General features: G+C 66.4%; 110 protein-coding genes and 6 pseudogenes (2 of these 116 cut by a window edge). 37 read left to right on the plus strand and 79 right to left on the minus strand.

The genetic code is table 11. The annotated features are described in order from the left end of the window. Nucleotides 1-346, plus strand: the 3' portion of a protein-coding gene (locus tag H4I97_RS11160; protein ID WP_182304736.1) for an outer membrane protein. 314 nt of this gene lie to the left of the window's left edge; 346 of the gene's 660 nt are visible here — the last part of the coding sequence; its start codon lies beyond the left edge, outside the window; the stop codon is at nucleotides 344-346. Nucleotides 347-421: 75 nt separating this feature from the next. On the opposite strand, the gene H4I97_RS11165 is transcribed toward H4I97_RS11160, so the two are convergent. From H4I97_RS11165 to H4I97_RS11175, 3 genes are all read right to left on the minus strand, one after another. Further along, on the minus strand, nucleotides 422-1333 hold the full coding sequence (locus H4I97_RS11165) for a diacylglycerol/lipid kinase family protein (RefSeq protein WP_182304737.1): 912 nt from the start codon (nucleotides 1331-1333) through the stop codon (nucleotides 422-424). Nucleotides 1334-1367: 34 nt separating this feature from the next. Beyond that, a complete protein-coding gene (locus H4I97_RS11170) occupies nucleotides 1368-1787 on the minus strand; it encodes a hypothetical protein (protein ID WP_182304738.1) in 420 nt (139 codons plus the stop codon). A gap of 85 nt (nucleotides 1788-1872) precedes the next feature. Beyond that, nucleotides 1873-2289, minus strand: coding sequence for a winged helix-turn-helix transcriptional regulator (locus H4I97_RS11175; RefSeq protein WP_182304739.1), 417 nt, complete (start codon nucleotides 2287-2289; stop codon nucleotides 1873-1875). Between the two features lie 125 nt (nucleotides 2290-2414). Here H4I97_RS11175 and H4I97_RS11180 point away from each other — a divergent pair, with 125 nt between their 5' ends. Both H4I97_RS11180 and H4I97_RS11185 read left to right on the plus strand, forming a co-directional pair. Further along, nucleotides 2415-3437 carry a zinc-binding alcohol dehydrogenase family protein gene (locus H4I97_RS11180; protein WP_182304740.1) on the plus strand — a complete coding sequence of 341 codons (1023 nt, stop codon included), beginning with the start codon at nucleotides 2415-2417 and terminating at the stop codon, nucleotides 3435-3437. A gap of 114 nt (nucleotides 3438-3551) precedes the next feature. Beyond that, on the plus strand, nucleotides 3552-3944 hold the full coding sequence (locus H4I97_RS11185; protein WP_182304741.1) for a GFA family protein: 393 nt from the start codon (nucleotides 3552-3554) through the stop codon (nucleotides 3942-3944). Nucleotides 3945-3953: 9 nt separating this feature from the next. Here H4I97_RS11185 and H4I97_RS11190 read toward each other — a convergent pair whose 3' ends face one another. Together H4I97_RS11190 and H4I97_RS11195 are read right to left on the minus strand one after the other, a co-directional pair. Beyond that, nucleotides 3954-4562, minus strand: coding sequence for a L,D-transpeptidase (locus H4I97_RS11190; protein ID WP_182304742.1), 609 nt, complete (start codon nucleotides 4560-4562; stop codon nucleotides 3954-3956). Between the two features lie 94 nt (nucleotides 4563-4656). Further along, nucleotides 4657-5133, minus strand: a complete 477-nt coding sequence (locus H4I97_RS11195) for an Lrp/AsnC family transcriptional regulator (RefSeq protein WP_182304743.1) — start codon at nucleotides 5131-5133, stop codon at nucleotides 4657-4659. Nucleotides 5134-5270: 137 nt separating this feature from the next. Between H4I97_RS11195 and H4I97_RS11200 the strand changes: the two genes are divergently transcribed. Further along, nucleotides 5271-6176 carry a DMT family transporter gene (locus H4I97_RS11200; RefSeq protein ID WP_182304744.1) on the plus strand — a complete coding sequence of 302 codons (906 nt, stop codon included), beginning with the start codon at nucleotides 5271-5273 and terminating at the stop codon, nucleotides 6174-6176. Nucleotides 6177-6349: 173 nt separating this feature from the next. Continuing rightward, the gene (locus H4I97_RS11205) at nucleotides 6350-7162 is read left to right on the plus strand and encodes a class I SAM-dependent methyltransferase (RefSeq protein WP_182304745.1); all 813 of its coding nucleotides are present in this window, start codon (nucleotides 6350-6352) and stop codon (nucleotides 7160-7162) included. 194 nt (nucleotides 7163-7356) lie between these two features. Here the strand turns inward: H4I97_RS11205 and H4I97_RS11210 are convergent, their stop codons facing one another. Next, nucleotides 7357-7845, minus strand: a complete 489-nt coding sequence (locus H4I97_RS11210; protein ID WP_182304746.1) for an EF-hand domain-containing protein — start codon at nucleotides 7843-7845, stop codon at nucleotides 7357-7359. A gap of 226 nt (nucleotides 7846-8071) precedes the next feature. Here H4I97_RS11210 and H4I97_RS11215 point away from each other — a divergent pair, with 226 nt between their 5' ends. Further along, a complete protein-coding gene (locus tag H4I97_RS11215) occupies nucleotides 8072-8422 on the plus strand; it encodes a DUF2200 domain-containing protein (protein ID WP_182304747.1) in 351 nt (116 codons plus the stop codon). A 71-nt stretch (nucleotides 8423-8493) separates the two neighbouring features. Here the strand turns inward: H4I97_RS11215 and H4I97_RS11220 are convergent, their stop codons facing one another. The 4 genes from H4I97_RS11220 to H4I97_RS11235 form a co-directional block, all read right to left on the minus strand. After that, the gene (locus tag H4I97_RS11220) at nucleotides 8494-9594 is read right to left on the minus strand and encodes a branched-chain amino acid aminotransferase (RefSeq protein ID WP_182307614.1); all 1101 of its coding nucleotides are present in this window, start codon (nucleotides 9592-9594) and stop codon (nucleotides 8494-8496) included. Between the two features lie 99 nt (nucleotides 9595-9693). Then, a complete protein-coding gene (locus tag H4I97_RS11225) occupies nucleotides 9694-10722 on the minus strand; it encodes a serine hydrolase domain-containing protein (protein WP_182304748.1) in 1029 nt (342 codons plus the stop codon). 217 nt (nucleotides 10723-10939) lie between these two features. After that, on the minus strand, nucleotides 10940-12598 hold the full coding sequence (locus H4I97_RS11230) for an electron transfer flavoprotein-ubiquinone oxidoreductase (protein WP_182304749.1): 1659 nt from the start codon (nucleotides 12596-12598) through the stop codon (nucleotides 10940-10942). Nucleotides 12599-12830: 232 nt separating this feature from the next. After that, nucleotides 12831-13856 (minus strand): magnesium transporter CorA family protein, encoded by a 1026-nt coding sequence (locus tag H4I97_RS11235; RefSeq protein ID WP_182304750.1) that lies wholly within the window; start codon nucleotides 13854-13856, stop codon nucleotides 12831-12833. Between the two features lie 300 nt (nucleotides 13857-14156). On the opposite strand from H4I97_RS11235, the gene H4I97_RS11240 reads away from it, so the two are divergent. The 5 genes from H4I97_RS11240 (at nucleotide 14157) to H4I97_RS11260 (ending at nucleotide 18516) form a co-directional block, all read left to right on the plus strand. Continuing rightward, a complete protein-coding gene (locus H4I97_RS11240; protein ID WP_182304751.1) occupies nucleotides 14157-15557 on the plus strand; it encodes an FAD-binding oxidoreductase in 1401 nt (466 codons plus the stop codon). 73 nt (nucleotides 15558-15630) lie between these two features. Beyond that, nucleotides 15631-16416 carry an SDR family oxidoreductase gene (locus H4I97_RS11245; protein WP_182304752.1) on the plus strand — a complete coding sequence of 262 codons (786 nt, stop codon included), beginning with the start codon at nucleotides 15631-15633 and terminating at the stop codon, nucleotides 16414-16416. A 131-nt stretch (nucleotides 16417-16547) separates the two neighbouring features. Then, a complete protein-coding gene (locus H4I97_RS11250; RefSeq protein ID WP_182304753.1) occupies nucleotides 16548-16751 on the plus strand; it encodes a hypothetical protein in 204 nt (67 codons plus the stop codon). 124 nt (nucleotides 16752-16875) lie between these two features. After that, complete coding sequence (locus H4I97_RS11255) at nucleotides 16876-17070, plus strand: hypothetical protein (protein ID WP_182307615.1); 195 nt, start codon at nucleotides 16876-16878, stop codon at nucleotides 17068-17070. A 150-nt stretch (nucleotides 17071-17220) separates the two neighbouring features. Beyond that, nucleotides 17221-18516 (plus strand): Hsp70 family protein, encoded by a 1296-nt coding sequence (locus H4I97_RS11260; RefSeq protein ID WP_182304754.1) that lies wholly within the window; start codon nucleotides 17221-17223, stop codon nucleotides 18514-18516. Between the two features lie 290 nt (nucleotides 18517-18806). Here the strand turns inward: H4I97_RS11260 and H4I97_RS11265 are convergent, their stop codons facing one another. Further along, nucleotides 18807-19610, minus strand: a complete 804-nt coding sequence (locus H4I97_RS11265) for an arylamine N-acetyltransferase family protein (RefSeq protein WP_182304755.1) — start codon at nucleotides 19608-19610, stop codon at nucleotides 18807-18809. 91 nt (nucleotides 19611-19701) lie between these two features. On the opposite strand from H4I97_RS11265, the gene H4I97_RS11270 reads away from it, so the two are divergent. The 4 genes from H4I97_RS11270 (at nucleotide 19702) to H4I97_RS11285 (ending at nucleotide 22169) form a co-directional block, all read left to right on the plus strand. Beyond that, nucleotides 19702-20580, plus strand: coding sequence for a LysR family transcriptional regulator (locus tag H4I97_RS11270; protein ID WP_182304756.1), 879 nt, complete (start codon nucleotides 19702-19704; stop codon nucleotides 20578-20580). A gap of 97 nt (nucleotides 20581-20677) precedes the next feature. Then, nucleotides 20678-21538, plus strand: coding sequence for a uracil-DNA glycosylase (locus H4I97_RS11275; RefSeq protein WP_182304757.1), 861 nt, complete (start codon nucleotides 20678-20680; stop codon nucleotides 21536-21538). A 155-nt stretch (nucleotides 21539-21693) separates the two neighbouring features. Then, on the plus strand, nucleotides 21694-21885 hold the full coding sequence (locus tag H4I97_RS11280) for a hypothetical protein (RefSeq protein ID WP_129330349.1): 192 nt from the start codon (nucleotides 21694-21696) through the stop codon (nucleotides 21883-21885). A 119-nt stretch (nucleotides 21886-22004) separates the two neighbouring features. Next, entirely contained in the window at nucleotides 22005-22169 is a 165-nt protein-coding gene (locus H4I97_RS11285; RefSeq protein WP_182304758.1) for a hypothetical protein, read from the plus strand. Between the two features lie 24 nt (nucleotides 22170-22193). On the opposite strand, the gene H4I97_RS11290 is transcribed toward H4I97_RS11285, so the two are convergent. Next, complete coding sequence (locus tag H4I97_RS11290; RefSeq protein WP_182304759.1) at nucleotides 22194-23093, minus strand: hypothetical protein; 900 nt, start codon at nucleotides 23091-23093, stop codon at nucleotides 22194-22196. Nucleotides 23094-23427: 334 nt separating this feature from the next. Between H4I97_RS11290 and H4I97_RS11295 the strand changes: the two genes are divergently transcribed. Beyond that, nucleotides 23428-24693 carry an MFS transporter gene (locus H4I97_RS11295; RefSeq protein ID WP_182304760.1) on the plus strand — a complete coding sequence of 422 codons (1266 nt, stop codon included), beginning with the start codon at nucleotides 23428-23430 and terminating at the stop codon, nucleotides 24691-24693. A 24-nt stretch (nucleotides 24694-24717) separates the two neighbouring features. On the opposite strand, the gene H4I97_RS11300 is transcribed toward H4I97_RS11295, so the two are convergent. Further along, nucleotides 24718-25650 carry a DMT family transporter gene (locus H4I97_RS11300; RefSeq protein WP_182304761.1) on the minus strand — a complete coding sequence of 311 codons (933 nt, stop codon included), beginning with the start codon at nucleotides 25648-25650 and terminating at the stop codon, nucleotides 24718-24720. Nucleotides 25651-26018: 368 nt separating this feature from the next. Between H4I97_RS11300 and pepN the strand changes: the two genes are divergently transcribed. Further along, entirely contained in the window at nucleotides 26019-28664 is a 2646-nt protein-coding gene (gene pepN, locus H4I97_RS11305; RefSeq protein ID WP_182304762.1) for an aminopeptidase N, read from the plus strand. 57 nt (nucleotides 28665-28721) lie between these two features. Here the strand turns inward: pepN and H4I97_RS11310 are convergent, their stop codons facing one another. Then, complete coding sequence (locus H4I97_RS11310) at nucleotides 28722-29585, minus strand: DUF4344 domain-containing metallopeptidase (protein WP_182304763.1); 864 nt, start codon at nucleotides 29583-29585, stop codon at nucleotides 28722-28724. 241 nt (nucleotides 29586-29826) lie between these two features. On the opposite strand from H4I97_RS11310, the gene H4I97_RS11315 reads away from it, so the two are divergent. The 4 genes from H4I97_RS11315 (at nucleotide 29827) to H4I97_RS11330 (ending at nucleotide 35338) form a co-directional block, all read left to right on the plus strand. Further along, nucleotides 29827-32166, plus strand: coding sequence for a PAS domain-containing sensor histidine kinase (locus H4I97_RS11315; RefSeq protein ID WP_182304764.1), 2340 nt, complete (start codon nucleotides 29827-29829; stop codon nucleotides 32164-32166). Nucleotides 32167-32498: 332 nt separating this feature from the next. Next, a complete protein-coding gene (locus tag H4I97_RS11320; RefSeq protein ID WP_182304765.1) occupies nucleotides 32499-32948 on the plus strand; it encodes a thiol-disulfide oxidoreductase DCC family protein in 450 nt (149 codons plus the stop codon). Continuing rightward, entirely contained in the window at nucleotides 32903-34594 is a 1692-nt protein-coding gene (locus H4I97_RS11325) for a saccharopine dehydrogenase family protein (RefSeq protein WP_210297074.1), read from the plus strand. The genes H4I97_RS11320 and H4I97_RS11325 overlap by 46 nt, the downstream gene beginning before the upstream one ends. 201 nt (nucleotides 34595-34795) lie before the next feature. Beyond that, nucleotides 34796-35338, plus strand: a complete 543-nt coding sequence (locus tag H4I97_RS11330; protein ID WP_182307617.1) for a DUF922 domain-containing Zn-dependent protease — start codon at nucleotides 34796-34798, stop codon at nucleotides 35336-35338. 27 nt (nucleotides 35339-35365) lie between these two features. Here H4I97_RS11330 and yddG read toward each other — a convergent pair whose 3' ends face one another. The 20 genes from yddG to H4I97_RS11430 form a co-directional block, all read right to left on the minus strand. After that, entirely contained in the window at nucleotides 35366-36265 is a 900-nt protein-coding gene (gene yddG / locus H4I97_RS11335) for an aromatic amino acid exporter YddG (RefSeq protein WP_182304766.1), read from the minus strand. 115 nt (nucleotides 36266-36380) lie between these two features. Then, entirely contained in the window at nucleotides 36381-36713 is a 333-nt protein-coding gene (locus tag H4I97_RS11340; protein ID WP_182304767.1) for a DUF167 domain-containing protein, read from the minus strand. A 102-nt stretch (nucleotides 36714-36815) separates the two neighbouring features. Then, the gene (locus H4I97_RS11345; protein WP_182304768.1) at nucleotides 36816-39773 is read right to left on the minus strand and encodes a bifunctional [glutamine synthetase] adenylyltransferase/[glutamine synthetase]-adenylyl-L-tyrosine phosphorylase; all 2958 of its coding nucleotides are present in this window, start codon (nucleotides 39771-39773) and stop codon (nucleotides 36816-36818) included. A 99-nt stretch (nucleotides 39774-39872) separates the two neighbouring features. After that, on the minus strand, nucleotides 39873-41279 hold the full coding sequence (locus tag H4I97_RS11350; RefSeq protein WP_182304769.1) for a sensor histidine kinase: 1407 nt from the start codon (nucleotides 41277-41279) through the stop codon (nucleotides 39873-39875). A gap of 8 nt (nucleotides 41280-41287) precedes the next feature. Further along, a complete protein-coding gene (locus H4I97_RS11355) occupies nucleotides 41288-42046 on the minus strand; it encodes a response regulator transcription factor (RefSeq protein ID WP_182304770.1) in 759 nt (252 codons plus the stop codon). An 87-nt stretch (nucleotides 42047-42133) separates the two neighbouring features. Beyond that, nucleotides 42134-43675 (minus strand): Do family serine endopeptidase, encoded by a 1542-nt coding sequence (locus tag H4I97_RS11360; protein WP_244658627.1) that lies wholly within the window; start codon nucleotides 43673-43675, stop codon nucleotides 42134-42136. A 502-nt stretch (nucleotides 43676-44177) separates the two neighbouring features. Beyond that, nucleotides 44178-44639 (minus strand): cytochrome c-type biogenesis protein, encoded by a 462-nt coding sequence (locus H4I97_RS11365; RefSeq protein ID WP_182304771.1) that lies wholly within the window; start codon nucleotides 44637-44639, stop codon nucleotides 44178-44180. A 233-nt stretch (nucleotides 44640-44872) separates the two neighbouring features. Next, nucleotides 44873-46861, minus strand: coding sequence for a heme lyase CcmF/NrfE family subunit (locus tag H4I97_RS11370; protein ID WP_182304772.1), 1989 nt, complete (start codon nucleotides 46859-46861; stop codon nucleotides 44873-44875). Beyond that, nucleotides 46858-47310: a cytochrome c maturation protein CcmE gene (gene ccmE, locus H4I97_RS11375; protein WP_182304773.1), complete on the minus strand. Its 453-nt coding sequence runs from the start codon at nucleotides 47308-47310 to the stop codon at nucleotides 46858-46860. The genes H4I97_RS11370 and ccmE overlap by 4 nt, the downstream gene beginning before the upstream one ends. Beyond that, a complete protein-coding gene (ccmI, locus tag H4I97_RS11380) occupies nucleotides 47307-48434 on the minus strand; it encodes a c-type cytochrome biogenesis protein CcmI (RefSeq protein WP_182304774.1) in 1128 nt (375 codons plus the stop codon). The genes ccmE and ccmI overlap by 4 nt, the downstream gene beginning before the upstream one ends. A 118-nt stretch (nucleotides 48435-48552) precedes the next feature. Next, a complete protein-coding gene (locus H4I97_RS11385; RefSeq protein ID WP_182304775.1) occupies nucleotides 48553-48951 on the minus strand; it encodes a hypothetical protein in 399 nt (132 codons plus the stop codon). Between the two features lie 104 nt (nucleotides 48952-49055). After that, on the minus strand, nucleotides 49056-50453 hold the full coding sequence (locus H4I97_RS11390; RefSeq protein WP_182304776.1) for an ATP-binding protein: 1398 nt from the start codon (nucleotides 50451-50453) through the stop codon (nucleotides 49056-49058). Beyond that, nucleotides 50443-51114, minus strand: coding sequence for a response regulator transcription factor (locus H4I97_RS11395; RefSeq protein ID WP_182304777.1), 672 nt, complete (start codon nucleotides 51112-51114; stop codon nucleotides 50443-50445). The genes H4I97_RS11390 and H4I97_RS11395 overlap by 11 nt, the downstream gene beginning before the upstream one ends. A gap of 78 nt (nucleotides 51115-51192) precedes the next feature. Next, a complete protein-coding gene (locus H4I97_RS11400) occupies nucleotides 51193-51501 on the minus strand; it encodes a hypothetical protein (protein ID WP_182304778.1) in 309 nt (102 codons plus the stop codon). Between the two features lie 92 nt (nucleotides 51502-51593). Next, a complete protein-coding gene (locus H4I97_RS11405) occupies nucleotides 51594-51812 on the minus strand; it encodes a hypothetical protein (protein ID WP_342344119.1) in 219 nt (72 codons plus the stop codon). Between the two features lie 29 nt (nucleotides 51813-51841). Then, the gene (locus H4I97_RS11410; protein WP_182304779.1) at nucleotides 51842-55669 is read right to left on the minus strand and encodes a baseplate multidomain protein megatron; all 3828 of its coding nucleotides are present in this window, start codon (nucleotides 55667-55669) and stop codon (nucleotides 51842-51844) included. A gap of 3 nt (nucleotides 55670-55672) precedes the next feature. Next, nucleotides 55673-56107 (minus strand): NlpC/P60 family protein, encoded by a 435-nt coding sequence (locus tag H4I97_RS11415; RefSeq protein ID WP_182304780.1) that lies wholly within the window; start codon nucleotides 56105-56107, stop codon nucleotides 55673-55675. 21 nt (nucleotides 56108-56128) lie between these two features. After that, on the minus strand, nucleotides 56129-57007 hold the full coding sequence (locus H4I97_RS11420; protein ID WP_182304781.1) for a DUF2163 domain-containing protein: 879 nt from the start codon (nucleotides 57005-57007) through the stop codon (nucleotides 56129-56131). Further along, nucleotides 57004-57636 carry a DUF2460 domain-containing protein gene (locus tag H4I97_RS11425; protein WP_182304782.1) on the minus strand — a complete coding sequence of 211 codons (633 nt, stop codon included), beginning with the start codon at nucleotides 57634-57636 and terminating at the stop codon, nucleotides 57004-57006. The genes H4I97_RS11420 and H4I97_RS11425 overlap by 4 nt, the downstream gene beginning before the upstream one ends. Before the next feature lie 34 nt (nucleotides 57637-57670). Continuing rightward, the gene (locus H4I97_RS11430; RefSeq protein WP_182304783.1) at nucleotides 57671-58243 is read right to left on the minus strand and encodes a phage tail tape measure protein; all 573 of its coding nucleotides are present in this window, start codon (nucleotides 58241-58243) and stop codon (nucleotides 57671-57673) included. 110 nt (nucleotides 58244-58353) lie between these two features. Between H4I97_RS11430 and H4I97_RS11435 the strand changes: the two genes are divergently transcribed. Next, nucleotides 58354-58917, plus strand: a complete 564-nt coding sequence (locus tag H4I97_RS11435) for an alpha/beta fold hydrolase (RefSeq protein ID WP_182304784.1) — start codon at nucleotides 58354-58356, stop codon at nucleotides 58915-58917. A gap of 5 nt (nucleotides 58918-58922) precedes the next feature. Here H4I97_RS11435 and H4I97_RS11440 read toward each other — a convergent pair whose 3' ends face one another. From H4I97_RS11440 to H4I97_RS11450, 3 genes and pseudogenes are all read right to left on the minus strand, one after another. Continuing rightward, nucleotides 58923-59081, minus strand: a complete 159-nt coding sequence (locus H4I97_RS11440; protein WP_182304785.1) for a rcc01693 family protein — start codon at nucleotides 59079-59081, stop codon at nucleotides 58923-58925. Nucleotides 59082-59140: 59 nt separating this feature from the next. Continuing rightward, nucleotides 59141-59508: pseudogene (locus H4I97_RS11445) on the minus strand (gene transfer agent family protein). Further along, nucleotides 59508-59915 (minus strand): phage major tail protein, TP901-1 family, encoded by a 408-nt coding sequence (locus tag H4I97_RS11450; RefSeq protein WP_182304786.1) that lies wholly within the window; start codon nucleotides 59913-59915, stop codon nucleotides 59508-59510. Before H4I97_RS11450 ends, H4I97_RS11445 begins: the two are co-directional and overlap by 1 nt. 593 nt (nucleotides 59916-60508) lie before the next feature. Here H4I97_RS11450 and H4I97_RS11455 point away from each other — a divergent pair. Beyond that, nucleotides 60509-61762, plus strand: a complete 1254-nt coding sequence (locus H4I97_RS11455) for an MFS transporter (protein WP_182304787.1) — start codon at nucleotides 60509-60511, stop codon at nucleotides 61760-61762. Between the two features lie 135 nt (nucleotides 61763-61897). Here H4I97_RS11455 and H4I97_RS11460 read toward each other — a convergent pair whose 3' ends face one another. From H4I97_RS11460 to H4I97_RS11505, 10 genes and pseudogenes are all read right to left on the minus strand, one after another. Further along, nucleotides 61898-62293: a DUF3168 domain-containing protein gene (locus H4I97_RS11460; protein ID WP_182304788.1), complete on the minus strand. Its 396-nt coding sequence runs from the start codon at nucleotides 62291-62293 to the stop codon at nucleotides 61898-61900. Continuing rightward, entirely contained in the window at nucleotides 62277-62426 is a 150-nt protein-coding gene (locus tag H4I97_RS11465; RefSeq protein WP_182304789.1) for a hypothetical protein, read from the minus strand. Before H4I97_RS11465 ends, H4I97_RS11460 begins: the two co-directional genes overlap by 17 nt. Next, a complete protein-coding gene (locus H4I97_RS11470; protein ID WP_182304790.1) occupies nucleotides 62423-62758 on the minus strand; it encodes a phage head closure protein in 336 nt (111 codons plus the stop codon). Before H4I97_RS11470 ends, H4I97_RS11465 begins: the two co-directional genes overlap by 4 nt. Next, the gene (locus H4I97_RS11475) at nucleotides 62758-63327 is read right to left on the minus strand and encodes a head-tail connector protein (RefSeq protein WP_182304791.1); all 570 of its coding nucleotides are present in this window, start codon (nucleotides 63325-63327) and stop codon (nucleotides 62758-62760) included. Before H4I97_RS11475 ends, H4I97_RS11470 begins: the two co-directional genes overlap by 1 nt. 517 nt (nucleotides 63328-63844) lie before the next feature. Next, nucleotides 63845-65134: a phage major capsid protein gene (locus tag H4I97_RS11480; RefSeq protein WP_182304792.1), complete on the minus strand. Its 1290-nt coding sequence runs from the start codon at nucleotides 65132-65134 to the stop codon at nucleotides 63845-63847. A gap of 6 nt (nucleotides 65135-65140) precedes the next feature. Then, nucleotides 65141-65761, minus strand: a complete 621-nt coding sequence (locus tag H4I97_RS11485; protein WP_244658628.1) for an HK97 family phage prohead protease — start codon at nucleotides 65759-65761, stop codon at nucleotides 65141-65143. A 56-nt stretch (nucleotides 65762-65817) separates the two neighbouring features. Beyond that, nucleotides 65818-66135 carry a DUF6107 family protein gene (locus H4I97_RS11490; protein WP_182304794.1) on the minus strand — a complete coding sequence of 106 codons (318 nt, stop codon included), beginning with the start codon at nucleotides 66133-66135 and terminating at the stop codon, nucleotides 65818-65820. 207 nt (nucleotides 66136-66342) lie between these two features. Next, nucleotides 66343-67511, minus strand: a pseudogene (locus H4I97_RS11495) (phage portal protein). A 344-nt stretch (nucleotides 67512-67855) separates the two neighbouring features. Continuing rightward, complete coding sequence (locus tag H4I97_RS11500; protein ID WP_182304795.1) at nucleotides 67856-68167, minus strand: Dabb family protein; 312 nt, start codon at nucleotides 68165-68167, stop codon at nucleotides 67856-67858. 35 nt (nucleotides 68168-68202) lie between these two features. Then, nucleotides 68203-68873 (minus strand): annotated as a pseudogene (locus tag H4I97_RS11505) (hypothetical protein). 240 nt (nucleotides 68874-69113) lie between these two features. Here H4I97_RS11505 and H4I97_RS24790 point away from each other — a divergent pair. Then, the gene (locus tag H4I97_RS24790; RefSeq protein ID WP_280527677.1) at nucleotides 69114-69248 is read left to right on the plus strand and encodes a hypothetical protein; all 135 of its coding nucleotides are present in this window, start codon (nucleotides 69114-69116) and stop codon (nucleotides 69246-69248) included. Nucleotides 69249-69260: 12 nt separating this feature from the next. Here the strand turns inward: H4I97_RS24790 and H4I97_RS11510 are convergent, their stop codons facing one another. Further along, on the minus strand, nucleotides 69261-70574 hold the full coding sequence (locus tag H4I97_RS11510) for a DNA-packaging protein (RefSeq protein ID WP_182304796.1): 1314 nt from the start codon (nucleotides 70572-70574) through the stop codon (nucleotides 69261-69263). Here H4I97_RS11510 and H4I97_RS11515 point away from each other — a divergent pair. Continuing rightward, nucleotides 70573-71136: a hypothetical protein gene (locus tag H4I97_RS11515; RefSeq protein ID WP_182304797.1), complete on the plus strand. Its 564-nt coding sequence runs from the start codon at nucleotides 70573-70575 to the stop codon at nucleotides 71134-71136. The two genes, H4I97_RS11510 and H4I97_RS11515, sit on opposite strands and share 2 nt — an antisense overlap. Nucleotides 71137-71739: 603 nt before the next feature. Then, nucleotides 71740-72060, plus strand: a complete 321-nt coding sequence (locus H4I97_RS11520) for an MmcQ/YjbR family DNA-binding protein (RefSeq protein WP_182304798.1) — start codon at nucleotides 71740-71742, stop codon at nucleotides 72058-72060. A 29-nt stretch (nucleotides 72061-72089) separates the two neighbouring features. On the opposite strand, the gene H4I97_RS11525 is transcribed toward H4I97_RS11520, so the two are convergent. Next, nucleotides 72090-72437 (minus strand): DUF1491 family protein, encoded by a 348-nt coding sequence (locus H4I97_RS11525; RefSeq protein ID WP_182304799.1) that lies wholly within the window; start codon nucleotides 72435-72437, stop codon nucleotides 72090-72092. Nucleotides 72438-72808: 371 nt separating this feature from the next. On the opposite strand from H4I97_RS11525, the gene H4I97_RS11530 reads away from it, so the two are divergent. After that, nucleotides 72809-72985 (plus strand): type II toxin-antitoxin system HicA family toxin, encoded by a 177-nt coding sequence (locus H4I97_RS11530; protein ID WP_182304800.1) that lies wholly within the window; start codon nucleotides 72809-72811, stop codon nucleotides 72983-72985. After that, nucleotides 72982-73368: a type II toxin-antitoxin system HicB family antitoxin gene (locus H4I97_RS11535; protein WP_182304801.1), complete on the plus strand. Its 387-nt coding sequence runs from the start codon at nucleotides 72982-72984 to the stop codon at nucleotides 73366-73368. Before H4I97_RS11530 ends, H4I97_RS11535 begins: the two co-directional genes overlap by 4 nt. Nucleotides 73369-73371: 3 nt before the next feature. On the opposite strand, the gene H4I97_RS11540 is transcribed toward H4I97_RS11535, so the two are convergent. From H4I97_RS11540 to H4I97_RS11550, 3 genes are all read right to left on the minus strand, one after another. Then, on the minus strand, nucleotides 73372-74820 hold the full coding sequence (locus tag H4I97_RS11540) for a methyl-accepting chemotaxis protein (RefSeq protein ID WP_182304802.1): 1449 nt from the start codon (nucleotides 74818-74820) through the stop codon (nucleotides 73372-73374). A gap of 95 nt (nucleotides 74821-74915) precedes the next feature. Further along, nucleotides 74916-75914 carry a peptidoglycan-binding domain-containing protein gene (locus H4I97_RS11545; RefSeq protein WP_182304803.1) on the minus strand — a complete coding sequence of 333 codons (999 nt, stop codon included), beginning with the start codon at nucleotides 75912-75914 and terminating at the stop codon, nucleotides 74916-74918. Beyond that, nucleotides 75886-77409 carry a sensor histidine kinase gene (locus H4I97_RS11550; RefSeq protein WP_244658629.1) on the minus strand — a complete coding sequence of 508 codons (1524 nt, stop codon included), beginning with the start codon at nucleotides 77407-77409 and terminating at the stop codon, nucleotides 75886-75888. Before H4I97_RS11550 ends, H4I97_RS11545 begins: the two co-directional genes overlap by 29 nt. A gap of 482 nt (nucleotides 77410-77891) precedes the next feature. On the opposite strand from H4I97_RS11550, the gene H4I97_RS11555 reads away from it, so the two are divergent. After that, entirely contained in the window at nucleotides 77892-78293 is a 402-nt protein-coding gene (locus tag H4I97_RS11555) for a DUF5330 domain-containing protein (RefSeq protein ID WP_182304804.1), read from the plus strand. Between the two features lie 200 nt (nucleotides 78294-78493). Next, the gene (locus H4I97_RS11560) at nucleotides 78494-78928 is read left to right on the plus strand and encodes a SufE family protein (protein WP_182304805.1); all 435 of its coding nucleotides are present in this window, start codon (nucleotides 78494-78496) and stop codon (nucleotides 78926-78928) included. A 520-nt stretch (nucleotides 78929-79448) separates the two neighbouring features. Here the strand turns inward: H4I97_RS11560 and H4I97_RS11565 are convergent. From H4I97_RS11565 to H4I97_RS11625, 13 genes and pseudogenes are all read right to left on the minus strand, one after another. Further along, nucleotides 79449-80273, minus strand: coding sequence for a DUF6456 domain-containing protein (locus tag H4I97_RS11565; protein WP_182304806.1), 825 nt, complete (start codon nucleotides 80271-80273; stop codon nucleotides 79449-79451). After that, the gene (locus tag H4I97_RS11570) at nucleotides 80266-80679 is read right to left on the minus strand and encodes a helix-turn-helix domain-containing protein (protein ID WP_182304807.1); all 414 of its coding nucleotides are present in this window, start codon (nucleotides 80677-80679) and stop codon (nucleotides 80266-80268) included. The genes H4I97_RS11565 and H4I97_RS11570 overlap by 8 nt, the downstream gene beginning before the upstream one ends. Nucleotides 80680-81012: 333 nt before the next feature. Beyond that, entirely contained in the window at nucleotides 81013-81525 is a 513-nt protein-coding gene (locus H4I97_RS11575) for a DUF4145 domain-containing protein (protein ID WP_210297075.1), read from the minus strand. Continuing rightward, entirely contained in the window at nucleotides 81525-82154 is a 630-nt protein-coding gene (locus tag H4I97_RS11580) for a DUF5343 domain-containing protein (protein WP_182304808.1), read from the minus strand. The genes H4I97_RS11575 and H4I97_RS11580 overlap by 1 nt, the downstream gene beginning before the upstream one ends. A 415-nt stretch (nucleotides 82155-82569) precedes the next feature. After that, complete coding sequence (locus H4I97_RS11585; RefSeq protein WP_182304809.1) at nucleotides 82570-82998, minus strand: Ros/MucR family transcriptional regulator; 429 nt, start codon at nucleotides 82996-82998, stop codon at nucleotides 82570-82572. Nucleotides 82999-83427: 429 nt separating this feature from the next. Beyond that, nucleotides 83428-83763 carry a monovalent cation/H(+) antiporter subunit G gene (mnhG, locus tag H4I97_RS11590; RefSeq protein WP_182304810.1) on the minus strand — a complete coding sequence of 112 codons (336 nt, stop codon included), beginning with the start codon at nucleotides 83761-83763 and terminating at the stop codon, nucleotides 83428-83430. Between the two features lie 16 nt (nucleotides 83764-83779). Then, nucleotides 83780-84130: pseudogene (locus H4I97_RS11595) on the minus strand (cation:proton antiporter); the annotation flags it as partial. Further along, entirely contained in the window at nucleotides 84127-84600 is a 474-nt protein-coding gene (locus H4I97_RS11600; RefSeq protein ID WP_182304811.1) for a Na+/H+ antiporter subunit E, read from the minus strand. The gene H4I97_RS11600 and the pseudogene H4I97_RS11595, both read right to left, overlap by 4 nt. Then, entirely contained in the window at nucleotides 84597-86180 is a 1584-nt protein-coding gene (locus H4I97_RS11605) for a Na+/H+ antiporter subunit D (protein WP_182304812.1), read from the minus strand. Before H4I97_RS11605 ends, H4I97_RS11600 begins: the two co-directional genes overlap by 4 nt. 184 nt (nucleotides 86181-86364) lie before the next feature. Then, nucleotides 86365-86742 (minus strand): Na+/H+ antiporter subunit C, encoded by a 378-nt coding sequence (locus H4I97_RS11610; RefSeq protein WP_182304813.1) that lies wholly within the window; start codon nucleotides 86740-86742, stop codon nucleotides 86365-86367. Next, nucleotides 86742-87161, minus strand: coding sequence for a Na+/H+ antiporter subunit B (locus H4I97_RS11615; RefSeq protein WP_182304814.1), 420 nt, complete (start codon nucleotides 87159-87161; stop codon nucleotides 86742-86744). The genes H4I97_RS11610 and H4I97_RS11615 overlap by 1 nt, the downstream gene beginning before the upstream one ends. A 204-nt stretch (nucleotides 87162-87365) precedes the next feature. Next, on the minus strand, nucleotides 87366-89774 hold the full coding sequence (locus H4I97_RS11620; protein WP_182304815.1) for a putative monovalent cation/H+ antiporter subunit A: 2409 nt from the start codon (nucleotides 89772-89774) through the stop codon (nucleotides 87366-87368). A gap of 273 nt (nucleotides 89775-90047) precedes the next feature. Then, nucleotides 90048-91391: a ferredoxin reductase family protein gene (locus H4I97_RS11625; RefSeq protein WP_182304816.1), complete on the minus strand. Its 1344-nt coding sequence runs from the start codon at nucleotides 91389-91391 to the stop codon at nucleotides 90048-90050. Between the two features lie 209 nt (nucleotides 91392-91600). Here H4I97_RS11625 and msrB point away from each other — a divergent pair. Then, a pseudogene (gene msrB, locus H4I97_RS11630) lies at nucleotides 91601-92013 on the plus strand (peptide-methionine (R)-S-oxide reductase MsrB). Nucleotides 92014-92050: 37 nt separating this feature from the next. Here msrB and H4I97_RS11635 read toward each other — a convergent pair. Then, a complete protein-coding gene (locus H4I97_RS11635) occupies nucleotides 92051-92407 on the minus strand; it encodes a Pepco domain-containing protein (RefSeq protein WP_182304817.1) in 357 nt (118 codons plus the stop codon). Between the two features lie 255 nt (nucleotides 92408-92662). Between H4I97_RS11635 and H4I97_RS11640 the strand changes: the two genes are divergently transcribed. Further along, nucleotides 92663-93628, plus strand: a complete 966-nt coding sequence (locus H4I97_RS11640) for a hypothetical protein (RefSeq protein WP_182304818.1) — start codon at nucleotides 92663-92665, stop codon at nucleotides 93626-93628. A gap of 7 nt (nucleotides 93629-93635) precedes the next feature. On the opposite strand, the gene H4I97_RS11645 is transcribed toward H4I97_RS11640, so the two are convergent. Further along, nucleotides 93636-94499 (minus strand): DMT family transporter, encoded by an 864-nt coding sequence (locus tag H4I97_RS11645; RefSeq protein WP_182304819.1) that lies wholly within the window; start codon nucleotides 94497-94499, stop codon nucleotides 93636-93638. Between the two features lie 114 nt (nucleotides 94500-94613). Between H4I97_RS11645 and H4I97_RS11650 the strand changes: the two genes are divergently transcribed. Then, nucleotides 94614-96041, plus strand: coding sequence for an aminotransferase-like domain-containing protein (locus H4I97_RS11650; protein WP_182304820.1), 1428 nt, complete (start codon nucleotides 94614-94616; stop codon nucleotides 96039-96041). Between the two features lie 71 nt (nucleotides 96042-96112). Beyond that, entirely contained in the window at nucleotides 96113-96502 is a 390-nt protein-coding gene (locus H4I97_RS11655) for a DUF302 domain-containing protein (RefSeq protein WP_182304821.1), read from the plus strand. 46 nt (nucleotides 96503-96548) lie between these two features. On the opposite strand, the gene H4I97_RS11660 is transcribed toward H4I97_RS11655, so the two are convergent. Beyond that, complete coding sequence (locus tag H4I97_RS11660) at nucleotides 96549-97805, minus strand: helix-turn-helix domain-containing protein (RefSeq protein ID WP_182304822.1); 1257 nt, start codon at nucleotides 97803-97805, stop codon at nucleotides 96549-96551. 27 nt (nucleotides 97806-97832) lie between these two features. Between H4I97_RS11660 and H4I97_RS11665 the strand changes: the two genes are divergently transcribed. After that, a complete protein-coding gene (locus H4I97_RS11665) occupies nucleotides 97833-98564 on the plus strand; it encodes a hypothetical protein (protein ID WP_182304823.1) in 732 nt (243 codons plus the stop codon). 613 nt (nucleotides 98565-99177) lie between these two features. On the opposite strand, the gene H4I97_RS11670 is transcribed toward H4I97_RS11665, so the two are convergent. After that, complete coding sequence (locus H4I97_RS11670; protein ID WP_182304824.1) at nucleotides 99178-99591, minus strand: MerR family transcriptional regulator; 414 nt, start codon at nucleotides 99589-99591, stop codon at nucleotides 99178-99180. An 87-nt stretch (nucleotides 99592-99678) separates the two neighbouring features. On the opposite strand from H4I97_RS11670, the gene H4I97_RS11675 reads away from it, so the two are divergent. Continuing rightward, entirely contained in the window at nucleotides 99679-100416 is a 738-nt protein-coding gene (locus H4I97_RS11675; RefSeq protein ID WP_182304825.1) for a cation efflux transmembrane domain-containing protein, read from the plus strand. 24 nt (nucleotides 100417-100440) lie between these two features. Here H4I97_RS11675 and H4I97_RS11680 read toward each other — a convergent pair whose 3' ends face one another. From H4I97_RS11680 to H4I97_RS11705, 6 genes are all read right to left on the minus strand, one after another. Beyond that, nucleotides 100441-100758, minus strand: a complete 318-nt coding sequence (locus H4I97_RS11680) for a hypothetical protein (protein WP_182304826.1) — start codon at nucleotides 100756-100758, stop codon at nucleotides 100441-100443. A gap of 99 nt (nucleotides 100759-100857) precedes the next feature. Continuing rightward, complete coding sequence (locus H4I97_RS11685; RefSeq protein WP_182304827.1) at nucleotides 100858-101388, minus strand: hypothetical protein; 531 nt, start codon at nucleotides 101386-101388, stop codon at nucleotides 100858-100860. A 68-nt stretch (nucleotides 101389-101456) separates the two neighbouring features. Then, complete coding sequence (locus tag H4I97_RS11690) at nucleotides 101457-101978, minus strand: DUF1697 domain-containing protein (RefSeq protein WP_182304828.1); 522 nt, start codon at nucleotides 101976-101978, stop codon at nucleotides 101457-101459. A gap of 10 nt (nucleotides 101979-101988) precedes the next feature. Continuing rightward, the gene (locus H4I97_RS11695) at nucleotides 101989-102288 is read right to left on the minus strand and encodes an addiction module antidote protein (protein WP_148175048.1); all 300 of its coding nucleotides are present in this window, start codon (nucleotides 102286-102288) and stop codon (nucleotides 101989-101991) included. A gap of 1 nt (nucleotide 102289) precedes the next feature. Continuing rightward, nucleotides 102290-102577 (minus strand): type II toxin-antitoxin system RelE/ParE family toxin, encoded by a 288-nt coding sequence (locus H4I97_RS11700; protein WP_182307622.1) that lies wholly within the window; start codon nucleotides 102575-102577, stop codon nucleotides 102290-102292. A gap of 71 nt (nucleotides 102578-102648) precedes the next feature. After that, on the minus strand, nucleotides 102649-104757 hold the full coding sequence (locus H4I97_RS11705) for a S9 family peptidase (RefSeq protein ID WP_182304829.1): 2109 nt from the start codon (nucleotides 104755-104757) through the stop codon (nucleotides 102649-102651). Between the two features lie 353 nt (nucleotides 104758-105110). Here H4I97_RS11705 and H4I97_RS11710 point away from each other — a divergent pair. Next, nucleotides 105111-105868 (plus strand): annotated as a pseudogene (locus H4I97_RS11710) (polysaccharide deacetylase family protein). 818 nt (nucleotides 105869-106686) lie between these two features. Here the strand turns inward: H4I97_RS11710 and H4I97_RS11715 are convergent. The 4 genes from H4I97_RS11715 to trhA form a co-directional block, all read right to left on the minus strand. Continuing rightward, nucleotides 106687-107976 carry an NAD(P)/FAD-dependent oxidoreductase gene (locus H4I97_RS11715; RefSeq protein WP_182304830.1) on the minus strand — a complete coding sequence of 430 codons (1290 nt, stop codon included), beginning with the start codon at nucleotides 107974-107976 and terminating at the stop codon, nucleotides 106687-106689. 108 nt (nucleotides 107977-108084) lie between these two features. Next, nucleotides 108085-109215, minus strand: a complete 1131-nt coding sequence (locus tag H4I97_RS11720) for an AI-2E family transporter (protein WP_244658630.1) — start codon at nucleotides 109213-109215, stop codon at nucleotides 108085-108087. A 120-nt stretch (nucleotides 109216-109335) separates the two neighbouring features. Next, nucleotides 109336-109836: a GNAT family N-acetyltransferase gene (locus H4I97_RS11725; protein WP_182304831.1), complete on the minus strand. Its 501-nt coding sequence runs from the start codon at nucleotides 109834-109836 to the stop codon at nucleotides 109336-109338. 12 nt (nucleotides 109837-109848) lie between these two features. After that, nucleotides 109849-109866: the final stretch of a PAQR family membrane homeostasis protein TrhA gene (gene trhA, locus H4I97_RS11730; RefSeq protein ID WP_182304832.1), read on the minus strand. It continues 636 nt past the right edge of the window; only the last 18 of its 654 coding nucleotides appear in the window; its start codon lies off the right edge, out of view — the gene reads right to left on this strand; the stop codon is at nucleotides 109849-109851.

Below are 109866 nucleotides of genomic sequence, written 5' to 3' on the forward strand. Positions count from 1 at the left end.
GGCCTTCACCTGCTCCAGCGACGCCAAGTGGCTTTCGACGGTTCGCGGCCGCGTCGGCTACAGCTTCGACAACCTGCTCGTCTACGGCACCGGTGGCCTCGGCATCGGTCGTTTCGAAATGAGCACGGACAACGGTGCCGGCACCAGCGGCAGCACCACCAAGACCGATACCGGCTGGGTCGCCGGCGCGGGCGTCGAATACGCAATCTCGCCCCGCTGGTCGGTCAAGGCCGAATACATGTATTACGATTTCGGCAAATCCAGCTACGACGTCGACGGCGGACTCGGCATCGAAGTCGACCAGCGCTACCACACCGGCAAGGTCGGCGTGAACTTCAAGTTCTGATCGCCGGCATCAACGGGCCGTATCCCATGAGCCGCCCTGCCCGGGCGGCTCTTTTCGTATCCGGCGGTGTTCGGATCAGGTGTCCGGAAGGGCCGGCGGCGCCAGCACCTGCAGCTCGCCCGGATGGATCCGCACCTCGAGCCGGTCCGGCATGCGCACCAGTTCGCCGTCCACGACACAGTGTGCGCCGCGCGGATGCCGCGGAAAGTGCAGCCGGATCGTCTCGGCAGTGGCGGCGGTGACGGCGGCGTTCTCCTTCATCCGCCCGCGGGCAATATCGAAGGCAAGCTTCGCCACGCCCCACGGTTCCAGCGCATCGGCGAGATAGACGCCGAGCTTGCCGCCGGTGAGTTCGTCAGCGAAGAAGAGCGGTCGCTCGCCGAACGGATTGTTCGAGATCGAGATCGCCGAAACGATGCGACGCTCGTTGCGGCCGTCATGGTCGAGATCGAACACGACCTCGAAGCGCGGCGGCTTCAGCATCACGCCGAGGGCGGCGCGCACGCTCGCCCTGATCTTGCCGAGACGCGAGGCGTAGCTCTTCGCCTCGCGCATCCGCACCATGCGGGCATGAAGGCCGGCGGAGAACTGGTGGACGAAGGGCCGGCCGTTGACCGACGCAATGTCCACGGCGCGAATCGGGCTTGCCGCGAGCGTCTCCAGCGCCGCGCCGAGGTCGAGCGGAATGCGCAGCGAACGGGCGAAGAGGTTCATGGTGCCGGCCGGCACCACGCCGAGCGGCAATCCGGCCTTCCATGCGACACCCGCCGCCGCCGAGATGGTGCCGTCGCCACCGCCGGCGATCAGGGCGTCCGTGTCCCGCACGGCTGCCGCAAGCGCCGGCAGGATCTCGCTCCCGCTGACGACAAGGCACTCGAATTCATGCCCGCGGGCCGAGAAGACGTCAGTCGCCAGGTCCGCAACCTGCGTCATGTCGGCCGTCTTGAACGTTCCGCCGTCGCGATTGAAGATGGCCCTGATGCGCATGGTCTCCGCTCCGCCCGTATTCCGTTCCCGACGTTCACTCCTCGGGCGCTGCGAGACACGGATCGAGCATGATCCGCCGCGCGCCGTAGCGCGCATAGCCGCCGGCGAAGAGGACGGTGTCACCGACGTTCCGCCCCTCCTTGCTGTAGGTGACGCACATGACCTGCACGTCCTTCTCCTCGCACATCACCAGGTAGGCGAGCGTTCCGTCCCACTGCACCGCCGCCAGCGGTCCCGCGATCGTCAGCGTGATCCGGTCGTCGGTCGCAGGCGCCTGATCGATCCAGCGTTTTATCGTCTCGCAGGTCGCCGGCCGCTCGGCATAACCCTCGCCCATCCTGAACGGTCCTTCGGGATCGATCACCGGCTCCCCGCGGAGAACCGATGTCGTCCCCGTGAGGACGAGGATGGTGGCGACAAGGCCTGCAGGAACACGACGGTAGGATGGAAACACGAAGCCCTGCCTCCTGGTCTGGTTGCGCGGTTCAGACTACCGGCCCCGATTCGCGCCTTTTTGAGGCCGGCCGCGAAATAGGCAGTCAGGCGGCCGAGGCGGCTCTGGCCGGTGCTGCGGCGTCCGCCGTCTCTCCGGGAGCGACCATGACACGCTTGCCGTCGCGGCAGGCGACGTGGGTCTCGCCCCACTGCAGAAGCGCCTGCATCACCGGCTCGAGGCTGCGGCCAAGCGGCGTCAGCGCGTAGTCCACCCTCGGCGGAACGACCGGAAACACCGTCCGCGAGACGATCCCTGCCTCCTCCATTTCGCGAAGCTGCTTGGTCAGCATCCGCTGGGTAACGGAGGAAAGACGGCGCTGCAACTCGCTGAAACGCAAGGTGCCTTCGGTGATCAGGTGATAGAGGATCACGCCCTTCCACTTGCCATCGAGCAGGCTCAGCGTCGATTCGACCGGGCATCCCGGAAACTTGTTGGTGAGCTTGGCGCGGGGTCGCGACATGGACAGTATCCTTTTTGATCCTACGTACAGTTTCGGTCGGTAGAAACACAAAATGTGCATTCTTGTCGCCGCCGTCCATATGTATCAATTAGACGGCGTGCATCAATCCAGACAGGAGAACGCCCATGCGCGCCATCGGTTACAGGACACCCCTTTCCATCGATAACCAGGAATCCCTGGTCGACCTCGAGCTTCCCGTGCCCGAAGCGACGAGCCACGACCTGCTCGTCGAAGTGAAAGCCGTTTCGGTCAATCCCGTGGACACCAAAGTACGCGCCGGAGCCGCACCCGAACCGGGGCATCATCGCATCCTCGGCTTCGATGCGGCCGGCGTGGTCAAGGCCGTCGGCGAAAAGGTCACCCTCTTCAAGCCCGGCGATGCGGTCTATTACGCCGGCGCGATCGACCGTCCCGGCACCAACAGCGAGTTCCACCTGGTCGATGAGCGGATCGTCGGCCGCAAGCCGGAAAGTCTCGGCTTTGCCGAGGCGGCGGCACTGCCGCTCACCGCGATAACCGCCTACGAGATGCTGTTCCATCGCCTGAAAGTTCAGGACAAGCCGGCGCCCGAAAACAACATTCTTCTCGTCACCGGCGGGGCCGGCGGCGTCGGCTCGATGACGATCCAGCTCGCACGCACCCTGACCGATCTTACCGTCGTCACCACCGCCTCGCGGCCGGAGAGCACGGAATGGGCTCGTGCGCTCGGCGCCCACCACGTCCTCGACCATCGCAATCCGCTGGCGCCGCAATATGCCGGCCTCGGGCTCGACGCCCCGTATTTCGTCTTCTCGGTGACCCGCAGCGACCTCCACACACCGGGGCTGATCGCCATCATCGCGCCGCAGGGGCGGTTCGGCATCATCGACGACATCAAGGACGGCTTCGACGCGATGCCGTTCAAGGGCAAGTCGCTGTCGATCCACTGGGAGATGATGTTCGCCCGCTCGCTCTACCACACGCCCGACATGATCGAGCAGCACCGCCTGCTGAACCACGTCGCCGATCTCGTCGACGCCGGCCGCATCCGCACGACGCTCGCAGAAACGCTCGGGACGATCAACGCGACCAATCTCCGCCGGGCTCATGCCCTCGTCGAAAGCGGGCACGTGACCGGCAAGGTGGTGCTGGAAGGCTTCGACGCCTGAGGCGGCAATCCCGTCGCGCCGCTGCGGAACGACTGCCGTCCGCAGCGGCAAATTGCAGCGACGGCACCGAACGGTGTAGATGTTTCGTTCAACCGAAGATGGAGGAGACGCGGCATGGACAAGGTCACCGGTGGTTGCCTCTGCGGCAACATCCGTTTTGCGGCTTCAGGACAGCCCTATAGGGTCGGCATCTGTCATTGTCTCGACTGCCGCAAGCATCACGGGGCGTTGTTCCACGCCTCGGCGATCTTCCCAGAAGATGCGGTAACGATCGAAGGTGAGACCCGCGACTATGCCGGCCGGTTCTTCTGCCCGCGCTGCGGCTCGCCGGTCTTCGGGCGCAGCGGCGACGAGATCGAGGTGAACCTCGGCTCGCTCGATGCGCCCGACCAGTTCAGGCCGACCTACGAGCTCTGGACGATCCGGCGCGAACCCTTTCTGCCGCCGTTTCCGCTCGAAAGACGATACGAGCGCGACCGCGAGGGCCCAGGTCGAACCGAGCCGTAGCGCAAGACCTCAGGCCTGCAGGACGAGAACCCGCGCGCCGACGTTGACGCGGTTGTAGAGGTCGATGACGTCGTGGTTCATCATGCGGATGCAGCCGCTCGACATCGCCTGGCCGATCGACCAGGGTTGCGTGGTGCCGTGGATGCGGAACATGGTGTCGCCGCCGCCACGATAGAGGTAGAGCGCGCGGGCGCCGAGCGGGCTCGACAGGCCGCCCGGAACGCCACCGGCATAACGGCGGTTGCGCGGATCGCGGGCGATCATCTTGCCGGTCGGCGTCCAGCCGGGCCATTCCGCCTTGCGGCCGATATAGGCGTGACCGGCAAGCGCATAGCCGTTGCGGCCGACGCCGACGCCGTAGCGGATCGCCCGGCCCTCCCCGAGCACATAGTAGAGCCGGCGGGCCGGCGTATCGACGACGATCGTGCCGACCGGCTCGTTGGTCGCATAGGCGACCTCCTGGCGGCGCAGTCCCGGCTTGAACTTCTCGAGCGACACCCGCTTGATCGGATAGGGCTCGTCGGTGATCGGGCCGTAATTGGCGTAGTCGGAATTCGTGGTGCAGCCGGCAAGCAGCAGCGGCAGTCCAGCCAGGAATCCACGGCGAGAGATCGGCATGATCGGTTCCCCAGGTTGCGCTCGTATGAGCAACAACTTAAGGAATTTATGGTTAACGGAGACTTAAAGCCGGTCCCGCGTGGCGGAACGGCGTTTACGACTGCGGCGGCGGAAGCTTCAGCGGCCCGCCCGTCTTCACCGTCCGGATGGCGAAGTTCGAGCGGATGTCGGTAACGCCCGGCAGGTCGAGCAGCGTCTCGGTGAGAAGCGTCTCGTAGGCCGCGAGGTCGGCGACCACCACCTCGGCGAGGAAATCCGCCTCGCCCGAGATGAGGTGGCAGGAGGCGACCTCCGGCACGGCGAGCAACGCCTCCTGCAGCCGATCCGAACTCGCACGGTTGTGCTGGCCGACCTTGATCTCCACGAACACCGTCAGGCCGAGCCCGACCTTGTTGCGGTCGATCTCCGCCCGGTAGCCGCGGATCACGCCGTCCTTCTCGAGATTGCGGATGCGCCTGAGACACGGGGTCGGGGAAAGATTGATCCGTTCGGCGATGTCGACATTGCTCGCGCGGGCGTCTTCCTGCAGGACCGACAGGATGCGCATATCAAATGCATCAAGATTTGGCATATCCGATAAGCCTTTGCCGTCTTCGTGGCGGAAAATGCCAAGCCCTATGTCGCAAGTGGCCGCAAATGGCAAGGACATGCCACGCTCTGACCCCTAGTATATCAGCGAACAGCAAAATCGAGGGAGGAGAAGGGCCAATGGTTCACGCGAGCCTGCAGGAGGCAGCCGTGCCGTCGAAAGCATCGGGATATGCGGCGGCACTCGTGACCGTCGTCATCTGGGCGGTGTGGGTGATCGCCACCCGTCACGGGCGGCAGGGGGCAATCGGCGCCACCGAGCTCGGCCTGATCCGCTTCGGCGTTCCCGCGCTCGTGCTCGCCCCCGTCTGGCTCCGGACCGGGCTCATGCCCCGTGGAGTGTCACCACTCGTGCTTTTCCTGATGGTTTGCGGATCGGGGGCGCCGTTCTTCCACCTCGCCGCTTTCGCCCTGCGCTTCGCGCCGGCCTCGGCCGCTGGCGTGCTGCTCGTCGGCGCCATGCCGCTCGCAACCGCGCTGATCGGCATCGTCGTCTTTCGCGAACGGCCGGACCGGCTGAGGCTCGCCGGACTCGGTGCGATCCTGCTCGGCATCGCGCTTCTTCTTACGAGCCTGCTCGAAGCCCAGCATATCGCCTGGCAGGGCTATCTGCTGCTGCCCGTCGCCGCCACCTTCTGGGCGGTCTACACCCATGCCTTCCGGCGTTCCGGCCTCGGGGCGCTCGAAGGCAGCGCGCTGATCGCCATCTGGTCCTTCCTTATACACATCGGCCTCGCCTTCACCGTCGGTGTCGACTTCAGCGGCATCGGGTTTCAGGCTCTCGGCATCCAGGTGGTGGCACAGGGCCTGCTCTCCGGCCTTGCCGCCACCGTCGCCTACGGTGCGGCGGTGCGTATTCTCGGCAGCACGCCGGCCGCGGCCTTCGCCGCCCTCGTCCCGGTCATGGCGGCATTCGGCGGCGCGCTGCTTCTCGGCGAAACGATCGGCCCCGTCGACATCATCGCCGCCCTCGTCACCGGCATCGGCGTGGCACTTTCGACCGGCATCCTCTCGCGCCGCAGATAAGCGCCGTCATTCAGGTGGCAGCGGACCCGATCATGGGCGCCTGATGGATCGGACGTTTCGACCTTCTTTCCCCGCGCGCAAAGATCGGCGCATGGCGTCGCAGCTTGCCGCTGTCAGGTGACGTGAAATGGCGGTATAATCCGGCCCGCGCCTGATTGAAGGGAGGAAGTCCTATGGACACTAGCGATAAGACGTTCAGCGGCGCCATACCGGAACTGTATGACCAGTATATGGTGCCGATGATCTTTGAGGAATTTGCCGAGGATCTGGCGGCGCGCGTGGCCGCCCGCTCTCCCATGTCGGTCATGGAGACGGCGGCGGGCACCGGTGCCCTCACCCGGGCGCTTGCACCTTTGCTTTCGAGCGAGGCACGCTATCTCGTCACCGACCTCAACCCGCCGATGCTGGCGCAGGCGCAAGACCGGCAACCGCCGGACGAACGCCTGAGCTGGCAGCCGGTCGACGCGCTCAGCCTGCCGTTCGACGACGGTATGTTCGATGCGGTCTGCTGCCAGTTCGGCGTGATGTTCTTTCCCGACCGGGTCGCCGGATACAAGGAGGCACGGCGCGTCCTGCGGCCGGGCGGGCTTTACGCCTTCAACACATGGGATCGGATCGAGGACAACGAATTCGCCCATATCGTCGAACAGACGCTGGCCGACGTCTTTCCCGACGACCCGCCGGTGTTCATGTCGCGAACGCCGCATGGCTACTTCGATACCGAGCGCATCCGGCGGGATGTCGAGGCGGCAGGCTTCAGCGACGTTGAAATCGCCACGATAGAGACCGGCAGCCCCGCGCCATCGGCGATGCACGCCGCCATCGCCTACTGCCAGGGCACGCCATTCCGCAACGAGATCACGGCTCGCAACGCCGAACTGCTGCGCGTCGTCACGGAAAAGGTAGCCGCGTCAATCGCCGGACGGTTCGGAGACGGGCCGATCAGCGGTCGCATTCGCGGCCATGTGGTTACCGCAGTCGCCTGATCTCCGGCGTCGGCCACCATGGCTCGAAGCGGATCAGGCGCCTCCGGGCGCTTTCGGCCAGCCGTGCGTCGTTGGCCTGCTCGACCGGCATCCTGTCGCGCAAGGCCTGAGAGCAAACGCAAAAAGCCCGGCCGTCCTGCCGACGACCGGGCTTCATATGATCGTTGCGAACAGTCACCCGCTCGCGGCGAACATCAGTTCCATTGCTGGCTGCGCCATTCCCACGGGGTCACGGAACCATCCTTGTCGGCGTCCGCCGCGGCGAAGTGGGCCTTGGCGCCGGCAATGAACTCGGCCTGGCTGACGGTGCCGTTCTTGTCGGCGTCGAGCGTGCCGAAGCGGTCTGCCTTCTGCTTTTCTCGCGCTTCCTGACGTGCCTTGTTCCAGCCGTCCTGCGGCCCCATGCGAACGGTCATGTATTCTTCCATGGTCAGCTCGCCGTTGTCGTCGGCATCCATGGCGGCGAAGACTTCATCGGCGGCAGAGGCGGCTTCCTCGGCGCTGATGACGCCGTTATCGTCGGTATCGATGATCGGGAAACGCCCCCGTCCGGGATTGTTCATCATCATGCCGCCGCCATTCCAGCCCATGCCGCGACCGTAGAAGGGCTGCGCTTCTACCGCGCTGGCCAAAAGAGTGGACGTCAGTGCAAGCGCGAGTGCCGAAGCCAAAATGCCTTTCATGGTCAACCTCCTGTCGATACCTGTCGACGCTAGAATTATTGCCGGCCGCCGGCATTCGCTTGCCGTCACGGCCACGGCTACAGTAGCTCATGAATAAATATGGAACTTGATATGCATCAATATGACGAAATCGTAATGGAGCGCCGACGGCGGGCGGCCTGAGACTTGCCGCGGCTCCCTCCTCGCCTATCTTGGGGTAGAAGAGGCGGAACGCCGGGGAGGACGAATGACGACGCATCGCATCTATTCGACGGCCTTCGCCAGCGTCTATCCCCTCTACGTCGCGAAAGCGGAAAGGAAGGGAGGGACGAAAGCGGAGGTCGATGAGATCATCGCCTGGCTGACCGGCTACAGCCCCGTGGCGCTCGCCGATCAGCTCGCGAAGCACACCAGTTTCGAGGATTTTCTTGCGCAGGCGCCGCGGATGAATCCCGCCCGGAGCTCGATCACCGGCGTTGTCTGCGGTGTTCGCGTGGAGCATATCGAGGAGCCGACCATGCGGGATATCCGCTATCTCGACAAGCTGATCGACGAACTCGCCAAGGGCAGGCCGATGGCGAAGATCCTGCGCAGCTAAGGCCTATTGAAAAGGGCCTGTCCGCAACGGACAGGCCTTTTCCGATTTCTTCGTGGTCGCGGCGTCGGAGATCAGACGCCTTCGAGCACCTTCAGCCAACCGTGCGCGTCGTTGGTCTGGCCGCGCTGGATGCCGACGAGCGTATCGCGGAGCTTCGCCGTCACCGGGCCGGTTTCGCCCGCATTGATGACGAATTCGCCATCCGGCGACTTGACCTTGCCGATCGCGGCGACGACGGCCGCCGTGCCGCAGGCAAAGGCTTCCTTCGCCTTGCCGCTCGCCACGTCCGCCTTCCAGTCCTCGAAGGCGTAGCGCTCTTCGCGCACAGTGTAGCCGAGGTCACGGGCGAGCGCGATCAGCGACTTGCGGGTGATGCCGGGCAGGATCGTGCCGCCGAGCGGCGGGGTGACGAGCGAGCCGTCGGCCATCACGACGAAGACGTTCATGCCGCCCAGTTCCTCGATCCAGCGATGCTCGGCGGCATCGAGGAAGACGACCTGGTCGCAGCCGTGCTCGTAGGCGGCGGCCTGTGCCACCAGGCTGGCGGCATAGTTGCCGCCGCACTTGGCCGCACCGGTGCCGCCGGCGGCAGCACGGGTATAATGCTCCGACACCCAGATGCTGACCGGCTTGGCGCCACCCTTGAAATAGGGGCCGACCGGCGAGGCGATGACGCAGAAGATATATTCCTTCGACGGGCGCACACCGAGAAAGGCTTCCGAGGCGAACATGAACGGACGCAGATAGAGGCTGCTGCCCTCGGCCGCCGGGATCCACCTGGCGTCGGCGCGGACGAGCTGCTCGACCGCTTCGAGGAACAGCGCCTCGGGCAGTTCGGGCATCGCCATGCGGCGCGCAGATTCGTTGAAGCGGCGGGCGTTCTCCTCCGGGCGGAAGAGCACGGCGCGGCCGTCGGCGGCGCGGTAGGCCTTCATGCCCTCGAAGATTTCCTGGGCGTAATGCAGCACGGCCGCGGCCGGATCGAGCGGGAACGGCGCCCGCGCGGTCACTTCGGCCGAGTGCCAGCCCTTGTCGGCACTCCAGCGGATGACCGCCATGTGGTCGGAAAAGAGCGTGCCGAAGCCGAGGTTCTCGAAGGCCTTGAGGCGGTCCGCCTCCGGCATCGGGTTGGCGTTCGGATTGATGGCGAAGGTAAGAGCGTCTTGTTGCATGATCTCGGCCACTCGGTTCTCGTTGGGTCAGGACTGCTGACCTTTCATCTATCGCTTATCGCTGCAACGTCTCCTCTGCAAGTGCCTCTTGCAACAGGTTCAGGCAACAGCGAGCAGGAATTCTTCAACGATCCGTTCCAGCTCACCGAAATACGCCTTGTCGAGAGTGCAGCCCGCGACGGCAACGCCACTGTCTGGACTGTAGCAGGCCAGAGTTCCCCAGAAGCCGGCATGGGTGAAGACCTCGACCTCGCCGACAAAGCGCGAGAACAGTCCGAGGCGATACTCCTCCGCTCTCTTGTGCGACCCGGCGGACAGCATTTCCGCAAGCGTTTCCGGCCGCTGAAAGATTCGCGCCTCGAAAAGATGTGCCATGAAGCCCGCGAGATCGCGGACGTTCATGACGAGTCCGCCTCCGCCGAAAAGATCGGCCGACGCATCGAGGGCGGTGAACTCCTCTTTCCCGATGAACTGGCACGCACGCGGCACGATACCAGCCGGCGCCGGCTCCTCCTTTTCCCACCATGTCGATGTCATCCCCGATTCGTCGAAGCGCATTTCCTGCCGCACCAGAACGGCAAGAGGTCGGCAGGACACGCGCTCGAGGATGTCGCCGAGCAGTATATATCCGGTGTCGGAGTAGCGGAACTCGACGCCCGGTGACGCCGTCGGGCCGGACGAAACACATGAGAGCCGCACCTGGTCCTCTCGCGTCCAGACATGGTCCTGTGCTTGATGGATCACGTCGCTGAAGCGCTCCGTGCCGGTATGATCGAAGATGCCCGCGCTGTGGTTGAGGAGGTGACGAACAGTGATCTCGCCGGTGCCGTAGCCGGCAGTCTGCAAGAGTTCCGTCAGTGCCGGTGTCAGAAGAGCGGCGACCGGCGCATCCAGATCGAGTTGACCCCGCTCCCACAGCCGCAAGGCAGTCGCGGCGACGAAGGTCTTGGTATTGCTGGCGATACGGAACGGAGTTTCCGTTGTGAAAGGCCTCTGCACCACCGGGTCCGCAAGTCCTGCGGCCACACCGAAAGGCTTCGCGAGCCCCCTGCCCGTTGCGAAGATCGCCGTGGGCGCGGGGATGCGGGAAAGAACCGGTTGCCAGAGATTTGCGCCGTCTGCATCCATGTGCGACCATTGCCCTAATTGACTGGGGACGTTGATGAAGGTCTTGATAGCGACAATCTCCATCCTGGCGATGGGAATGACAAGTGTCGCGTGGGCACACGGCGGCGGCTGCCGCAAGAGTTCGCCACCCGGCCAGTGCTGCCATATGGACAACAAGGCCGGACGGGTTCACTGCCACTAGAGTGCACGGGAAGGAAATTCTTCCTCCCCGCCCCGATCACATGTTCGGATAGACCGGACCTTCGCCCCCCTGCGGGGGCACCCAGTTGATGTTCTGGTTCGGGTCCTTGATGTCGCAGGTCTTGCAGTGGACGCAGTTCTGCGCGTTGATCACGTAGACCTGCTCGCCGTCCTTCTCGACCCATTCATAAACGCCGGCCGGACAGTAGCGGGTCGAGGGACCGGCAAAGACGCCGAGTTCCGACGACTTCTGCAGGGCGATGTCCTTCACCTGCAGGTGTACCGGCTGGTCTTCCTCGTGATTGGTGTTCGACAGGAACACCGAGGAGAGGCGGTCGAAGGTCAGAACGCCGTCCGGCTTCGGATAGGCGATCGGCTTGTGCTTGGCGGCCGGCTCGAGGCTCGCCGCGTCGGTCTTGCCGTGCTTCAGGGTGAAGGGCGACGAGCCGAAGATCTGGTTGATCCACATGTCGAGGCCACCGAGCGCTACGCCGATCGCGGTGCCGAACTTCGACCACAGCGGCTTGACGTTGCGGACCCGCTTCAGGTCCTTGCCGATGTCGGTCGCGCGCCATTCGGTCTCGATCTCTACGACTTCGTCATTGGCGCGACCGCTCGCAATCGCCTCAGCGATCTTCTCCGCCGCCAGCATGCCGGAGAGCACGGCGTTGTGCGACCCCTTGATGCGCGGGACGTTGACGAAGCCGGCGGAACAGCCGATCAGCGCGCCGCCGGGGAAGGAGAGCTTCGGCACCGACTGGTACCCGCCCTCGGTGATCGCGCGGGCGCCGTAGGAGAGCCGCTTGCCGCCCTCGAAGGTCGGAGCAATCGTCGGATGGGTCTTGAAGCGCTGGAACTCCTCGAAGGGGAAGAGATAGGGGTTCTTGTAGTTCAGGTGGACGACGAAGCCGACCGCCACGAGATTGTCTTCGAGATGATAGAGGAACGAGCCGCCGCCGGTCTTCATGTCGAGCGGCCAGCCGAAGGAGTGCTGGACGAGGCCGGGCTTGTGGTTCTCGGGCTTCACCTGCCAGAGTTCCTTGAGGCCAATGCCGAACTTCTGCGGCTCGCGATCCTTCTGGAGGTCGAATTTCGCAATGAGCTGCTTGGCGAGCGAACCGCGCACGCCCTCGCCGATCAGCACGTACTTGCCGAGCAGTTCCATGCCGCGGGTGTAGTTCGGACCCGGCTCACCGTTCTTCTCGATACCCATGTCGCCGGTCGCGACCCCGATCACGGCGCCCGCGTCGTTGTAGAGCACTTCGGTCGCGGCAAAGCCCGGATAGATCTCGACGCCGAGCTCCTCGGCCTTGGCCGCCAGCCAGCGACAGACATTGCCGAGAGAGACGATGTAGTTGCCGTGATTGTTCATCAGCGGCGGCATGAAGGCGTTCGGCAGGCGGATCGAGCCGGCAGGTCCTAAGAACAGGAACTGGTCGTCGGTGACCTCCGTCCTGAACGGGTGCCCTTCGTCTTCCCGCCAGTCGGGCAGCAGGCGGTCGATGCCGATCGGATCGACGACGGCGCCGGACAGGATGTGCGCGCCGACTTCCGCGCCCTTTTCGAGGACGACGACGGTCAGCTCCGGATTGACCTGTTTCAGGCGGATGGCCGCGGAGAGGCCGGCAGGCCCCGCCCCCACGATCACCACGTCGAATTCCATGCTCTCGCGCTCGGGCAGTTCCTGTTCGCTCATCGTCTCTCTCCGCTCGGGCCTGATCCCCATTCAGGCCCCCTTCTCTCAAAAGCCGCGGCCGATGTCGAGCCGGCTTGCGACAGCGACTGGCCCGAAATTTCGGCACGGCATCATTCCGCGGCAGAATATCTGCCGTTTACGTACACGTCAATGTGATGGCGGCGAAAAGGCGGGAGGCGAGCCGGGCCGCGGGCACGCGGCCGCCGCCTGTCCCCGCCTCGGGCAAGCCTGCCTAGAGCCAGCCGCGCCGTTTGAAGTAGAGGAAGGGAAGTGCCGCCGACAGCAGCATCAGCAGGATCGCCCAGGGGTAGCCGAGACGCCATTGCAGCTCGGGCATCAGGTTGAAGTTCATGCCGTAGACGGAGGCGACCAGCGTCGGCGGCAGGAAGACGACCGACGCGACGGTGAAGATCTTGATGATCTGGTTCTGCTCGAGGTTGATGAGGCCGAGCGTCGCATCGAGCAGGAAGTTCACCTTGCCGGAGAGGAAGGTCGCGTGGTCGCCGAGCGAGACAGCGTCGCGCTGCAGCATCTTGACGCGCTGGCGCACTTCCTTGCTCGGCCGGCGCTGCGGGCTTTCGAGCGCCGCGTGATAGGCGACGAGGCGGGAAATGCTGACGAGGCTCTCGCGCACGCCGCCGAGGAAATCACCCTTCTGGCCGAGCTGCTCGATCAGCGACTGCAGGTCCTTGGTCTTCTTGGTCGAGGGCGTCGCCTTGCCGCGGAAGACCTCCCGCGAAATGCCGTCGATATCATTGCCGATCCGCTCCAGCACGTCCGCCATGCGGTCGACGATCGACTCGACGATGCCGAGCATCACCTCCTCGCCGCAGACATAGGCCTGGGCGTTGACGCGCAGCGCCCGGTGCACGAAGGCGAGGAAGGGCTTCGGGTCGGCGTAGCGCACCGTGACCAGCGTTTCGCCCTTGAGTATGAAGGTGACCGGGGTCTTCGCCGGCGTGTCGCCGTCGAGATTGGTGAGCGCCGTCAGCGTCATGAATTCCGCGCCGTCCTCCTGGTAGAGACGGGCGGAAAGCTCGATCTCTTCCATCTCGTCACGGGTCGGGATCTCCAGACCGAGTGCCTGCTCGACATGCCGGCTTTCGGCCGGCGTCGGGCTCACGAGGTCATACCAGAGAACCGGTGCGACGGCCTCAGCGGCGGTGGTGACTTCAGTGGCGGTGTTTTCGGTGACGGTTTCTTCGGATTTGTCACGCAGAACGAGGCGCTCTGCTTCGCGGAAATAGATGCGCAGCATGGATATGCTCCTTCGGGCTTTTTATTGCCGTCCGGAGCGGACACGAAGGTCGGGCCCCTACCGGACGGAACGGCAGAACGTGTTCGATCTTCGACTGTCAGGGTCCATTTGGAGTGTCCTCGGGTGGAGCGACTTTCGTCGCGACGGCCACCAGATGGGCCTGAAACGCCGCCGCGTCAACCCGGTATTTTCCGCAGTGCAACGAAACGGAAGGGACCCGCCGCGGCTTGCCAAGAGACACCGGCCCGTGCATGGCTCGGCGACGCCTTCCGTCCCTTTGAAGAAACCTCCGGATCGCCCATGACCGCCGCCCGCTTTTCGCCCGCCGAGCTCCTCGACCGCCTGCGCGGCCTCCATCCGGAGCTTGCCGTTTTCGGGCCTGCGGAACTTGCAGGCCGCCATCCGGGCGAGCATCCGGATAATTTCGCCGGTGGCGTCCTGGCGCAGCCCGGCTCGACGGCAGCCGCCGCGGCGCTGGTGCACTGGTGCGCGGAAAACGGCGTCGCCGTCGTGCCGCAGGGCGGGCTCACCGGCCTTGTCGGCGGCAATGTGAGCCATCAGGGCGAGGTCATCCTCTCCTCGGCCCGGCTGAACCGCATCCTCTCCATTCACCCGGACGAAATGACCGCGGAGGTGGAGGCGGGCGTGGCGCTCGAAGCGCTGCAGCAGGCGGCGGCCCGCCACGGGCTGACGACCGGCATCGACCTCGGCTCCCGCGGTTCGGCGACCGTCGGCGGCATGGTCTCCACCAATGCCGGCGGCATTCTCGCCTTCCGCAACGGCGTCATGCGCCACCAGGTGCTCGGGCTGGAAGCGATCCTTCCCTCGGGCGAGGTCTTCCACGACATGACCCGGGTGGTGAAGGTCTCCGCCGGCCCGGACCTGAAGCATCTGTTCATCGGCGGCGAAGGCGCCTTCGGCTTCGTGACGAAGGTGGTGCTGAAGCTCGAACCCTTGCGCGCCCACCGGGCGACCGCCTTCCTCGGCGTCGCCGATGCCGCCGCAGCACTCGCCGTCATCCGCTATTTTCGCAGCCTTGCCGGCGTGACGCTGGAGGCCGCCGAAATGATGTGGCCGCGCTACATCCGCGACCATGCCGCCCTGAAAACCTTCGATCTCTCCTGGCTGGAGGACGATGCTGCGGCGCTTCTCATCGAGCTGTCGGCGGAAACCGTGGAGGCTGCGACGGCGGCGCTGGAAGAAGGCCTCGAAGCCCTCTGGGAACCGGTGGCACTCAGGGGCGGCATCGTCGCCCAGTCGCTCGACCAGGCGCGAAAGTTCTGGGACATCCGGGAGGATTCCGGCTTCTATTATACGGCGATCCCGGATGCCGCCTCCTTCGACATCTCCGTGCCGCCGACCTTCCTCGACGCCTATGTCGAGGGGCTTGCCGCGCGGCTCGAAGCGATCGACAGCACCTACGCGGCCTATGTCTACGGCCACGTCGCGGACGGCAACCTGCACATCACCCTCATCAAGCCCGGCCCACTGCCGGAGGCCGAACAGCGCGCCGTCGAGGCTGCCGTCTATACCGGCATCCGCGAGGCCGGCGGCTCGTTTTCCGCCGAGCACGGCGTCGGGCGGGAGAAGCGCCACGCCTACGAGGCCTTCGCCGCGCCGGAGAAACAGGCACTCGCCCGCACGATCAAACGAGCGATCGACCCGAAGGGCCTGTTCAACCGCGGCAAGGTGCCGTTCTGACGGCAGCCCTTCCCCTCACTCTGCCCCCTTGCTAGTTTGCCGAAACGCAAATCAGCATGGAAGGAAGACAAGGATGGATTTCGGCATTTCGGGTAAGCGTGCGCTCGTTCTCGCCTCCTCGCGCGGGCTCGGGCTCGGCATCGCCCGGGCGCTCGCCGCCGAAGGCGCGCATGTGCTGCTCTGCGGGCGCAGTGCCGACAGGCTCGCCGCCAATGTCGCGGCAATCGAGGCCGAAGGCGGCAAGGCCGATTATGTCGCCGCCGACCTGACCGATGCCGGCTTCGTCCCGGCGATGGTGGAGGCGGTCGCGGCAAAGCTCGGCGGCATCGACATCCTGATCAACAACACCGGCGGCCCGACGCCCGGCACGGCGGAAGAGATGACAGCGGAAAAGCTCGACGGCTTCTTCCAGTCCATGGTGCTGCGGGTGATTACGCTCACCAATGCGCTGCTGCCGCAGATGAAGGCGCAGGGTTTCGGCCGCATCCTGACCGTCGCCTCGTCGGGCGTCTTCGAGCCGATCCCCAACCTCGCGCTCTCCAACACGCTGCGCAGCGCGCTGGTCGGCTGGAACAAGACGCTCGCGACGGAAGTCGCAGGCTTCGGCGTCACCGCCAACATGCTGTTGCCCGGCCGTATCCACACCGACCGCATCGACGAACTCGACGGCGCCAATGCGACCCGCTCCGGCCGGACGATCGAGGACGTGCGCGCCGCCTCCGTGAAGACGATCCCCGCCGGCCGACTCGGTCGCGTCGAGGAGTTCGCGGCCGCCGCCGCCTTCCTCTGCTCGGTCCCGGCAAGCTACGTCACCGGCACGATGCTGCGCGTCGACGGCGGTGCGGCCCGCTCGATCTGAGCTTCCCGCGCCCCGCGTTTCCGGCACTTTTCCGCGTGGAGAGGGCTGCGACCGATTGTCGCAAAAAGCGCTGGCGCCACATAGGACTTGCGCTATAGTAGGTGCGACAAATCGTTCCATGGGAGGAAAATTTGGAACAGGTTCGCACAACACTGACGGTCGCAGGATTGCTGATCATCGCCGTCGGCCTTGCGTGGGTGGCGCATGGGATGGGCACGATCCATCTGCCGGCCACCGACTTCATTACCAAACAGAGCGTCTGGACCACGAACGGCTCTCTCGTCGCCGTCTTCGGCCTGATCGTGCTCTGGAGCTCGCGGCGCTTCCTGCGCTGAACGCCCGCCTTTCGCCTCGTCTTCCAGCGGACCGGGAGGCGGGGCACATTTTAGGGCGCCTCAGCGAGCAGTGACGCGCACGATCGCCGGTCGGCGCCTTTGTCGGGAGACGGATGCCATGTCGATGCGACGGACACTTACCCTGGTCGGCGTGATCGCCTTGCTAATGGGACTCGTCTGGATCGGCCAGGGCAGCGGCTATTTCCCCTATCCCGCCTCCAGCTTCATGATCGACCAGAGCCCGTGGATCGCCTATGGCGCTGGCCTCGCCCTCGTCGGTCTCGTGCTGATCGCCATCGCGCGGCGCACTGCGCGCTAATACCAAATCCGTTTTCCACCCTTGCCTTCCCCCTCCCCTTCGTGGCAATAGGCGCCCTCCATTGCGGGGCGCGCGCTGACGACGCCCCGTTTCGCGTTCGGGCGCTTCGCCCGGTTCAAGCATCACACGAACGGTTTGGGAGCGGCGGCCATGGCTGAAGCGCTGGGTCTTGATTTCGGCACGACGAACACGGTTCTGGCGGTTGCCGACGATGCTGCGGCGACCACCCATTCGGTTGCCTTCACCTCGTCCGCCGGCACGGCGGACACGATGCGCACCGCGCTTTCCTTCATGAAGGACAAGGCGCTCGGCGCCAAAGCGCTGAAGGTCGAGGCCGGACAGGCGGCGATTCGCGCCTTCATCGACAATCCGGGCGAATGCCGGTTCCTGCAGTCGATCAAGACGTTTGCCGCCTCGGCGCTCTTCCAGGGCACGCTGATCCACGCCCGCCGCTTCCAGTTCGAGGACCTGATGGAGGTCTTCCTGAAGCGGCTCGAAGCCTATGCCGGCGACGGCTGGCCGCAGGCGGCGAAGCGCCTCGTCGTCGGTCGCCCCGTGCACTTCGCCGGCGCCAGCGCCGACCCGGCGCTTGCCGTCACTCGCTACAACGAAGCGCTGACCCGCCTTGGCTTTCCCGAGATCCACTATGTCTACGAGCCGGTGGCAGCGGCTTTCTATTTCGCCCAGCACCTCACCCATGACGCGACGGTGCTGGTCGCGGACTTCGGCGGCGGCACCACCGACTATTCGCTGATCCGCTTCGAGACATCGGGCGGGCGCGTCACCGCGCGCCCCGTCGGCCATTCCGGCGTTGGCATTGCCGGCGACCAGTTCGACGCCCGCATCATCGACCACCTCGTCGCACCCGAGATCGGCAAGGGCAGCCGGTTTTCGAGCTTCGGCAAGGTGCTCGACGTGCCGAGCAATTATTACACCAGCTTTTCCCGCTGGAACCAGCTCTCGGTCTTCAAGACCTCGCGCGAATATGTCGACCTGAAGGGCCTCGTCCGCCAGGCGCTGGAGCCGGAAAAGCTCGAGCTCTTCATCGACCTCGTCGAGCATGACGAGGGCTACCCGCTCTACCAGGCGGTCTCGGCGACCAAGATGGCGCTCTCTTCCGCCGAGGAGGCCGATTTCCATTTCGCCCCGCTCGGCACCGCCGGCCGAAAGACCGTGCGCCGCGCCGATTTCGAAAGCTGGATCGCCGACGACCTCGCCCGCATCGAGGGCGCACTCGACGACGTTCTCACCTCGACCGGCACGGTCGCCTCCGAAATCGACAAGGTGTTCCTGACCGGCGGCACCTCCTTCGTCCCCGCGGTCCGGCGCATCTTCACCGAACGCTTCGACGCCGCCCGCATCGAAACCGGCGGCGAACTCGTCTCCATCGCCCACGGTCTCGCACTAATCGGCGAGCGCGACGACATCACGCAATGGGTGGCTTGAGGGCACCCTCCCCTTGAGGCGGGGTTCGAAGAACGGGTTGAGACACGCGGCTCAACCCGGAGGACCGCAGGTCCGGGGTGCGGTGAACCTCCGCGGATGCCGGCGTCTCACCCCCACCCGTGCGTTCCGCGCGACCTCCTCCTCAAGGAAGAGGTGGGATGGCCCCGAGTCCTCTCTCCCCCCATCAGGCTTGGCAGCCGCGGTGCCGCTTGTCCCTTCTCCCCGTGCCGACGGGGAGAAGGTGCCGGCAGGCGGATGAGGGGCAATAGCCACCCGCCTGCCCTGCTTCCTCAACCGATCTTCGCCCAGACCCGCGCAACGGTCGATGCATCGACCCGCAGGCCGAAGGAGGCGACCAGCAATTCCGCCAGTTCCGCCTCCGAGGCGAGCGTCCGCTCCTCCATGCCGCCGTCACGCACGTGGCGGACATCGCGGTTGAAGAGGCTCAGGCGTCCGTCGTCGCGGCCGACGGTCATCATCAGATGCTGCGGAAAGGGCGATTCCTTCCAGCGCGCGCAGACGACATTGGCCGCGAGATAGTCGGCCGGCGCCACCGACACCCGGTCGAAGCCGTAGAGCGCGAACCAGGTCTCGCCGTTCAGCCGCTGCAGCACATGTTCGCCGCTCGCCGCATCGCGCACCACGCGGAAGCGCTCGCCGGCGATCGTCTGCGGCGCCTCCGTGGAAAGGTCGACCGGCAGCCGCGGCCCCGGCCCGCCGAAGCCGGTATCGGCCAGCCATTCGCGGCCGTCGATCGTAACGACGAAGGCGTGATGGGCGCGCGGTCCGCCCGAGGGCGCGCCCATCCGCACCCGCCCGAGGACCGGCGCGGCCTCAAAGCCGAAGACCGCGAGCGCGTCGCCGAAAAGCCGGTTGAGCTCCAGGCAATAGCCGCCGCGGCCGCCGGCAACGGTCTTGCGCCAGATGGCGACGGGGTCGAGGTCAGGCACCGTCCCGAGCAGGACCTCGATGTTTTCGAAGGGGATCGTGCCGATCTGGGCGGCCTGCAACCGCGCCAAACCCTCGGCATCGGGGCGGATATCGGCGCCAGCAAGGCCGATGCGGGCGAGATAGGTATCTTTGTCGAATGTCATGGTTGGTCTCCGTTCGCGCCCTTCTCGCGGAATTGACAGCCCCACGGCAATCCGCAATTTTGCATTGGACCATGCATGGGCGGATACCCCGATGATCTCCGACTGGAGCGACCTTCAGACCATTCTCGCGATCGCGACCGAAGGCACGTTGAGTGGTGCCGCGCGCCGGCTCGGCGTCAACCAGTCGACGATGTCTCGGCGGCTGCAGGCAATCGAACAGAGACTCGACGCAGCGCTCTTCCGGCGACTGGAAGACGGGCGGCTGCGGCCGACGGCGGCCGCCGAACGGCTGATCGAGACGGCGCGGCAGGTCGAGGCGCTGGTCGGCAACGCCAACGCCGCGCTTGCGGCGAGACCCGTGCCGATCCGCCTCGCCACCTGCGAGGTGCTGTCGGCCGTCTTTGTCGCGCCGGCGCTCGCCGGCTGGCGGGAGATGACCGGGGAGCCGGCTGAGCTTTCCGTCTACGACAATCTCTTCGTGCTGCCGGCGGACGAGTTCGACGTGATGATCACACCGCTCGAATCCGCGCCGACCGAGATGGTCGGCCGCCGCATCGGCCGGCTCGACTGGGATTTCTATGCCGCGCCGGACTATGCTCGCACACGGCCGCTTGCCGCGGACGTAACCACTCTCGACGGACACGACGTCATCCATGCCGCCGGTTCGCTCGCCGAGGTCGGCGCCTATCGCCGGCTTCCGGATCTCGGCGGACGCCCTGTCTTCCGCTCGTCGAGCGTCGTCGCGCAGCGCGACATGGCCGCGACCGGAGCAGGCATCGCGCTCCTGCCGGCCTGCCTGGTCCTGCCGGAGCACGGCCTCGTGCGTTTCGAAAACCGGATGCAGCCGCCGCCGGCGGAGGTCTGGATGGTGGCGCGGCGGGCGACCGCCGCCCAGCCGAGGGTGCGCCGTTTCCTCGACTGGGCGACCGGGCACTTTCGCAGTGCGCCGCTAGCACTGAAGGCCGGCTGACCGCATCGTCCGTCCTTATGGCGGCATCCCGCGATCATATTGCCGACGGCCACACGAAACTCTTTGCTTCTGCCGGGCGCTCGACTAGAACAGGCCGATGATCACCGCCCGCGACATGACCGCCGCCGAGCTCGCCGCGCTTCTGCATTTCCATGCCGAGGCGGGCGTCGAGTGGTTGGTCGAGGAGACCCCGGTCGACCGGCTGGCGGAATTTTCGGCGGAACAGCAGCTGCGCCAGCGCCCCGCCGCAACGACGACGACGACGGCTGGGTCCGGCAGCGCCACCGCGCCCGAACGGCGACGCCCGGAAGCGCCTCAGCCGGCGCCGAGGCCGGTCGCCACGGTCGCCGTTCCCGACGAACATGCCGTCACCGAAGCCCGTTTCGCCGCCGAGAGCGCCCGCACGCTCGACGAACTCAGGACTGCAGTCGAAGCCTTCGGCGGCTGCAACCTGAAGACCAGCGCCCGCTCGACCGTCTTTGCCGCCGGCGACCCCGCCTCCGGTGTGATGGTGATCGGCCCGATGCCGAGCGGTGACGACGACCGCGAAGGGGCGGCCTTCTCCGGCAAGGCCGGCTTCCTGCTCGACCGCATGCTCGGCGCGATCGGGCTTTCGCGCGAAACGATATTGCTCTCGACCGTCATTCCGTGGCGTCCGCCGGGCGACCGGCCGCCCTCGGCGCCGGAGGCGGCGATCTGCCGCCCCTTCATCGAGCGGCAGATCGAGCTTGCGGAACCGAAAGCGGTGCTGCTCCTCGGCAACTTCACCGCCCGCTTCTTCTTCGGCGGCACCGGCACCATCCACACGCTGCGCGGCGAGTGGCGCGAGATCGCCTGCGGCAGCCACACGGTCCCGGCGCTCGCGACGCTGCATCCGCAGGAGCTCCTGACCGCGCCCGCCAGCAAGGCGCTCGCCTGGGTGGACCTGCAGGCCTTCCGCGCTCGCCTCGGCGGCTGATCGGCGCAAATTTTCGGCATTGGTAAACAGAAGATGACAAAAGTCATGCAAATCGCGCATGGCAGTGCGGCAATCTGCGACATTGTCGAATCGATGTTGCAGTGCAATATTGCGGTCGGTGTCGTGGGAGGAACCGTTTAAGAAAGAGCCTCGTCATGACTATGCCTTGCCGCCCCATCCACAGCAGTTTCGAAACGCTCCGCCTTGCCGGCGAGAAGCTGGGCAGCGGCCACGGATATCACCGTTTCGGCTCCGCTACCCACGAGCAGTTGAGCGCAAGAGGCCTCGGCCGTTTCGGGCAGCTCGCCCGCCCCTCTGCCATCTTCACCGATTTCCGGGAACGCTGAGCCGGCGCGCTGCGCCGGCCGCATGGCTCCCTTCCGATCCTGTGCATTGCACAACGAAGGCTCGTGCCGCACGATCGGGACAAATCCGAAGACACGCGAAAAACGCAAAGGTTCGTACCATGAACGTCAGATTTCATCCGCTTCGCAGCTTCCGCCGGGCCGTCGGCCAGATCGGCACCGCCGTCCAAGCCTCGGAAGAATACAGCCTTGCCGGGGCCGGCGGCGACGCGGAACGCCGGGCGCACCGCAACGTGAGCCCTGCCATCCTCAACATTCCGCTCTAAGACGGCGCTCAGCCGTCTGCCGTTTCAGCGTTCCGTCGCGGCCGGCCGGATCTCTTCCGGGCCGCAGAGGTTGAGCTTGCGGCAGGCGTCCTCGTAGGCGTCGTCGATCGCCGCAAACTTGATCGCCTGCCAGCCGAGATATTCGCGGAGGAAATCACGGCTGAGGCAGAGGCCCTCCTTGCGCCCCTCCCCCTTCCAGACGAGGCAGCCTTCACCGATCGCCCGGTTGAGAAGCCGCTGCAGATGGGTGCGCGACATGCGGAAGGTCTCGGCCAGCGCACGGGCGTCGATCCGGCCGACATCGACCAGCTCGGCCTCCGGAACGGTCGTCCCGACCCTGCGCATCAGCTCGTCCATCACCAGCCCGCCGGACTCCGTCCAGAGGAACATCGCGACCCTCGGCGGCGGTTCACGCCATAGCGGGTTCTCGATCGTCTGCCGGGCGGCCTGCGGCTGGATCAGGGGAAACAGCTCCGGGTGGTCGGACAGGGTTACGGCGCGCGCGCCGCCGTCCATCTGGTCGAGCGCCGCCAGATTGGCGAGCAGCCAACCGAACATCGCCTGAACGGTCACCTCCGTCGGCTCGAAGCGGCGAGGCCGCTTTGCCGCGTCGCCGGCGATCCGCATGAAGCGGTAGGCCTGGAGCTGGTTGAGGAAATTCAGGATCGTGTTGCGGCTCGCCGCATCGACCCCCGTCGCCATGTCGCGCAGCCGGCTGATGGTGAGGCCGGAGCGCGGCACCGCCGGATCGTATTCGTTGTGCAGGGCGAAAGCCGCCTGACTCAGCAGCCAGCGCTGCTGGGATGCTAGGAAGCGTGCGAGGCGCGGATTGCCGTCGTGGACGCCACGCAGCTTCTCCGCAAGAAAGCGGACCGCCAGAAGGAAACGCGGATGCGCCTGCAAATCCGCAGCGGAATACGCCATTGTCAGCCTCGCCTTTCCCGTCGGGGAGCCCCGCCCCGTTGCCGCGACCCGCACGCCCGGAAATCCGGTCGGTGTCGCCGCTTACCCGCCACCACGACGGTCATCTTACGCTCGAAATATGAATTAGTGCTTATGAATAAAGAACCGTCGGGCACGTGGCATGAAGGCTTAAATGGTTGGTCATATTGATAGAATACATCTTTGTTCCCTGAGGCGCAACCATATGAGGAGCATGCGCGGCGGTGCACGCATCGGTGCCGCGGCTTGCTTTCCCGTCGACACAATCCTCGTTTCATCATAAAGGCTTGGCACTGTCCGAACGGAATCGGCCCCGATGCTGACCAGCCTCGCCTCCATTGCCGCCCTCATGCTGTCCACCCTCCTGATGATGACCGGGCTCGGGCTGATGAACTACCTGGTGCCGCTGCGTTCGCTCGCCGAAGGCTGGTCGACCGTCACCGTCTCGGTGATCGCCACCGCCTATACCCTCGGCTTCACGCTTTCCTGCATCGTCACGCCGGTTCTCGTGCGCCGGGTCGGTCATGTCCGGGTCTTCGGCGCGCTCATCACCCTGCTCACCGTCTCGATCCTGTTTTCGGCGCTGCTGGTCGAGGTCTATGCCTGGCTCGCCTTCAGGGCGCTCGCGGGCTTTGCCATCGCCGGCAGCTACCTCATCATCGAAAGCTGGCTCAACGAACGCGTCACCAATGACAATCGCGGCGCGGTTTTCTCCGTCTACATGATCACCTGCCTCCTCGGCTCGATCGGCGGGCAGTATCTCGTGCCGCTCGGCGAGCCAAAGGAGATGGGGCTCTTCGTCGTCTGCGGCATCGTCTTCTCGCTTGCGCTCTTTCCGACCATGCTGTCGACCGCGCCGTCGCCGGCCCCGATCGCGGAGGCGCGCTTCGATCTCGCCCGCCTCTACCGGCGTTCTCCGATCGCCTTCGTCGGCTCGCTGCTCGCCGGCGCGCTGTCGGGCACCTGGGGCAGTCTCGGCGGCGTCTACAGCCAGGCGATCGGCATGGATGCCGCCGGCGGCGCGACACTACTTGCCGCAGTCCTCGCCGGCGGTGCGCTAGCCCAGATGCCGATCGGACGCATTTCCGACCGCATCGACCGCCGCCTGGTGATGATCGCCTGCGGCCTCTTCGGCGTCGCCGCGAGCCTTGCCATGGCTACCTTCGGTGGTCTCGGGGTCGTCGCCGCCTGCATCGCCGGCTTCTTCGTCGGCGCGGTGCTCTATCCGGTCTATGCCCTCAACGCCGCCCATGCGGCGGATATGGCCGAGCCCGGCGAATACGTGACCGTCTCCGGCGGCGTAATGATCCTCTACGGCATGGGAACGGTCACGGGGCCGCTGATCGGCGGCAGCCTCATGCAGGCGCTCGGGCCGGTCGGGCTCGTCTGGTTCCTGGCCGTCCTCTTCGCTTTCTATGCCGGCTATGCCGCCTGGCGCATTGGCCGCCGGCGGGGCAAGGCCCGCGACGAGAAGACCGATTTCCAGGGTGCACCGATCCCCGTACTCGGCGCCGACCTGGTGAATGCAGCCACCTCGCTTACGGAAGACGGCGACCAGGTCGCCGGCAGCGAGCCCGCTTGACACCACACCCGCGAGGACAGGCCGCTACGGGGTCGAGGCCTTGCGCGCCGCCTTCCGTTCGAGTCCCAGCTGGTGTTCGCGGTAGATGATGAAGATGCCGGCGGCCACCACGATCGCCGCGCCGATCAGCGTCGTCAGCGTCGGCACGTCGCCGAAGAGCATGTAGGCGACCACCGAGCCGAGAATGATCGAGGTGTATTCGAAGGGCGCGATCGTCGAGACGTCGGCGTAGCGGTAGCTCTCGGTCAGCAGGATCTGACCCATGCCGCCGAAGATGCCGGCGAGCGCCATCAGGCCGAGCTGGGTCCAGGTGAGCGACTGCCAGCCGAGGAACCAGGTGAAGGCGGCGAGCACCGAGGCAGTCAGCGAGAAATACATGACGATGGTCGGCGTCTTCTCCGTCTGCACCAGCTGGCGCACCTGCAGCATGGCGGCAGCGCCGAGCATGGCGGAGGCGAGCACGGCGATCGCCCCGATCGCCGCCTGAGACTGCGCACCCTCGGCGCCGAAGAGCGTCAGCTTCGGCCAGGAGATGATCGCGACCCCGATCATGCCGATGAAGACCGCCGTCCAGCGATAGACGCGCACCGCCTCGCGCAGGAAGACTGCCGCGAAGACGACGGCGATCAGCGGCATCGCATAGCCGATGGCGATCGCATCCGGCAGCGGCAGAAGGACGAGGCCGTAGAAGCCGACGCTCATTGAGGCGACGCCGATCAGCCCGCGCTTCAAGTGACCGAAGGGATTGTCGGTGCCGAAGGCGGTGCCGATTTCCCGCCGCCAGGCGAGATAGGCGAGGATCGGGAGCATGGCGAAGGCGGAACGGTAGAAGACGATCTGCCCCGGCGGCATTCCTGTACCGGCCAGCTTGATCGACGTCTGCATGCCGACGAAGACCATGACCGAGCAGACCTTCATGAGAATGCCGCGAAGCGGATCGGAAACGGCAGAGGCCATCTGTTGCTTCTCGTAAGCCCGGAGCCGGACCTTTTTTGGTGACGGGAGTGGACGGCTGCTCGGCATCCGCCGCGGGAGGCAAGGGCGTCCATCATCGACCGCGAAGGAGGATCTGGCAAGGCCGGCAGCGGCGGATCGGGTACGCCCTCCGGCAGCCAAAATCATGGAGCCGCGCCAATCCCCACCCGTCCGGTAACGACCCTTCCTTCAGTGAAACCGAATTTATCTGCCGGCAGGCAAGTATTCGTGATAATTTTAACAATCGTTCAGGAATTACTGCAATCATCCCGGCCGAAATCGCGCTGGCTCGTATCTCATTTACGTTCGCGGGTGCCGGATTCATGCAAGACACCGAGCAGGAAGAATTCATGCGAACAGACACGGGCCGGATCATTCATCTGGCAGATTACCGCCCAACCGATTTCGTTCTGGAACGCGTTGATCTGACTTTCGAACTCGATCCGGAGGCGACAAAGGTCGAGGCCCGGCTGATCTTCCACCGCCGCGACGGCGCAGATCCCTCGGCCCCGCTCGTCCTCGACGGCGACGAACTCGACCTTTCCGGCCTGCTGCTCGACCAGATGGAAATGGCGCGCGAGCGCTATACGGCGACACCGGACACCCTCGTCGTCCGCGACCTGCCGGAGTCCTCGCCCTTCGAGCTCACCATCACCACGATCATCAACCCGCAGGCCAATTCGCAACTGATGGGGCTCTACCGCTCGAGCGGCATCTATTGCACCCAGTGCGAGGCGGAGGGCTTCCGCCGCATCACCTATTTCCCCGATCGCCCGGACGTGCTTGCGCCCTACACGGTCACCATCATCGCCGACAAGGCCGCCAATCCGCTGCTGCTCTCCAACGGCAACTATCTCGGCGGCGGCAATTTCGACGAGGGCCGGCATTTCGCCGCCTGGTTCGATCCGCATCCGAAGCCGAGCTATCTTTTCGCGCTGGTCGCCGGTGATCTCGGCGTGGTCGAGGACAAGTTCACCACAATGTCCGGCCGCGAGGTCGCGCTGAAGATCTACGTCGAGCACGGCAAGGAGCCGCGGGCGGCCTACGCCATGGATGCGCTAAAGCGCTCGATGAAATGGGACGAAGAGGTCTTCGGCCGCGAATACGATCTCGACATCTTCATGATCGTCGCCGTCTCCGACTTCAACATGGGAGCGATGGAGAACAAGGGCCTCAACGTCTTCAACGACAAGTACGTGCTCGCCGATCCCGAGACGGCCACCGATGCCGACTACGCCAATATCGAGGCGATCATCGCGCATGAATATTTCCACAACTGGACCGGCAACCGCATCACCTGCCGCGACTGGTTCCAGCTCTGCCTCAAGGAAGGCCTCACCGTCTTCCGCGACCACGAATTTTCCGCCGACCAGCGCTCGCGGCCGGTGAAGCGCATCGCCGAGGTCCGGCACCTGCGCTCGGAACAGTTCCCGGAGGATGCCGGCCCGCTCGCCCATCCCGTCCGCCCGGATAAGTATCGCGAGATCAACAATTTCTATACGACGACCGTCTACGAGAAGGGCTCCGAGGTCACCCGCATGATCGCGACCATCCTCGGCCGCGATCTCTTTAAGAAGGGCATGGACCTTTATTTCGAGCGCCATGACGGCGAGGCCGCCACGGTCGAGGATTTCGTCCGCTGCTTCGAGGCTGCGAGCGGCCGCGATCTCGGCCAGTTCTCGCTCTGGTACAATCAGGCCGGCACGCCGCACGTCACCGTGACCGCCGACTACGACGCCGCCGGCAAGGCGCTCACGCTGGAGATCGAGCAGACGGTTCCGGCCACGCCGGGCCAGTCCGACAAGAAGCCGATGCACATTCCGCTCAATCTCGCCCTGGTGCTGGAGGACGGCACGATCGCCGTGCCCGCTTCGGTCGAGGGCGCGGAGATGACCGGCAGCGTTCTCCATCTCAAGGACGCCCGTCACACGGTGACCTTCACCGGCATTCCGTCGCGCCCGGCGCTTTCGCTCAACCGCAGCTTCTCCGCGCCGATCGTCGTCCGCTACGACCAGAAGCCGGCGGATCTCGCGCTGATTGCCCGTCACGAGACCGACCTCTTCTCCCGCTGGCAGGCGATCACCGATCTGGCACTGCCGGCGCTCAAGGATGCGGCGCGTGCGGCCCGCAAGGGCGAAGCGATCCAGCTCGACGTCACCTTCGCCGATGCGCTGCTCGCCGTCGCCGCCGACCCGGCGCTGGAGCCCGCCTTCCGCGCCCAGGCGCTGACGCTGCCGAGCGAGGCCGACATCGCCCGCGAACTCGGCGGCGACAACGACCCCGACGCCATTCATACCGGCCGCGAAGCGGTGCTGACCGCGATTGCCCGTACCGGCGCCGATACCTTCGGCAGCCTCTACGACACGATGACGCCGGACGGCGGCTACAGCCCCGATGCCGCAAGCGCCGGACGCCGCGCGCTGCGCAATGCCGCCCTGCTCTACCGCACGATCGCCGAGGATACGCCCGCCCTTGCCGCGGACGCCTTCGCCAGGGCCGACAACATGACCGACCTCGCCCAGGCGCTGACGGTGCTCTCGCACCGCTTCCCCGAGGCACCGGAGACGCACGCCGCGCTCGCCAGCTTCGAGGCGCGCTTCGCGGAGAATGCGCTGGTCATCGACAAGTGGTTCCAGATCCAGGCGACGATCCCCGGCGAAGGGGCGCTCGCCCGCGTCATGCGGCTGAAGCAGGACCGGCACTTCAACGAGAACAACCCGAACCGGGTCCGCTCGCTCGTCGGCGCCTTCGTCTTCAGCAACCCGACCGGCTTCAACCGCGCCGACGGTGCCGGCTACCGTTTCCTCTCCGAGGAAATCCTCAGGATCGACGCGAAGAACCCGCAACTCGCCGCACGCCTTCTCACCTCCATGCGCTCATGGCGGCAGCTGGAAGCAGGGCGTGCCGAACTTGCCCGCACCGCCCTCGTCCGGGTCGAGCGCGAGGTGCTCTCGAACGACGTACGCGACATCGTCGACCGCACGCTGAAGGGCTGAGCGAAAGGGTGGCGTGCGCGCCACCCCGATCCCCTGACGCCGTCGGCGGGCCTGCCGCTATTCCTCATCAGGATTGTCGATGTACCACTGAGCGTCGAGCTCTGCGCTGTTCTGCAGGTCCTCGTAGCAGAGCGTCATCTCGCGCGCCTCGGCGTCCCAGAAGGCGTTGGCCTCGCCGCATTCGCTCGCCGTCAGCTTGATGCCGTCCTTCAGCTTGTAGCTGCCGGAAAAGACCTCGGTCACCATCTCCATGAGCCCGGCATTGCGGATCATCTCGCGGAAATAGGCGAGCTTCGGGTCCTTCGTCTCGTCATAGGTGATCGTGAATTTCGTCTGGTCGCCCTTGCCGGCCTCGTGCGGCTTCAGCACGGTGCCCCAGCTCGCCGCCAGCGTCTGGTATTCGCCCGGACATTCCTCGGCGCGGTAATCGGGATACTCCACCGAATCGGCGAACTCCTTGAAACGCTTCTCGTTCTTGCCGAGCATCCAGCAGATCGTCGCATAGGCACGCTGCTCGTCGAGCCCGTGGGAATCCCAGGAGGGCATGTCCTCGGGCTTGACGTCGGGATCGGCAGAGAGGAACCAGATGTTCGCCCAGTCTTCCACGGCGACATTCAGGTCCTCGTCGTCGGCCTCGAGCAACAGCATCACGGCGAGCCCGTCGACGGCGTCCTCCTCGCGACCGAGCACCGGCAGCGAAAGCTCCGACACCAGCATGTGGCCGGCCTCGTGGAAGACCGTGCCGATGGCGACGTTCAGCGTGAACTGGTCGGCCTCCTCACGCTGTTCGTCAGTGAGTTCGCCGTAGAGTTCCGGCGGCGTTGCTCCGACGGCCGCCGCAGGCGCGGCGAGCAGCAGCGCCGAAAGAAGTGCTCCGGAACAGCGCACAAAAAGGCCGCGCGACGGTGAAAATGATGCCATCTGGAAAAGTCCCCGAACCCCGCCGCCAGCCGGCGGCCGACATCCGTGCTACGGCAGCGGGCGACCTCTTTTCAATCGGAATCAAGCATTTGGCGGACTTGATCCAAAAAAAGCCGATTCCGATTAAGGGCTTAACATTTTGTTCACCATCGCCGTCTGGACAAGGCGAATCGCCAGTGATTCATTGAGTCAGATTCGGGCGGGCGGCGCTTCGAATCACACGAGGGATCAAGGTGGGACAATGGCGGACGTGCGGCGGGTTTCCGCGGCCGATGGGCGGCTGCGACTCAAATTTTCGGGATTTGGGGGTCGTATCGACGGGCTCGGACGGCGGCTGGCGATTGTCCTGACGGGGAGCGACGGCAATTCGCGACAGGCGGAGACGCTGCTCCGGCGGGCCATCCCCGTTCTCATCATCGCCTTCCTTGCGGTCGTCGCGACGGCGCGCCTCAACGGCATTCTCGCCGAATATTCCCGCATGGAGGGCGCCTTCCGGCAGTCGGCGACGCTTTCGGCGGCAACGGCCGCCGCGTCCATCGGGCCGGACGGCACCGTCCTTGCGACCTCCGACCGGCCTGCAGCCGAGGCAGCCCTTGCCCGCTACCTGCCGCAGGACCGGCTGGCGAGCGGCTCCTTCCTGCTGCTGATCGACGGCGAAGGCCGCATCTTCGCCTCTTCGTCGGACGGGGCGCGCTATGTCGGCATGGACATGGCCGGCCTTCTGCCGCAGGCGGGCAGCATCCGCTACATCGCGGATCGTAGCGGCGCGCTCGAAGCCTTCATCGATGGCATCCGCCACTACGTGGTGCTGGTGCCGGTCGGCGCGAAGGGCGCCTTCGTGCTGGCGGCACAGTCGCTGCAGCCGCTCGACACGTACTGGCGCAGCGAGATCTCGCTGAGCGTCACGCTCTTCTCCGGCATCTCGCTCATCCTGCTGGTCATCCTCTATGCCTATTTCCAGCAGGTCAAACGGGCGCGCGAGGCCGACGACACCTTTCTTGAAACCAACCTGCGCGTCGAGGCGGCGCTGTCGCGCGGCCGCTGCGGCCTCTGGGATTTCGACCTTCAGAGCCGCAAGCTCTTCTGGTCGCGTTCGATGTACGAGATGCTCGGCCTGCCGCCGTCGGGTGCCGTGCTCGGCTTTGCCGACGCCGCCCGGCTGATGCATCCCGACGACGGCAACCTCTATGCGCTCGCCCGCACCGTCGCCAAGGGCGATCCACGGCAGATCGACCAGGTCTTCCGCATGCGCCATTCGGCCGGCCATTACGTCTGGATGCGGGCCCGCGCCCAGGTCATCCGCTCCTCGACCGGCTGCATGCACGTCATCGGCATCGCCATGGACGTCACCGAGCAGCACCGGCTCGCCCAGCGCTATGCCGAGGCCGACCAGCGCCTCGCCGACGCCATCGAGTGCACCTCGGAAGCCTTCGTGCTCTGGGACAAGAACGACCGCCTCGTGATGTGCAACGCCCACTTCCAGCAAGTCTACGGCCTGCCGGACAGCGTGCTGGTGCCCGGCACCGAGCGCGCAGTCGTCCAGGCTGCCGCCGCGCGGCCGATCATCCAGCGGCGCGTCGCCGATCCCGACCAGACCGGCATGTCGCGCACGACCGAAGTGCAGCTCGCCGACGAGCGCTGGCTGCAGATCAACGAGCGACGCACCCGCGACGGCGGCCTCGTCTCCGTCGGCACCGACATCACGCTTCTGAAACGCCACCAGGAACGGCTGCGCGAACAGGAACGCCGGCTGATGGCGACCATCGGCGACCTCTCCTCCTCGCAGCGCAAGCTTGAGCGGCAGAAGTCCGAGCTTTCGGTCGCAAACGCCAACTATCAGGCCGAGAAGGATCGCGCCGAGGCGGCCAACAAGGCGAAATCGGAATTCCTCGCCAATATGAGCCACGAGCTCAGGACGCCGCTCAACGCCATCCTCGGCTTCTCCGAAATCCTGCTCACCGGCATGTTCGGCCCCATCGGCTCGCCGAAATACTCCGAATACGCCAAGGACATCCACGAGAGCGGCAAGCACCTCCTCAACGTCATCAACGACATCCTCGACATGTCGAAGATCGAGGCGGGGCAGATGCGCATCCGCTGCGAAACCATCGACCTCGCCCCCCTCATCGAGGAGAGCCTTCGCCTGACGGCGATCCCCGCCCAGCAGCGCAACATCCACGTCGAGCAGCGCGTCTCGACCGGCCTCACGGTGGAAGCGGACCGCCGCGCAATGAAGCAGATCCTGCTCAACATCCTGTCGAACGCGGTGAAATTCACCAATGACGGCGGCAAGATCGCGCTACGCGCCCGCAAGATCAACGGGGCCGTCATGCTCACCATCGCAGATACCGGCATAGGTATCCCGATGACCGCGCTCTCGAAGATCGGCCAGCCCTTCGAACAAGTGCAGAGCCAGTATGCCAAAAGCAAGGGCGGCTCCGGCCTCGGTCTCGCGATCTCCCGCTCCCTCGTCTCGCTACACGGCGGCCGGCTCGGCATCCGCTCCCGCGAAGGCCGCGGCACCGTCGTCTCGGTAAAAATCCCCGACTGCATCATCCGACAGGCCACGCGCACGGCGTGAGGCATCGCGGCATCGCGCCGTTGAAAAGGCCGCGCGAGAACGCCGAAATTTGGCAGCAATGCGGGCGGGCAATACCTGCGCGGAATTGGCGGCTTTGCGCCTTCATGTTGGTCATTCGCGGTGACAGAAATCACTCCTATAAGCAGCCGTTCAACTTACTGAAATGGGCCACTTTCCATTGTCACCTTGAAAATGAGGCGCCAAACGATTTATGAGATTTTCGGCGGCAGGTGGTTGCCTCAACGGTCATGAGAGTGCTTGCCTATAATCGCGTCTGTCGCCCTGGTTGGCTCATTGCTTCACATCATGGCGTCGCAGGTGATCGAGATGTTATGAGCAAACCATTTTCCTTCAGGGACGATCCCGCAGTTCCTCCATTCGACGATGCCGCGCCGATTGCGGTGATGGATGCTGAATGTGCGATCTGTTCGTGGGGTGCACGCATGATCCATCGGCTCGACAGGTCCGGTACGGTGCGAATCTGCCCGATCCAGTCTCCTCTCGGTGCTGCATTGCTGCGCCACTACGATCTGGAACCGACGGATCCCGCTAGCTGGCTTTACATTGATGCGGGTATCGCGCGCATGGATTTCGACGCCGTATTGTATGCGGGCTGGAGGTTTGGCGGATGGGGTCGCTTGACAGCCGTATTGCGCATATTCCCGAAGGGCTTACGTGACAGGCTCTACACCTGGCTGGCGCGTAACCGATATATGCTGTTCGGGCGGGGCGACATGTGTGGACTTCCCGATCCGACCTTCAGGAAGAGATTGATGCAGTGAATGTTCTCCTGCTCGGCGGATATGGCGTCTTTGGCGGGCGGCTTGCACGTTTGTTGGTGCGTGACGGTCACTCGGTCACCATCGCCGGGCGCGACCTGAAGGCAGCGAGCGCGCTGGCTGCAGAGCTGGGCTGTTCAGCGCTGCGCATGGACCGCCAAGGTGATCTGAGGGAATTGTCCGGCCACCAGTTGGTGATCGATGCGGCTGGCCCTTTCCATGCCTACGGGGACGATCCATACCGTCTCGCGCGTGCCGCAATTGAGGCGGGACTTCATTACCTCGACCTTTCGGACAATCCGGTATTCTGTGCCGATATCGTTGCTCTTGATGCACAAGCTCGTGCTGCGGGGCTTTGCGTGCTCTCAGGCCTTTCTTCGGTTCCCGCCTTGTCTAGCGCGGCCGTGCACGCTCTTGCAGGGGATCGGGTGCCACGGGTAATCGACACCGCCATTCTGCCTGGTAATCGCAGTCCACGAGGTCTCTCGGTGATGCAGTCTATTCTCTCGCAGTCAGGACAGCCGATGCAGGTCTGGCGCGGCGGCTCTTGGACACGAACCACCGGCTGGTCCGACCCACAGGATTACCGTCTTCCCGGCGGGGCGTGTCGTCAGGCCTGGCAGATCGACGTTCCGGACCTGACACTCTTTCCGGCACACTTCAAGGCCGAGACGGTGTTGTTTCGTGCGGGGCTCGAACTGGCAGTCATGCGGTATGGGCTTGCAGCTTTCGCGGCGCTGCGAAGGCTGGTTCCAATTCCCGTCACTCGGTGCGTTGTCAGGGCCTTCAAGCTTGCCGCCGACCTTCTGGGGCCTTTCGGCAGTGGCCGAGGTGGAATGTCGGTGATGGTGATCACAGGCGATGAAAAGCGGTTCTGGCGGCTTTTGGCAGAAGACGGCGATGGACCGTTCATTCCTGCGATCGCCGCCCGGGCGCTGCTACGTAGGGAAGTACTCCCTGCCGGGGCTGGCCCCGCACTCGCGGTCGTCACACTGGAAGAATGTGAGGCTGCTATGTCGGACTTGAATGTCCGCACGGAGCGCGTTTCAGAACGCTTCGAGCCAATTTTTGTGAAGGTGCTGAATTCCAGCTTCGCTAAGCTGCCGGAAGCAATACAGACAACCCACCTGACCGCAGATGTCAGCCGCTGGCAGGGACGCGCTACAGTCGAGCGCGGAACTGGTTTCTGGAGCCGCTTTCTGGGCCACCTCTTCGGTTTCCCTGAGGCCACGGAAGACACCATAGTCGAAGTGACAAAGTTTGTCATTCCGACCGGCGAGATCTGGAAACGGAGCTTCGGATTGCGCACATTTAAGTCGAAGCTTCGCGCCACGCGAACAGGCATGACTGAGCGCTTCGGACCTTTCACTTTCCTCCTCGGACTTGAGGTCAGGGCGAGCGCTTTGCATTATCCAGTTATCTCAGGCCGCCTCGGTCCTGTTCCGTTGCCAAAATGGTTGCTACCGATCTCCGAGGCAAGCGAGTACGTCGTCGATGGTCGCTTTCATTTTGACGTAAAGCTATTTGCACCGATCACGCGCGAACGCTTGGTTCACTACCGGGGAACGCTTGTCGCAGCACCGCAAGGCAATGGCCATCATAACGATTGTAGAGTGCCTGCCATGCCTGATGTCACGACATTGACTTGAGGTCACTAATCCGCCAGTCCCCTCCCGCCCCCCATTCCGACCCTTCGCCGAACTCGCGAAACGACCGGCCCAAACCGTTCCTTGGTGGCACTTGCTCTAATTCCGGATAACTCTAACCTCCCCGAAATCCGAAACAGCAAGGCAAGGCTCCGCGTGCGCTCCATCTTCCCGGCCCTTCTCGCCCTCCTCTTCTCCGCCGTCATGGCGAGCGCCGAAGGACAGGTGATCGAAAAGGTCGAGACCTATGCCGTCAGCGGCCGCACCGGTCCGGAACTCTATGCCTCGATCGGCGCGCGCGGGCCGCTGCTTGCCGGCAAGGTGCGCTCGATCGCCCATACCAGTTTCCGCCTCACCTGGCAGCGCGACTACCAGCAGCGCGGCACGGCCTGCGTGCTCGCCTCGGCAAAACCGAAACTCGTCCTCACCACCGTGCTGCCGAAGGCCAGCGGGCCGCTCGAGGAGCCGGTCCGCGGCAACTGGCAGCGCTTCGTCGAAGGGGTCACCGCGCACGAGAAGGTGCACGGCACCTATATCCGGGAGCTGGTGAAGGAGATCGAGAAGGCGACCATCGGCCTCGCGGTCGAGAACGATCCCGGCTGCCGCAAGATCCGCGAGAAGATGCAGCCGATCCTTGGCGAGATCTCGCGAGCCGAGCGCCGGAAGAGCCGCGATTTCGACGCGGTGGAGATGAACGACGGCGGCGCCGTGCACCAGCTCGTCCTGCAACTCGTCAACGGCGGATGACCGCAGCGGAAAATCGGCGTGCCGCCGTCACTGCCCTCCGGCGGCGACCGGCTCCGGACGGCGCCGGAAGACGATGTCCTTCGCCGCAATCAGCGCGCCCGCGACGATCAGCGCGCAGGCGAGCGCCACCGACCAGTGGAACTCGCCGTAGCCGAAGGCGAGGAGCGCCAGCACCGAAAGTAGCGGCGCGGCATAGGAAAGCGCGCCGAGCACCATGATGTCGCCGTGCTTGCAGCCCCAGTCCCAAACGTAGAAGCCGAGGCCGAGCGGCACCAGGCCGAGGATGACGATCGCCGCCCATGCTGACGTCGTCTGCGGCCAGACGGTCTCCTCGAGGCCGAGATGCAGGAGAAAGGTGACGACCGCCGTGATCAGGCAGTAACCGGCGACCATATCGACGGGAACGGCGCCGAAGCGGCGCGACAGCACCGAATAGCCCGACCAGACGAAGGCGCAGAAGAGCGCGAACAGGTGCCCCGGCATCAGGCCGCCGGCAAGGCCGACCTCGCCGCCCTTGGTGATGATGGCGACGGCGCCGGCAAGGCCGAGCAGCACGCCGATGATGTGGTGGCGCCGCAGCCGCTCGCCCGGCAGGAAAGAGGCAAAGACGACGATCAGCAGCGGCCAGAGATAGGCGATCAGGCTGACCTCGATCGCCGGCGCAGACTGGATCGCGAAGAAATAGGCGCAGTGATAGATGCAGATGCCGGCGACCCCGACCGCCCACACCTGCCACGGCTGCGCCAGCGCGCGGATCGCCTGCGGCCGGAACGGCCAGCTCACGACACCCACCATGCCGCCGAGGAAGAAGGCCATCGCCGCGAGCTGGAACGGCGGAACCGGCCCGGCTGCCTTCGAAAGCAGCGCCAGGAAGGCCCAGGTCAGGATGGCGATGAAGCCGATGAAAGTCGCAACCGTCTTGTTCATGGTGCACCGGGGTTGAGGGTCACCGCGTTTCTGCCACGGCGCGACGAAAAATGATACACGGGATGCAGCATTCGCCGTCGCAGACCGGCGGGTGCATCCGCCGGGACCGAAGCGGTCAGCGGAAGACGCCCGGCAGTTTCGCCGGCGCCTTGATCCGGAGCTGCTTGTTGACGTTGAAGCGCCCGAAGACGACGGTGATCGCGTGCGGCTGAACGCCGAACTCGCCGGCGAGGAACCGCACCATGTGATCCGACGCCCGCCCGAACCGCGGCGCTTCCGTCACCGAGACCTGCAATTGCCGCCCCTTGGGCTTGCCGATCGCATCGCGGCTGGCGGCCGGCGTGCCGAGAATGTTGACGACCAGCACGTCGTCCTCCCACCAGAAGAACGTATCCCGGCCTTCAGTGCCATCCTCGGTCGGTTGCTTCTTCGTCTTCTGCCGTTTCATGGTGCCTCGTGACTCCGGTACCCCTGCACCGTCCCCGGCCTGCCATAGGACGGGGCAAGGCGGTTGCGCAAGGAGGGGGAAGCCGCCGAACGCCGAATATCCTCACCCCTTCACCACCGTCTGGAACACCTTTCGCACCGCCTTGGAAAGCCGCTTGATCTCCGATTCCAGCGTCTTGATGTCGGGACAGTCGCCGGCGCGGCAGACGAGATCGATCAGCCCGGCCGGCACCGCGTCGGGCTTGAACGGTCCGTCGATGCAGAGGCGCGTCACCTGCGAGATCTCGCTGTAGAGCCTTATCGCCTCGAGGCAGAGGTCGAGGTCATTGACGTCCATCAGCGCGCCGCCCACCGCCTTCAGCGCCTCCTCCGTGGTGAGGCCGTTCACCTTGACCGCGATGCCGCGGGCGGGTGCGACGAGCGTCAGGTATTGCGCGATGAACTCGATGTCGATCAGCCCGCCGGCAATGAGCTTCAGGTCCCAGATGTCGCGCGGCGCCTTCTCCTCGTCGATCATCTTGCGCATCTCGGCGACGTCGCGCGCGGTCTTCGCCTCCTCGCGCGGCCGCTCCAGCACCACGGCGATGATCCGCTCGGCATCGGCGATGAGGTCCGCGTCACCGCAGATCAGCCGTGCGCGGGTGAGCGCCATGTGTTCCCAGGTCCAGGCCTCCTCCTTCTGGTATTTTTCGAAGGCGCGCAGCCTGGTGGCCACCGGTCCCTTGTTGCCGGAGGGGCGAAGCCGCATGTCGACCTCGTAGAGCACGCCTTCCGCCGTCGGCGCCGAGAGCGCCGCAATCAGCCGCTGGGTGAGCCGGGTAAAATAGCGCACCGGGTCGAGCGGCTTCGGCCCGTCGGATTCGGCGGCCTCGTCGTCGTAATCGTAGAGCAGGATCAGATCGATGTCGGAGCCGGCCGTCAGCTCGTAGCTGCCGAGCTTGCCCATGCCGGCAATCGCCACCCGACCGCCGGGGAAGCGGCCGTGATGGGCCTCGATCTCGCGCAGCACGGCGGCAAGCGCCGCTTCCAGGATGAGTGCTGCGAGATCGGTGAAGGCGCGGCCCGCCTGCATGCCGCCGATCGTGCCGGTCAGAAGCCGGATGCCGATCAGGAAGCGGTGCTCGGCGGCGAAGATGCGCAGCCGGTCGAGCAGGTCCTCGTAATGGCGGGCACCGGCGAGAAAGCTTTCGAGACGGCCGGCGAGATAGTCGCGGGTCGGCAGCTGTACCATCAGCGACGGGTCGAGCATGCCGTCGAAGACGTGCGGGCGCGACGCGATGATGTCGGCGAGCCGCGGCGCCGAGGACATGATGTTGACGATGAGTTCGAGGAGCGCCGGGTTCTTGCCGAGCAGCGAGAAGAGCTGGATGCCGGCCGGAAGCCCGGAGAGGAAATTGTCGAAGCGCAGCAGCGCCTCGTCGGCGCGGCGGCTCTCGCCGAAGGTCTTCAAGAGTTGCGGCATCAGTTCCGTCAGCCGCTCGCGCGCCTCGACCGACTGCGTGGCGCGGTAGCGGCCGTAATGCCAGGTGCGGATGACGCGCGAAATGTCCTCCGGCCGCTCGAAGCCGAGCGCAACAAGCGTTTTCAGCGTGTCGGGGTCGTCGCGCTGGCCGGTGAAGACGAGGTTGCCGTGGGCGCCGGAGAGCTCCCCTTCATGCTCGAAGAGCTTGGCGTAGCGCCGCTCGACCGTCTTCAGCACGCTTTCGAGCCGCGTGGAGAAGCTCGCAGTGTCGGGGAATCCGGCCATCAGCGCGATCCGCCTCAGCTCCGCCTCGGTCTGCGGCAGCACGTGCGTCTGCTCGTCATAGACCATCTGGATCCGGTGCTCGATGTCGCGCAGGAACCAGTAGCATTCGGTGAGCTCTGCCCGCGTCGTGTCGTCGATCCAGCTGGCGTCGGTCAGCGCCTGCAGCGCCTCCTCGGTCGCCCGCACACGCAACTGCGGCATGCGGCCGCCGGCGATCAGCTGCTGGGTCTGGGCGAAGAACTCGATCTCGCGGATGCCGCCGCGGCCGAGCTTGACGTTGTGGCCCTTGACGGCGATCGCCCCGAACCCCTTGTGGGCGTGGATCTGCCGCTTGATCGAGTGGATGTCGGCGATCGCCGCGTAATCGAGATATTTCCGGTAGACGAAGGGCACCAGCTCCCGCAGGAAGCCCTCGCCGGCGGCAAGATCGCCGCCGACCGGCCGGGCCTTGATGAAGGCGGCGCGCTCCCAGTTCTGCCCGCGCCCCTCGTAATAGAGGATCGCCGCCTCGACCGGCACGGCAAGCGGCGTCGAGCCGGGGTCGGGGCGAAGCCTGAGGTCGGTGCGGAAGACATAGCCGTCGGCCGTGCGCTCCTGCATGATCCGCACCAGCCGGCGCATCATCCGCCCGAAGGTCTCTGTCGCGTCCTCGGGCGAGACGAGAATGCCGGCGAGCGGTTCGAAGAAGACGACGAGGTCGATGTCGGAGGAATAGTTGAGTTCGCGGGCGCCGAGCTTGCCCATGCCGAGCACGATGAGGCCGCTGCCGGCAGACGGCGCCGAACGGTCGGCGAGCTTCAGCTTGCCGGCGTCCTCGCCGGCAAGCAGCAGGTGATCGACGGCGGCCGCAACCGCCGCTTCCGCCATGGCGGTCAGCCAGCCGGTCGTCTGCCGTCCGTCGAAGAGATGGGAAAGGTCGGCGAGCGCCACCAGGAAGGAGAGCTTGCGCTTGGCGACCCGGAGCCTGGACATCACCTCGGCCTCGGTCGGCACTGCCCCGTCGCCGTTGGCTTTCCATGCATCGCGGGCGCTCGCGACCAGCCCTTCGAGGAGCGGTTCGAGCGGTTCCGACACCGCACTTGCGAGCAGCGCCGGCTTGAGCGTCGCGGTCTCGCGCAGATAGGGCGAGAGGCTGATCGCCGCCGTCACGAAGGACTTGAGCGGCGTATCCTCGGCCATCATCGCGGCAATCGCCGGCTCCTGCCGGCCGATCTCCTTCAGCGCCGCAACGGCTGCCTTGAGTTCGGTCTGGTTGAGCGGGCGGATGACGTCCGGCGCGACCGCGCGGAGCCAGGTGTTCGTCTGATCAGCCATGGGGCCTCCTCCCTCGACCGCGGCGGTATCCGCGATTCTCGCCTTTGCCGGCGCAGATTAGAGGAGCGGAGAGGTAAAGGGAATCATATCCCTCGGGTCTCAGGCCTTCTGTCCGGGAAAGATCATGGTCGCGGTCAGGCCCGGCTGTTCCTTGCCCGGCTCGGTGTCGGAAAGCTCGAGCCTGCCGCCATGCAGCGCCATGATCGCCTCGACCAGCGAGAGGCCAAGCCCGGTGCCGGGCTTCGAACGGCTTTCGTCGAGCCGCATGAAGCGCTTGACGACGTCGCCGCGCTTTTCGGCCGGAACGCCCGGCCCGTGGTCGGAGACCGAGAGGCGCAGTTCGCCGCCGGTCTTCGCCACCGTGAGCGTGATCGTGCCGTCGCCGTCGCTTTCCGCACCGTACTTGATCGCGTTGTCGACGAGGTTGGAGATCGCCTGACCGATCAGCTCGCGGTTGCCGCGCACCGAGAGCGCAGGCGCGATGTCGGTCACGAGCTTCTGTCCCGCCTCCTCCGCCACCGGCTCGTAGAGTTCGGCGGCGTCGGCAGCGATCGCGGACAGGTCGACGTCGGAAAGCTCGGCGGCAATCGAACCCGCCTCCACGCGGCTGATCATCAGAAGCGCGTTGAACGTCCGGATCAGCTGGTCGGATTCGGAAATGATGCCCTCGAGCGCGGCCCGCCTTGCGCCGTCGTCGTCTTCGGCAAGTGCATCCGCCGCCTTGTTGCGCAGGCGGGTCAGCGGCGTCTTCAGGTCGTGGGCGATGTTGTCGGAGACCTGCCGCAGCCCCTCGTTCAGCCGCTCGATCCGTCCCAGCATGTCGTTCAGCGATTGCGACAGGCGGTCGAATTCGTCGCCCGAACCGCCGACCGGCAGGCGCTGCGACAAGTCGCCCGCCATGATCTTGGTACTCGCCCACGACATCCGGTCGATCCGCTTCAGCGCATTGCGGCCGATCGCGAACCAGATGATCAGCGCCCCGACACCCATGATCGCCAGCGCCACCATCAGCGCCTTGCGGACCAGAAGGCGGAATTTCGCCGGCTCGCCGAGGTCGCGGCCGATGAGCACGCGCAGCCCGTTGTCGAGAATGACGACATGGGCCGTGGCGATGTGCTTCTTGGCATCGCCGGACTCGGAATAGCGCTCGTAGAGGAAAGGAAAGTCGGTCCAGCCCTCCTTGTCGAAGATGCCCGGCTGCAGCGAGCCGACATTGCCGGCGAGGATCTCGCCGGTCGGCCCGGCGATCACATAGAGGTTGGCGCCCGGCTGGCGGGCCCGCCGCTCCATGATCTTCAGCATCTGGTTCATGCCGCCGGTGTTGTAGGCACGTTCGATGTCGGCCACTTCCTGCTGCAGGCTGTCGCGGGTCTGCTGGTTGAGCAGCCGTTCGGAAAGGGCCGTCACGTAGAAGACGAGGAAGGCGGCGCAGAGCGCGAAGAGCACGATATAAAGCGCGGAAAGCCGGACCGCCGTCGACTTGAAGAGCACACCGATGCGGGACATGGACGGCGTTACCCTTCGTCCTTGATCATGTAGCCGGCGCCGCGCACCGTCTTCAGCAGCGGCTTGTCGAAATCCTTCTCGATCTTCGAGCGCAGCCGCGACACATGTACGTCGATGACGTTGGTCTGCGGGTCGAAATGATAATCCCAGACGTTTTCCAGAAGCATGGTGCGCGTCACCACCTGCCCGGCATTCTTCATCAGGTATTCGAGCAGACGGAACTCGCGCGGTTGCAGCAGCAGTTCCCTGCCGCCGCGGCGGACTTCGTGGGAGAGCCGGTCGAGTTCGAGGTCGCCGACACGGTAGACCATGTCCTGTTCCGGCTTGCCCTTGCGGCGGCCGAGCACCTCGACGCGGGCGAGAAGCTCGCTGAAGGCATAGGGTTTGGGAAGGTAGTCGTCGCCGCCAGCGCGCAAGCCTGTCACACGGTCGTCCACCTGCCCGAGTGCGGAGAGGATCAGCACCGGCGTCTCGACGCCGCGCTTCCTTAGTTCGCTGATCACCGACAATCCGTCGCGGCGCGGCAGCATCCGGTCGACGATAAGCACGTCATAGCCATTCTCGCTCGCCATGAAGAGGCCGCTTTCGCCGTCGCTCGCGTGGTCGGCAACGATGCCCGCCTCGCGAAAGCCCTTGACCATGTAGGCCGCGGCCTCGAGGTCGTCTTCGATCACCAGTATTTTCATGCGCGGGACATTAGCGCCGGCCACGGCCTCCGCACAACCGGTTTCGCCGGTGCCCGGCGGTGTCTGCTGTGGGGAATTCATGCTGGTCTCCCTTGCCTGAATGGAAAGAGCGCCGCGCGGCCCGAAACTGGTCCCGCGCGACGCCCTTGATGTCGGTCGTCTACCGGATCAGCCCTGGTCGATCGGCAGGGCGACGAAGCGGCTGCCGTTCTGCGACTCGACCTGGAAGAGCGCCTTGGTGCGGCCGTCCTTCTTCGCCTGGTCGATCACCTTCAGGACCTCGTCGGCGGTGGAGACGGTCTGGTTGTTGACCGAGACGATCTTCTCGCCGGCCTGCAGGCCCTTGTCGGCGGCATCGGAGTTCGGATCGACATCGACGATCGTCAGGCCCTTGCCGTCTTCGGCCGGAGCGACGCTGATGCCCATGTTGGCGAGCGCCTGTTCGGTCGAAGGGGCGGACTTGTCCGGCACGGCGCTGCCGCCCGAGGCCTGCTGGTCCTTCGGCAGTTCGCCGAGTTCGACCTTCATCGACATCGACTTGCCTTCGCGCCAGATCGAGACGTCGACGGTGGTTCCGGGGGCGAAGGCGGCGATGCGCTTGGCGAGGTCGCGCGGATCCTTGACGGTTTCGCCATTGACGGCCGTCACCACGTCACCCTGCTTGATACCCGCCTTCTCGCCCGGAGAACCGGCCTGCGGGGCGACGACGAGAGCGCCGCTCGCTTCCGAGAGGCCGAGCGAATCGGCGATGTCCTTCGTCACCGGCTGGATCTGCACGCCGAGCCAGCCGCGTTCGACAGTACCCGTCTTGATCAGTTCGTCTACCACGCCCTTGGCGACGGAGGCCGGAATTGCAAAGGCGATGCCGACATTGCCGCCCGACGGCGAGAAGATCGCGGTATTGATGCCGACCACTTCGCCGTTCAGGTTGAAGTCCGGGCCACCGGAATTACCGCGGTTCACCGCAGCGTCGATCTGGATGTAGTCGTCATAGGGACCGGAGCCGATATCGCGGCCGCGGGCCGAGATGATGCCGGCGGTCACCGTTCCGCCGAGGCCGAAGGGGTTTCCGACGGCGACGACCCAGTCGCCGACGCGCATGTTCTCGTCGGCGGCGAACTGCACGTAGGTGAACTTCTGCTTCGGGTTCTCGACCTTCAGCACGGCGAGGTCGGTGCGGGCGTCGGTACCGACGAGCTTGGCGTCGAGTTCCGTGCCGTCGTTCATGACGACCGTATAGGCGGCACCGTCCTGGACGACGTGGTTGTTGGTGACGATGTAACCGTCCTCGGAGATGAAGAAGCCGGAGCCCTGCGAGGTCGGACGAAGCCGGCCCTCACCGCGCGGACGGTTCGGCTTCTGGCCGGGACGGGCGTCCGGACCGGGCATGCCGAATTCCTTGAAGAAGCGCTTCAGCGGGTGGTCGTCCGGGAGATCCTCGAAGCCACGGCCACCGAAGCCGAACTGGAAGTTGCTTTCGTCCTGCGCCGTCTGAACGTTCGTCTGTACACGGACCGAGACAACGGCCGGGGAAACGGCGGAAACGACATCGGAGAAGCTCGGCACCTGCGGGGCTTCGACGCGGACGGCCTCGGCATAGGCCGGAACGATCATCGCCGGCACGGAGCCCGCGACGATCACCGCGGCGAGACCTGCCGCCGTCGAATTGCGGAGCATCGTCTTGAGCTTGGAGCGTCTGCTGTTGAACATGTGACCTACCTTTTCTCTTTTCATCTGACTATTGGCCGGAAAGCCGGCGTGAAGCGGTGGATGAGGAGAGATATAGAACGGCCCACGTTACTGCGAACTGTACGGCAGATGAAATCTTGGTAATCTTCGGGAGGGGTCGACGACATTTGGCGCCCGGCCGCACCGCGGCAGAAGGCCTCGCACCGACGCTCGGACGCCGCGACGCCGGAAACCGCTGTCGAAACAGGCAGATGCCGGGCTTTTACTCCGGCTGCGGCGCAAGGCAATCGCATATGGGATACCTGTGGCGGCTCCGGCCTCCCTCTTCTCCCCAGCGGGGAGAAGTGCCGAGCGGATGCGAGGCGATGAGGGGGCTGCCCGGCACCGCCTTTTGCGCCTCGCGCCCCCTCATCCGGCCCTCCGGGCCACCTTCTCCCCGCTGGGGAGAAGAGGGAGCACGCTTCGTGCGCTGCTCAGAATCCCTGGCAATTGCCCCGGTGCCGCTGGCGGGCAGCGCCGCGGCTCAGTCCTCGATCAGCGCCTTCAGCCGCGCCTCTTCCTCGGGCGAAAGCCTTTCCGGCGCTGGGCGATTGCGGCCGCGGGCATAGACGAGTGCCGCAAAGGCGCCGATCACCAGCAGCGCGGCGGGAGCACCCCAGAGAACATAGGTCTTGGCCGAGACGCGAGGCTTCAGGAGCACGAACTCGCCGTAGCGCGATACTACGTAATCCATGACCTCTTCGTCGGTATCGCCGCCGACGATGCGCTGGCGCACGATGAGCCTCAGGTCACGGGCGAGATCGGCATTCGAATCGTCGATCGACTGGTTCTGGCAGACGAGGCAGCGCAGCTCAGCCGAAATATTACGGGCGCGCTGTTCCAGCACGGGATCGGCCAGCACCTCGTCCGGATTGACGGCAAAGGCGGGCAGCGGCGCGAACACCGACAGCGCCAGGATGACGGCCATCAGCAAGCGTCGGAGCATGTTGACGGACCCAGACGTGCGCTCCCTCTTCTCCCCGGCGGGGAGAAGGTGGCCCGAAGGGCCGGATGAGGGGGACGTCAACCCGCCTACGCTCGTGTCATGCTGCCCCTCATCCGCCTGCCGGCACCTTCTCCCCGCAAGCGGAGAGAAGGACGCTGCCGCACCGTCTCCGTCCCCTCTCCCCGCCTGCGGGGAGAGGGTCAGGGTGAGGGGCAATCTACGACGCATCATGTTCATTCCGCAGCCTCCAGCGCCACCTTGACGGACTTCGTCCGCCGCGTCGGCGCGCCGACGCGCAGCCGCCGGTCGGAGAGTGAGACGAAGCCGCCCGCCATCATGACGAGGGCGCCGATCCAGATGCAGAGAATGAAGGGTTTCCACCAGACGCGCACGACGATGCCTCCCTCGGCCATCGGATCGCCGAGCGAGACGTAGAGCTGGCTGGTGCCGAAGCTGCGGATGCCGGCCTCGGTAGTAGGCATGCGCCGCGCCGTGTAGAGACGCTTCGAGGACCACACCTCGCCCATGTCGACGCCACCCTTGCTCAGGGTGAAGTGCGCCCGGTCCTCGGTGAAGTTCGGGCCCTTCGCCGCCATCATCCGGTCGAAGGTGACAGTATAGCCGCCCGCCTCCACCGTCATGCCGGGTTTCATCTCGGTGACCGTCTCCGTCTCGAAGGTGGTCACCGCGACGATGCCGAGCACCGTCACGCCGAAGCCGAGATGGGCGAGCGCCGTGCCGAAGGCCGAGCGCGGAAGGCCCGCGAGGCGCTGGAAGGCGACCGACGTCGAGACCTTGTTGAAGCCGGCGCGGTACCAGAGGTCGGCGAGCGCACCGAAGACGATGAAGAAGCCCGCAGCGAGACCGAAGACGGCGAGCACCGGGCCGCCGTGCTGGACGTAGAAGAGGATCACGGCCGCGACGAGCGCGAGCCCCGCCGCCACGTAAAGCCGCTGGAATGCGCCGAGCAGGTCGCCGCGCTTCCAGGCGAGCATCGGCCCGAAGGGCAGCGCAATGAGGAGCGGTGCCATCAGCAGGCCGAAGGTCAGGTTGAAGAAGGGCGGACCGACCGAGATCTTGTCGCCGGTCAGCGTCTCGAGGAGCAGCGGATAGAGCGTGCCGACGAGCACTGTCGCCGCCGAGACGGTCAGGATCAGGTTGTTGAGGACGAGCGCCCCTTCCCGCGAGATCGGTGCGAAGAGCCCGCCCGACTTCAGAGCCGGCGCCCGGAAGGCGAACAGCGTGAACGCCCCGCCGATGAAGATCGTCAGGATACCGAGGATGAAGATGCCGCGGCTCGGGTCGGTCGCAAACGCATGCACCGAGGTCAGCACGCCGGAGCGCACGAGGAAGGTGCCGAGGAGCGACAGCGAGAAGGCGAGGATGGCCAGCAGCACCGTCCAGATCTTCAGCGCCTCGCGCTTTTCCATGACCAGCGCGGAATGCAGCAGCGCCGTGCCGGCGAGCCAGGGCATGAAGGAGGCATTTTCGACCGGGTCCCAGAACCACCAGCCGCCCCAGCCGAGCTCGTAATAGGCCCAGTAGGAGCCCATGGCGATGCCGGCGGTCAGAAAGGTCCAGGCGGCAAGCGTCCACGGCCGCACCCAGCGCGCCCAGGCGGCGTCGATGCGCCCGTCGATGAGGGCGGCGATCGCGAACGAAAAGCAGACGGAGAAGCCGACATAGCCGAGATAGAGAAGCGGCGGATGGATGGCGAGGCCGACGTCCTGCAGGACCGGATTGAGGTCCTTGCCTTCCGCCGGTGCCGGCGCGAGGCGGATGAAGGGATTGGAGGTGAGCAGGATGAAGAGGGCGAAGGCGGTCGCGATCCACGCCTGCACCGCCAGCACATTCGCCTTCAACCGCTGCGGCAGGTTGGCGCCGAAGAAGGCGACCATGGCGCTGAACAGGCTGAGGATCAACAGCCACAGCATCATCGAGCCTTCATGGTTCCCCCACACGGCGGCGAAGCGGTAGACGTCGGGAAGCAGCGAGTGCGAGTTCTGCCAGACGTTCTGCACCGAGAAATCGGAGACCATATAGGCATAACTCAGCGCCCCGAAGGAAAGCACCACGAGCCCGAACATCGCGAGCGTACCCGTGGTGGCGATGCCCATCAGCGCCGTATCGCCGCGCCTTGCGCCGATCAGCGGCAGTACGGAGACAACGATCGCCGTCGCCAGCGCCAGGACCAGGGCATAGTGTCCGAGTTCGATGATCATTTCACCGTCTCCTTGCCGCTCAGTTCGACGCCCTGCGCCTTCAGGCGGTCGGCGACGTCCTTCGGCATATAGGTCTCGTCGTGCTTGGCAAGCACCGTGTCGGCGGCGAAGACCGGATCGCCGGCGACGAAGGCGCCTTCTGCGACCACGCCCTGCCCTTCACGGAAGAGATCGGGCAGGATGCCGGTATAGGTGACCGGAACGGTTCCGATCGTGTCGGTGATGGCGAAGGTCACGGTCGATCCCTCGCCGCGCTTGACCGAACCCGTTTCGACGAGGCCGCCGAGCCGGATGCGCGTTCCCGGCGGCACCGTCACGGTGGCGAGATCGCCCGGCACGTAGAAATAGGCGACCGACTGGCTGAAGGCGAACATCACCAGCAGCACGGCCGCGACGATGAAGCCCATGCCGCCGGCGATGACGGCCAGTCTCTTCTGTTTGCGGGTCATTTCAGTGCTTCCTCCACCGGCAGGCCGAGCTCGCGGGCCATCGCGATCAGTTGCTGGCCTTCCTGCCCCTCCGCCGGGAAGGCCGCGAGCGCGGATTTCAGCGCCGCGACGGCGTTTTCCGGCTCCTTCAGCATCGCGTAGGACCGGACGAGACGCATCCAGCCTTCGAAATTGTTCGGGTTTTCCTTGAGCTTGGCGTCGAGCCCGGCGACCATGCCGCGGATCATCTCCGTGCGGTCGCCCGTCGACATGCCCTGCGCCGCGGCGATATCGGCCGCCGTCGGATTGCCGGGCGCTTCCGGCTTCGCTTCGCCGGTGTTCGCCGCGATGTGTTCGTTGACCAGCGGCAGCCACGGCGCGTCGGCCGGCGATGCCTTGGCGAGCGCCTCGAAGGCGGCGCGGGCCTCCTCGCGCTTGCCTTCCTGCTCGAGCGACAGCGCGATGTAGAAGGAGGCGCGCGGATTGGCGCTGCCGAGCTTCACCGCCTGTTCGAAGGCCGAGCGGGCGTCGGCGGTGACGATGCCGTCACTTTCTGCCGTCATCGTTTCGCCGAGGCCGATCATCCGCTCCGGGTTCTGGCCGAGCAGGCGGATCGCGTTGCGGTAGGCGAGTTCTGCGTCGCCGTAGCGCGACATCTTGAAATAGATCGGTGCCAGCACGTCCCAGCCGGCGCCGTCGTCCGGGTTCTGGGCAAGGTGCCGTTCCACCTTGGCGACCAGCAGTTCGAGATTGTTGCCGGGGTTTTCCAGCCGTGCGGCAAGCGGCTCGGAAGGCATTCCGGGGCTGCCGGTCAGCATGTAGAGACCGAGCCCGATCGCCGGCAGGCAGACGACGATGAAAGCCTGTGCCAGCAGGTGCCGGCCGGATTTCGGCTGCTTGCCGCCCTTCGCCTCGGCCGACGCGGCGATGAGGCGCCGACCGATCTCGGCGCGGGCGTAATCCGCTTCCTCGCCCCCAATCAGGCCGAGCGTCTTGTCGCGTTCGAGTTCGTTCAACTGGTCGCGGTAGACGGCGGCCTCGCCGACCGCGTCCTCGACAAGGACGGTATTGCCGCGAAAGAGCGGCCCGAGAAGGACGACGGCCGTGACGGCCGTCAGCAAGGCAGTGGCGATCCAGAACAACATGAGAACCCAATTAATCTATGCCGGGGGACATTCCAACCGGCAAACGGCTGATGACGCACATTTGAGGCGTTTCGCCGCAAGCCCTGTTCTAGGGGATCGCAGGATTTCCCGTCTTGACTTACGTCAAGGGCGTCCAGGTGCCGTTCGGGTTGCGGCAGGCCGCGCCGCGCACCTCCGTCTCGCTGCCCTTCACCTTCAGCTTGTGGGTGTACTGGCGGCAATTCTGCTGGCCGACCTGATAGGGTGCGGCGGCGATCACCTCGCCGGAAATCTCATTCCCCTTCCAGGCGACCGGCTGGCCACCGGGTGCAGCCTCCAGCGCGCGGTATTCGGCTTCGAGTGCGCGCTGCGTCTGGCTGTTCGACAACTCGACGCCCGAACGGGCGATGATACCGCCCTGCAATGCGGAGATGTAGAGGCCCGACGCGGAGCTTTTGCCGCTCGTGGTTGCGCAGGACGACAGTGCCACGGCGGCAAACGTCGCCGTCACCGCGATACGAAAGCGCTTATTTCCCATGTCCCCGGCCCGACCTTTTCCGACCACCCTCAATATTCTCTCTCTTAGCTGCGGCAGCCACGTGGCATCATTGTGACAGCCTTCTTTTTTCACGGAAATTCGCCTCACGCAATGTCCCTCGTGACGGCCGGAAGCACCAATCGCGCCCGCAATCCGCCGCGCGCGCCGCGAGAAAGTCCGAATGCCCCCTGATATTCGGAGGCGATTTCGTTGACGATCGAAAGCCCGAGCCCGGTGCCCGGCTTGCTCTCGTCGAGCCGCCGTCCGCGCTTCAGCGCCTCGACGATCTCGCCCGGTTCCAGTCCCGGTCCGTCGTCCTCGACGGTCACCTCGATCCAGTCGCGGCGCATCACGCCCTCGCCGGGCTCGTGGCCCTCGGCCGCGCCGGCGGTGACGACTACGCCGGTGGCGGCGAAGCGGGCGGCGTTCTCCAGGAGGTTGCCGACCGTCTCCTCGACATCCTGCTGCTCCATGGCCAGCACCAGCCCCGGTGCGAGCTTCAGATCGAACTGCGTCTCCGGGTTCAGCCGCCGCATCACGCGGATCAGCCGCTCCAGCACCGGCTCGAACTCGGTGCGCGCCAGTACGGACTCGCGCTGTGCGGCGATACGGGCGCGGTTGAGATAGGAGGAAACCTGGCTCTGCATCGCCTCGGCCTGGGCGGTGACGACGCTCGCCTGCGACTTCGGCAGCGCCCGCGTCTCGTTGAGCAGCACGGCGATCGGCGTCTTCAGCGAATGAGCGAGATTGCCGACCTGCATGCGGGCGCGCTCGACGATGCGACGATTGCTGTCGATCAGCGCGTTGATCTCGTTTGCAAGCGGCTGGATTTCGCGGGGGAAGACGCCCTCGATCCGCTCCGCCTCGCCGGCCCGGATCCGCTCCAGCGCCCGACGCGCCCGTTCGAGCGGCTTCAGCCCGTAGAGAATGGCAAGGCCGTTGACGATGAGGCCGCCGAGGCCGATCAGCGCAAGCCCGGTATAGAGCCTCGTGGTGAAGAAGCGGACATCCTCCTCGACGACGTCGACGTTTCCCGAAACGCGAAAGCGCGCCGCCCGGCCGTTGGCGTCGAGCACGACCTCCGTCTCGGCGACCCTCAGATGGTTCCCGTACGGGTCTGTCATCGGATAGAAGCGTTCGTAGTGGTCGTCGAAGGGGACGGTATTGATGTCCGGCACCGGCAGGTCGGTGAGGCCGAGCGAGGTGGAGGCGAGCGGCGCGGTGGTGAAATTGCCGAGCGGCTCGACCAGCCAGTACCAGCCGGTCTTCGGCTGCGAGAAGCGCAGGTCGCCGAGTTCGGGACTGCCCGCCAGGCTGTCGCCGTCGCCGATCGACACGGAATTGATGACGTTGTAGAGTTGGGCGCGCAGCAGGTTGTTAAAACCGCGCTCGGTGCCCTGCCGGTAGAGCGCCGAGATCACCACCGCCATGGTCACGAGTGCGACCGCCGACCACGCCGTGGCCAGCAGCAGCACCCTGACGGTCAGCGATCTAGTGCGCATCTTTGGGCGCTTGCATCCGGTAGCCGAGACCGCGCACCGTCTCGATCAGGTCAAGGCCGATCTTCTTGCGCAGGCGCCCGACGAAGACCTCGATGGTGTTGGAATCGCGATCGAAATCCTGATCGTAGAGATGCTCGACGAGTTCCGAGCGCGATACCACCTCGCCCATGTGGTGCATCAGGTAGGAAAGCAGCCGGTATTCGTGCGAGGTGAGCTTGAGCTGCGTGCCGGAGACGCTCGCCTTCGACGCCTTGGTGTCGAGGCGGACCGGACCGCAGACGATCTCGGAGGAGGCGTGCCCCGCCGCACGGCGGATCAGCGCGCGGATGCGTGCGAGCACTTCTTCCACGTGGAAGGGCTTGGCGACGTAGTCGTCGGCGCCGGCGTCGATACCGGCCACCTTGTCGCTCCAGCGGTCGCGGGCCGTCAGGATCAATACGGGCATTGCGCGCCCTGCCGCACGCCATTTTTCCAGCACGGTCAGGCCGTCCATTTCCGGCAGGCCGATGTCGAGGATCACCGCGTCATAGGGTTCGGTGTCGCCGAGGAAGTGCCCCTCCTCGCCGTCGAGCGCCTTGTCGACCACATAGCCCGCTTCTTCCAGCGCCTCGACGAGTTGCCGATTGAGATTAACGTCGTCCTCGACGACCAGAATGCGCATGCTGCCAGTCCCTCTCCGTCTTGTCCGGCCGGCCGCGTCCCCCGCGCCCGGCTCAGGCCGTCGCCTGCCTCGTGCGCCTTACTGTGAAACCCGCATGGTCACCTTGCGCGGACGTTCGTTGCCGCTGCCCGGGATCAGCACCGTCACCACGCATGTACCGCCGGAACTGCGAACCGACAGCACCTGCCCGCCGAGTTCCGCCGCAGCCTGGGCCGCGGCCCCGTAGCAGTCGGCGCCACCACGGCTGCTGCCGTTGTTGCCGTCGTTGCCGTTGCCCTGCGCCTGGGCGAGAACCACCGGCGCCGGGGCGGTCGCGACTGCTGCCTCCGGCGCGGATGTCGCCGCAATGCCGGAGGCCAGGCTCGCTATGATCAGGAATGATGCCATGGACTACTACTTCCGAAAGATATTCGTTGTTGTGAAGTATTTACCCGATGGCATCTGAATGGCAAATGAATGCGGCCGACAACTTCCGTTTATCACCCGCCGATCACCTTCTTCGCCGAAAGCCGGCCGTAGATCGCCAGAAGCCCGCCGAAGGAGCCGACCATTGACACGACCGCGTCGGCCAACTGGCCCTGTTCGGCAAGCCCGACATCCACGCCCTTGACGCGCAGCACCGAGGCGCCGATCGCGATCAGCGCGCCCCATACGGTCTTCGACTGATACCACGGTTTGTATTCGGTAATCTCCGACATCGTCTTCTCTCCTTCTTCGATGGTTTCGTTCAAAGCAAAAGGACCGCTTCGGCGGCGATCCCGTCGACCACCCGCCGGCCGAGCTGGCGCACCCTGACCGTGAGGCTTGCGACCGGCCCGCTGAAATCGGCGGTCTCGTCCGCGGCCGTGTAGGTGTGGCGCGGTGCCGCCGTCTCGATCGTGCGCCTCACCGCGCCGCCTGCGAGGATCTCCAGCCGGTAGCGCTCTTCCGCCTCGTCGAGCGGGATTTCCGCCGCTTCCCAGTCGTCAGCATCGATCCGCCCGCGGCGGACCCAGGTGATCTCGATGCTCCCGTCCGCAAGCCTGCGGCCGGCAAGATGCACCGGCGCGAGCGGCGTCAGGGCCCGCCGTCCGCCGGCAAAGGAAAAGGGACCGGCCGGCGCCGCCGTCATTCCAACCGCCTCGGCAATATAGTTGAGCGGCCGCCCCGCCTCGTCGGAGGCAAGCCCGAGCAGTGGCACCGCCGCATCGAGCGCGATCACCCGTGCCCCCGCCGGTGCACCTGCTGCCGTCGCATCCTCGCTGCCGCCGAGCCCGCGCAAGAGGCGCGTCAGCCGCCATCGGCCGGGGGCGATCTCTTCCGCCGCGGCAAAGCCGATCACTTCCCACGCGCCGGACGCGGAGCGCACGGCGAGCCGGTTGGCGCCGTTCAGCACCGCAAGCGTCGAGGCCGAGGCGAAGCTGCCGTAGGTGAGGTCGAGGGTAATCGCGTGCGCTTCGTCGAAGCGGCCGGTGACGCCGGGCTCCAGGATTTCGGCAAGCCGACCGAGCGTCGCCGGGCGGTCGAGCACCACCCGAAGGGCGTAGCCCTCGCTCTCGACGGAGGACGAAATCGCAATCCTTCGCCACGGCCGCGCGAAGGCCGCGACGCGGGCGAAATCCTCGTCCTTGCCCGCTGCGTAGCGCGGCAGGTCGAGGAATTCGACGGCCGGTGCGAAACCGTCCGACGCGGGATTGGGAACGTCGCGGTCGGGACCCGCGGCGACCGGCACGGACAATCCGCCGTCGGCGAGCTCGCTCAGGGTCAGGCGCCGGGCCGCGCCGTCCTCGCATTCGGAAATCACGAAGCGGCCTTCGGGCCCGTCGGCGAAGGTCAGCACGTCCCCCGGCATGAAGGCGAGCGCGTTCGGGCCGAGCGCCGTCTCCAGCGTCCGGCGTTCCGCGCGATGCTGGCGGAGCAGCGCCTCGGCGGCGGCAAGTGCCGTCTCCTCGGCAAGTGCGGCAGAAAGGTCGAGCGACAGCACCCGGCTGGTCGCCGCCGGCGCCCGTCGCGAGCGGGCGCTCGCCTCGGCGTAATCGGCGGCCACATCGTAGAAGGTCAGGATCGCCTCACCGGCGAAATCGCTGTCATGGCCGCGCCGCTCGCGCCAGAGCGGCTCGTCCTTCAGATCGGCAAGCACGTCCACAAGCGTCGCCGGCAGGCTCGCCTCGTCGCCCGAGCGGAAGCGCAGCACCCCGCCGTCTTCGATCACGTCGATGCGGAAGGCTTCGGTGAGCGGCTCGATCAGGTTGCGGGCGGATGCCACGTCGGCCTGCACATAGCCGCCGAGATCGCCCGTCACCGCCGAGACGTCATAGTCGGCAAAGCCGTGGTCCTCGCACATCGCCCCGATCACGTCGGCGACCGTGCCGGCCCCGAGCCGACCGTTCAGCCAGTGCCCAGTCCGCCAGTTGCCGCCGTCCGACCAGAGGGCGAGATTGCCCGGAAAGGCCGGATAGGGCCGCGCGTCCCAGGCCCAGAGGTAGATGCGCGCCGGATCGACCATTCCGGCGGGTGCTGCGGCGTCTCCCCAGTGGTCGTAGTGGGCCGAAAGGAACCGCCGCTGCACGGCGTCGGCCCGCAGTCCGCGCGAATGATAGGGCAGCCCGCCCTCGGCCGATTTCGGATCGCCGAAGACGTTCGGCTGGTTGGCACCGCGATCGATCGCCGGGCAGCCGAGTTCGGTGAACCAGACCGGCTTTGCCCGCGGCGTCCAGGCGGTCGGCACGGGCTTTTCCACCCCCGCCACCCGGTCGAAATGCCGGTTCGACCACCAGCCCTCGATGTCCTTCACCCGGAACACCCAGGGCTTTGCCGCGGCCCCGTCGGTGATCGGCGTGCGTATACGCGCCACCCGGTCGGCGGCACTCGCATAATACCAGTCGTAGCCCTCGCCGCCGGTGATCTGCCGCGCCATCGCCGCCGCATCCGCCGCAAGCCGGAAGCCGTCGGGGTTTTCCGCCGCCAGGTCCTCGTCCCGCCAGTCGGAGAGCGGCAAGTAGTTGTCGATCCCGACGGCATCGATCGCCGGCGAGGCCCAGAGCGGGTCGAGATGGAAGAAATGGTCGCCGGAACCGTCCGCCGGATGGTAGCCTGAATATTCGCTCCAGTCGGCGCCGTAGGTGATCTTCGTCGCCGGCCCGAGGATCGCCCGTACATCCCCGGCAACCGCCGCGAGCGCTTCGACGAAGGGAAAGGCATCCGTCTCGTCGCGGACCGTCGTCAGCCCTTTCAGCTCCGAGCCGATCAGGAAGGCGTCGACGCCGCCCGCCGCCTTCGCAAGCAGCGCACAGTGCAGCACCATGCGTCGGTAGCCCTCGTCGGAACCGTGCCAGCTGACGCTCCCGTCGGAGACGGTGAAATCGGCCGCCGTCGCCGTGCCGCAGAAGGCCTCGATCGCGGTCCTCGCCGCCGCGGTCCGGTCGGTTGCCGGTTGGCAGGTGATCCGCCCGCGCCAGGGATAGGCCGCCTGCTCCGCTCCGCCGTGGGGGTCCGGCAGGCCGTTGCCGGCCGGAATGTCCATCATCATCAGCGGATAGAGCGTCACCTTCAGCCCGCGCGCGGCAAGGTCGCGGATCGCCTCGACGACGCTCTCGTCGCTCGGCGTGCCGCCATAGGCCGGGCCGCCACCGTGCAGCGAAACCATATGTGCCGCGCCGCGGCCGATGCCGGCGACCCGCCAGGGCCGGCTCTCGCCGCTCCGGGCCGCCACTTCGACCCCCGGCACCACCCTGCATTCGCCTGCCCGGAGATCCGTGCCGAACCAGGTGACGACCAGCGCCACGCTTTCGAGGTTCGGGCAGAGCGCCTGCAATTCGTCAATCGAGGCCTGCCAGTCGGTCTCCGCCGTCAGCGTGTTGCGGTTCAGGATACGGGCGCTGCCCTCGCCGGTCGTCTCGCGGACGGCGGCGCCCGCATAGCCGTGCTCGGTCGCGCCCGGGATCACGTTGACCGCCCGGATCTGCCTCTCCAGCGTGCCGACCGGCCGCATCACCTCGAACTGCAGGAGCGGAATGCGGTTGCCGAAATCGTCGAGCGGCAGCCGTTCGAACACGACATAGGCGAGCCCGCGATAGGCCGGCGCCCTGCCCTCGCCCTGCTTCGCTTCGATCAGCGGATCGGGAAGCTGGGTCATGCTTCCGTCATGGACGCGCATCTCGATCCCGGCAAGGTCGAGTTCCTGTCCGTCCGCCCAGACCCGCCGGACACCGGCGACCGGCCCCTCACAGAGCCCGACCGCGATATTGGCGAAATAGCGATAGGTCTTCACCCGCGTGCCGCCGGCCTTGCCGCCAGTCCGCTCCGTCGTCGCCTCTTCCTCGAAGCGCGTCGCCCAGATCAGCGTGCCGCCGATCCGCGTCGTGCCGTAGACACGCGGGATCGCCGTACCCTCGCTCGCACCGGGCAGCCTCGCCGTCGAAAGCCGCGCGCCGCTGACGGTCTGCGTGCCGGAAAGCAGCGCCCGGTCGAGCACATTGCCGGCAAGCGCGCCTGCCGCGCGCCCGAGAACCGCCCCGAGCGGCCCGAAAATGCCGCCGACGGCGGCGCCCGCCGCCTGGAACAGAAGCGTGGCCATGCCTCACCTTTCCGGAAAACGATAGATGCCGGCGATCCGCCGCACCCATGCAGGCACAAGCGGCGAGCGCACGACGCCCGCCTGTTCGTAGGCGTGGATGAACCGTCCCCCGGCGCCGAGAATGCCGGCATGTTTTGCCGAAAACTGCGGCCGGAAGCGGAAGAGCAGGAGGTCACCCGGCACCGCCTTGCCGAGGTCGGCCACGCGCTGGAAATGCCGTTCGGCGGCCGCCGTCAGCCGGTCCTCGCCGCTCCGCTCCGCCCAGTCGGGCGCGTAGGGCGGCGGCACCTCCGGCTCGCAGCCGTAGAGCTCGCGCCACACCCCGCGAACCAGCCCGAGGCAGTCGCAGCCGACACCGCAGAGCGACGCCTGGTGCCGGTAGGGCGTGCCGATCCAGCCCTCGGCGCAGGCGAGCGCCGCCCCGGTGATCTGAGACATCGAGCCTCTCCTCCGGACCGTTTATTCGAACAGCGGCCCGCCGTCGTGCAGGCTCTCGCCGCTCACGTAGGAATAGGCGAAGTCGCTGCCCGGCATGTGCGGGAAGCCCTGAAAATTCAGCGTGTTGGAGAACGTATCTCGACAGGTCGAAAAGGCCTTGTCGCAGCCGACCGAAACCGTCACCGCCTCTCCCGCCGCGGGCAGCGCCGAAAGCGGCAGCCAGAGCGACAGCGCCGTTCCGCCCTCTACCGCCCGGCTCTCCTCGACGAGCGCCGTCGTCCCGTCGGCAAGCGTCAGGCTGCCGACGCGGAAATGCCCGTCGGCGAAGGCTTCGAGCCCGCTCACCAGCAACCGGTTACGGGCGGGCACCGCCGTCACCACGGCCTCCGCCCGCCGTCCGGGCGCCGAAAGATCGACGCCGCAGCGCCGGTCGCCGAGGGTCGCATCGCAGCGGCGATTGTAGATCCGTCCCGTCTCCTGCGAGAGCCGGTGGGCGAAGCTTCGGAGTTCGGCGGTGAACGCGCCCGCCGCCCGCGTGACCTCGCCGATCTCCTGGACCTTCAGGAGCAGTGCCCCCTCGGGCGCCTGCCAGTTCAGCTTGAAGACCTCGACGCGGGCGCCGTCATAGCGCCCGGCGGCGAGATCCGCCTCCGTCACCGCCTCGCTCGAAAAGCCGCCGGTCACCTCGCTCGCGGGTGCCGCCAACCCCTTTTCCTCGCGCATCTCGCTCGCCTGAAATCCGCTCGCCGCGCGGTAACGCGTGCCGCCGAAGTCGAGCGCCTCGTCATGGTCGGTGAAGCCGAGCACCACGCCGTCGCGCCGCGTCACCCGCCAGCAATGGCAGAGCGTCGTCGCGTCACCTTCAAGATGGGCGGCAAGAGCCGGCGAAATCTCTCTCATGGCAGCACCTCGACCAGCGGGATCGCCGGAATGCGCCCGGCATTGAAGGCTTCGAGGTTCACCTCGATCCGGTCGATGTCGAAGCGTACCGGCACGTCGAACTCGAAGCCGGCCGTCACGCGGCTACCCGCCGCCGGCGCCTCGGCAAAGGTCACGATCCCGGTCCCCGCATCCCAGGCGACGCCCGCTTCCGCCGGCACCCCGCCGATGCCGACGAGAATAGTGCCCGCGACCGGCTTTTCGATCCGCCGCCGCCATTCCCCGCCGGCATCGCCATAGGTCTTCCAAAGCGGGAAATCCCGCGTCTCGCCGTCGCCCGTGCCGATCTCCTGGTCGAAGGCCGTGATTACCGCACCCGGCGGGCCGGAGCGGTGGTCGAGCGGATCGCGGAAGCGGAAGCCGTAGAGCGCACCGCTGCGCGCCTCGAAGAAGGCGAGCACCGAATAGAGATCACCGACCGAGCGGATGCCGGAGCCGGCGTCGTAGCGCCGTCGCGAATTGCGCCAGCGGGTGTTCCGCGCCTCGCGCCCGTTGGAAAGGCTGGTGATGTCGACGCGCCGCTCCGGCCCACCGCTCGTGGAAAGCGAAAGCCGCATCGGGAAGCGCACCTCGTGAAATCCGCCGGCCATCCTCTCCTCCCTGTCATATCATCGAGACCTGGTATCAGAGGTTCCGCCGGCCGCGCGCCACACTGCGCGCCAGCATGGCGGTCACCTGTCCCTCGCTCTTGCGAAAACTCTCGGCGTCGCTCGCCGTCACGTTGAAGACGATCTGCGTCGTGCCGCCGCCGCCCGAAACGCCGAGCGTGCCGTCGGCCCCGCGCTTCAGCGGCAGCACCGCCTCCGTGCCCGCCTCGCCCATCAGGCCGAGGTCGCCGCCCATCGGAAAATAGGTCGGCGCCGAGACCACCCCGCCCGCGGCAAAGGGCGTCACCCGCCCCGGCACGCCGCCGTCGGCGAAGGCGAAGAGCGAGCCGAGCCCGCCTGGGAGCCCCGCCGTCAGCGACGAGACGAGCGTGTCGAGCGGCTTCAACCCCGCCGAAAGCGCAACACCCGCCAGCCGTTCGCCGACGGCCCTGAGCGTATTCTCGAGCCCCTTGCCGCCGAGCGTGGCGCTCTTCAGGGCCCCGGTCAGCGCCGCGCCGAACCCCTGCGAGCGCCGCTCCAGATCGTCCAGCACGCCGATCGCCGCGGAAGCATCGAGCGAAAGCCCGAAGGTCACCGTTTCCTCATCCATTGACTATCCTCCGGTCGTCGGTTTTCACTTCGTGCCGCTGCCGGCACCTGCGGAACCCATCAGGCTCTGCCGTGTTACGCACGAAAACCACCAGACAATGTCAGGAGCTCATGAGCGGAACCGGCAACCCCATCCAGATCCTCTTCATCCAGGGCGGCGGCGAAGGAACGCATGACGCCTGGGACGACAAGCTCGTCGCCAGCCTGCAGGCCGCACTCGGCCCCGGCTATGAGGTGCTCTATCCGCGCATGCCCGACGAGGACGACCCAGGTTTCCGGACATGGAGCACCGCCATTGCGGCGGAGATCGCCCGGCTGGCCCCGGGCGCCATTCTCGTCGGCCATTCTGTCGGCGGCACGATCGCGATCCACACCCTTGCAAAACGGCCCGCACTGCTGCGAGACCTCGCCGCCGTCTTCCTGCTCGCCGCGCCCTATGTCGGCGACGGCGGCTGGCCGAGCGACGAGATCGACGTCGCTCCGGGCTGGGCCTCGGGCCTCTCGGCCGTCCCCGTCATCCTCTATAAGGGAGATGCCGACGACACGACGCCCATGGCCCATGCGGACCTCTACGCCCGGGACATCCCGCATGCCAAACTGCGCCGGCTGAACGGCCGCGATCACCAGTTCAACAACGACCTGACCGACATCGCCGGCGACATCCGTCAGGCCTAGGCCGATCACCCGTCCGGAAACGCCTGCATCAGTGTCTCCAGCCCGGCGCGCGCGAGCCGGGGAGCAGCCGGCGCGAAGGCGCCGGTCATCGCGGCGAACTCCCGGGGCGAGAGCCGCCAAAAATCGTCGGGGTCGAGCCGCAGGAGGCCGAGGCCGGCATGCATCGCCGCCCGCCAGGGAAAGGCGACCGTCGCGGCCCTCTCCGTCCCCTCGCCTGCGGCTCTCAGCGCTCCGGGCGCTTACCCTCCTCGTCGAGGAAGGTCGCCGTCAGCAGGTCACGGACAAGCATCGCCGTTGCGCCAACACCCCGTCGATCGCCATCTCGGCCACCTCCTCGTCGGAAAAGCGGTTGCCGCCGCCGCGAAGCCCGGCGCCGATGATGCGGATCAGGTCCTCGGCCTTCAGCTTCCCCTCGGAAAACCGCCCGGCGAGGCCTGCGAGGCTTTCCGCCTGGAAGGCCGTCTCCAGTTCCGCGAGCGCCCCGAGCGTGAGGCAGAGGATGCGCCTCTCGCCGTCGATCATCGCCTCGACCTCGCCGCGGTGGCGGTTCGCCCGCCGGACCGTCGCGCCCTCTCTGATCGAAGCCCCCATCAGAGCGCCCCGAAGGCGAGTTGTCCCGCCGATTCGAGCGCGAGGTCGAAGGTCAGCTCCCCGTCATGGGCGCCGGCATATTCGAGCGCGGTGATCTGGAAGGGGCCGGAAACCGTGCCGAAATCGGGGATCACCACCTGCCAGGAAAGCATCGTCCCGTCGAAGAACGCCGCCCGCACCAGCGCATCCGAGCTCTGGTCCTTGAAGAGCCCGCTGCCCGACAGCGACGCCCTCTGCACGCCCGCGCCCCCGAGCAGCTCGCGCCAGTGCCCGGCACTCTCGGCATCGGTCACATCGACGGTCTCGGCGTTGAAGGCGAGCTTCTTCGACCGCAACCCCGCAACGGTCGCATATCCGCCACCGTCATGGACCTTCAACAGCAGGTCCTTGCCCTTCTGCGCCACCATGGCCTCGTTCCTTTCGGTTGTTGGATTGTCGGGGGTGAGGAGCGGTCGGCGTAGCCGAGCAATCGATCCGGTGAATCGATTGCAGCGACGAACGCCTTGAGCTTAAGCGAAAGGCCGGTCAGTCACGAAGTGACAGAGGGGGTGAACCCCAATCTCGGCGCCTGTGTTACCCCCTCTGCCCTGCCGGGCATCTCCCCCTCAAGGGGGGAGATCGACAAGCGGCACCGCGCCGACCACGCCTCTCCCCTCGCGGGAGAGGAAGCGATTTCGGCATCTTAGGCCGAAGGCGTAAGTGCCAGAAATCGCAGGTGAGGGGGAGACGCAGCGGCTCGACACCGGCCTCCTCACGGCCCCTCACCCTGACCCTCTCCCCGCAAGCGGGGCGAGGGAACGGTCGCGGCAGTGCCACGGGTCCCTTCTCCCCACCCGCGGGGAGAAGGTGGCGGCAGCCGGATGAGGGGCAAAGCTGTCCGGTGCGCCCCGCCGTCCGCGGCGAGGACCAGGGCAAAAGACGCATCACGCGCCGTTTACAGCTTCCGCTTGCATCGCCCCTCCTCTATGGTGGCGGCAGTCTTCCCGCCCCCCGGTTCCCCATGTCCCTTTCCATCTCGCTCCGTTCGCCCCGCGCCGGGCTCGTCGCCCTGCTGTCCGTCACCCAGATCGTCGGCTGGGGCACCAGTTTCGAAATGCCGGGCGTGCTCGGACGTCCGATCGCCGCGGGCCTCGGGCTTGCAAACGAGGTCGTCTTCCTCGGTCTCACCGTGATGATGCTGACCATGGCCGCCGCCGGCCCCCGGACGGGCAGGCTCATCGAGCGCCATGGGGCGGCGCGCGTTCTTGCCGCCGGCTCCGCACTCCTCGGGCTCGGCCTTCTCGGCCTCAGCCTCTGCCTAGGCGTCATCGCCTATTTTGCCGCCTGGCTGGTGCTCGGCCTCGGCGGCGCCTTCGGCCTTTCGGTGCCCACCTATGCCGCCGTCGTCGAGCGGGAGGGCGCGAACGCCAAACGCAGCATCGCCGTGCTGATGATCTTCACCGGCCTCTCGTCCGCCGTCTGCTGGCCGCTTCTCGGCCTCCTCGAACAGCAATACGGCTGGCGGGTCACCCTGCAGCTTGCCGCCGCCTTCCATCTCGTCGTCTGCCTGCCGGCGCATCTCTTCCTGCTGCCGCAGCCGGCCGCCCGCAGCGCCGCCGAGGCCGCCGCCGCACGCGCCGAACCGCTGCCGCTCGCAGAGCGCCAGGCGCGGCTCGCCTTCCTGCTGATCGCGCTTGCGATCACGCTCGTCACCCTCGTCAGCTTCGGGGTCTCGCCGTCGCTGATCCGCATGCTCGAACTCTCCGGTGCCTCGCCGATGCTCGCCCTGCAGCTCGGATCGCTCCGCTCGGTCTTCGGCATCACCGCGCGGGCCGTCGATCTCGTGCTCGGGCGGCGCAGCTCGCCGCTTGCGACCTTCCTCGCCGGCCTCGGCCTGATCGTCGTCTCCACGGTGGTGCTGCTTCTCTTCAGCGGCGCAGGTGCGGCGATCGTCTTCGTCGTCCTCTACGGCTTCGGCACCGGCGTCGTCACCGTCGCCCGGGCGCTGATCCCGCTCGTCTTCTTCTCGCCGGATCGCTTCGCCCGCCAGTCGGCCCGGCTGTCCCTGCCGCAGAATCTCGCGAGCGCCGCAGCCCCGGTGCTGATGACCACCGTCCTCGACCGGCAGGGGCTCACCGCCGTTATCCTTCTCTGCCTCGGGCTTTCCCTCGCGGCCCTCGTCGCCCTCCTGCTGCTCGCCCGCATCGCGAGCCGGGCACGCCGGGCCGGCCACGCCTCTCCCCTCGCGGGAGAGGAAGCGATTTCGGCATCTTAGTGAAGCTAAGTGCCAGAAATCGCAGGTGAGGGGGACATCCGTGCAACGACCCCCTCGCTTGGAATTTCTAACACTTAGCCTCCGGCTAAGATGTTGAAATTCCATTCTCCCCCGCCGAGGGGAGAAAAGACCTCCTCACTCCACCACCGCACGAAACCGCATCTCCGCCACGTAATGCCGTGTCGCCGCCACCCGCCGGCTCGCCGTGCGGCGATGGGCAAGCGAGACGAGCCGCGCGCCGGCAAGCGCGAGATCGGCGTCGTCGAGGAGCGCCCGCACCCGGGCGGCGATTTCCTCCGCCTCGCGGCGGCCGGTCGCCGACCAGGCCTCGAAATCGAGGAGGCATTCGAGCCCGTCCTCGCTCGCCGTGCCGTAGGCGCGCGTCTCCACCGTCCCCGTCACCAGACAGGGCAGCGCGGCCGCATCCCGCCGCCGGTCGACGATACCGTCCGGGCCGACGAGGGCCGTCAGCACCACGTCGCCCGAAAGCCGCGCATGCACCGCCTGCAAAAGCTCATTGACCGGCGCCATCGCCGCCCTCCCCGTCCTTGCCGGCGTCGGTCGTCTCCCGCGCCTTCGCGGTGTGCGAGGCAATCGCCGCCGCAAGCGCCCGCGTCAGTGCCTCCCTGAAATCCCGGTGGGTCACCTGCAATGCGAGCTTCATCGCCCCTCCTCCCGGCAGCGGCAGAGGAGATAGCGGCCGCTCTCGTCCGGATCGTGCACCATCTCCACGACAAAGACCCGTGCGCCCTTGACGAGCCGCATGCCCGCCGCGACATCGCTCCGGTGGCGCATCCAGATCGCATGGGTGATCGTCACCCGCCCGCCGCCCGCCTCCTCGCCGACGGCGGCCGTGACCGGCTCGATCCGCGCCCACAGGTTCGCAACGGCGCTCCAGGTGCGGCTTGTACCGCCCTGCCCGTCGGGCGTGTCCACCGGCGCTTCCAGCGTCAGCCGGGCAGTCAGCCCGCCGGGGTCGAAGGCCGCCGTCGCCATCAGAGCCTCCGCCGGGCGAATGGCGCCACCAGCCGGTCGTAACCGGCCGGGATCGCCGCCGGCTGGTCGGCCGGCGCGACGGCGCCGCGATAGGAAAACATCAGCGCCACATGCATCAGCATGGCGCGCTTCAGCGTATCCGGCACGTCCGCCCCGGTGTCGCCGAAGCCGGCGCGAAAATCGATCTCGATGCCGTTCATCGCCCGTCCGGGCGCCGGCGGGTCGCGCAGCCAGAGCCGCGCCGGCCGGCTCTCGCCGTCGAGCAGGTGGTCTTGAAGCGATACCTGAAGCGGGTTTCCGTCGCCGTCATAGACGGTCACGTTTTCAACGGCTTGCACCGGGCCCCTGTCAATCTGAATCACGCCGCCCGCCGGCCAGTCGTCGCGGTAGAGCCGGTGCGTCTGCGTGATCAGCATCAGGCCGGTCTGGCGTTCGAGATGCTCGCGCGCCACCGTCACGAGGCCGGCAAGCAGTCCGTCCTCGTCGGGACCGTCGAGGCGCAGATGCGCCTTCACCTCGACAAGCGTCAACGGCTCCGCCGCCGGCGGCGTGATCAGGGCATAGGTCATGGGGGCTCCGTTCTGGGGCGAATAGCGAATAGGGAATAGCGAGTAGGCAGTAGACGGGCCGCGGGCCGATCTCCCCCCTTGAGGGAGAGATGCCCGGCAGGGCAGGACAAGGTGAAGCGTAAGGGCAGCTGTGAGGGACGCACGATGCCAACCGCCGTCATGCCGGGCTCGACCCGGCATCCAGTCGCGCGATGTCCATCGCGCGGGAAGACTCATCGTCTCGTCGGACATGCGTTCTTTCGGCTCAGGGCCGGGGATGACGGGCACGCCTTTTGCCTCGCCGCATCCGTCTGCCTCGTTTGCCCCTCATCCGCCTGCCGGCACCTTCTCCCCGCCCGCGGGGAGAAGAGACAAGCGGCACCGCTTCGGCCGGTCCCTCTCCCCGTTCCTACGGGGAGAGGGTCAGGGTGAGGGGCAATCGTGAGGGAGGCTTCGCCGACCGCTCCTTACCCCCACAAGGGGGAGACCGACCACGGCCAGCGCTACTGCCTACTGCCCATTGCCCACTGCCTCATCCTCATCCGAACTTCACCAGCTTGATCGCCTCGAAGTTCTGCACCCCGCCGCCGACGCGCTTGGTCGTGTAGAAGAGCACGTAGGGCTTGGCCGAATAGGGGTCGCGCAGGATGCGCACGCCGGTGCGGTCGACGACGAGGTAGCCGGCGCGGAAGTCGCCGAAGGCGATCGACAGCGCGTCGGCGGCGATGTCCGGCATGTCCTCGGCCTCCGTCACCGGAAAGCCCATCAGCGCCGCCGCCTGGCCGGCCGCCGCCGGCGGCTGCCAGAGATAGTTGCCGTCGGCATCCTTGAACTTGCGGATCTCGCCCTGCGTCTTGCGGTTCATCACGAAATGGGCGTTCTGCCGGTGGCCGGCCTTCAGCGCGTAGATCGCCGAGATCAACACGTCCGAGGCGCCGCTCGCGGCAAAGCCGCCCGCCACCCCGGTTCCGACATGGCCGAGGCTGCCCCAGGCCCAGTTCGCCTCCGCGACGGTCGCATAGCTTAAGAACCCCTTCGGTCGGTTCACCCCGTCGCCGGAAACGAAGGCCGCGCCCTCCTGCTCGGCAAAGGCCACGTCCACCTCGCCGGAGATCCACGCCTCGATGTCGACCGCGGCGTCATCGAGCAGGCCTTGCGTCGCCGCCGGCATGGCATAGAGCTCCATGGTCGGGAAGGTGAGCTCGGCGAGCTCCGGGGTCGCCGTCTGCGGCCGTGCCGCCGTCTCCGCCACCCAGCCGGAGGCCATGCCCGCCGGCGCGAACGGCTTCTTCAGCACCGCGCCGGAGACCTGCCGCACGGTCGCGAGCGCCCGGATCGGCGAGACGGAGGCAAGCCGACGGCCGATCTCGGTATCGGTCTCCGGCGGCACCAGATAGCCGCCGTCCCCCGGCACGCCGGCCGAAAGCGCCTTGGCCTCCAGCTCGCGCAGCCCCGTCTCGTCGCCGCGGCGGATATAGCTCTCGAAGGCCGCCTCCGCGCCACCCATGCCGCCGGCCGTACTGCCGCCCGTCCGTTCGAGCGGCGGGCGCAGCTTCTTGATCACGAGCTGGTTGAGAAGCCGGCCCTGTTCGTCCATCGCGCGGTTGATGCGCTCCACCTTGTCGCGGGTCACCGTGTCGGCGGTGAGCTTGCGCTCGACCTCGGAAAGCCGCTCGTCGTTCGCCTCCTTGAAGGCCTCGAAGGCCTGCATGAAATCCTCGAAGGCCGCCGAGACCGTGTCCGGCACCGCCTTCACCTCCGGGGCCGCGCGCACCGGCACGCCGCCCTCTTCCGCCGCACCCGTCCCGTTCGCCTGGTTCTCGCTCATCGCCTCTCATCCTTCGTTGACGTTGCTGGATCTGAAATTGCCGGCCGCCATCCGCCGGGCCGCCCGCCGCATGATGCGGACGAGTTCGGTCTCCCGGTCGCGGAAGAACCGCGCGTTCTTGACGTTCGAGACCCGCGCCGAGGGCTGCATCGGAAAGGTCACGACGGAGATTTCCCAGAGGTCGGCCTGGAGAATGCGGCGGATGCCGCTTGCCCGGTCGCTCTTTGCCCGCACCGTGCGGAAGCCGATCGACAGGCCGTCGAGGGCGCCGCTCTTCAAGAGCGCATGCACCTCGCGGGCGCGCGCCACGCCCTTCGCCAGCTCGCCCTCGACATAGAGGCCGCGACCGTCCTCACGGATCACCCGCCAGGCGCCGATCGGCTCGGCCGGATCGTGCTGGTAGAGCATCCGCACGCCGCCCGGCCCGCGCGCGGCAAGCGAGTGGCCGAACGCGCCGGCCATCACCACGTCATGGCCGAGGTCCACCTCGCCGAAGACGCTGGCATAGCCGGAAAAGACGCCGTCGCCGGTCACCCCGGCCAGCGTCAGGCTCGCGAATTTCTGGGTGAGCGACACCGGAGCACGATAGGCCGGGCCGCGACTGGCCTGCCCGCGATAGGCACGCATCGGCATTCTCCTTCGATCGATGGAATGGGTATGGAAGCGCGGGCCGCTCTTCGCCGTCACCCGCTCGGGCGGCCGCCGCGGTCGAGGAAGCGCACCAGCAGGCCGAGGCTCCACCAGGCGAGAAGGCTCGCGGCGGTTGCGCCGGCAAGCACGATATCCTCCGGCGAAAGGTTCGCCAGCAGGTCGAGTTTCTGGGCGAGCCACAGGCCCGCGGGATCGCCGAAGATCAGCCCGCAGGCGAGCCCGGTCAAGAAACGGCCGGCCGCCTCCTGCCTGCCCTTCGGCAGCATGTAGACGAGCGAGATCGCCGACCCGGCTAAGGCGCCGAGCACCTTCGCGGTGAATTGCGCACCGTCCTGGCTCCAGTCGGTCATTTTATTAACCTCTTCTAATTAACATGGAATCCGCGTCGCCAGCCGGCCCGTGCAGGCGCGAAAGCGCTCCTCATGCGCCGCATGAAGAGAGTGCGAATTACAGAGTCGGGTGAATCCCTTGGCGGGCTTTCCTGCGATTTCGATTCCGGTCCTTCAGAGACTGATTCAAGCTCTTCGCAGATCGCTTGAGCACCCTTCCCGACCGCCTCAGTCCGTTTCCGGCCCGTAGCCGACCGCCGCCCGCTTCTCCGTGTCGGAAAGGAAATCCGCACCGCCGAGCCGTGCCCACAGCGCATCCCGTTCGGCAGCGAGCCCCGGCACCTGGTCGAGGTCGGGGGCAAGCGTCAGCGCCTCGCCGAAGAGACCGGAGAGGAAGCCGGAAAAGCTCTTCGCCGTCCGGTTGACGAGCGGCAGCACGGTCAGCCGGAAGAAGGCGCGGTTCGCCTCCTGGTAGTTGGCATAGGTGTTGTCGCCCGGAATGCCGAGCAGCATCGGCGGCACGCCGAAGGCGAGCGCCACGTCTCGCGCGGCACCATTCCGCGCCTCGACGAAATCCATGTCGCGGGCGAGAGCCCCATCGATTTCCAGTCGAGCCCGCCTTCGAGCAGCAGCGGCCGCCCCGCCCGCATCGGCCCGGAATAGCCCTCGTCCAGCTCCCGCTTCAGCCGTTCGTACTGGTCGGGCGCGAGATTGCCGCCCTCCTTCGGCTGGTAGACCAGTGCACCGGAGGGCCGGGCGGAATTGTCGAGCAGCGCCTTGTTCCAGCGCGACGCGGCATTGTGGAGATCGAGCGCGACCTGCGCTGCGGCAAGCGGCGGAAAGCCCAGATGATCGTCGAGCGGATGGAAGAGTTTGAGGTGGAGAAGCGCGCCCTCGCCTTCCGCCGCGATCCGCCGGACCGCGCTTCCCGCGCGGTATTCATAGGCCTCCGGCCAGCCGTCGCGACCCGCCACCACGCTCACCCGGTCGGGTCGCAGCAGGTGCAGTTCCGCCACCCGTCCGCCGATGACCAGCGGCTCGACGAAGGCATTGCCGGCAAGCAGCAGATGGCCGTAGAGCGTCTCCAGGAAATCGGCCCCGCCGGTGCGCCCGTTCGGCCGCGCCATCAGCGCGAGCACAGGATGTTCGCCGACCTCGCTCTCGCCGTCATAGAGCAGCCACGGCACGGCGGCCGCGGCTTCCGAAATCAGCCGCACCGTGCGGTGGGCGACCGGGTTCCTCATGAAGCCCTCGCGGGCGAGCGTGCCGTAGGAGCGCCCGCTCCACTGCGCCCGCCCCTCGCTGGCCACCAACGCCAGCCCGCCGGCAGCCTTCCGCTCGGCCACGTCTCCCTCACCCCCCGCAGCTCCCCACGGCAGTCGAAACGGCAATCTCATCGGATTTTTCCTGTTGTTTCGAGGTTGGCGTGTCGGCCCGCCTCTCCCCTCGCGGGAGAGGACAAAAAATCGAGACCTTAGGCGCGCGCAAGCCGCCTAAGCCTCAGATTTTTCAGGTGAGGGGCTCGGTTGCCATGGCACGATCCTCACGGAGCCCCTCTCTTGGAATTTCTAGCACTTGGCTATCGCCAAGATGCTGAAATTCCATTCTCCCCCGCAAGGGGGAGATGGTGTCCGCCGCGTTTGCCTCCATCACGATCGGCCCTCATCCGCCGGCCGTTCCCTCGCCCCGCCTGCGGGGAGAGGGTCAGGGTGAGGGGCAATCGTGAGGGGCGTGACGTCGGCTACGCCCGCGGCGCGGTGATCGCTGCCGTCCTATCATAATCCGCCGCAAAACGCCTCCCGCGCAGCGGCTTCACCCTCTCGATCGAGGTCTGGTAAAGCGGATGGGCGTGGTAGGCGGCGAGTGCGGCCTCGTCCTCGAACTCGCCGTAGACCACGACGTCAATGCCGTCGTCGAAGCGGTCGGCTTTCATGTTGGTCGCGATCTCCAGCCGCGTCGCCGCCGGAATGCCGGTCAGGATCGACAGGCCGTCGAGCACGGCGTCGAGGTCTTCGTGCTTCGGCACGGTGAAGAGGACGATATGGCGGATCACGGGCCTTCGCTCCGGCTTGGTTGACGGCGGGCGCCTCAGGATTCAGGCAGCCGCCGATAGCATGGCCGGCCGCCCCGCTCAATCGCCTTCCGCCTTCCCGTCACCCCGAGCGCCTTCAGGAAGGCGCGGCCGTAACCGGCGACGAGTTCCGCCCGGTCGAGGCCGTTGACGATGCGCCGGGCGCCGGTCCAGTCCTCTCTGCCCCCGAAAAGACGTCGGCCAGCGAAACGCCGGTGAAAAGCCCGCGCATCATGCCGGCCACCAGCACGCTTGCCGCGACCTCCATCTCCATCGCTCGGGCCGGGTCGCTGACGAGATCGATGCCGAGCGCGTCGGAGAGGCGCTGGTAGTTGCGCCTGTGGGTGATCTGCACGAAGCCGCGGCCGAGGAAGGTTCGCCCCTTGCCGTCGCGGCGCCAGTACGGCCGGGCGACCTGCGGCAGCCGGCCTGCGGCATAGGCCCGGTCAAGGATTGCGATCGCCCGCTCGTCGGTCGAGGCGAGCGTCTCACGCACCGGCCGCATCGTCCGCGCCGTCTCGTGGAAGGCGGTCGCCAGCATGTAGGCGAGATGCCGCGGATCGCCGTCCGGCGCCGTCTTCATCCATTCGCCGCGGATCGCCGCGATCCCGCGCACCTGGCCGTCGGTCAGGCGTCCGCCGAAGGGTTCGGCCCGGATCGCCCGGTAGAAGTCGCGTTCATCGCTCATCGTCGATTCGCCCCCGCCTTGACGCCGCCCGCTCAGGCATGACGCAGCCTCCCACCCACCCCTTTCCGGGGATGCGACAGGGCCTGCGTCAACCATGTTGTGAAAAACCTCGAAACTCTAATCGTTTTAAAGAATTTCAATCGTTTAGAGCACCCGGACAGCGTATTTACAAAAATTTAACAGTGTGAAAATTGAAGCCGTCCTATGTCGGACGCGCCCCGCCCTTGAGGAGAGATCCGGATGCAAGTGAAGCCCACTCAGCCCCAGACCCCTGCCCAGATTCAGGCCCAGTCTATCCCGGCCCATGTTCTCGAACGCATGGAAAACGAATGGCGCCAGATGCGCCAGGGCGCCGGCCAGCCGTCCTCCAAGTAACAAGCAGATAATCTAGATTCCCCTGACGCGCGGTTCGCCCGCGCGTTCCAGGAGGAGCGCCGTCAGCGCCCAGACCAGCGCGTCCAGCCGGTCCGGCGAACGGCCTGACGAGAGCCCGTCGGGGCCGAAATCGCACATCTGGTCTTCGAGTGCGGCAAACCGGCCGGCGTGCACCACCCTTCCCTGCTCGTAGAGGGCTGCCACCGGCTCGGCCCTCAGATACTTGCCTCGCGTCGCGCGCACCAGCGTCAGCGGCAGGCCGGCATCGATGCTGCGCAGCACCGCCGCCACCATCTCTCCGCCCTGGTTCGCCTCCGCCACCACCCGGTCCGCCTCGAAGCGCCGGTAGGCGCGCACCACCGCCTGCGCCCATTGCGCCGGGCTTGCCGCCTCCACCGAACAATCGGCGAGCACTGCGGCGCGGCCGTTCTCCTCGAGCCCGGCCACCACGATCCCGCAGCAGCTCTCGCGCCCCGTGCCCGCCGGCGGATCGACCGCCACGACGATCCGTCGCAGCGGACCCGTCAGCTTCACCGTCAGCGCCTCAATCCGCTCGCGTTTCCACAGCGCGTCCTCGCGGTCCTCGATCAGCTCGCCGTCGAGTTCCTGCCGGCCGAGCCGCGTGCCGCCGTAGCGCTCCTGAAGTGCGGCGATGAAGCCCGGCGCGAGATTCGTCGCATTGTCCGCCGTCGAAAGCCGGCTCACCCGCGTCCCCTTCGCGGCGATCAGCCGTTTCAGCAGCGGCAGCGGCCGCGGCGTCGTGGTCACCAGCTCCCGCGGCGCGGTGCCGAGCCGCAGCGCAAACTGCAGCATGTCGTAGGTCTCGTCGGGATATTTCCATTTCGCCAGCTCGTCGCACCAGGCGAAATGAAACTGCGGCCCGCGCAGGCTCTCCGGGTCCTCGGAGGAGAAGAATTGCGCGATCGCCCCGTTCGGCCAGACGAGCCGGCGGCGCGAGATTTCCACCTCCGGCCGCATCCGCCGGGCGATCCGCCAGATGCCCGACGCCCCGTCGACCATCACCTCGCGGGCGTCGCCCAGCGTTTCGGCGACGAGCGCGATGCGCAGATCGGAACGCGGGCCGGCGCCGAGCGCCAGCGCATGCACCCATTCCGCGCCGGTGCGGGTCTTGCCCGAGCCGCGCCCGCCGATCACCAGCCAGGAGCGCCAGTCGCCGTCCGGCGGCTTCTGCTCCGGCCGGCCGGTGAATTCCCAGCTCCGGCCGATCCTCTTCAGCACCGCCGGATCGCAGAGCGCCAGCCGCTCGATGACGGCGCCGACATCGGGATCGGCGACGATGCCTTCCACGGACTGCGGTCCAGCCATGAAGAAGCCGTCTTGCACGGGCATCGGCCTGTGCGTCGATGACGGCCCGAAGTTCTGCCCGGATTGCGTCATCGCCACCCTCTTCCTCGGCCAGGAGTTCCGCAGCCTCACGATCACGCACGATCTGCCGCTGCAGGCCGTCGATCTTTTCGAGCGTCCGGACGAGCAGCGCCATGGCATCGGTCGCCGCCTTCGCGTCGGCCCGCGCGGCCTTCGCCGCCGCCTCGTCCTCGCCGGCGATCAGTGCCTCTGCCGAGGCCCGCAGCCGCCGGAAGAGCTCGAACTGGTCGCGCATCTCCGCCGTCAGATCGTTGAGAAGTCTCTGGAATTCGTCGACGGGCGACGGCCGGTCGGCCGATTTCAGCTCAAGGAACAGCCGCCCGACCGCCCGGCGCATCCGCGGCTCGTCGCTCTCCGCGACCACCGCACCCGCCTCGCCCGGCGGCCAGACGCCGAAGACCGAAAGGTCGAATTCACCTGCCCCGTCCATAGCCTGCTCTCCTTGCCGGCCCGCGCCGACGAAAAAAGGCTCGGGAGCGAACCCCGGGCCTCGAATGACTGACAGTGCCCTGGCGGCGGAATGGAACGTCTTCTCCCCCTGGCGGGGGAGACTTCGGAGCGTTGGCCGAAGGCCGGAAATCGATCCGGTGGATCGATTTGAGCGAACGAAGGCCTGAGCGCGACGCCGCGCGAAGGCTGTGCAAGGCCCTGCTTCAGCTAAGTGTTAGAAATTCCAAGTGAGCGGGTCGGTGCGAAGGCACAGCATATCCCCCTCACCTGCGATTTCTGGCACTTACGCCTTCGGCCTAAGATGCCGAAATCGCTTCCTCTCCCGCCAGGGGAGAGGAAGCAATCGCAAACCCATCGCCACCGTCATGCCGGGCCTGACCCGGCATCCAGCCACGGCGCGTCTGCGCCGTGAAAGACGCTTTTGCGATCATGGACTTGTTCGCACCGGATCCCGGATCGTCCTCGGGTTCAACCCGAGGGCGGGGATGACGGCGACCTTTTGCGCCAAGAGCACCACCGGGCCACCCCGGCCGCACTTCTTCGACCATAACAAAAGACCAGCAAACGACCGTCACGCCGTCAAGGATTATTTTCCTATCTGTTGTCCCACCTACCGCTCTCCCCTATCCTCGCACCAACGAAGGAAGGAGCCGCCATGACCGAGGACGAGGTTGCCACTCTTGCGCTGGCGCTGCCGGAGGCGGAGGAGAGCGCCCATTTCGGCAAGCGCGATTTCCGCTTTCGGAACAAGGTCTTCGCCACTTTGCCACGGCCGGGCGAGCTGGTGCTGAAGCTTACCCCCGACCGGCAGGCGCTCGCCGTCGCCGCCGCACCCGGCCTGCTTTTTCCGGTTCCCGGCGCCTGGGGTCTCAAGGGCTGGACGGTGCTGCGCTACGCGGACGCCGCCCCGGCGGACGTCGAAGACCTGCTGCGCGCGGCATGGGAGACGGTCGCCCGCAAACGCCCGCGCGGCTGAGGCTTTCTCCGCATGGAGAGGCCCCTCGCCTACCCCTCGCCGCCGGCGATGGGCAGCACGCCGTCGAGGTCGTCGGTTTCGAGTTCCACCACCCAGTAATCGGGGTCGAAGCGCCCCTCGCGCGCAAGAAGCGCGTCGACCTCGCCTGCCTCCACGCGCGTCAGCCGCACCTCGAAGCCGCGGTCGTCGCGCCCCTCCTCGGCCATCAGGCTCTGCGGCGCCGGGCCGTAGAGCGTCTCGAGCCCGTCGCGAAAATGCTGGCGCACATAGATCGCCCCCGCCTCCTCCGCGCCCTTGCGCGCGACGGCGGCAAACCCGCCGGCGGAAAACACGCGGCGGACGAGCGCGGAAACGAAGATATCGGAACGAAGACGCATCCGTGGGTCATAGGGCAAGCGGGGAGCAAAGGGAATGGGGGGAGGTGGGCGAAGCGGCTGCGTCGTCAGACTATGTTCTGGCAACTTGGGGAAGAATGCTCGGACCGACGCTGGCGGAGGGTCACACACGGAATCCTACCCTTGACCGCAATCCTGCGTTGCGCAAACATGCGACCTCAGGGCCGTATATTGTTCTGAATACTTCTGAAACTTGTCCCATAGGAACAGGCACCACGTGCAACTATATTTCAGTTGCAAACTCCCTGCAATGTGGCGTAAAATTTCGGTGAAAACGCATGTCGCGCGGAGATAGGCTTGTCGAGGACTTCAGGGCGTGCAGAGGACCGTTTCCTTACAGGGACCTCGTTCGCATGCTCGCAAGTCTCGGTTTCGTCGAGAAGGATGCCGGCGGAGGATCGCGACGGAAATTCGTCCATTCCTCCACGAAGCAGATCATCCGCCTGCATGAGCCCCACCCCGGAAACGAGATGAAGCCGTATATGGTCAGGCAGATACGCGATCAGTTCATCGATCAGGGTTTGATATGAAAACAATTACTTACAAGGGCTATCAGGCGTCCGTCGAGTTCGATGACGGCTCCCTCTTCGTCAAGGTGCTTCATATCGACGACGTGCTGGTCGCCGAATGCGACCGGGCGAGCGAAGCCGAGGCCGTCGCCCGAGACCTCATCGACGCCTACCTTGCCGACTGCGAGGAAGAGGGCCGCGAACCGGCGAAGCCCTACAAGGGCAGCTTCAATGTGCGGGTCTCGCCCGATCTGCACAAGCGTGCCGCGATGAATGCCGCAGCAGAAGGGCTTTCTCTCAACGGCTGGATCGGCCACGCGATCGAGGAAAAACTCGCGCGCGCCCCGCGGCCGGCTCACACCCAGGACAGCCAGTCTGCGAGACGGCGCACCTCGGGAGCCTGACCCTCACACCCTGACAGCCAGCCTCAGTCCGCCCCAGTGGCGGCCGGAGATGGTGATCGGGGCGGAGATGTCCTTCATCACGACGAAATTGCCGCCGCCCATGTCGCGGCGGTAGGTCTGCACGAGGAAGGGGGCCGTCGAGCGGCCGGCGGCAAGGCCGACGCGGTCGGCGAAGATGCGCCGGTTGCGGCAGTTGGCGGTGTTCCACACCGCATCGCCCGGCCGCTGCGGCTCGGAGAACTTGCGGTTGTGGGTCGGCAGGTAGCCGTTGACGTCGACGGCGGCACAGAAGCCGACGCGGTCGCTTAAGGACAGCACCGGTTCGAGGATCGGCGGCAGCACCCTGTCGGTGAATTCGGTGAAGCGGGCCATCATCTGGACCGGGTCGGTGCCGGGGATCGGCCGGTACTGGCGGTCGAAGAGCGCGTCCATGGCGATGCGGCCGGTGCGCACGCCCTCCTCGAAGGCCGCCGAGATGTCTTCGGCAACGTCACGGGCGGTGCGGATCCAGGCGCTGTCGACGGTCTCGATGCCGGCGCTCGCGGTCAGCTGGATCAGCGTCTCGGAGAGGTTCACCACCTTGTCGACTCGGGCGGCGGCGTTCTGCAGCGCGCCATCGGAGCTTCTGACTTCCCCCGCCATCTCGCCGAGGGTGACGACGAAGGCGGAGCACTGGCCGTTGACCGTCTCGGTGGTCTTCGCCATCACCGACGCGCTGTCGAGGATGCGGGTGATCACCCCTTCCATGGTGCCGAAGGACTGGTTCATCGCCTGCGAGGTCTCGCGCACGTCGAGTGCGCTCTCGCTCGCGCCCTTGCCTGCGGTGGCGAGCTTCTCGATCTTGCTGCGGATGTCGTCGAGGATCGTCTGGATCGAGGCCGTCGCCTGCGAGGTCTGCAACGCCAGCGCCCGGATTTCCGAGGCGACGACGGCAAAACCCTTGCCAGCCTCGCCGGCGCGTGCCGCCTCGATCGCCGCGTTCAGCGCAAGCAGGTTGGTCTGGCGGGCGATGGTGCCGATCTCCGTCGCCACCTTGTCGACGTCCGAAAGCGAACGCGAGAAGGTGCCGATCTCGGTGCTGATCTCCATCGAGGCGTCGACCATCTGGTCGATCTTGCCGACCGCGCCGGTCATGCGGCTTGCCGAGTCCGACAGCATCCGGCGGGCCTCGCCGGCGGTGGCATCGGTTTCACCGAGCGCGGAGGCGACCGCATTGTTGGTCTCGGCGATCGATAGCGCAGTGCGGGTGATCTCGTCGAAGGTCACGGCATGGCGCTTCGACATCGCCGCGACGTCGGTGATCGCGCCGGCGATGTCGACGAGGTCGATGCCGAGCTCGGAGGCCTCGCGGGCCATTTCGGAGACGATCCGCTTCAGGAGAGCGGCATCCGCCGCGGCCTCCTCGGGCACGTCATGCTCTTCACTCACGGCGAGCGCATTCGACACGGTCATTGCAAACCCCTCCCAAGATTCGGAGGATCATCGCCGATCGTGGTTAAGGCTTTGCAAATATTCACATATAGACGAAAGTCTAAGGTCCGGGCAGTTCAGAGGGCGCCGATGTCCTTGAGCTTCTTCAGCACGGCCGGGTTCGGTTCGCCGGTCTCCGGCAGGCGATAGTGGCGCTCGAAGTGGCGGATCGCCGCGCGCGTCTCGGCGCCGGCAACACCATCGACCTTGACGTCGCTGTAGGCGATGTTGCTCAAGCCCTGCTGGATCGCCATCACCATGTTCGGGTCGGCGCCGCCGGCGATCGCCTGCGGGATGTCCTTTGCCGGCCGCAGCGCCACCTCGACGGTGCGGGCCTCCGTCTGGGCCTTGCGACGCTTTTCCGAGACGGTGGCGACGGTGCGCTCGGCGCTGCGGATTGCGGCGGCCACCGGGTCCTCGCCGGCTGCGGGCGAAATGTCGCCGGCCGGACGCGGCACGGGACGAACGGCCACGGCGCCGCTTTCAACGGTGAGTGCTGCGAGCAGTTCCGGGCTCGGCCGTCCGTCCGCCGGCATGGCGACGGATTTCTGGAAGGCGGCGATCGCGGCCTCCGTGCGCGGGCCGGTCAGGCCGTCGACGGTGCCGTCATAGAAGCCGCGGCGGGCAAGTGCCTGCTGCACGGAGCGCACGAGGCCGGAGTCGGCGGGAGCGTTCGCGGGCGGAACGGCGGCGGTCGTCTCGTTCACCGCGGGCGTCGACGTGGCGGCCACCGCCGGGGCCGCGGCATCGCCCTCCTGCGGCTCCTCGGCCCGCTCGATGCGGAAGGTCGTGACCCGCGAAGGGTCTTCCATCAGCGTATTGCGGGCAACGCCTGCGAGCGCATTGAAATCGGCCCTGTCGCGGGTGCGCCAGAAGGGCGAGGGATGGACGCCTGGCTGGTACCACAGCGCGTTCGCGGCGATCATGCCGAACACGACGCAAAAGGCCGCCGCCCCGCCGAAGCCGGCGGGATGGCGAGCCGCGAAGCCGGCGAGCGCGCCGGCAGCCCGCGAGGCGAGACCCGGCGCACGGCGCGCGGGCTTCCTCTCAGGCGATTTTCGCTTTCGCTTCGTCATGCACCCATTCGTCCTTCGTTCGCGCAGCCACGGCGTTCTCCGCCTTCAGCCGCGGCGGGAAGTCCACCTTGTTGTCCGCGCCGGCCGTATCGCCGGCAGCGATGATTCCGGAGCCGTCCGCCGGCAGTGTGACCGTCACCACGGTTCCCTCGCCCGGCCGGCTCGCCATTTCGAAACGGCCGCCATGCAGTGCCGTCAGGCCCTTCACCAGCGACAGCCCGAGACCCGAACCCTCGTAGCGGCGGTTGAGCTCGCCGTGGATCTGGGTGAAGGGCTTGCCGATCAGCGACAGCTTCTCCGGCGCGATGCCGATGCCCGTATCGCTGACGACGAGCTTCAACTCGCCACCCTCGATACCCGCGTCGATCGTGACCGCGCCGCCGGCTTCGGTGAACTTGATGGCATTGCCGACCAGATTGATCAAGACCTGGCGCACCGCGCGCTCGTCGGCGACGACCTCGCCGAGGCCGCGGCCGAGCCGGCTCGTCAGCGTCACGCCGCGGGTCTTCGCCTGCAGCGACAGCATGTTTTCGCAATGGCTGATCGTCTCGGCGATCGCAAAGGGTTCGAGCGTCAGTTCGTAGCGGCCTGCCTCGATCTTCGACATGTCGAGCATCGCATTGACGACCGAAAGCAGGTGGGCGCCGGACTGGTGGATGAGGCCGACATATTCGCGCTGGCGGTCGTTCTGGAGCTTGCCGAAATATTCGCCCGCGAGGATATCGGAGAAACCGAGAATGGCGTTGAGCGGCGTGCGCAGTTCGTGGCTGACGGCGGCGAGGAAGCGCGACTTGGTCTCGTGCGCGTCGGCCGCCTCGCCGGCCATGCGGCGGGCCTCGTCACGGATGCGCATCTCGCCGGCGATGTCGAGGATCTGGGCGTGGACGGCGGCAAGCGCGCCGTCTGCACCGCGCACGGCGGTCATGTCCATGCGGACATTCATGAATTGCGACTGCTCGAGCCCGAGCATCGGCCGGTCGAGGCGAAGGTCGATCGCCACCGCATCGACGCCGGCGCGCAGGTCCGCGAGCGCCTCGACGAAGCCGAGCCGGTCGGAGACGTGGACATGCTCGACGAAGGGGCGGTCGACCGGATCGCGCAGGAAAGAGAAGAACACCTCGCGGTCGCGGCCGCCGGCGGCGCGGACCTGGCCCTTGGCATCGAGCCGGAGGAGAAGGCCGGGGCATGCATCGGCGGAGAAGCCGTCGATGGCGGGGGCGTCCGCCGTCTCGCCCGAACGGCCGGGCGTGCGGGCGAAGGCAAAGGCGGTGACGCTTGCGAGAAGGAAGAGCGAGAGCACCAGCGCGAAGCCGAGCGGCAATGCGACGGCCGGGCCGGTGACGAGGAGGAGTGCGGCGGGAACGGCCGGAACGAGCGGCAGGAAGGCCAGCATCACCCGGCGCAGCAGCAGCACGTCGGCGGTCGCAACGGCCCGTCCGGCACCGGCGCATGCAAGGCAGGCGCGTGCCGCACCGTCCAGGATCGCTACCGTCATGTCAGCCATTTTACTCAATACCAGCACGCCAAATTTCCGCGAACGCTTGCACTCTCGAACCACCCCGACCATAGGCGCCGCGCGCTTAAGGAAAAGATAAAGCAAGGGGTCGCAACGGCGCCCGGAAGGCCCGGTTTGCGCCATTCCGGAACAAGCCGGCCAAGCTTTCGCATTCATGGTTAACGGGGCGTAAGCGACGGAAATTACGGCATTTTCTGGGCCGCGTTAACCTTTGGCCGGAGGCGGCGCGGCAAATCGCCGGGATTTCGGGGACCACCCCCCTGTTTATGCTTAACGGCGATTGCTAAAACTTGATGCAAATGGCGCGTGAGGGCCGGATCGTTAGAATTTTAGTCAATTTCGCCGAAAACCCGAGCGAGTTTTGCAAAGCGAAATTACCACCCCGCGAATAGGCTCCTTTCACACGCCGGGAAGGACCCGGCAGCCGGCACGGACCGGTGATGCTCGGACGGGTAAACGCAATGTGGTTTCTGATCAAAGGAACGTTCTGGTTTTCGATGGTGCTGGTGCTCCTCTCGTATTTCGGCACTCGGCCGGAGGCGCAGAACACCGGCGCATCGCTCGACGTCGCCGACGCGATTTCGGCGGCCACCGACGCCTATGCCTATGTGAGCGAGATCTGCAGCGTGAAGCCGGATGTCTGCGTCAAGGGTGCCGAAACCTTCTCCGCCCTCGGCGAACGGGCCCGTGAAGGCGCGCTCGTCGCCTACCAGCTCCTCGACCGCCAGTTCGGCGACGACGCCAAGGAAAAGGCCGCCGTGGCCGGCGAGACCGCCGACGACGTCTCGGACGTCATCGTGACCGGCACCGTCAACACGTCTGCCGGCGCCGTGCCGACGCCGCGGCCGAAGCCGGCCTCCTGATTTTTCAAAGCTTGCCCCGGGGCGCTCGCCGCACCGGAGCCTGATGACTGCCCTACTGCCATACTGTCGACTTGTGCCCCTTTCGGCCGACGCGGTGCCTTTTTCATAAGGTGCCGCGTTTTTCTTTTCCCGCAGCGCGGCAGTTCAATTCGCCGCCGGGATCGCCTATATCGGGGAAGAGACAATAAACGGAGCCGGGAATGACCACCCTGCAGGACATGATCGACGATTTCGCCTTCCTCGACGACTGGGAGGACCGCTATCGTTACGTCATCGAGCTCGGCAAGGCGCTGCCCGACATGCCGGAAGCGGAAAAGACCCCCGAACGCAAGGTGAAGGGCTGCGCAAGCCAGGTGTGGCTCGCAAGCAAGGTCGGCGACGGCGACGACCCGGTGATCACGTTTTCCGGTGATTCGGACGCCCATATCGTGCGCGGGCTGGTGGCGATCGTGCTCGCCGCCTATTCCGGCAAGCGCGCCTCCGAGATCGTCAAGTTCGACGCGATCGACCTCTTCGGCAAGATCGGCCTCATCGAGCACCTCTCCGCCCAGCGGGCGAACGGGCTGCGCTCGATGATCCAGCGCATCCGCGAGGAAGCCGCCCAGGCGCTGGTGGAAAGCGCCCCCGGACGCTGATCGCCTGCCCCTGCCGCCGCTCGTCCGGGTCGACGCGGTGCCGCTCGTCCCTTCTCCCCGCGAGCGGGGAGAAGGTGCCGGCAGGCGGATGAGGGGGATCACTGCAAACGCCGAGATAGAGATTTCACCCCCTCTGCCCTGCCGGGCATCTCCCCTCAAGGGGGGAGATCGGACCCCCGCCGACGTGGGCCGCCCCTCACGACCTATCCGGACGAGCCGCCACTGCGAATCCCACCGATCCAGCGCCCCTGTTGTTCCCAAGTCACCTTCGCTGAATTCTCGGCTCTGACTGGCGGGCGCGAGGCTGGCCGCGGCCGATCTCCGGCTATCGCATCTGGGAGACCGGTGGCGGCTCCGGGCTCCCTCTTCTCCCCAGCGGGGAGAAGTGCCGAGCGAATGCGAGGCGATGAGGGGCTGCCCGGCACCGCCTTTGCGCTTCGCGCCCCCCTCATCCGGCCCTTCGGGCCACCTTCTCCCCGCTGGGGAGAAGAGACCCCGTCACCCCGGACAGAACCACGCCTCAGCCGATCTCGGGGCGATAATCCTCCGCCCCCCAGTGGCGGGTGTGCCGCGACGGAGCCGCCGGCGGGGCGTAATGCCGGGCGAGCGCCATCAGCGCGGCGCGCAGCATCAGCTTTGCCGAGCGCACCGGCCATTGCCGTTCGCGCTCCACCGTTTCCAGCCCCTTCATGAAGCAGCAGACGTCGAGCGCCACGCCGGCGAGTTCCGGCCCCATGGCCTCGACCGCCGCCGTCACCCGGCGCCGTGCGGCAAGGGCGCTGTCGCCGAGCTCCGCGGCGCCGCCGGCCGTTCCTTTCGTGCGACTTGCGAGCCGCGGCTCCCAGGAGGAGGTGATGCGCGGCTGCAGGCCGGCGCGGAGGAAATCGGCGGCGAGCCGCTCGCCTGCCTCGATCGCCTGCGCATCGAGGAAGGGCCCGCCGTCGCGCCCCTTGAGGCGGGCGAGCGGACCGAGCGGCGATTCGGCAAGGTTGCGCCGCACCGTGGCGGCCGGCCTCCCCGCCTCCCCCTCTTCTCCCGGCAGCGCGCAGAGTTCGATCTCGCGGTGCTGGTCGGCAAAGCCGCCGGCCTCGGGATCGGTGAGCGCCCGGCGGAGGAAGGCGCGTGCCTCGTTGCCGGCGACGACCGCCCGGCCGCGGCGCTTCAGGAGGCCGCGGGCGACGGCGAGCCGCACGAGCCGTTCGGCGAGCACGATCTCGCCCCCGCTGCCCGAAAGACGGCAGGCGCCGCCCTCCTCGCCGGCGATCCGCATCGGTCCCGAAAGGGCAAGCCGCATCAGCCGCAGGAGGGCCCTGCGCTCCGCCGGCGCCGGACTGCCGTCAGCCATGCGCAGGACCTCCGGCTGTGAGGAAGAAGCTTGCCGTCAGGCGCTCGGCGGCGCCGACGAAATCGTCATAGGCGCGGTTTTCGCGCCGCTCCTCGACGGTGCGGCAGGCATGCGAGACGGTGGAACGATCGGCGCCGAAAGCGATCGCGACATGCTGCATCGGGATCTGCAGGACGACGTGGCTGACATACATGGAAATCTGGCGGATGTGCTGGACCGAGCGGCGGCGGTCACGCCCGGCCCTGCCCTCGTCGCCGGCGAAGGCGAGCAGCTCCGCCACCACCTGCCGCACCATCATGCAGCGGAAGCGCAAGCTCTGCCGCTCGGCGGGAGACAGCAACGCCGCCGGATCCGGCGGCTGCGGCGCCGGCTGATACTCGACGGGAACGACTTCCTGTGACAGCATGGGGCTCTCCTCGGGATGTAGGTTTTTATTCCTATATCCTTTTAGCCCAACTCGCCGGCCGGAAAACCACAGGAATTGGGGGAGGTGTGTTTTTCGCGAGGGGGGTGGAGAGCGGCGTGAGGGGACTGGCAGGTGTCAGTGGCGAGCCGAAAAGCTGCCAATAGACAGGCTCGTTTCAGGGATCCTGATCAGCCCATTTGGGCGACTTGCGTACTCATGCCTTGCTCGAGACACTTCATGCCTAGCTTTATTCTGTAAGAAGATGAGTGCGAGTGGCTCCGAAGCCAGAAGGTGGTCTATCCCGCCGCTTGATCCAATAGGCAATCGTCTCTGCTACTTCAAACCGGCGAGGTATATGAGCTCTTGAACCGCAACACGGACGTCGGGAATAAGCTGCTCGATGTCGGTTCGATGCGCCAGATAGCGGCGGCTGTGAGCGGATTTGTCGCCAATATCTTTCAACTTTGGCAACGCCTGCTTCGCGTTCCGACCAAGGTTCCACGTCGTCTCATTGATAGTGGCCCCAATAAGGTCGCGTAGAAAAAAGAAATCTCCGGTCGAGTTTTTAATCCGGTCCGAGATGGAGTGCTTCTCGAAGGCTTCGATTATTAGTGTTTCGATTAAGCGCCGCAGCATGACGGCGGCGGCGTCATACCAGCCGTTCTCGTAGGCCCCGTTTACCTGGTTGGCGACACGTTCGATGTACCCGCGGGTCCCTCTAACAAGCGACATGTTGACGACCGACTGGGACTTCGCGGGCAATCCTTCTTCGGGCGGCTTCAAATCGTCCGAAAGCTCGGAATGAATTGCCTTTGCAGTCAGAACAATGTTCTTAAGGACATCCATCAGCCGTCCTTGCGACCGTATAGATGCTTCGCCATACTTTCGAAGATTTTATCGATCTGCTCTGCGGTCGATTCCGGCGAGATATGAACTTGAATGTCAATGTGAACTGCTGGGCCGTTCTGGACATTCGGACGTTGCGGTTCTTGCGTCGGAGCATTGGCCGGCGCAGTATGGAGCGGCCCGGTGTGGATCGATGTGTTGATATCCAATGGCGCTGAAGAGAAATCGGCCTCCGTCGCCAACGCCTTGAACGTCGCCACAGTCTTTGCGATCACCTGCTGACCGGCGGTAGAACTCGTACTGAATACGTGTCCTATTTCAGTGTTGGATCTGGTGTGGGCGTCGGGATAGATCGCATAAAGCTCAGCGTAGCCCTTTCGGATCGCCTCGCCAAGAACAGCCCTGTGGTGAGTTCCCCGAAAATTGCTCCAGACTGAAGTTGGCGTTCCAGCGCTATCGATTAGGCCGACGAATCTAAGGACACCTATCAATGACTTGTCATTACTGGAGGTGAAGCCGATCGTCTTGAGCCACGCAGTTGTTGCCTTTTTCGGAATGCCGATCGTTCGAATCTTTTCCAGAAGAGGCTTAATCTTTCCTGTTACGTTAGTGTAAGCAAAGTCGCCCATTTGCCCCCCAGTACATTTTGCTTAAGTGAAGCACAATTCTAGGATGAGTCGCAAGTCGTGCAGCTAATCGCGCCGGACTTATGCGCAGAAAGCTGAACGCACGCCTTTTCCGGGCCCCAGCCCACATCATCCACTCTCGAGGATTAAGGGACAGACCAGAATGAACTGTTCTGCAGCACGCCCGACTTCTCCTCCGGGCGCAGAAAGACGAAATAGCATGAAAGATTACGCAATGCCTGCTCTCGGGAAGAGGCCCGGCTCACCACAATGACCTACAAGAGGCCGCAAAGCCCCCCTCCTCCCCTCTCTCACCCCACAAAAAACCCGGCCCGCGCACGGCGGAACCGGGTTCTCGAAAACCAGACCTCCAGCCACCCCTTCGGGACCGGAAAGGTCTTTCTGTGATCGCGGGGTCTTACCGGCCGCGCTTGCGGCGCTGGCCGAGGCCCATTTCCTTGGCAAGGCGCGAGCGGGCTTCCGCATAGGCCGGGGCCACCATCGGGTAGTCGACCGGCAGGTCCCACTTCTCGCGGTATTCTTCCGGCGAAAGGTTGTGATGGGTCATCAGGTGCCGCTTCAGCGACTTGAAGGCGCCGCCGCATTCCAGGCAGATGATCTGGTCGTCCTGAACGGACTTGCGCACGGAAACCGCCGGCTTCGGCTTTTCGACGACGGCAGCGGCGGGCGCAGGCGCGGTCGTGTTGCTCAGCGCCGCGTGCACATCGGCGATCAAATTCGGGAGGTCACCGACCGGGACCACGTGATTGCTTACGTAGGCCGCGACGATATCGGCCGTCAATTCCACGAAAAGGTCATGGCCGGAGCCATGGGCGGAATCATTCATTGTCATTCTCCTGTTCAACATGTCTTGCCAAGCGCCGCCCTCATGGCCGGCCGCCACTCACCCAGCAAACCAGAACATGACCGCCGATGCCGCCCTGTTGAAACAACATGAAACCCACCCCTAGATTTCGAGTGGCAACGTCGGTCCCGCCTGTCTGGAAATGATGTTCCGGCATAGAGGCTGCATTAGAAAATCCACCTATTGCAGTATTCCTGCAAAAATAACTTGCGGAAGATTTCCGGCACAACCTCGGAACGCCAGTTCTCAAGACCAGTGCTCGACTTCAGCGATTATCATTGTTTGGCCGAATATCCAATTACTATTTTTACCGGGTGGAGGCAGTCGAAATTCCGCTCTATTTCAGAGGAACTGCGCCGCTTGTGCTTTCGCACTGCAAATGGAATCACGAATCCGGCAGCGGAAAACGCGTCACGAACCATCTTTCTTCAGATCATCGCAGACGGACATCCGCGTCAACGGATAGCCGACCTTGTGGGCGGCGCGCGCCAGCAGGTGGGCGGAGACCGGCGCCGTCAGGATGAAGAAGAAGAAGGCGGCGAGCGCGCGGGCGAGCGTTGCGACGTCTCCGGCATGCAGGCCGACGGCGAGCAGCAGCAGGCCGGAGCCGACGGTGCCCGCCTTCGAGGCGGCGTGCATGCGGGTGTAGAGGTCGGGCAGCCGGTTGATGCCGATCGCCGCGACCAACGCGAAGAGCGAGCCGCCGACGATGAGCGCCGCGGTGACGAGGGCAAAGAGCACACTCATGGTTTTGCCCCCTTAGCCGACGGCTTCTTCCGGTTCTTGGCCCCCTTGGCGCCCCCTTCGGGGTTGCGGCGGCCGCAGTCTCGCCCACCAGCCCGCGGGCGAGGATGAAGCGGGCGAAGGCGACCGTCGTCAGGAAGCCGACGAGGCCGAGCGAAATGGCGATGTCGATATAGAGCGTGTAGCCGGTGCGGATCGCAAAGGCGGCGATGAAGCCGAGCACGATGCCGACCAGCATGTCGAGCGCCAGCACCCGGTCGGGTAGCGTCGGGCCGACCACCACGCGGAAAACGGTGAGCATGAAGGCGATGCCGAGCACGATCAGCGCGAAGGTGCAGGCGGTCTGGATGATGGCTTCGGGCGCCGTCATTCGAAAGCCTCCCTGATCTTGCGTTCGAAACCGTCGGCAATGTCGCGGCGGGCGGCCTCCGGGTCGGAACAGTCGATGGCGTGGACGTAGAGCGTCTTGCGGTCCTCGGAAACGTCGACCGAGAGCGTGCCCGGCGTCAGCGTGATGAGGTTGGCGAGCAGCGTGATCTCGAAATCGCGCGTCACCGTCAGCGGATAGGCGAAGATACCGGGCTTGATGTCGACCGTCGGCGAGACGACCATGACCGCCACCTTCCAGGCCGATTTCGCAAGCTCGACGAAGAACAGCCAGGCGAGCGCGGCGACGCGAAAGGAACGGGTGAGATAACCGGTGCCGTTGACCTGCTCGCGGATGAGGCCGAGCGTGAAGGTCGAGAGCACGAAGCCGAAGACGAGGTTGAGCAGCGTGGCGCTGCCGGTCACCGCGGCCCAGACGATCGCCATCAAGAGGTTGATCGCGTAGAGGATCATTGCGCGCCTCCTTCGGGGAAGACGGACTGCAGATAGGCGGCGGGGTTGGAAAGCCCCTCTGCGGCGATCCGGCTCCAGCCGATCAGATGTTCCGGGAAGAGGCCGAACCAGACGACGAGCGCCGAAAGGAGAAGGATCGGCGCGAGCGCGGAAAACCGCGGCGCCTGAACCGGCGGCGCAAGCGCGATCGTCTCGATCGTCACCGGTACGGCCTCCGGCGCCGGGCGCCAGTAGGCGAGCAGGAACACCCGCCCGAAGGCGATGGTGAGAAGGAATCCGGAAAGCAGGATCGAACCCGCCAGCCACCAGGCGCCGATATCGATCGCCGACTTGACCAGCATCGCCTTCGGCCAGAAGCCGGAAAGCGGCGGCAGGCCACTCGCGGCGAAGAAGAGTGCGAGCGACAGCGCGGCAAAGCCCGGCGCCTTCGCATAGAGGCCGCTCAGGCCCGCAAGCGAGAAGCTGCCGCCGATCCGTGCGGCCTCGCCGGCGAGCAGGTAGAGCGCCGTCATCAGCACGATCGAATGGAGCGCGTAGAAGATCGCCGCCGAGAGCCCCGGATTGCCGCCGATCGCGACACCGGCCAGCATGTTGCCGATGCCGGCGATGACGACGAAGCCGAGCATGCGGCGGATATCGGCCTGGGCGAGCGCGCCCATCGCGGCGAGCACCATGGTTGCGGCGGCCGCGATGCCGATCACCAGGCTGAGCGCCTCACCCTCGACGGGGAAGAGCATGACCATGGTGCGCAGCAGCGCGTAGACCCCGACCTTGGTGAGCAGGCCGGCGAAGAGCGCCGAAACGACGATGCGCGGCGTGTGGTAGGAGGCGGGCAGCCAGAAATTGACCGGGAAGGCCGCAGCCTTCATGCCGAAGGCGAGCACGAAGAGCGCGCCGAGCGTCATCAGCGGCGCGGTGCCGCGATGCTCGATCGCCTTGCGGGCGATGTCGGCCATGTTGAGCGTGCCGAAGATCGCATAGAGATAGCCGACGGCGATCAGGAAGAGCGTCGTGCCGATGAGGTTCAGCACCGAATATTTAAGCGCCCCGTCGATCTGCTCGCGCTCGGAACCGAGGATCAGGAGGCCGAAGGAGGAGATCAGCAGCACCTCGAACCAGACGTAGAGGTTGAAGATGTCGCCGGTGAGGAAGGCGCCGGAGACGCCGGCCATCAGCACCATCAGGAAGGGATAGAAACCGTAGCGCCGGCCGCTGACGCCGATGTCCTTCGTCGCGTAGACGGCGCCGACGAGTGCCACCACCGCGGCGGTAAGCGCAAAGAGCGCGCCGGCGACATCGACGGTAAACGCGATGCCGAAGGGCGGCAGCCAGCGCCCCATCATCATCGTCACCGGTCCGCCGGCGAGCACCCTGCCGAGCAGCAGGAAATCGACGGCGACGAGGATCGAAAGGCCGATGATCGCGACGATCGCATGGAGCCGGATCGTGTGGCGCATCATCATCAGCGCCGCCCCGAAGCCGAGCGACAGCGCCACCGGCAGGATGACCAGCCACTGGTCCGCCGCAGCGGGCGCCATGACCCAGGCGTGGGCGAAATCGACGGAGGAAGAAGCGGCCATCAGCGGCTACCCCCGTGCGGCCGCTTGCGCCGCCCCTCATCCGCCTGCCGGCACCTTCTCCCCGTCAGAACGGGGAGAAGGGACAAGCGGCCGACGCAGGGTCGAAGCGGCAGACGTCCCCTCTCCCCGCAGGCGGGGAGAGGGTCAGGGTGAGGGGCAAACGTCATCGGCAGCATCATCACACTCAATATCCCATCGGCGGCAGCGGCTGGTCTTCCGGCTCGGCCACCCGCATCTCGTCGGTGTCGTCCGTCCCGAGGTCCTGATAGGCGCGGTAGGTGAGCACCAGCAGGAAGCAGAAGAAGGAGAAGGAAATCACGATCGCCGTCAGGATGAGCGCCTGCGGCAGCGGATTGGCGGCACCGGCGTGAAGCGTTTCGGAGCCCTCCGGGATGATCGGCGGCACCGCGGCGGTGAGCCGCCCGGTGGTGAAGAGCAAGAGGTTCACCGCATTGCCGAGGATGGCGATGCCGAGCAGCACGCGCACGATGCGCTTCGACATCATCAGGTAGAGCGCGACGGCGAAGAAGATGCCGACGAGGCCGGAAAACAGCGCTTCCATCAGTCGTTTTCCCTTTCCTCGAGCGCCAGCGCAATGGAGGTGATCGCCCCCACCACGACGAGATAGACGCCGATGTCGAAGGACATGACGGTGGCGAGCGGCACCTCGACCCCGAAGAAGCTCGGGTAGATCCAGAGCCCGGTCATGAAGGGCACGCCGAAGGCGGCGGAGAGGAAGCCGGAGAGGCAGGCGAGCATGAGGCCTGCGCCGGCGATCGACATCGGGTGGAACCAGAGCGCGCGCCGCACCGCCTGCACGCCGAAGGCGATACCGTAGATGGCGAAGGCGGACGCCGCGATCAGCCCGCCGATGAAGCCGCCGCCCGGCTCGTTGTGGCCGCGCAAGAGCACGAAGATCGAAAAGAGGATCATCAGCGCAGTGAGGAACGGCGCGACGGTGCGAAAGATCAGCGTGTTCATGGGCGTACCCCTTTGCGGCAGGCCTCGCGCAAGTGCGCCCCCCTCTGCCCTCCCGGGCATCTCCCCCTCAAGGGGGAGATCGGCGAGAGGCCGGGCTCTCCGGCCCATGGAAGTTCGAGTGAAGGATGAGGCGGCACGCAGGTCCGATCTCCCCCCTTGAGGGGGAGATGTCACGAAGTGACAGAGGGGGGTGAAGCACAATCATCATGCCTTGCCCTCCTTACGCGCGCGCTTCTTCGATGACGGTTTTGCCGGCTCGACGGGCGAGACGACGGCGGCCGTGACCGGCGGCACGGGCGCGATGCGGATGCGGATCAATGCCAGGATCGCAAGCCCGGTGATCATCACCACCGAAATCTCGCCGAGCGTATCTGTGCCGCGGAAGTCGACGATGATGACGTTCACGACGTTGGCGCCGTGGGCGATCGCCTTGGAATAGGCATTGAAGAAATCGGTGAGAGCGCCGTTGAAGGGAAGCTGCGTCGTCTTCAGCAGCATCAGCGCGAAGCCGAGACCGCCGGCGGCCGCGATCGTGCCGTCGAAGACAAGCTCGCGCAGCGTGCGGTGATCGGAGGGCGACAGCCGGAGCCGCGTCATGACCAGCGCCAGGATGACGACCGAGAGCGTCTCGACCATGAACTGGGTGAAAGAGAGGTCCGGCGCGCCGAAAAGCAGGAAGATGACGGCGACGGCAAAACCCTGGATGCCAAGCGAGACGATGGCGGTCAGCCGGTCGCCAGCCGTCAGCACGGCGAAGAGGCCGATGATGGCGATGGCGAAGAAGGTGAGCTGGTGGAAGCCGACATCTTCCGGCCAGACGGGCATCGCCGGCAGCTCGCCATAGACGAAGGGCGGCACCAGCAGCACGACCGCGAGCAGCACGAAGGTCGCCGTCACGTAGACGTCGAGGCGGCCGTCCTGCACGATCCGCGTGACGCGGAAGGAGAGCCGGACGAGCCCGCGGATGAAGGCATCGAAGCCGCGATCCGGCCCCGGTCCGAGGATGTCGAGCAGGCGCGCCATGCCGCCGCGAACGGCCGACAACGACAGATAGAGGCCGACGCCGATGGCGATCGTCAGCACGGAGAGCGCAAGCGGCACGCCGATATGCGGCATCAGACCGATGGTGACCGTCTCCGCCTCGCCGGCGACGGCGCTCGCCATCGGCGAGGAGACGTAACGGTGCGACAGGCCGGAGAGCACGGCGGCGACAAGGCCGGATAGCGCAAGCACGGCCGGTCCGAGCCAGAGCAGCGCCGGGCCTTCATGGGCGTGCTTCGGTGTCTTGACCTCGCGCCCGAGGAAAGGCTTCAGCGCCACCGCGAAGGCGACGGCGAACATCAGCGCATTGCCGGCAACGGCGACGCCCGTGAAGAGGATGGCGCGCGGATCACCGCCGGCGAGTGCGGCATAGATCTCCTCCTTGGCGAGGAAGCCGAAGAAGGGCGGCAGGCCGGCCATCGAGAGCGCCGCAAGCACGGCGGCGGCGAAGGTGATCGGCATCGCCTTCCTCAAGCCGCCGAGTTTCGTCACGTCGCGGGTGCCCGATTCGTGGTCGATCAGGCCGGCGACCATGAAGAGCGCGCCCTTGAACATCGAATGGGCGACGAGATAGAGCACGGCCGCCTCGACGGCATAGGGCGAGCCGAAGCCGGTCAGCATCACGAGAAGGCCGAGCGAAGCGACCGTCGTATAGGCGAGCATCAGCTTCAGGTCCGTCTGGCGCACCGCCAGCAGTCCGCCGACGAGCAGCGTCACGCCGCCGAAGAGCGGCAGCAGCAGTTCCCAGGCGGGCGTTGCCCCCATCACCGGATTGAGCCGCATCAACAGGTAGACGCCGGCCTTCACCATGGTCGCGGAATGCAGGTAGGCGGAAACCGGCGTCGGCGCCTCCATGGCGTTCGGCAGCCAGAAATGGAAGGGGAACTGCGCCGACTTGGTGAAGGCACCGCCGAGCACGAGCAGAAGCGCCGCCCAATAGAACGGGCTTTCGCGCAGCACGTCGCCGCCGTGGACGAGCAGCGAAAGCTGGGTGACGCCGGAGATGTCCCAGAGGAAGATGAGGCCGGCGAGCAGCAGCAGTCCACCGCCGCCCGTCACCACCAATGCCTGCAGGGCCGCCCGCCGCGAGGCCTCGCGGGCATGATCGAAGCCGATCAGCAGGAAGGAGGTGATCGAGGTCAGTTCCCAGAAGACGAAGAGCATCAGCAGGCTGTCGGAGACGACGACGCCGAGCATCGAGCCCATGAACATCAGGATGAAGGAGAAGAACCGCCCCTGCTGCGGGTGACCCTTCATGTAGCCGCCGGAATAGAGCACGATCAGCGTGCCGATGCCGGTGATCAAGAGCGCGAAGGTGAGCGAGAGCCCGTCGAGGAACCAGGAGAAGGAAAGGCCGAGGCTCGGCACCCACGGATAGCCGCCGGTGACGACCTCGCCGCCGGCGATTTCCGGCAGAAAGCCGGCGAAATGGGCGAAGGCGAAGGCCGGGACCAGCGCCAGAAGCCAGGCGGCGTTGTGGCCGAGACGGGCGGTGAGAACGGGCGCGAGTGCAGCGCCGGCAAAGGGCAGAAGCATTGCGAGCAATGTCAGGCCGGCTCCATCCACGGGCATCTGTTCTCCTTCTTCACGCAGCGCGGCGGAACCTTTCAGCCCTCGCCGGAGGTGCCCATCCTGTTAGGGCAAAGAGGCCCCCGCCTCAAGGGCAAAGGGAATTTCCGGCCCGGACGGCATCCGCCCGGACATGTCGCGCGGCAGTGTTGGAAAATGCGCCTGCCAATGCAAGCGGTCGGCGCCCGCGCAGGCCGGTCAAAATTCCGTTATCCCCCGGAAATCGGAGGGAGGCGATGCAATGAAGCGCCGGACGGTGGGGCGCGCCGCCCGGCTTCACCGCATGGAGAAGAGTTCCTGATGGAAGCGCTTCTTGACGTCGAAGCCCTGGCCGGCGAGATCGCGCTTCAGGGCATCGGCAAAACCGACGGGACCGCAGAACCAGACACTCGCCTCCCGCCACTCCGGCACCGCCGCACGGATCCGCTCCCCGGTCAGCAGGCCGTCGCGGGCGTTGATGAAGATATGCAGCCGCACGCCGGCGGCCGCGGCATCGGCCGTCAGACGCGCAAACGCGTCCTCGTCGAGCTCGGCCGAGGAGTGAAAGAGGTCGATCGCCTGGCCGGCACGCCGGTCGGGCTGCGCCGCGAGGTATTTCATCCGGGCGATGAAGGGCGTGATACCGATGCCGCCGCCGATCCAGATCTGGCGGGGACATCCGTCGTCGAAGGTGAAGCGGCCATAGGGACCCTCGACCCGCACTTCCTGGCCGACGCTCAGCGTATCCGGCAGACGGCTCGTGTAATCCCCGAGCGCCTTGGTGATGAAGGTGATGCTGCGGTCGGTGGCATTCCAGGCCGAGGCGATGGTGAAGGGATGCGCGCCCTCGCCCTTGTCGGAGGTGACGAAGGCGAACTGGCCGGGCTCGTGGCCGCACCAGCCGGGCTCCATCGTCATGCCGATCTCGAGCGCGCGGACGCCGGGATATTTCGTGAGCGCGGTGATGTTGCCCATCGCCTGCCGGCTGATCCCCACCCGCCGCAGGAGGACAATGACGGCGGCGACGGTGCCGCAGGCAAGCAGCACGGCGAGCACGACGCCGAGCGGCTGCGTCCAGTAGGCGAATTCGGCAAGCACCACCGTGTGGAAGGCGAGCACGAGATAGGTGACGGCGAGCAGCCGGTGCGTCTTGAAGAACCACCAGTAGGAAAAGCGCGGAACGAGCGCCAGCACGATCAGCAGGACGGAGATATAGAAGGCCCATTCGCCGAGCCCTTCGGCGGGATCACGAAGGCCCGCGAGGAATTGCTGGACGGGGTTTTCGATCGGCGGGCGCGGGCCCCGCTCCGGCCGCGTGACGAGGCCGAGGTCGATCGCCCAGCCGGCGCCTTCGAACCAGAGCCAGTGGGCGAGCGAGAAGACCAGGGCGGAAATGCCGAGCCACCTGTGCAGCCGGTACATCTTGTCGAGCCCGCCGAGCCAGGTCTCCGGCCAGCCGGGCCTCAGCGCCAGGACGAGCGCGATGCTCATCGCGCCGATGGCGAGGACGCCGCTGTACTGGATCATCGCTGCACGCAGCGCAAAGACGTTTTCCGACTGGAAGACGTCCGGCTCGGCGGCGAGCCAGAGCAGGCTCAAAAGGACCAGTGTTCCCCACAAGGCGAGTTTGATACTGCGCATGGCACGCTTCCCCTCTTCGCGGCAGAAACCGGCAGCCGGAACCGAAGAGAGGGTGCCCCTCGGCGTCCCCGGCCCGTCCCCCGACTGCGGATGAGTCCGCACGTCTCTTATACAGGCAAAGCGCGCCGGCGCCGAGGAGGAGCTGCAGGCGCAATTGTCGCGGCGGTTCCGGCGCCCTATCTTTGGCAGGACGAACAGGGAGACGAGCGATGACCAACGACGTGACGACGACCCGGATCGAAAAGACCGACGAGGAATGGCGCGGGCAGCTGACGGCGGAGCAGTACCATATCCTGCGCGAGCACGGCACCGAACGGCCCTTCACCGGCCCCTACTGGAACACCTTCCAGCTCGGGCTCTACCGCTGCGCGGCCTGCGACACGCCGCTCTTCCGCTCCGATACCAAGTTCGACGCCGGCTGCGGCTGGCCGAGCTATTTCGCACCGGTCAGGCCGGGGCAGTCACCGAGCACCGCGACACCTCGCACGGCATGGTGCGCACCGAAATCCGCTGCGGTACCTGCGGCGGCCACCTCGGCCACGTCTTCCCCGACGGCCCGAAACCGACGGGCCTGCGCTACTGCACCAACGGCCACGCGATGGTGTTCGAGCCGGAGGGGTGAAGGGGAAAGGGACGGCGTTCCGCCTCCCCCGCCCCTTCTACGCTCCCGCCTGCTTCGGCTTCAGCTTGAAGGTGATGCTCGCTTCGGCGCCGGCTTCGGCGATGAAGAGGAGTTCGCCGGAGGCACTGAGTGTGAAGCCGACTTCGATCTCCTCGACGTGCCAGCCTTCGGCGCGCTCGGAGACGGTGGCGCCGAGGCCGACCAGCGTGTCGACGGTGCCGCGCCATTGTTCCACGACCTTGTCGGCGCCGACCCTGGCGATGCCGCCGACGGCGGTGGCAAACCCCTTGGTCAGAACGCGTTCGCCGATCTCCTCGCGAGAGAGCGTCGGGACGAACGCAGGCGCCTTTTCCGGAACGAAGATCGAGATTTCGAAATGCTTTTCTTTCGGCACCGGATTTCCCTCCTGCCGGGTTTGCGGAGACGTCCATCATCTCCAGTTGCAATCATTACAGCGAAAATCCCTTGAATTGCATCCGCGCCTATTCACGGGTTTCGCCCGGCACGACCGGAGGGCGGCGAGGGACGGACCTTGCCACATTTCCGCTGCATTGGCGGACGAGCGTTGCGGACGCAGCGGCACGGGAGGGCCGGCCTGTCAGCCCTGCCCGTCATCGAACCTCATTGCTTTTTGCAAGAAGGACCGCGGATGCTCGACGCCGAACGCTCCGACGCCCCCGACCTCGAATGGGTCGCCCGCAATGGTGGCCTCGCGAGCCGCATCGCGGCCCGCATCCCGACCTATCTCGCCGACCTCAGGGAAAATCCCGCCTGGCTCGCCATGTTCGTGCTCGCCCGCACCATGCCGGCGCGCAAGGCGCACTGGCTGACGGCGCGGCCGGCGCCGCCCGAGAGCGGAACGGAAAGCTCGATGTTCGGCGACCTTCCGGCCGAGACGATCGCCGCAAGGATCCGTCGCGACGGCATCTTCACCGGCTTGCAGCTGCCGACGGAAATCCATGAGGAGATCGGCCGCTTCGCCCGCGAGACGCCGTGCTTCGGCAATTTCGAACGGCGGCTCGAATTCCTCGCCGACGAACACGGCGAGGCGGAGGCACGCTTCGGCCGCCCGATCCTGAGCGGACATCATTTCGAGCGGGTGCTCTCCTGCGAGGCGGCGCTCGCCGTGCAGCGGGACCCGCTGCTGAAAGCGGTGGCGCAGCATTATCTTGGCGGCCAGGCGCAGCAGGTGACGCTCCGCACGTGGTGGAGCTTTCCAACGGCGGGCACGAGCGAGGCGGACCTCAGCCGGCTGTCGTTCAAGTATCATTTCGACCTCGACGACTGGCGGATGCTGAAATTCTTCTTCTACATCAACGATGTCGGCGTCGATGCCGGCCCGCATGTCTATATCCGCGAGAGCCATCGCCGCCGCCGGCTGAAGCACCAGCTGACGCCGGTGGTCGGCCATCCGGCGGACGAAGTGCTCGCCTATTACGGTCGCGACGCGGTGATGACGATGACCGGGCCTGCCGGCACCGGCTTCGTCGAGGACCCCTTCGGCTTCCACATGGGGACACTGCCGAGAGCCCGGCCGCGACTGATGATGGAAGTGGCCTACGGGGTCTCGAAACCTTCGCGCCGACGCTTTCACGGCGAGCCGGTGGTCCGCTGAAACCGCTTCAGCGGGCGAATTTCCGCGCCGCCGCGACGCAGCCGACGACGCCGGTGGTGACGGCGAGCATCAGCGGGCTCACCTCCTCCCCGAGCAGGAGACCGGCGAGCGTCAGCCCGAGGAAGGGCTGCAAAAGCTGCAGCTGGCCGACGGCGGCGATGCCGCCCTGCGCGAGCCCGCGATACCAGAAGACGAAGCCGATCAGCATGCTGAACAGCGACACATAGGCAAGCCCGCCCCAGGCGGCCGGGCTGACGCCGGCAAAGCTCTGCGGCAGCCGCAGCACCAGCACCGCGGCCATCACCGGCAGCGAGAGGACGAGCGCCCAGGAGATGACCTGCCAGCCGCCGAGCCGGCGCGACAGCGCCGCCCCTTCCGCATAGCCGAGGCCGCAGACGAGGATCGCCGCCAGCATCAGCAGGTCGCCGGTCGAGGTGGCCCCGATCCCCTGCCCCGCAGCGAAACCGGCGATCAGCAGGCTGCCGAGGCCGGAAAACAGCCAGAAGAGCGGTCGCGGCCGCTCGCCGCCGCGCAAGACCCCGAAGATCGCCGTTGCAAGCGGCAGGAGACCGATGAAGACCACCGAGCGGGCGGAGGTGACGGTTTCCAGCGCGTAAGCCGTCAGCAGCGGAAAACCGACGACGACGCCGAGTGCCACGACGACGAGCGGCAGGAGATCGCCCGATGCCGGCCGCTTCTGCCGGAGCAGGAGGAGAAGCGCCAGCGCCAGCCCGCCGGCGATCGCGGCGCGCGCCACGGTCAGAAAGACCGGATCGAAGCCGGTGACGGCGAGCCGCGTCGCCGGCAGCGAGCCGCTGAAGATCGCCACCCCCGCCATTCCGTTGATCAAACCGCTGCGCGTCGCCTGCATCCGGGATTTCCTTTCCGTTCGTCCTGACGGTGTTTTTCCGATGTGCGGGCTGGAAGAACCAGAGACGGTGCAGTACAATTTTCTGAAACTGTTATGGCATTGCGGGCAATACGGATGGATGTTTCCAGCACAGTGGAGAAGACGGCAGGCACGCGCATCGGCCAGGTAATCGCGGCGGTGAAGGCGCGGATCGCCGCCCGCAGCCTGACGCCGGGGGCGCGGCTTCCCTCGGTGAGAGCCTTCGCGCGCAGTCAGCAGGTCTCGGTCTCGACCGTCGTCGAGGCCTATGAGCGGCTGGCGGCGGAAGGGGTGATCCGCTCGCGGCCGGGTGCCGGCTTCTTCGTCTCGGTGCCGCTTGCGCCGCTCTCGCTCGCCGAGATCGGGCCGCGGCTCGACCGCGAGATCGACCCGCTCTGGGTGTCGCGCCAGTCGCTCGAAAGCGGCGAGACGGTCGCCAAGCCCGGCTGCGGCTGGCTGCCGCCGTCGTGGATGCCGCAGGCCGCACTCGCCAAGGCGCTCAGGGCCGCCGCCCGCGGGCCGGAGGCAGGCCTTTCCGACTACGGCACGCCGCTCGGTCTTGCGGGGCTGCGCCAGCTTCTCGCACGACGGCTTGCCGAGGCACGCGTGACGGCGCCGCCGGACCAGATCATGCTCACCGACTCCGGCACGCAGGCGATCGACCTCGTCTGCCGTTTCCTGCTGGAGCCGGGCGATACGGTGCTGGTCGACGATCCCTGCTATTTCAATTTCATCGCCCTTCTGCGCGCCCATCGGGTGCGCATCGTCGGCGTGCCCCATACGCCCGAAGGACCGGACATCGCCCGGTTCGGCGAGGCGCTCGCCGAGCACCGGCCGCGGCTCTACATCACCAATTCGGCGATCCACAACCCGACCGGCGCGACGCTCTCGCCGGTCGTCGCCCACCGGCTGCTGAAGCTCGCCGACGAGGCCGGGCTGACGATCGTCGAGGACGACATCTTCGCCGATTTCGAGGAGGTGCCCTCGCCGCGGCTCGCCGCCTTCGACGGGCTCGACCGGGTGATCGCGATCGGCAGCTTTTCGAAGACGCTCTCCGCCTCGGTGCGTTGCGGCTTCATCGCCGCCCGGCCGGACTGGATCGAGGCGCTGACTGATCTCAAGATAGCCACGAGCTTCGGCGGCGGGCGGCTTTCCGCCGAACTCGTGCTGTCGCTCCTGACCGACGGCAGCTACCGCAAGCATGTCGAGGCGCTCCGGGTAAGGCTCGCCGCTGCCCGCGAACGGGTCGGCCGGCAAGTCAGGGCCGCGGGACTCGAACCGTGGATCACGCCGAAGGCCGGCATGTTCCTCTGGTGCCGGCTGCCGGAGGGGCTCGATGCCGCCGAAATCGCCCGCACCTGCCTCGAAGACGGCGTGATTCTTGCGCCCGGCAACGCCTTCAGCGTGTCGCAGACGGCGGGACGCTTCCTGCGCTTCAACGTGGCGCAGTCGGAAGACCCGCGCATCTTTCCCGCGCTTGCCGCCGCGATGGAACGGGCCGCCGGGGCACCGGCTGCGAATTAGGATCAGACTGCCGCAAAGCGGCCGGGTTCGGCGTGTTCAATCACCCTCCCACAACCGCAAAGGAGGCAATAATGGCCTATACGATCGACCGGACGTTCGAGAGCAACGATTTCGCTGGTGTGGTGGAAAAGACGCGGGCAGCGCTTTCGGCGCAGGGTTTCGGCGTACTGACCGAAATCGACGTCAAGGCGACGCTGAAGAAGAAGCTCGACAAGGATGTCGACGACTACCTGATCCTCGGCGCCTGCAACCCGACCATGGCGCACCAGGCGATCGGCCTCGAACCGAAGGTCGGCGCCATGCTTCCCTGCAACGTCATCGTGCGCCGCACCGGCCCTGCCTCGGTGATGGTGAGCGCCATCGACCCGGTCGCCTCGATGGAGGCGATCCCGAACCCCTCGCTGAAATCCGTGGCTGGCCAGGTCCGAGACATGCTGAGGACGGCGGTCGAGGGGATCTGAAGGCGGGCGCTGCTCGTGGGCGCCCCTCGCAAGGTTGCGTCGCCCCTCACCCTGACCCTCTCCTCGCAGGCGGGGCGAGGGGACGGCCGGTGCGGTGCCACTTGTCCCTTCTCCCCGCCTGCGGGGAGAAGGTGCCGGCAGGCGGATGAGGGGCGGTATCTGCCGATGACGGCGCCGCCGCGCGCCAGGCGGTGGGGTTCATGCCGGTCACGCGCAGGAATTCGCGGTTGAAGTTGGACTTGGTCATGAACCCCGCCTCGAAGACGATGCGGGTCACCGGCATGTCGGTGGCGGCGAGCAGCCGGCAGGCTTCGGCGACGCGGAAATTGTTGACGTATTGCGACACGCTCATGCCGTGGACGCGGTTGACCGCATTGGAGACGGCCCGCGCCGGCAGGCCGAGCCGCCGGGCGATGCGGCCGAGATTGAGTCCGGCATCGGCAAAGAGCCGCTGACCTTCCATCAGCCGGTCGAGGGCTGCGGCGACCTCGGCATCGGCACTGGTCGCGAGCGGTGGTGCCGCCTGCGGTTCCGGCTCCGCCTCGGGCGCGTCACCCGCCTCCTCCGCACCGGCGGTAACGGCGGCGATCCCGAGCAGAAGCAGGATGAACGTGGTCGCGGCGGAGACGACGGCCGGCGCGTGGCGGCCGCCGGCAAGCAGGAGATCGAGGCTGACGGCAGTGTCGGTCGCCGCCGAGCCTAGCAGTGCCAGCGCCGTCAGTTGCAGCGAGCGGTAGGAACGGAGCGTCCCGTCGAGCCTGGAGGCGACGAGGCCGTCCGGCCCGAGGCGGGCGAGCCAGAGCAGCGCCAGGCCGTAACCGGCGAATTCGGCAATCAGCACGAGATCGACCGGATCGCGGAAGCCGGCGAGCATCGCCGCCACGCAAAGCGGCGGCAGGAGGTGCGGCCAGTCGCGGGCGGACAGCGCCCCCTCCTCCGCCGCAAGCTCGCGGAAGGCGAGGAAGGAGAGCGGCGGAATGAAGCTCGCAAGAAGCGGCAGCGCCGGCAGCACGGTCGTGACGCCATAGCCCCAGCGGATACCGACCAGCGCCGTCTGGACGACATAGAGGCCGATCAGCACCACGAACAGGCGGTTGCGGCCGAAAGCCTCGCGCCCCTCCAGCAGGAGCCGGGCGAGAAAGACGAGAAGCAGGAGCGAGACGAGGAAAGGCAGCGGGACGAGGAGCATGGAGGGACAACCGGCGGGATCGAGGCCGCCATCATGACCGCAACCGCGTTTTCGGTCGACCGGAAACGCAATCGAGGTCGCGGAAAAGCGATGCCGGGTGCCGGATGGGGCCATTCGTCAACCCGAACCGGAGCCCTCCCCATGAGAACCCGAACTGTCCTCCTCTCCCTCCTCGGCGTCGTGCTCGCCGCCGCAGCCCTCGACGGCGCGGCCGCCTTCGTCACCACCCGCACCACGACCGCCGGACCGCTCGACGTTTCCGCCGTCTCGAAGATCCGCGTCGAGGGCGAGGCCGGCCGGCTCTTCATCTCGGCCGCCGCCGACAGACCGTATGAAGCAAGGCTCGAAGGCGAGCGCCGCGGCTGGGGCGCTGTCTGGCGCTCCGGCTGGTTCCCCGTCTCCTGCCCCGAGGGCGGCATGCGCATCGACGGCGACACCCTCGTCGTCGACCTCGGCAACACGCATTTCTACAGCTGGTCCGATTGCACGATGACGCTCACGGCCCGGCTGAAGCCGGAGGCCGCCGTCGCCATCGACCAGCGGGCGTCGCAGACCGATCTCCGGGGAGACTTCTCCGCCGTCGACGTGCGCAGCGATGCCGGCGACGTCAGCTTCCGCGGCCACGCGGCCGAGCTCTCGCTCTCCGGCGCGGCGCTCCGGGCGCGGGTCGTCTTCGACAAGGTCATGCAGAACGAGACCGTCGCGCTCGCCGGCAACATGCTCGACGCCGGCCTACGCTTCCTCGTGCCGACGCCCGTCAGCTACCTCGTCGAGGCGACAGCGTCCTATGTCGACAGCAAGCTCCCGAACACGCCGGGAGCAAGGCCCGCGATCCATGTCCGCGGCGACATGGTGCGGGTGCGGATCGAGTGAGGTGGGCGGTGGCGATGCCGCTTGTCCCTTCTCCCCGCGAGAGGGGGTGAGGCGCGGTTCGCGAAGCGAGGCAATCGATCCGGCGAATTGATCGAAGATTGTCTCCCCGCGCGATGGACATCGCGCGACTGGATGCCGGGTCAAGCCCGGCATGACGGAGGATGGAAGGGCGCGCCCCTCACGATTGTAGCGACGAACGCTGGCGGGGACGAGAGATGGCCCGCGACGGGGCCTCCCACCTCCCCCTTGAGGGGGGAGGTCGCGCGGAACGCGCGGGTGGGGGTGACGATGCTTCGGATCACCCCACCCCGGACCTGCGGTCCGACCCTCCCCCTCAAGGGGAGGGTGAACCCCGCGTCTCCCTCTCCTCGCGCTCGAAGACCGGCCGTGCCCGCGGCGCCGGCCGCAAGCCGCTCTCCCCCTTGAGGGGGAGAGGAAGAAGCGGACGTGCAGCTTCCGTCATGCCGGACTTGATCCGGCATCCAGCCGGCGAGCGTCGGCGAGCCGAAAGAACCCACCTCCATGCAGACGAAGAGGTCTCCCCGCGCGATAGACATCGCGCGGCTGGATGCCGGGTCGAGCCCGGCATGACGGAGGACGGGGCACAGCCCTCTCAGTGCTCGCCTTCGCAGAGACCGTGGTCGGAGAGCGACCGGATAACGTGGCAGTCCTCGATGCTGTGACCGTCGCAGCAGGCGGCGATGCGGGCGAGTTCCTGCTCGAGCTTGCGCAGCCGAGCGATCTTCTCGCGTACTTCGGCGAGCTGCTCGCCGGCAATCGCGTCCGCCCGCTCGCAGGGCCGCTCGGGATGGTCGCTGAGGGCCAGAAGCTCGCGAATCGCCTCTATCGGAAAGCCGAGGTCGCGCGCGTGGCGAATGAAGGCGAGGCGTTCGAGGTCGCGCTTCTCGTAGCGGCGCTGGTTGCCGCCCGTCCTGTCGGCGGCGGAAATCAGCCCCATCTGTTCGTAGTAGCGGATCGTCGGGACCTTCACCCCGGTCCGCTTCGCCATGTCGCCGATCGACAGCATTTTTTTCGCCCTGCCCTCTTGAACCTCTAGTCGCTAGAGAGACTAGGTAGGACCAAGCCTTGCAGGATCAAGAGGGAAGGAAGAGCCATGAGTGCCAGCTGCGGCCACAGCCACGGAACGTTCGAGGGCGTCTCCGCCGATTACAAGCGTCGTCTCTGGGCGGTGATCGCCATCAACGGCGCCATGTTCGCGGTGGAGATGACCGCCGGCCAGATGGCGCGCTCGCAGGCGCTGCAGGCCGACGCGCTCGATTTCTTCGCCGATGCCGTGACCTACGGCATTTCGCTCGCCGTCATCGGCGCCCCGCTCAAGGTGCGCAGTCTTGCGGCCGCCGGCAAGGGCGCGAGTCTCTTTCTGATGGGGCTCTTCGTCTTCGCCACCACGATCTGGCGGGTGTTCTACAACGGCGTGCCGGAAGCGCCGGTGATGGGGGCGATCGGCTTTATGGCGCTGGTGGCAAACGTCACGAGCGTGCTGCTGCTGATGCGCTACAAGGACGGCGACGCCAATGTCCGCTCCGTCTGGCTCTGCTCGCGCAACGATGCGATCGGCAACGTCATCGTCATGATCGCCGCGCTCGGCGTGTGGGGCAGCGCGACCGCCTGGCCGGACCTCGCGGTCGCCGCCGTCATGGCGGGCCTATTCCTCAATTCGTCGGTTCAGATCCTGCGCCAATCCTGGCAGGAATGGCGCCGCGGCGGGGCGGCGGCGCTGGCCGAGGTGGTGGACCAGGGGTGCTGCGGCGGTGGCGCCTGCAGCACGGGCCACGACCACGCCGTGTCAGGGCATGAAGACCACGGCCATCGCCACGATCACGTGCATTGATCGGAGGAACGACGCCGTTCCGGCTCAGCCTTCGGAGTCTTCGCCCGGATCGAATTCGCGGTAGAGTGCCTCGACCTGCTCGAGCTGGGAACGTTCGGCCTCGCTCCCCTCGGCGATCGCCTCGGCAAAGCCCGCCGTGGCAACCGGACGGCGGCCGCCGTCGATGCTCCAGAGTGCGGTGGCAAGCGAAGCGGAGACGAGCGTGCTGCTGAAGGCAGGCCCGCCGGCACGGCGCGGATTTGCGGCAGCCGCCGTTTCGGCGGCGGTCTCCTCCGTCTCGGTGACGGTCCGCACATACCGGTTCTGATAGGAATAGCCGCCGAGGCCGCTTTCGATCCGCATTTCACGCTCACTTCTTCCGTCGTTAACCTTTCGTTAACTTTTGAAGCTTGCGCGAAACTTGCGTGCGGCCGCACGGTGCCATTGCCAGCCGGGACCAAATCAGCTAGCGGCGCCGCCCACGAAGCGGTCTATGGAGCGCGCGGTGAGGCGCTGATTGTTGCGATACCAGGCATCCTCGGTGAAAAACACCGGCTCCCCGACATCCCAACCGCTGCAGCTGAAGTCCGACTGACGGGCGAAGAAGGCGACGAAATCCGCCTCCTCCCGCCACGCGGCGATGATATCGCCGGTGGCGCCGCCGCCGTCGAAGACGTCGCAGAGGACGATCTGGTCGCCCCTTCGAATCAGCCCCTGGCCGCAGAAGTCGCGATGAAGCTCGGCGATCAGCCCCTCGCCGTCATTGATCGACATCAACCGGTGCCAGAGCGCGCTTGCACGCGCCTCGCCGAAGGTGGTGCGCGAAAGCCGGTCGCGCAATTCCGCCGCGCGTCGTGCCATCTCTTCCCCGGTGGCGTCAATCAGCGGATAGGGCGGGCGCCACGGCCCCTTCGGCCGGCGGATCGACCAGACCGCGGCGACGAGCACCACGATGACAGCGGCAAGCGCCAGCAGCGGAATGATCGTCGACATGCCCGGCCCTCCCCTCGGCTGCCCTTAGCCATCATGCCAGATCGGCAGCGCGGTTGGGAGGGGAAGTCTCACGCCCCCTCGATGCCACCCGCGAGTTCCGCGAGCCGGGCGACGGTGTTGATGTTGCGTGAGGTGCCGATCTTCAACGCCGGGAGCTTGATCTTCGAGCGGCCGGAGCCGATCGGGTAGTGCACGTAGATTTCCCGGCCGCGCACCACCGCCTCCTCGCCGTCGGGGGCGAGGAAACCGTGCAGGGCGTCGTCGCCGGGCGGCTCACCGAAGAAGCTGACGAGCACGCGCTCCGGCGCCATCGCCGCGAAAGGGTTGCCGTCGAGGACGGCGCGGAGCTCCGCCGGCGTGCGGAGGAAGACGCCGGGCGCCTCGCCGAGACGATCGCCGAGCGCCCGGTCGAGCAGCGCGGCGATCTCCGCCGGCTCGCCGCCGTCGCGGAAGATGAGGTTGCCGGACTGGATATAGGTGGAGACCTCGGTGAAGCCGAGGTTTTCTGCGAGCGTCTTCAGCTCCGCCATCGGCAGTTTCCCGGTGCCGCCGACATTGACGGCGCGGATCAGGGCGACATAGGCAGCCATGGGCGCCACCCTATTCCGCCGGCCCGGAGGCCGGCGTCACGGTGAATTTCAGGCCGAGCGCCTTCGCAACGCCGAGAATCGTGGAGAATTTGGGATCGCCGCGCTCGCTCAGCGCCTTGTAGAGGGCCTCACGAGTCACCCCCGCCTCCCGGGCGACGCGCGTCATGCCCTTGGCTTTGGCGATGATCCCGAGGGCATTGGCGATGTAGGCCGCATCGCCGCTTTCGAACGCATCCGTCAGCAGCGCCGCCTGGGCTTCGGCATCGGCAAAGAATTCCGAAGCATCGAAGGGGATGGTTTCCGTCGCCATGTCACACGTCCTTTGCCAGATCCATTGCGCGGCGGATGTCTTTTTCCTGGCTCGCCTTGTCGCCGCCGCACAGCAGGATGATGAGCGCCTCGCCGCGCCTCACGAAATAGAGCCGATAGCCGGGGCCGTAATCGATCCGCACTTCGCCGATGCCGCCGAAATACTTCACGTCGCCCATCAGGCCGGACTGAAGCCGCACCAGACGGATCGCGATGCGTGTCTGCGCCTGCCGGTCCTTTAGCTTGCGAAGCCAGCCGGCGAAATCGGGATGCTGCCGGATCTCGATCATGCGTGAACTGTAGTTCACAAAGTGACTGACGTCAATCTTTCTGTGAACTACAGATTACAGGACGAATCCCCTTACATCTTGCCCGCGACCTTCACCGCAAAGGCATATTCGAAGGCGATTTCCTCGAGGCGCTGGAAGCGGCCGGATTTGCCGCCGTGGCCGGCGGCCATGTTGGTCTTGAGGAGATAGGGGCCGGCCGCCGGCGCCTTCTCGCGCAGCTTCGCCACCCATTTGGTCGGCTCCCAGTAGGTCACGCGCGGGTCGGTGAGGCCGGAGAGCGCGAGGATCGGCGGATAGGTCTTTTCGCCGACATTGTCGTAAGGCGAATAGGCGGCGATCCAGCCGTATTCCTCCTCCGATTCGATCGGGTTACCCCATTCCGGCCATTCCGGCGGGGTGAGCGGCAGGGTGTCGTCCAGCATGGTGTTCAGCACGTCCACGAAGGGCACGGCGGCGATGATGCCGGCGAATTTCTCCGGCGCCATGTTGGCAACCGCCCCCATCAGCATGCCGCCGGCAGATCCGCCCTCGGCGATAATCCGGTCGTAAGAGGTGAAGCGCTCCTGCACCAGATGGTCGGCGGCGGCGATGAAGTCCTTGAAGGTATTGACCTTCTTTTCCATCTTGCCGTCCTCGTACCAGGAAAAGCCCTTGTCCTTGCCGCCGCGGATATGGGCGATGGCATAGACGAAGCCGCGGTCGGCAAGCGACAGGCAATTGGTGTTGAAGCCGGCGGGAATGGTGATGCCGTAGGCGCCGTAGCCGTAGAGCAGGCAGGGCGCGGAGCCGTCGAGGGGCGTGTCCTTGCGGTAGAGCAGCGTCACCGGCACGCTCTCGCCGTCATGCGCGGGGGCGAAGACGCGCCGCGTCACGTAGTCGTCCGGGTTGTGGCCGGAGGGCACTTCCTGTGTCTTCAGGAGCGTGCGCTCGCGGGTCGCCATATTGTAGTCGAAGAGCTGCGAGGGCGTCGTCATCGAGGAATAGGAAAAGCGGATGACGTCGGTGTCGTATTCGGCCGCGCCCGAGAGCCCGAGCGAATAGGCCTCTTCGGCAAAGGCGATCGCGTGCTCCTCGCCGGTCTTCCGGTCGCGGATCATGATCTCCGGCAGGCCGTCGCGGCGCTGCAGCCAGACGAGGTGGCGGGCGAAAGCCATGTGGGAGAGGATGAGCAGGCCGGGCGTATGCGGCACCACTTCCTTCCAGTTTTCCTTGAAGGGCGCGGTAACCGGCGCCTCCATGATCTTGAAATCCTTGGCGCCGCCGTCATTGGTCAGGATGTAGAAGACGTCGCCGCCCTCGGCGAGCGAATACTCGACCCCCTCCTCGCGCTCGGCGACCAGCAGCGGCTCGGCCGTCAGGTCCTTCGTCGAGAGGATGCGGTATTCGCTCGTCTCGTGATCGTGGATGTCGATATAGATGAAATCGTCGAGCAGCGAGCCGCCGACGCCCATGAAGAAGCCGTGGTCCTTCTCCTCGTAGACCAGCCGGTCGGACGACTGCGGCTGACCGACGATGTGGTGGAAGACTTTGGAGGGACGGTGGTTGTCGTCCTGCAGCGTGTAGAAGAAGCTCTTGCCGTCCGGCGCCCAGGCGCCGCCGCCGCCGGTGTTCTCGATGACGTCCGGGAGATCCGCGCCGGTTGCAAGATCGCGTACCCTGAGCGTGAAATATTCCGAGCCCTTGTCGTCATAGCCCCAGATGCCGCGGCTGTGGTCGCTCGAATGGTCGAGGCCGGCGAGGCGGAAATAGTCCTTGCCCTCGGCTTCCTTGTCGCCGTCGAGCAGCAGCGTGCGGATCGCCTCGTCCTTGTGGTCGCCTTCGCGGGGGATGCGGAAATAGCGCGGCTGCTCGCCGCCGGTAACGAAGGCGGTGCCGTAGGCGAAGGGACCGTCCTTCACCGGCACGGAGGAATCGTCCTCCTTGATGCGGCCCTTCATCTCTTGAAAGAGCTTTTCCTGCAGCGCCTTCGTATCGGCCATGGCGGCGTCCATATAGGCGTTCTCGGCTTCGAGATGCCGGCGCAGGTCCTTGTCCAGCAGCGAAGGGTCCTTGAACATCGCCTGCCAGTTTTCAGCCCGCATCCAGGCATAGTCGTCGGTGCGGGTAATGCCGTGACGGGTGTCGGAAACGGGCTTCTTCTCGGCGGCGGGCGGCGTGGGCAGGTTCGGGAATACGGACAAGGGCGAAGCCTCTCTTGAGGTGGGGAAATTGCTTCTGGGACAGATAGAGACCAGGTGACGGCCTATCAAGGCGAAATCGGCGGGACGGCGGGGAGCGAGGGAGCGACGGGCAGTGCGAGGTCTCGCATGGCCGGGTGTCCGGCGCCTGATCTTGTCTGGCGGAAACGACGGAGCGGGCACGTCGCCTCCTCCGCGAGTGGTCATCCTCGGGCTTGACCCGAGGATTCAGACGACGAACGCAGCTCTCGTATCGGCTGGTGGCAGGCACATCGGCCGGCCTCACGCGCAACCGCCACAATTCCGGCGTCTTGGCGGCGGAAGGAGGCGCAGTCCCTCCGTTTCCCGGTCCTCCCATGCGCCTCTTCTTCCTTTCCGCGACGCTCGCGGCCTCTCTCCTCGCCTGCACGACTGCCGAGGCCCGTGACGGCCTCGTCGAACCGAAGCTTACGATCGCCCGCGGCGGGCCGCAGTCACCCCGCGTGGCGCTGACGCTGGACGCCTGTTCGGGGCTGCAGACGAACGCATCCTGGGCGAACTCTTCCGCGAGGAAATCCCGGCGACGATCTTCGTCACCACCCGCTGGGTCCGGCGCAATCCGCAGGTCATGAAGCGCCTGCAGAGCCGGCCGGACCTCTTCGAGATCGAGGATCACGGGGAAAACCACGTGCCGGCGGTCGACCGGCCGCTCGCCGTCTACGGCATTCCGGCGGCGGGTTCGCCGGCGGCGGTCGCCGCCGAGGTCGAAGGCGGAGCGCGCGCGATCGTCGCGGCGGGTTCGCCGGTGCCGCGCTGGTTTCGCGGCGCGACCGCCCGCTACAGCCCGTCCGCCGTCGTTGAGATCGAGAAGATAGGTTACCGCATCGCCGGCTATTCGGTGAACGGCGACCAGGGCGCAAGCCTCATCGCCGGCATGGCCGAGAAGCGGATCGCCGCGGCGAAGGACGGCGACGTCATCATCGCCCATGTCAACCAGCCGAGCCGTTCGGCCGGCGAAGGCGTCGCCCGCGGCATCCATGCACTGAAGGAAAAGGGCGTCACCTTCGTCCGCCTCGACGAGAGCTTTGTCGCACCGACCGCCCGGGCGGCCGAACTCGCCGCCGTCGGGCAGTGAGTTTCGTCATGCCTCCGGCCGCGTGGATCCTCGAGTCAAGCCCGAGGATGACGGCGTGCGGGTGGGCGGAGCGTCCAAGGACACGGTTCAGCGGCGAAAACGACGGAGGGCACGCTTTGTCTCCCGTCAACCAATGGTCATCCTCGGGCTTGACTCGAGGATCCATGCAGCCCGGCATGACGGGGGTGGAAACGGTGCGCCCCTAGCCCACCGAGGGATAGGGAATGTGGCCGCGGGCCACAGGTCGATCTCCCCCTTGAGGGGAGATGCCCGGCAGGGCAGAGGGGGGTGTCACTGCAAGCGCCGAGAGTGGCCCCCCTCTGTCACTTCGTGACATCTCCCCTCAAGGGGGGAGATCGGGCGGCCCATACATCGCCTCCGTCATACCGGCTCGACCCGGCATCCAGCCGGCGAGCGTCGGCGAGCCGAAAGAACGCATTTCGACGAGGGCGAAAAAGTCTCCCCGCGCGATCGACATCGCGCGACTGGATGCCGGGTCGAGCCCGGCATGACGGAAGTTGAGGGGGTGCGTGCCTCACCTTTGCCACTCACCACGCGTGCGAGAGGGAATGTGGCCGCGGCCACAGGTCGATCTCCCCCCTTGAGGGGAGATGCCCGGCAGGGCAGAGGGGGTGTCACTGCAAGCGCCGAGAGTGCCCCCCCTCTGTCACTTCGTGACATCTCCCCCTCAAGGGGGGAGATCGGGCAGAAGTGGGGCAATCAGGAGGGGCGCGTGACGATAACGACCCCCGCGGCGCGGCGATCGCCGCGCCAGTCACTTGGTGGGCGGCAGAGTGCGGACTTGCGGCCGCACCCGCTTATTCGTCGTCGAACTTGACGGCCTTCAGCTTGTCGATGCCGAGAACCTGAAGCGCAAGCTTTTCGTAGAAGGGCTCGGAATGGCCGCTCTTGATCTTGTGCAGGAAGTATTTCTCGAAGCCGATCTTGGCGGCATGCACCCATTTGCCCTGGGATGCCCAGTTGACGTTGCGCGGCGGGATCTGCGGCTGGGCCACGAAGGCGATGCCTCCGTCGCCGAAGTCGGCGAGGCACACCGCGTTCCAGGTGCCCTGGGCGTTGGGCTTGTCACCGCCGACCAGGCGGGCGATGTTCTTGGCCGTCGCCGTCACCATGCTCTCGATCATGAAACCGGTCTTGGGAACGCCCACGGGGACCGGCGTCTTGCCGGTCGGCGGAATGGCGATGCAGACGCCGACGGCGAAGATATTCGGATACTTGCCGTTCTGCTGATGCTTGTCGACCAGGATGAAGCCGCGCGGGTTGGTCAGCCCCTCGATGTCGCGGACCGCTTCCACGCCGCGGAAGGCCGGCAGCATCATCGTGTAACTGGAAGGCACCTCGTGGATGGTCTTGGTCGTGCCATCCTCGTTGACCTCCTCGACGACCACCTTGTCGGCCTCGAATTTCTGCACCTTGGCATTGGTGATCCACTTGATGTGCTTGTCGCGCATTGCGCTTTCGAGCAGACCCTTGGTATCGCCGACGCCGTCGAGGCCGAGATGGCCGATATAGGGCTCGGAGGTGACGAAGGTCATCGGCACCCTGTCGCGCACCTTGGCGTCGCGCAGCGCCTTTTCCAGGATGAAGGCGAATTCGTAGGCTGGGCCGTAGCAGGACGCACCCTGCACGGCGCCGATCACCACCGGCCCCGGTTTGGCGACCAGCTTGTCGAAGGCGTCCTTGGCGGACAGCGCGTGGTCGATGTGGCAGACCGACTGGGTATGAGCGCCGGGACCGAAACCCTCGATCTCGTCGAAGGCGAGCTCCGGGCCGGTCGCGATCACCAGGTAATCGTAGTCGACGGAGGTGCCGTCGGTGAGTTCGACGCGATTTTCAGCGGCGTGCAGGCGCTTTGCCCCTTGCGGGTAGAGCGCGATGTCGCGGCGCTTGCAGGCCGGTGCCAGATCGACCTCGATCGACTCGCGCTCGCGCCAGCCGACGGCAACCCACGGATTGGACGGTACGAAGGAATAGACCGACCCCTTGTTGATGACGCTCACGCGATCCTCGCGCGACAGTGCATCCCTCAACTCGTAAGCCATGATGGTGCCACCGAGGCCGGCACCGAGAACAACGACATGAGCCATAAAGAACCTCCCGCTTCGTCAGGCGTATATCTATTTGTCACCATATATACGAAGCTTCGTAGATTTGATTTGATTTCCATCAAATGTCAATAAAAAATCGGGAAAAGATCAACCGGGCAGTTTCGGATGCACGTTCTGTTCGGGAAACAGCTCGTCGAGGATGGCCATGCCGATGAGCGAGAGGGGCAGCGCCAGCACCGCGCCGACGGCGCCCCACATCCAGGTCCAGAAGACGATGGCGACGAAGACGACGAAGGGGTTGATCTCCAGCCGGCGGCCCATCACCGCGGGCGTCAGGAGGTTTTCGACGAGCCCGTGGACGAGGAAGAAGACCATGGCCGGTGCAAGCCCGACAAGCACGCTGTCATGGGTGACTAGGCCGCCAACGGCGACGGAGAACGTCGTCACCGTGATGCCGAGGAACGGCACGTAGCTCGAGATGAAGGCGAGCAGCCCCCAGAGCAGCGGCATCTGCAGCCCGCCGAAGAAGGCGATCACGGTCATCGCAACGCCCACCAATGCGTAGAGCAGCGTGGCGGCGGCGAAGTAGCTGCCGAGCGAGGCTTCAATCGCGTTCAGCACACGGATCGCCGCCAGCCGGCGGCGGCGATCGCGAAAGGCGATGATCAGCCCCCGGCGCAACGAATGGCGGCTGCCGAGGAAGAGCGCCAGCGCGACGAAGAAGATGAGCCCCTGCAGCAGCGCCGGAGTGACGCCGGCGGCAATCGTCGTCAGGATCGCGCCGGTGTTCTGCAGCAGCGCTTCCGCGGAGACCGGGCCGCCGCGCAGGCTCGCTTCCGATATGTGCAGCCATTCGATGCGCTCGATATAGGGAAGCACCCGCTCGACCGCCGCTTCGATCAACCGCGGAGCTTCCTCGGCGAAATGGCCGAGCGGCCGCACCAGTGCATTGGCGCCTAGAAAGAGCGTCGTCACGACGATGGTTGCGAGGATCAGGCCCGCGAGCATCGGCGGTATGCCGAGCCTGCCGAGCCGGTCGGCTGCGGCGCCGAGGATCAGCCCGACGACGACGGCGAGCGTGACCGGCATCAGGACGGCCGCGGCGAGATAGATGCCGCCGGTGGTGAGAATCGCGAAGATGCCGATGACGGCCCAGCTCTCCGCAAGGTCGAGCGCCGAGCGGCGCGGGGCACGATCCCGTCCCTTGCGCCGCGGCGACTGCAGCGCCGTCGCGGGCGTCGCCGTCGGCGAATGCCGGATATCCGGCCGGTCGTTCATCGCACGCTCCCCTCGAATCCGCCCCCGGGCCGATCAGCCCCGAAGTCTCGTCAGGCAACGCGCGAACGCAAGGCGTGTTCCATGCCGGGAGGAGCGCTCCTTCCGGCAACGGGAACTGTCTCAGAGCATCAGTTCCATCATCGCGAGGTCAAGCCAGCGGCCGAACTTGGTGCCGACCTCCCGATGGATGCCGACGAGCCGGAAGCCCATCCTCTCGTGCAGGCGGATCGAGGCGGTGTTTCCGGCCTCGATCGCGGCGATCATCACGTGCACCCTGCCCTCGCGCGCCCGCCCGATCAGCGCCTCCATCAGCGCCTTGCCGATGCCGGCGCCGCGGGCGTCCTTATGGACGTAGACCGAATGCTCGACCGTGTGGCGATAGCCGTCGAAGGCCCGCCAGTCGCCGTAGGAGGCGTAGCCCGCGACCTTGCCGTCGAGCTCGGCGACAAGCACCGGAAAGCCCTTGGCGCGGCGCAGCTCCATCCAGGCGCGGCGGTTCTCGACGTCGATCAGCTGCTCGTTCCAGATCGCCGTCGTGTGCTCGACGGCGTCATTGTAGATGTCGCGGATCACCGCAAGGTCGGCCTCGGTCGCGTCGCGGATCGTGATCGGTCGTGTCATGAGAATCGTCGGTCAGAGGCTGAAGGCGGT

The organism is Ciceribacter thiooxidans (genome assembly GCF_014126615.1).
GTDB classification, from domain to species: domain Bacteria; phylum Pseudomonadota; class Alphaproteobacteria; order Rhizobiales; family Rhizobiaceae; genus Allorhizobium; species Allorhizobium thiooxidans.

Bases quoted from the DNA above. Each gene is read 5' to 3' on its own strand.
- H4I97_RS11165 (WP_182304737.1), bottom strand. From the start codon at position 1,333: ATGCGCATCAGGGCCATCTTCAATCGCGACGGCGGAACGTTCAAGACG.
- H4I97_RS11175 (WP_182304739.1), bottom strand. From the start codon at position 2,289: ATGTCGCGACCCCGCGCCAAGCTCACCAACAAGTTTCCGGGATGCCCG.
- H4I97_RS11180 (WP_182304740.1), top strand. From the start codon at position 2,415: ATGCGCGCCATCGGTTACAGGACACCCCTTTCCATCGATAACCAGGAA.
- H4I97_RS11185 (WP_182304741.1), top strand. From the start codon at position 3,552: ATGGACAAGGTCACCGGTGGTTGCCTCTGCGGCAACATCCGTTTTGCG.
- H4I97_RS11190 (WP_182304742.1), bottom strand. From the start codon at position 4,562: ATGCCGATCTCTCGCCGTGGATTCCTGGCTGGACTGCCGCTGCTGCTT.
- H4I97_RS11195 (WP_182304743.1), bottom strand. From the start codon at position 5,133: ATGCCAAATCTTGATGCATTTGATATGCGCATCCTGTCGGTCCTGCAG.
- H4I97_RS11200 (WP_182304744.1), top strand. From the start codon at position 5,271: ATGGTTCACGCGAGCCTGCAGGAGGCAGCCGTGCCGTCGAAAGCATCG.
- H4I97_RS11205 (WP_182304745.1), top strand. From the start codon at position 6,350: ATGGACACTAGCGATAAGACGTTCAGCGGCGCCATACCGGAACTGTAT.
- H4I97_RS11210 (WP_182304746.1), bottom strand. From the start codon at position 7,845: ATGAAAGGCATTTTGGCTTCGGCACTCGCGCTTGCACTGACGTCCACT.
- H4I97_RS11215 (WP_182304747.1), top strand. From the start codon at position 8,072: ATGACGACGCATCGCATCTATTCGACGGCCTTCGCCAGCGTCTATCCC.
- H4I97_RS11220 (WP_182307614.1), bottom strand. From the start codon at position 9,594: ATGCAACAAGACGCTCTTACCTTCGCCATCAATCCGAACGCCAACCCG.
- H4I97_RS11225 (WP_182304748.1), bottom strand. From the start codon at position 10,722: ATGGATGCAGACGGCGCAAATCTCTGGCAACCGGTTCTTTCCCGCATC.
- H4I97_RS11230 (WP_182304749.1), bottom strand. From the start codon at position 12,598: ATGAGCGAACAGGAACTGCCCGAGCGCGAGAGCATGGAATTCGACGTG.
- H4I97_RS11235 (WP_182304750.1), bottom strand. From the start codon at position 13,856: ATGCTGCGCATCTATTTCCGCGAAGCAGAGCGCCTCGTTCTGCGTGAC.
- H4I97_RS11240 (WP_182304751.1), top strand. From the start codon at position 14,157: ATGACCGCCGCCCGCTTTTCGCCCGCCGAGCTCCTCGACCGCCTGCGC.
- H4I97_RS11245 (WP_182304752.1), top strand. From the start codon at position 15,631: ATGGATTTCGGCATTTCGGGTAAGCGTGCGCTCGTTCTCGCCTCCTCG.
- H4I97_RS11255 (WP_182307615.1), top strand. From the start codon at position 16,876: ATGCGACGGACACTTACCCTGGTCGGCGTGATCGCCTTGCTAATGGGA.
- H4I97_RS11260 (WP_182304754.1), top strand. From the start codon at position 17,221: ATGGCTGAAGCGCTGGGTCTTGATTTCGGCACGACGAACACGGTTCTG.
- H4I97_RS11265 (WP_182304755.1), bottom strand. From the start codon at position 19,610: ATGACATTCGACAAAGATACCTATCTCGCCCGCATCGGCCTTGCTGGC.
- H4I97_RS11270 (WP_182304756.1), top strand. From the start codon at position 19,702: ATGATCTCCGACTGGAGCGACCTTCAGACCATTCTCGCGATCGCGACC.
- H4I97_RS11275 (WP_182304757.1), top strand. From the start codon at position 20,678: ATGATCACCGCCCGCGACATGACCGCCGCCGAGCTCGCCGCGCTTCTG.
- H4I97_RS11280 (WP_129330349.1), top strand. From the start codon at position 21,694: ATGACTATGCCTTGCCGCCCCATCCACAGCAGTTTCGAAACGCTCCGC.
- H4I97_RS11285 (WP_182304758.1), top strand. From the start codon at position 22,005: ATGAACGTCAGATTTCATCCGCTTCGCAGCTTCCGCCGGGCCGTCGGC.
- H4I97_RS11290 (WP_182304759.1), bottom strand. From the start codon at position 23,093: ATGGCGTATTCCGCTGCGGATTTGCAGGCGCATCCGCGTTTCCTTCTG.
- H4I97_RS11295 (WP_182304760.1), top strand. From the start codon at position 23,428: ATGCTGACCAGCCTCGCCTCCATTGCCGCCCTCATGCTGTCCACCCTC.
- H4I97_RS11300 (WP_182304761.1), bottom strand. From the start codon at position 25,650: ATGGCCTCTGCCGTTTCCGATCCGCTTCGCGGCATTCTCATGAAGGTC.
- pepN (WP_182304762.1), top strand. From the start codon at position 26,019: ATGCGAACAGACACGGGCCGGATCATTCATCTGGCAGATTACCGCCCA.
- H4I97_RS11310 (WP_182304763.1), bottom strand. From the start codon at position 29,585: ATGGCATCATTTTCACCGTCGCGCGGCCTTTTTGTGCGCTGTTCCGGA.
- H4I97_RS11315 (WP_182304764.1), top strand. From the start codon at position 29,827: ATGGCGGACGTGCGGCGGGTTTCCGCGGCCGATGGGCGGCTGCGACTC.
- H4I97_RS11320 (WP_182304765.1), top strand. From the start codon at position 32,499: ATGAGCAAACCATTTTCCTTCAGGGACGATCCCGCAGTTCCTCCATTC.
- H4I97_RS11330 (WP_182307617.1), top strand. From the start codon at position 34,796: ATGGCGAGCGCCGAAGGACAGGTGATCGAAAAGGTCGAGACCTATGCC.
- yddG (WP_182304766.1), bottom strand. From the start codon at position 36,265: ATGAACAAGACGGTTGCGACTTTCATCGGCTTCATCGCCATCCTGACC.
- H4I97_RS11340 (WP_182304767.1), bottom strand. From the start codon at position 36,713: ATGAAACGGCAGAAGACGAAGAAGCAACCGACCGAGGATGGCACTGAA.
- H4I97_RS11345 (WP_182304768.1), bottom strand. From the start codon at position 39,773: ATGGCTGATCAGACGAACACCTGGCTCCGCGCGGTCGCGCCGGACGTC.
- H4I97_RS11350 (WP_182304769.1), bottom strand. From the start codon at position 41,279: ATGTCCCGCATCGGTGTGCTCTTCAAGTCGACGGCGGTCCGGCTTTCC.
- H4I97_RS11355 (WP_182304770.1), bottom strand. From the start codon at position 42,046: ATGAATTCCCCACAGCAGACACCGCCGGGCACCGGCGAAACCGGTTGT.
- H4I97_RS11360 (WP_244658627.1), bottom strand. From the start codon at position 43,675: ATGTTCAACAGCAGACGCTCCAAGCTCAAGACGATGCTCCGCAATTCG.
- H4I97_RS11365 (WP_182304771.1), bottom strand. From the start codon at position 44,639: ATGCTCCGACGCTTGCTGATGGCCGTCATCCTGGCGCTGTCGGTGTTC.
- H4I97_RS11370 (WP_182304772.1), bottom strand. From the start codon at position 46,861: ATGATCATCGAACTCGGACACTATGCCCTGGTCCTGGCGCTGGCGACG.
- ccmE (WP_182304773.1), bottom strand. From the start codon at position 47,310: ATGACCCGCAAACAGAAGAGACTGGCCGTCATCGCCGGCGGCATGGGC.
- ccmI (WP_182304774.1), bottom strand. From the start codon at position 48,434: ATGTTGTTCTGGATCGCCACTGCCTTGCTGACGGCCGTCACGGCCGTC.
- H4I97_RS11385 (WP_182304775.1), bottom strand. From the start codon at position 48,951: ATGGGAAATAAGCGCTTTCGTATCGCGGTGACGGCGACGTTTGCCGCC.
- H4I97_RS11390 (WP_182304776.1), bottom strand. From the start codon at position 50,453: ATGCGCACTAGATCGCTGACCGTCAGGGTGCTGCTGCTGGCCACGGCG.
- H4I97_RS11395 (WP_182304777.1), bottom strand. From the start codon at position 51,114: ATGCGCATTCTGGTCGTCGAGGACGACGTTAATCTCAATCGGCAACTC.
- H4I97_RS11400 (WP_182304778.1), bottom strand. From the start codon at position 51,501: ATGGCATCATTCCTGATCATAGCGAGCCTGGCCTCCGGCATTGCGGCG.
- H4I97_RS11405 (WP_342344119.1), bottom strand. From the start codon at position 51,812: ATGTCGGAGATTACCGAATACAAACCGTGGTATCAGTCGAAGACCGTA.
- H4I97_RS11410 (WP_182304779.1), bottom strand. From the start codon at position 55,669: ATGGCCACGCTTCTGTTCCAGGCGGCGGGCGCCGCCGTCGGCGGCATT.
- H4I97_RS11415 (WP_182304780.1), bottom strand. From the start codon at position 56,107: ATGTCTCAGATCACCGGGGCGGCGCTCGCCTGCGCCGAGGGCTGGATC.
- H4I97_RS11420 (WP_182304781.1), bottom strand. From the start codon at position 57,007: ATGAGAGAGATTTCGCCGGCTCTTGCCGCCCATCTTGAAGGTGACGCG.
- H4I97_RS11425 (WP_182304782.1), bottom strand. From the start codon at position 57,636: ATGGCCGGCGGATTTCACGAGGTGCGCTTCCCGATGCGGCTTTCGCTT.
- H4I97_RS11430 (WP_182304783.1), bottom strand. From the start codon at position 58,243: ATGGATGAGGAAACGGTGACCTTCGGGCTTTCGCTCGATGCTTCCGCG.
- H4I97_RS11435 (WP_182304784.1), top strand. From the start codon at position 58,354: ATGAGCGGAACCGGCAACCCCATCCAGATCCTCTTCATCCAGGGCGGC.
- H4I97_RS11440 (WP_182304785.1), bottom strand. From the start codon at position 59,081: ATGCATGCCGGCCTCGGCCTCCTGCGGCTCGACCCCGACGATTTTTGG.
- H4I97_RS11450 (WP_182304786.1), bottom strand. From the start codon at position 59,915: ATGGTGGCGCAGAAGGGCAAGGACCTGCTGTTGAAGGTCCATGACGGT.
- H4I97_RS11455 (WP_182304787.1), top strand. From the start codon at position 60,509: ATGTCCCTTTCCATCTCGCTCCGTTCGCCCCGCGCCGGGCTCGTCGCC.
- H4I97_RS11460 (WP_182304788.1), bottom strand. From the start codon at position 62,293: ATGGCGCCGGTCAATGAGCTTTTGCAGGCGGTGCATGCGCGGCTTTCG.
- H4I97_RS11465 (WP_182304789.1), bottom strand. From the start codon at position 62,426: ATGAAGCTCGCATTGCAGGTGACCCACCGGGATTTCAGGGAGGCACTG.
- H4I97_RS11470 (WP_182304790.1), bottom strand. From the start codon at position 62,758: ATGGCGACGGCGGCCTTCGACCCCGGCGGGCTGACTGCCCGGCTGACG.
- H4I97_RS11475 (WP_182304791.1), bottom strand. From the start codon at position 63,327: ATGACCTATGCCCTGATCACGCCGCCGGCGGCGGAGCCGTTGACGCTT.
- H4I97_RS11480 (WP_182304792.1), bottom strand. From the start codon at position 65,134: ATGAGCGAGAACCAGGCGAACGGGACGGGTGCGGCGGAAGAGGGCGGC.
- H4I97_RS11485 (WP_244658628.1), bottom strand. From the start codon at position 65,761: ATGCGTGCCTATCGCGGGCAGGCCAGTCGCGGCCCGGCCTATCGTGCT.
- H4I97_RS11490 (WP_182304794.1), bottom strand. From the start codon at position 66,135: ATGACCGACTGGAGCCAGGACGGTGCGCAATTCACCGCGAAGGTGCTC.
- H4I97_RS24790 (WP_280527677.1), top strand. From the start codon at position 69,114: ATGCAAGTGAAGCCCACTCAGCCCCAGACCCCTGCCCAGATTCAGGCC.
- H4I97_RS11515 (WP_182304797.1), top strand. From the start codon at position 70,573: ATGAAGAAGCCGTCTTGCACGGGCATCGGCCTGTGCGTCGATGACGGC.
- H4I97_RS11510 (WP_182304796.1), bottom strand. From the start codon at position 70,574: ATGGCTGGACCGCAGTCCGTGGAAGGCATCGTCGCCGATCCCGATGTC.
- H4I97_RS11520 (WP_182304798.1), top strand. From the start codon at position 71,740: ATGACCGAGGACGAGGTTGCCACTCTTGCGCTGGCGCTGCCGGAGGCG.
- H4I97_RS11525 (WP_182304799.1), bottom strand. From the start codon at position 72,437: ATGCGTCTTCGTTCCGATATCTTCGTTTCCGCGCTCGTCCGCCGCGTG.
- H4I97_RS11530 (WP_182304800.1), top strand. From the start codon at position 72,809: ATGCTCGCAAGTCTCGGTTTCGTCGAGAAGGATGCCGGCGGAGGATCG.
- H4I97_RS11535 (WP_182304801.1), top strand. From the start codon at position 72,982: ATGAAAACAATTACTTACAAGGGCTATCAGGCGTCCGTCGAGTTCGAT.
- H4I97_RS11540 (WP_182304802.1), bottom strand. From the start codon at position 74,820: ATGACCGTGTCGAATGCGCTCGCCGTGAGTGAAGAGCATGACGTGCCC.
- H4I97_RS11545 (WP_182304803.1), bottom strand. From the start codon at position 75,914: ATGACGAAGCGAAAGCGAAAATCGCCTGAGAGGAAGCCCGCGCGCCGT.
- H4I97_RS11550 (WP_244658629.1), bottom strand. From the start codon at position 77,409: ATGACGGTAGCGATCCTGGACGGTGCGGCACGCGCCTGCCTTGCATGC.
- H4I97_RS11555 (WP_182304804.1), top strand. From the start codon at position 77,892: ATGTGGTTTCTGATCAAAGGAACGTTCTGGTTTTCGATGGTGCTGGTG.
- H4I97_RS11560 (WP_182304805.1), top strand. From the start codon at position 78,494: ATGACCACCCTGCAGGACATGATCGACGATTTCGCCTTCCTCGACGAC.
- H4I97_RS11565 (WP_182304806.1), bottom strand. From the start codon at position 80,273: ATGGCTGACGGCAGTCCGGCGCCGGCGGAGCGCAGGGCCCTCCTGCGG.
- H4I97_RS11570 (WP_182304807.1), bottom strand. From the start codon at position 80,679: ATGCTGTCACAGGAAGTCGTTCCCGTCGAGTATCAGCCGGCGCCGCAG.
- H4I97_RS11575 (WP_210297075.1), bottom strand. From the start codon at position 81,525: ATGGATGTCCTTAAGAACATTGTTCTGACTGCAAAGGCAATTCATTCC.
- H4I97_RS11580 (WP_182304808.1), bottom strand. From the start codon at position 82,154: ATGGGCGACTTTGCTTACACTAACGTAACAGGAAAGATTAAGCCTCTT.
- H4I97_RS11585 (WP_182304809.1), bottom strand. From the start codon at position 82,998: ATGAATGATTCCGCCCATGGCTCCGGCCATGACCTTTTCGTGGAATTG.
- mnhG (WP_182304810.1), bottom strand. From the start codon at position 83,763: ATGAGTGTGCTCTTTGCCCTCGTCACCGCGGCGCTCATCGTCGGCGGC.
- H4I97_RS11600 (WP_182304811.1), bottom strand. From the start codon at position 84,600: ATGATCCTCTACGCGATCAACCTCTTGATGGCGATCGTCTGGGCCGCG.
- H4I97_RS11605 (WP_182304812.1), bottom strand. From the start codon at position 86,180: ATGGCCGCTTCTTCCTCCGTCGATTTCGCCCACGCCTGGGTCATGGCG.
- H4I97_RS11610 (WP_182304813.1), bottom strand. From the start codon at position 86,742: ATGGAAGCGCTGTTTTCCGGCCTCGTCGGCATCTTCTTCGCCGTCGCG.
- H4I97_RS11615 (WP_182304814.1), bottom strand. From the start codon at position 87,161: ATGAACACGCTGATCTTTCGCACCGTCGCGCCGTTCCTCACTGCGCTG.
- H4I97_RS11620 (WP_182304815.1), bottom strand. From the start codon at position 89,774: ATGCCCGTGGATGGAGCCGGCCTGACATTGCTCGCAATGCTTCTGCCC.
- H4I97_RS11625 (WP_182304816.1), bottom strand. From the start codon at position 91,391: ATGCGCAGTATCAAACTCGCCTTGTGGGGAACACTGGTCCTTTTGAGC.
- H4I97_RS11640 (WP_182304818.1), top strand. From the start codon at position 92,663: ATGCTCGACGCCGAACGCTCCGACGCCCCCGACCTCGAATGGGTCGCC.
- H4I97_RS11645 (WP_182304819.1), bottom strand. From the start codon at position 94,499: ATGCAGGCGACGCGCAGCGGTTTGATCAACGGAATGGCGGGGGTGGCG.
- H4I97_RS11650 (WP_182304820.1), top strand. From the start codon at position 94,614: ATGGATGTTTCCAGCACAGTGGAGAAGACGGCAGGCACGCGCATCGGC.
- H4I97_RS11655 (WP_182304821.1), top strand. From the start codon at position 96,113: ATGGCCTATACGATCGACCGGACGTTCGAGAGCAACGATTTCGCTGGT.
- H4I97_RS11660 (WP_182304822.1), bottom strand. From the start codon at position 97,805: ATGGCCCCATCCGGCACCCGGCATCGCTTTTCCGCGACCTCGATTGCG.
- H4I97_RS11665 (WP_182304823.1), top strand. From the start codon at position 97,833: ATGAGAACCCGAACTGTCCTCCTCTCCCTCCTCGGCGTCGTGCTCGCC.
- H4I97_RS11670 (WP_182304824.1), bottom strand. From the start codon at position 99,591: ATGCTGTCGATCGGCGACATGGCGAAGCGGACCGGGGTGAAGGTCCCG.
- H4I97_RS11675 (WP_182304825.1), top strand. From the start codon at position 99,679: ATGAGTGCCAGCTGCGGCCACAGCCACGGAACGTTCGAGGGCGTCTCC.
- H4I97_RS11680 (WP_182304826.1), bottom strand. From the start codon at position 100,758: ATGCGGATCGAAAGCGGCCTCGGCGGCTATTCCTATCAGAACCGGTAT.
- H4I97_RS11685 (WP_182304827.1), bottom strand. From the start codon at position 101,388: ATGTCGACGATCATTCCGCTGCTGGCGCTTGCCGCTGTCATCGTGGTG.
- H4I97_RS11690 (WP_182304828.1), bottom strand. From the start codon at position 101,978: ATGGCTGCCTATGTCGCCCTGATCCGCGCCGTCAATGTCGGCGGCACC.
- H4I97_RS11695 (WP_148175048.1), bottom strand. From the start codon at position 102,288: ATGGCGACGGAAACCATCCCCTTCGATGCTTCGGAATTCTTTGCCGAT.
- H4I97_RS11700 (WP_182307622.1), bottom strand. From the start codon at position 102,577: ATGATCGAGATCCGGCAGCATCCCGATTTCGCCGGCTGGCTTCGCAAG.
- H4I97_RS11715 (WP_182304830.1), bottom strand. From the start codon at position 107,976: ATGGCTCATGTCGTTGTTCTCGGTGCCGGCCTCGGTGGCACCATCATG.
- H4I97_RS11720 (WP_244658630.1), bottom strand. From the start codon at position 109,215: ATGAACGACCGGCCGGATATCCGGCATTCGCCGACGGCGACGCCCGCG.
- H4I97_RS11725 (WP_182304831.1), bottom strand. From the start codon at position 109,836: ATGACACGACCGATCACGATCCGCGACGCGACCGAGGCCGACCTTGCG.